We start from the raw sequence: 114,732 nt of genomic DNA, 5'->3' as shown, positions 1-114,732 counted from the left end.
CACGCTCTACGCCTCCGACCGAGACGTCTTCCTCTTCCTGGTCGACGACATGAACCCGATCGAGGCGGGCAAGCTGTCCGACGGATCTCCCGATCTCTATTTCCGGGGCTTCTATTGCTGGAATTCTGAAGTCGGCGCGAAGACGCTCGGCATCGCCAGTTTCTATCTGCGCGCCGTCTGCCAGAACCGCAATCTCTGGGGCGTTGAGGACTTCCAGGAAATTAGCATCCGACATTCCAAATACGCCGCCAATCGCTTCGCGCACGAGGCGGCGCCGGCGCTGACCCGCTTCGCTGACTCCTCGCCGCGACCCTTCGTCGAAGGCATTCGAGCAGCGCGCGAGCGCATCGTCGCCCACAGCGACGATGACCGCACCGACTTCCTCCGCAAACGGGGCTTCTCCAAGGCGTGCTCTGCCCCACCGAGGTGGTCCACCAGTAATGTTAGTCCGGCGGTTTCCATGTAGCGGCGTTCATGCCGCCACCTGCCCACAGTAAGGCGGTATGAACGCCGCGGGCAAGATGGTTTGTGGAGCAGGTGGTCGGTAGCCCAGAGAAGAGTGTGGGCGCGCGGTGTTGTAGTGCCGCCGCCAAGCCTCGATCAGGATCTGGGCTTCCCTGAGATCGAAGAAGATTTCCCTCGCCAGCAACTCGTCTCTGAGCTTGGAGTTGAAGCTCTCGCAGTAACCGTTTTCCCATGGTGAACCCGGTTCGATATAGAGCGTCTTCACGCCGACCCGGCCAAGCCAGTCACGCAGCGCGGTGGCGATGAACTCCGGGCCATTGTCGGAGCGGATATGCTCTGGCGGTCCATGCGCGACGAACAGCTCGCCCAGCGTGTCGAGCACATCGCGGGAGTTGAGCCTGCGTTCGACGCGGATGGCGAGGCATTCGCGGGTGAACTCATCAATCACACACAGCATGCGGACCACCTTGCCATCATGGGTGCGGTCCTGCACGAAGTCATACGACCAGACATGCCCCTTGTGCATCGGCCTCAGCCGCACGCACGAGCCGTCATTCAGCCATAACCGGCCCCTCTTTGGTTGTTTCATTGGCACTTTCAGCCCTTCACGCCGCCAGATGCGATAGACACGCTTCTCGTTCACATGCCAGCCATCGCGCTTCAGCAGGGCTGTGATGCGGCGATAGCCATACCGGCCGAACCGCTCGGCCAGGGCGATGATGGCCGCTGTCAGCACATCCTCGTCCTGACGCGGCACACGCGGCTTGCGCTGGGTGGAACGGTGCTGGCCGATCACGCGGCAGGCCCGGCGCTCGGTTGCGCCGAGTGTCTCCACCACATGATCGACCGCTTCGCGCTTGCGCGAAGGGCTCAGAACTTTCCCTTGATGACTTCCTGAAGGATCTGGTTGTCGAGGGTCAGATCAGAGATGGCGCGACGCAGGCGCGCATTCTCCTTCTCCATCTCCTTCATCCGTTTGGCCTGGCCAACCTGCAGCCCGCCATACTCCTTGCGCCACCGGTAGTAGGTCTGTTCTGTCACGCCAATCGAACGTACAGCCTGGCCTGCCGTCTCACCGCGCGCGAGGCGCACCTCCACCTCCCGCAGCTTCGCGATGATCTCTTCAGGCGTTGATCTCTTACCCATGTTTCAGCTCCATATCTGAAGCCGGAACTAACTCAAATAATGGACCACTTTTGTGGGGGCAGACCAGAGATCCCGGGAGACGAACTCGGACCCTTGGTCGACCCGGATCGTCTTCGGATAGCCGATCTTGCCGCACACACGGTCGAGCGTGGCAACAACGTCCTCGCCGCGATAGCTGAACCGCGGATCGATGACAGGCGAGTAGCGTGAGTAAATGTCGATCAGCGTCAGTATGCGTATCTTGTGGCCACTCGCCAGCTGGTCGTGCGCAAAGTCCACCGCCCAGGCATCGTGGGAGCCTGTTGCCTCCCTGCGGTCGTCCCGGAGCTTGGCCTTGACCCATCGCTTCGGCGTTTTGTTGCGTAATTGCAGGCCTAGTTCGTTGTAGATCCGTCGAACCTTCTTCATGTTGATTACCCAACCTTCACGCCGCAGCATGACGTAGACGCGCCGATAGCCGTATCGGACACGCGTCTCACAAATCTCCCGGATGCGCAGTTCCAGAGCAGCCTGGTCGCGCCGGCGAGAGGTGTAGCGATAGGATTTCGGATCGAGGACCAGGAGCCCGAAGGCCCGCCGGATCGAGACCGTCCAGTCGTAACACACCTCGTTGACCAGCTTGCGCTTGCGGCCAGGCTTCAAAGCTTTCGCTTGATGACGTCCTGCAAAATCTCGCGGTCGAGGGTGAGATCGGCTACGATCCGCTTGAGCCGGGAGTTCTCCTCCTCGAGCTCCCGCAATCGCTTCATCTCCGACGGCAACAAGCCGCCATACTTGTTTTGCGGGAAATCGCAGTGCGATTTCTATTCCGCTTCACTCCAGTTGAAATACGTGGCCTGGCTGATCCCGGCCTTGCGGCACACCTCCGCGACCGGAATCCCTTCCTCGCCCTGCTTCAGTATGAACGCCTTCTGTGCGTCCGTGAACTTCGATGCCTTCATCGCTTTCGCTCCATCCCAGCCTGGGATCATTACGCGAAAACTCCAGCCTCAAACGAGGGATTTTTCGGGGAGCAGGTCACTTCGAAGCTTGGTTCAGCGGCATGAGGGGCTGGTCTACTTATTCTCCCAGAGGTGCAGAATACTCAGGAGTGCGGTCACGAATGCCAATGGCTGATCGAGCATCAAATGGTGGCGCGCCTCAGGTACGGCGATAATTGGGATGTCACCGCCCCCTAGCTCACGGATGTAGTCAGCCGAATCCTTGGTAAAGAGCTGACTCTTGGCACCATGAACGATGGTCTTGCGACCCGGCGCATTCACGAGTCGCTGGCCGATAGTGAGCCATTCCTCTGACTTATTGCTTCGCCGGAATACCTCGGGTGAGAATTTCCATGTCCAGTTGTCTCCGTCGCGCCGCATAGAATGATAGGCCATGTAATCTAGGAGGAAAGGCTCGCCAACCGGCTGGGGCGGGGAAAGGACGTATCTTTTGCGCGCCTCTTCATAGCTCGCGTAGGACCGCTTGGGCTTGTCAGGATCACCTGACCCCGGGCTGGAACGGCGTTGGTTCCAGTATTGCTCCAGGAGCTCGGCGCGCATGACCATGAGATCACAAATTACGAGGCCGGAGAAGTGATCGGGCGATTGCGTCACGGCAGTGAGCGCTGCGCCGGAACCGAAACTGTGCGCGACGATGGTGGGTTTGTGGCCATCTGCAAACAGATTGAGCGCCTCGGCAATCTCAACAAATTCGCGCCCTCTCGCTTCTGGATCGGCCTGCCCACGCATCTCCGAGTCGCCCATGCCGGCGAGATCGAACGCGACAACGTCATAGTCTTCGGCGAGGAATGGGGCGATGAAGGCAAAGCAGCGCGCGTGGGAGAGAAAGCCATGTGTCATAAGCACTTTCGGCTTGCTGCGGTCGCCCCAGCGAAAGTAATGCACTTTAGCATTGTCGATCTCCACATAACCTTCCTCGCGCGGCACTTTCAGGGCCGACACAAACCATTCCGGCAGATGCGAACCATCTCCAGCCCAGACGGGGCTGATATCGTCGGGAAAAACTGTCACTTTGGTTAACATACTCATTCCATCATCTGTTCGTTGCTGGTGGGTTTGTCGATCATGAAGCCGCGATACCCCTCGTTCGCTACTTCTTCGCAGAGTGCGACGTATCCAGACACGCTTGGAAAGTTGATCAGCTGACGCTTCCTGCCAGGGATATTTGCGCCCATGTACCAGGAATTCGCTTCTGGAAACAGTGTCATGGCGCCGGCCTGGGCAACCATTTTGGTCCAGTCAGCTTCTGCGGTCGCACAGGCTTCGAATTGATTACTGTCATTGTCCCGCATCCAGACGAGAAAGTCACAGATCCAGTCACCCTGTATCTCTGCGCTGGTCGGGCCGTTCGAGAAACCTGACGGGCTAAGTGGACCGTATGCAAACAGCATGTTTGGAAAGTCTGCTATCGCCATGCCGAGATAGGCGCGTAACCCGTCTTCCCAAGCTTGTGAAACAGACAGGCCGTTCGTCCCCGTGATGTTCATATCGACCATGCCGCCGCGCCCGGCATCGAAGCCGGTGGCGTAAACGATGAGGTCGCATTCCACCTCGCCGTCAGCGGTCTCTATCGCGTGCGGTTTGATCTGGGTGATGGGGGTTGCCTTCAGATCGACCAGATCGACATTATCCTGCGCGAAAATCTCGTAATAACACTGCTCGAGCGAAGGTCTCTTCGTGCCGAATGGATGGGGTGGTTCGGAAGGCGCGAGCTGTTCAACAAGATTGGGATCGGAGATCCTGTCGCAAACCTTGTTTCGCCAGAAATCATAGGCGTAGCGGTTCGCTTCGCGATTGATCAGCAGGTCGGCGAAATTGTGATACCAGAACCTGAGGCCGCCTTTCTGCCACAGATATTCGAAGTGTGCGGTGCGCTCTTTCTCGTCAACTTCGAGCGCCGAAACGTCCAGCGATTGAGATTCGAACCCTCCGCTGGTCTGCTTGCGCGTTTCGAAGATAGCAGCATAATCCTGCTTGTCGCGTTCTTGATCTTCCTTTGATAGCTTTTGCTGCCGCATGGGCAGCGCCAGGATTGGTGTTCTTTGAAATAGGGTCAGCTTCGATGCGGACTTCGCGGCTTCCTGCGCGACTTGCACACCGCTTGCCCCGGTGCCGATCAAGGCAATCTTGCGTCCGCTGAGATCGCCCCCCTGTTGTGGCCAGCGCGCCGTGTGAAACCATTCGCCTTCGAAATCCTCAATGCCGGGAAAATCAGGGATATGCGGCTTTGATGCGAAACCAATAGCGGGCAAGAGGAACCGTGTCGTAACAGTTTCCTCTCCGTTGAGTTGCAGGCGCCATTGCTGCGCCGCTTGCTCATAGTTCGCGCCTGTGACCCGTGACCCCATGCGCATCATGGGCCACAGCTTGAGTGTATTACAAACATGATGGAAATACGCTCTTAGCTCTTTCCATCCGGGAAATCGTTCGCTCCAGGTCCATGATTTCCACACTTCAGGTATTGAGTACTCGTAGATCGGCACCTGCGAATCCACTCGTGCGCCCGGATAGCAATTCCAATACCAGATACCGCCCGGCTCGGCCGCAGCATCCACCAGCAACACGTTGAACCCGGCGTTACGTAACTTGTGTAACAGGTAGATGCCGCTGAAGCCGGCACCGACGATTAGGGCGTCGTAATCAGGAGAAGCCCGCTTGCTCATCACGCGACCGTCAAACGCTCGGCGATTGCTTTCGCTGTTGCATAGTCGGCCTTGCCGTTGGATGCGCGCAGGGCTGTTTCCGTTGGATGGATGGCCTTTGGCGTTTTGTAGCCGGCCAATTGCTGACGAACATGGTCTTTGACGCCTTGCTCGTCGAATGCAGCGTCGCCACTCAGGTGCACGACGGCGATGACGGCCTGGCCCCATTTTTCACTCGGCACGCCCACGACCAGCGCGTCAGCGATGGCGGGATGGGTCTTGAGGACTTCCTCGACTTCTTCCGGATAGACCTTTTCACCAGCCGTGTTGATGCACACGCTGCCACGGCCCAGCAGGGTCAGGCTGCCATCGGCTTCGACCGTGCACCAGTCGCCTGGAATCGAATAGCGCACCCCGTCGATAGTGCGGAAGGTCTTGGCGGACTTTTCGGGATCCTTGTAATAACCCGCCGGGATTGCGCCCTTGCGAGCGATATATCCCGGTACGCCGCTGCCCGGCGTTACTTTCTGGTCGTATTCATCGAAGACATCGCAGAATTCACCGATCCCGAATTTCGCGGTGTTCGTACCCCCATCTGCGGTTGTGACGGAGAGGCCGAAGCCGAGCCCTTCGGAAGCGCCAAAGCTGTCCATCAGCACCGCTTGGGGGATATGCTTGCACAGGCCAGCCTTGACCTCCTTGCTCCACATCACGCCGGATGAAACAATGGAGACAAGGCTGTTTGTGTCCCAGCGACCGGGATTATCGTCCAGCGCCTGCAACATCGGTTTGGCAAAAGCGTCGCCCACAATTGAAATGCTTTCCACCTTGTGCGTATCAACCGTCTCCCACAATTCAAGCGCATCGAAAGATGGGTCCGACAGAGTCACGATGGCACCGCCCGACATGAGCGTGCCGATCGCAGTGATGAAGCCTGTCCCGTGCATTAACGGGCAGGAGGGAAGTGTACGTCTGCCCGGCCCTTGACTGGTGATTAGGGCGACGTTTTCCTCGACTGTTTGCGGAACGGGGCCGAGCAGCTTCTGGGCGTCCAGTTGCGCCTTGCGCATATCGTCGTGACGCCACATCACGCCCTTGGGCATCCCTGTCGTGCCGCCGGTATAAATGAAGAGCAAATCGTCAGGCGAGCGCGTGATGCCGAGCGCTGATCCATCACCTTCCTGCGCGAGAATTTCATAAGGGATCGCAAAAGGTGCGATTTGCGAAGCATCGCCAATTTCAACGAAGGTGTGAACCTTTCCGAGCCGGTCCTTGAGTTCGACGATACAGTCACGGAACTCCGAACTATAAATAATCACCTCGCTGTCAGAATCATCAAAAATGTAAAAAACTTCTTCGGGGCGATAGCGGTAATTGATGTTCACATGAGTCAACCGCCCCTTAAAGCAGGCCGCCATCAGCTCACCATATTCAGGGCGGTTGCGCATGTAGAAAGCCACCTTGGCGCCGTCGCTAGCTCCGCGTTGTCGCAACGCGCGCGCGACATTGTTCGAGCGCGCGGACATTTCGGGCCAAGTGATGATCCGGTCGCCGTGTATCAAGGCCGGAGCGTCTTGAGGCATGGCGGGCTCGATTGCGTCGAGAATGTCGCCGAGATTCCATTCGATCATGTTGCTTGATTCCTTCAAGACTGGGCCGCAAATCTCGCAGCCGTATACAATGAGTGTATTACGGGGCTTTTATCCAACCCTGTAGGGCTGCCAATTCGGCCCGCACCGTTTCGGGGCCTCCAAGCGCTTGCCGGTCGAAGCCAATACGTTTGAACCAGTAATGAAGACCCATCAGGTCCGTAAATCCCATTCCGCCATGCACTTCGGTGGAGGTGCGGGCGACAAAGCGATGGACTTCGCCTGTGTGTGATTTGGCATGGCAGGCGAAAATGGATGCATCCTCCGGTATCGAATCGAAGGCGTGGGCCGCATACCAGACAAGCGAGCGGCATGGCTCATGACGTGCGGCCATCTCCGCGCACATGTGCTTGACGGCCTGGAAACTGCCGATGAGCCGGCCAAACTGCTCGCGCTGGCCAGAATAATCGACAGCCTTTTCGATCATGGCCTGGCCTGCGCCAAGGCTGTCAGCAGCTAAGATCACACGGCCCGCATCGCGCAACCGGGCCGTTGTCGCGCCGTTATCGTCAATAAGCGGTTCTGCCTCTGTCTGTTCGAAACGCAATTCCCCGACACTGCGGGTGCGATCAATGGTCGTCAGCCGGATCGTCTCCAGTTTGAGGGCATCGGCTGTAACGAGGTGCAGCCGGCCGCCAGCGTCGGCTACGATGTAAGCGTCAGCTCCCTCGAAATCCAGGCAGAACAGGGCGGTTCCGCTGAGCTTCCCATCAGCAGAGGAAACGCCCGCCCCGTCGCGCGCCTCGACCGTCTCGGAAATCGCGACAGCGATACGCGCCTCGCCGTTCGCGATCTTCGGTAGCCATTGTGCTTTTTGTTCTTCGCTACCAGCCTCGCTCAGCGCGATAGGCGCAAGTACATGACTGGCGAGAAAAGGCACTGGCGCGACCATATAGGCGAGCTGTTCGGCAACTATGGCAGCGTCGAGAAGGGTCATACCGAGGCCGCCATGCTCTTCAGGTACCAGCATTCCGGGAATTCCCAAGTCCTGAACGGCGCCGAGCACTTTGTCGCTGAGTGGATTGTCCAGTTCGGCGCATTCGCGGACATGATCGAGCGGGCAGGTGTCCGCAAGACAACGGGCAACCGCATCACGTAACATCTGCTGGTCCTGAGATAATCCGAAATCCATTAGGCTGATCCCTGTTTGTGACGCTCTATGTCTGCGGTTGCTTTCGCCGCATCCGAAACCTTTGCGAGCTTCGGTTCGCGCGGCATTTCGAGGCCACGTTCGGCGATGATGTTTTTCTGAATCTGCGCGGTGCCGCCGCCTATTATGAGACCGAGCTGGAACATGTAGTTCCATTGCCACGCGCCTCCTTCGCGCTCTCGCGGGCTGCCATGGTAAAGCGTGCCTATCTCACCCATGGCGTCGATCGCCAGTGCTGAAATCTGGTGGGCAATCTCACAGCTTTGCAGCTTGACGATTAGCTTCGCCATGCCGCCTGACTCACCCTTGAGGCTGTTCGAAAGGATACGCATCCCATTGCATTTCATCGCTGACACCTCGGCCTGGAGCGCCAACAGCCGATCTCGCAGAACCGGATTGTCGATTGCGCGGGCCTGTCCGATACGCTCTTCCTGCATCAGGGCGATCAGTGCCTGTAGCCGGTTTTCGAGCGCGCCGGGATCACCCAGCATTCCGCGCTCATGGCCGAGGGTTGCATTCGCCACGAGCCAGCCCTGGCCCCGCGCCCCTACAATCTGGTCCACCGGAACGCGGACATTGGTGAAGAATGTCTCATTGAATTCGGCGTGGCCTGTCATCGTCTTCAAAGGACGAACCTCGATACCCGGTGTGTCCATCGAGAAGATCAGGTAGGAAATACCGCGGTGTTTTGGTGCGTCGGGCTCGGTCCTTACGAGGCAGAAGATCATGTCGGCCTGCTTCGCCGTGCTGGTCCAGATTTTCTGGCCATTGATGACGAAATTGCCGTCTTCGACTCGCGCCCTGGTCTTGAGGCTGGCCAGGTCCGATCCGGCACCGGGTTCAGAATAGCCCTGGCACCATACGATCTCGCCTTTCAGCGTGGGTTCGATCCAGCGTTGCTTCTGCTCCTCGGTGCCGAGTTCCAGCAAAGTCGGGACGAGCATCGAGATGCCCTGGTTCGTGAGCCCGCCCGGCACCCCGGCCCGTGAAAACTCCTCGGAGATGATGCGCGATTTGAGGATGTCGGGTTCCGCGCCGTAGCCGCCATACTCCGCCGGGATCGTGCGGGCAGTGTACCCGTTTTCGATCAGCAGCTTCTGCCATTTGACGGCTTCGGGTGAAGGGCGGGCTGCCCGAGTCGCACACGGCGGCGCAAGGTGGCTATGCGCTTCGATGAAATCGCGCACCTGTTGACGGAATGTGTCGTATTCGGGGCCGTAATCGAGATCCATATCGCTTCTATTCCTCGCAGGGACGGAAAACGGGCAGACGGAAGTCGTCCCCGATTGTTTCGAATGTCAATTCTACAGGAAGGTCGAGCCTGAGGCTATCATGGTCACAATCGATCAGACGAGTGGCCATGCGTACACCCTCTTCGAGTTCAACCACCGCAGCCACGAAGGGAATGTCGGCGGCAAATGCCGGGTGCAGGGCCTGGTGGGTGATGGTCCAGGAAAAAAGCGTACCCTTGCCAGTGCTGCGCTCCCACGAAAATTCCGGTGAGCCACACTTCGCGCACATATAACGAGGCAGGTGGCGGAGGGTGCCGCAATCGCTGCAACGCTGGAAATAGAGATGGCCATCCTGGCACCGATTCCAGAATTCCTGTTCGATAGGATCCTGCGGGCGCGGTTTCGGCTTGGGCGGAGCCTTCTGCGCCTTGAAGCGCATTTTAGGCGGCAGTTCGTTCTTGTCGCTCACGTAAACCTCCTGAGGATTGCGATACTCCCGTCGCCAAGGTCGCCCCAGCCGGTCACGAGGCCGGTCTGGGCATCTGCGACCTGACGCTCGCCGCAATCGTGGCGCAGCTGGCGGACCGCCTCAACAACATGGTTGAGGCCCCAGACATGCGCTTCGCTCAGCAAGCCGCCATGGGTGTTGATGGGATAGCGTCCACCCAGCTCGATCTGGCCATCAGCGACGAATTCGCTCTGACCGCCGGGTTCGCAGTAACCGAGCGCTTCAAGCTGCAACAGCACGATATAAGAGAAGCAGTCGTAGATTTGCAGAAAATCCATATCCTCGCGGGTGACGCCTGCCATCTCGAATGCGCGCGGGGCGGCATAGCTGAGGCCGATCTTGAAAGGGTCGGGGCGCGAGGGGATGTCGTCGGCGGGATAGGGGTGGCCCTCAGCCGCGCCTGCGATGCTTACCGGCACGTGCCGCATGTCCTTGGCCCGTTCCATGCGCGAGACAACGACCGCACAGGCACCATCGGTTTCCAGGCAGCAATCGTAGAGCCGGAAAGGCTCGGATATCCAGCGCGCCGAGTGATATGCCTCGAGATCGAATGTACGGCCATAATTGAAGGCTCTCGGATTTAGCTGCGCGTGACGGTTACATGCGAGTGCCACAGCGGCCATCGCGTCCGGCCCGACACTGTGGAGCTTGGAATGTCGCATGGCGAGCCAGGCATACATCTGCACCGGCAGGAACACGCCATAAGGAATGTAATAGCCCTGAATGGTGTTGGTCAGAGTGTTCATGTTCATCGGCCGGGTAGGCGGGGCACCGGCCTTGGGCCTGAGTGCGGAATAGCCATTCCAGCCCAGCGTTACGAGAACGTGGTCACAAAGTCCGCTGGCGATCGCCATCGCCGCGTTCTGGAGCGCTGTCGTCGGGCTGGCTCCGCCCATGTGAACGGTAGCCGCATAGCGCAATACGTCGATACCCAGATTGGCGGCCATTTCTTCCGATGTCGTGTAGATCGGCGGCGGAACCATGCCGTCGATGTCGGATGGCTTCAGCCCGGCATCAGCGATCGCCTTGCGGGAAGCTTCGAGCATCATGTCGACCGCGGTATTTTCGGCGCCCTTGATGAATGCCGTTTCACCGACGCCCGTGATTGCGGACCTGTCACTGAAATTGAAGGTGGATGTGGCGCTCATTTTTGATGCTTGTCCTGTTGGCTGGACTGCATGTCTCCGACAAACGAGCGGGAGAGTGCGACTTCCGCACCTTCGACAAGTTCACGCATCACCTCGGCTGCGGGCCGGATCGAATGGATGAGGCCAATTCCCTGGCCAGCAAAGCCAGGCATGATATCCTTGCGCTCAGCCTTGAGGCCTGAAGCCATAACCGGACCTGAAATTATCGACTGGAAAGGCATGGGCAGTGGTTCCTTGCCCGCAGCAACCCACGCATCGGCCCATTTGTTACGGATCATGCGGGCAGGCTTGCCGGTTAACGAGCGGCTTACGACGGTATCCGCGTCACCGCTTTCGGTGATTGCTTCCTTCTGAAAATGCTCGATGCCTGCTTCGTCCGTTGCGAGGAATGCGGTGCCGATCCACGCGCCTTCTGCCCCCAACATCAGCGACGCCGCGACACCGCGCCCATCTGAAATACCACCTGCACCGATCACGGGCACCCGATCACCGACCGCATCCACGACTTGCGGGATAAGCGACATGGTTCCGATAGGTGAATTGTGGCCGCCGCCGTCGTGACCTTGGGCGACGATCATGTCGATACCGGAATCGACCACCTGCTCGGCATGCTTGACCTTGCCGATCACCGCCATGACCTTGGTGCCGTTGGCGTGAAGACGGTCGATCCAGGGCGCGGGATTGCCGAGGCCCGCGGCATAGACCGGCACCTTTTCCTCAATCACCACCTCCATCTGCGCCTCGAAGAATTCTCTCGAGAATAGCTGGAGCTGGCTCTTGCCCATATCCGGCGAACCTGCGGCGCGCATCGCTGCTGCAGCATCGACTTCGGGAAGGTTCTCCCGCGCCATGAAATCGCGGGTAAACTCCTTGTATTCGTCGATTTTTGCCATCGGGTTGGCGGGCGCGTTACCGGATTGCGGCGCCGACCCCCGCCGGACCGAGGCCGGCAGAAGCGTATCCACCCCGAACGGCTTGTCGGTCATCTCGCGGGTCTGACGGATCCAGCTACGTAACTGGTCCGGCGAGCACGCCGCGGCGCCGAGGACGCCTAGCCCCCCTGCATTCGATACCGCGGCCGCGAGCGCGGGGACACTTGCCCCGCCCATTCCGGCCAGAAAGATCGGATATTCGATCTCGAGAATTTCGCATATGCGCGTTTGTAGCGGCATGTTATTTATTCTCCCGTCTTAGACATTGCGGTTCGCAAGTCTTCTAAATTTGTCCCCACCTCACTTTTTGAGAAACCAGATCAGGACTTCGTTCAGCTAAATAATTTGCCGAACCTGACACAAGGCGGGCCATGGCCTGCCGCGCTTCCTGGGCATCACCTGTGCGTACCGCTTCCAGAACGCGGCGCAGGATTCGCAACTGGACTGCGCGCTCCTGGGCGGAATAGCCGAGCGAGCGCGAAAATTCGCGGGTCAGTAAATGCAAGGTGGAGGTCAGAAGGCCGAAAAGCGGATTGCCGCTGGCCCAACCGAGCAGGTCGTGAAACCGACGGTTAAGTTCCTCGAACTGGCTTCCCGCCTCATTCCGCTCAAGCTCTTTAAGGCAATCGGCGAGTGCGCTGAGGTCGCCTGTGGTCGCGCGCTGGGCGGCATAGGCTGCAACATCCGGCGCTATGGCTTCACGCAGTTCGAGCAGACCCCTCAGGTCTGCTTCCATGAATTGCAGGATGAGAGAAAGACTATTTGCGAAATCACCGGACTGCGGGCGCGCAACCACCGGGCCCCCGCCACGGCCCAATTGAAGGTGGATTACGCCCTGAAGCTCCAGGAAGCGGAGCGCTTCACGCAAGGTTGCTCTGGCGACTTCGTACCGCGCGAGCATTTCTTCTTCGCGTGGCAACCGGTCTCCCGCAACGCGTGCACCAGCTTCAATGTCGCGAACGATGTCTTGTGCGAGCGAAAGTGCACGCTTTGCCTTCTTTGCGTTATAGGCCCTGGGCTGCATCTTTGAACCTAATATATTATCATAATTAATCTGATGAACGGCCAAATCAAGCGTTTAGCTTCCATGGTTGTAACTAATCGTCAAGTATGTATGATAATATTTAAAAGTGGCATGTTGCGGGGCCGCTAATTTGTCAGAAGGTGGCGCGCTATTTTCGCGTACGGACTGAAGGATAGAACATGAGTATAGAAACAATTGAGCTGAACACGGCCGAAAAAATCGCGACCATTCCGATCGAGCAAATCGATGTTTCACGGCCGAGCCTTTTTCAGAAAGATACAATTGGCCTGTTTTTCGACCGATTGCGCAGAGAGGATCCAGTCCACTACTGTCCTGAGAGCAAAGTCGGGCCATACTGGTCGGTTACCAAGTTCGACGACATCATGGCCGTTGACACCAATCACAAAGTCTTCTCGTCGGAAGCGAAGCTCGGCGGAATTGCCATTCAGGACATGCATGCGGGGGAAGGTGCGCTTGAGCTTGAAATGTTCATCGCCATGGATCCGCCCAAGCACGATCAGCAACGCAAGGCCGTTAACTCCGCAGTCGCGCCGTCAAACTTGCAGTTGCTCGAGCCGACAATCCGTGAGCGTGCGTGCAAGATACTTGATGATCTGCCGGTTGGTGAGGAAATCGACTGGGTTAATAAAGTCTCGGTCGAGTTGACCACAATGACCCTTGCGACCTTGTTCGACTTCCCTTGGGAAGAGCGGCGCAAACTCACTCGCTGGTCCGACATCGCAACGGCCGCGCCTGAAACCGGTATCGTCGAATCTTATGAGGCAAGGCGCAAAGAACTGATTGAATGCGCGATGTATTTCAAAGGGCTCTGGGATCAGCGTATTAACCAAGACCCCAAGAACGACCTCATATCCATGATGGCGCATTCTCCGGCGACGCGGGACATGCCCTTCCTAGAGTTTCTGGGCAACTTGCTGCTGCTTATTGTGGGCGGCAACGACACTACGCGGAACTCGATCAGCGGCGGCGTGCTCGCCCTTAATCAGAACCCTGAAGAATATCGCAAGCTGAATGAGGATCCGTCGCTGATCACCAGCATGGTGCCAGAGATTATCCGCTGGCAGACTCCGCTGACCCATATGCGCCGGACTGCGCTCCAGGATTACGAGATTGGCGGTAAGCTGATCAAAAAAGGTGATAAAGTGGTGATGTGGTATCTGTCGGGCAACCGGGATGAGTCTGTCATCGAGAATGCTGACCAGTTCATAATCGACCGAAAGAACCCACGTCATCACCTGTCCTTTGGCTATGGCATCCATCGCTGCATGGGCAACAGGCTTGCAGAACTGCAACTTAGGATTATCTGGGAAGAGATCCAAAAGCGTTTCGCGAAGGTCGAAGTGACCGGCGAGCCCGAGCGTCTGTTTTCGAACCTTGTGCGAGGCATCACGAAACTGCCTGTGCGGCTCCACGCTCGCTGACTGGGGACACCACTGAGCCTTTCACGCAAGCGCGAAGCGGTCGATCATGTGGTGGAGACATTCGGCGCAACCGAGCGTCGGGCTTGCCGCGTAATCGGCCAGCATCGTTCCACCCAGCGCAAGCCGCGCGTGCCGCGTCAGGATGAGGATGTGCTGACAGCGGCCATCATCACCCTGGCTGAATGGTTCGGCCGGTATGGCTATCGTCGCATTACGGCCCTGCTGAGACGGGGTGGCTGGCATGTGAGCGAGAAGCGCGTCTATCACATCTGGCGGCGTGAAGGGCTGAAGGTCCCGATGAAACAACCGAAACGTGGCCGTCTCTGGTTGAGTGACGGCTCCTGCATTCGGATCAGACCAATGCACAAGGGGCATGTCTGATCCTATGATTTCGTCCAGGATCGCACGCATGATGGGAAGGTCTTCCGCATGCTGTGCGTCATTGATGAGTTCACTCGCGAATGCCTCACCATCCGCGTCGAGCGCAAGCTGAACTCCCGCGATGTCCTCGACACGCTGGGCGATCTGTTCGTCGTGCATGGACCGCCTGGGTACATACGTTCGGACAACGTCCTACATTCTGAACTTTTGGCAGGTTTCGGGCGCAAAGCCTCGTCCCGTAGTTTCCAGATACGGGTCTTGAAGTCAATTACCGGGTGGGCTTCCGCCGCACTGGAAGAGCTCGCAGCCATAGCAAACACAGGATCCATGCGAGTGAGGTTCGCTGGTCCTTACCGTCCTTAACACGGGATGCCGATCCGAGCGGAAGATCCGAACATTATCTACGAGGTCGCCGATAGACTGGCGCCTCAACGGCGCGCATCAGAGAGAGATTCTCCCGCCCGGTACCGCCCCTTCGTAGAAGGGGCGGTAAGCTTTTCCGCTCTTGATGATGGCATGCGCTGTGCGCGCCATCTTGGCGGTAACCGCAGTGAGCGCTTTGCGCCGGAGATCGGGATTGTCCGGATCCCTGGCGATATAGCGCGTATATTTATCCCTGAAATTGTTCTCCTTCTGGCGGATCGCGACCAGGCCGGCCATCCAGAGCGCCCGGCGAAGCCGTGCGTTGCCGTATTTCGACAGTTTCGTCTGTCCCCGGAAAGTGCCGGACTGATGCGTTGAGAGGTCCAGGCCGCAGAATTTCAGGAACTGGCGATGATGACCAAACCGGCGCAGGTCGCCGGCTTCAGCGAGAATGGTCAGGGCGATGATCGGGCCGATGCCGGGGATTTGCTTGAGGGCCTCGAAGTCAGGGGTTCCGCCCAGAAGGGCTTCAGCTTCCGCTTCGATCGTATTGCGCTGGCGGTTCAGGCTGCGCGCCTCCGCCAGAACCATGCGGAACATCGCGATGGCCCTGCTGTCGACCGGAACCGGCAACCCGATTGATTCTTTTGCGGTTTCACAGATGTCCACGATCAACCTGGCCTTTGAAACCTTCTTGCCAACAATGTCCCAGGCGGCGGCTGAGAAGGCTTCTGGAGACAAGGCCGTGATCGATGCCGGGGGCGGGAACGTCTCGAGCAGGGCGAAGAACCAGTCGCGCCTGGAGCTTCCCAGGAACTTCTCGATCTCGGGAAAATAGAGTGGCAGATAGTGCGTCAGGATCCGGTGAATGGTCTGCGTCCTTGCTCTCGACACGGCCTCATGCGTCTTCGAGAGCTCCTGGATATCTGCGAGGCCGGCGACCAAGGGATCCAGATAGACCTGGCTGAGACCTGTCGCCAGCATATGCAGGATAACCTGGGCATCCTTCGGATCATTCTTGTCCCATCCGTTGTGGATGGCTTCGCGCTGGCGAGCGAGTGCCATGGAAGAGATCAGGCGTGTCTTGATGCCGGCATCGACCAGTCTCCAGGCCAGTGCCCGATGATAATTACCGGTTGCCTCAAACCCCGTAACAACCGGACGGTCGAAAGCCTTCAGCCGTTGAATAAAGCGGTCGTGCTCTGCGCGCTGGTTGAGCACAACAAGACGCCGCCGTCGAGGCGACCCAGGCATCTGTATCAGAACATCATTGCGCTTCTTGGAAATGTCGATCGCGACGAGCACAGCATCCTGTGCGATAGAATGAATCCTGGCCATGGCCGGTCTGCTCCTCTTCGGTGGTGGTTGGAATAACCACTGTAAGAGGTCCTGCGGCCCGGTCATGGCCTCCTGCCTGCGTGCGGAATGCGCCGCAGGCGGCCATGACCTGCCTTGGTTCCGAATGTGCTACGTCCTATGAAAAGAACGAAAGCTGGAATGAGCCAACAGGTCGTTGATGCGTGACGGCGAACCTGCGTCCCGCTCGTTCGTAAAATCACCCAGGCGTCTTCTGTCGTCAAGGAATCAGTTCTTCCATAGCAAATACAGGGTACGCTGGATTGCGGCCCTCACCGTCCTTAAGACGAGATCCGAATACCCAGGCAGAAGACCCGAACATTATCTACGAGGTCGTGACGATGCATGCCTCAACGGCACTTGCAGAGCGGGGTCCTTCCGCCTGGGACCGCGTCCTTCGAAGAAGGGGCGGTAATCTGTCTCGGTCTTGATGACCGAATGTGCGGTGCGTGCGATCGTTGCGGCAACGGAAGTGAGTGCCTTGCGCTTCAGGTGCGGATCGCTGTGATCTCTGGCGATGTATCTTTCATACTTGTCGCGGAAGCCGTTCTCGCGCTGCCGAATGGCGACCTGTCCCGCCATCCAGAATGTCCGTCTCAGCCTGGCATTTCCAAACTTGGAGAGTTTGGTCTGTCCTCGGAATATGCCTGACTGCTGAGTCGAAAGGTTGAATCCGCAAAACTTAAGAAACTGCCGGTGATGCCCGAAGCGGCGCAGGTCCCCGGCCTCAGCCAGGATGGTGAGCGCGTTGATCGGCCCGATGCCTGGGATGGTCCTCAAGCGTACGAAGTCCGGATGTGTTCCAAGCAGGTCGCTGGCTTGCTGTTCGATCTGATCACGTTGGGCAATCAGATGCCTTCCCTGACCGAGAACGAGACAAAACATGCGGATCGCTGGCGTCTCCGGATCGACCGGCAGGCCAATGGAATCAGCGGCTGTGGCGTATATATCAGCGAGCAACCGAGCTATTGATGCCTTCTTGCCGACAACACCCCAGGCCGCTTCGATAAAAGCATCTTCGGACATGCACGTGATCGATCCCGGCGTGGGGAACTGTTCGAGGAAGGCGAGAAACCAATCGCTGCGCGAGTTGCCCATGAAGCGCTCAGCCTCGGGAAAGTAGAGTGGCAAGTAGTGTGTTCTCAAACGATGCCAGAACTCCGTCTTGGTTTGCGATATGACGGCATGTGTCTTCGACAACTCCTGAATGTCGTTCACGCCGTGCACGAGCGGGTCATGCCAGATCTGGGTTAGCCCAGTCTGCATCATATGCAGCATCACCTGCGCATCCTTCGGATCGTTCTTGTCCCATGAGTTGTGCATCGCCTCGCGCGTGCGTGCCAGCGACAGCGAAGAAATGAGCTTCAACTCAAACCCCGCCTGATGGAGCCGCCACGCCAGCGGCCGATGGTAGTCGCCCGTCGGCTCAAATCCGACCTGAACCGGCACGCCAAAGGCGGTGAGCGTCTCGACAAATCTGTCGATATCTTCCCGCACGTTACGAACTGTGAGGCGTTTGCGGCGTCGCCTCCCTGGGACAGCGATCAGAACTTCATTGCGATGCTTTGCGATATCAATCGCTACCAGAACGGGTTGCCCTGTCTTATGGTGCGTCTTGGTCATGGCCGGTCTCCTCTTCAGTTGTGGTCGGCAAAACCACTGTAAGAGACCTGAAGGCTCGGTCATGACCGCCCGCCTGCATGTGAGAAACAAGCAGGCGGTCACGACCTCCGGAACATCGGTTCCCAATGTGCTATGGCAGTGAATTTACCGGCCAGATCGTGGACCTCTGGGCATATCATTACAAGGTCAGAATGGACTTCTCGCGCCCCGGCAAGCCGCAGCAGAATGGCTTCGTCGAAAGCTTCAATGGATCGCTCCGGGACGAGTGCCTCAACATCAACTGGTTCGCCTCCTTGGCCGAGGCAAGGCGGCTGATCGAGGCGTGGAGGCGCGACTCCAATGAGAGCCGGCTTCACATGGCTCACAATGGGCAATCTCCCGACGAGTTTGCCCGTAACGCCGGCCTATGCCATGGTGGCAAGGTCAAAATCGCCACTGGATTTTAACGCCAAGGCCGGACCACCAGACCAAGCACGTCATTGCCGCTGGATATTAACCCCAGGGCCGGACCACCGATCCCAAGCGTGTCAGCTGAAGCCGGAACTAACTTTTCGGTTGGGCCAGTCCGATTGGACAAGCCATAACCTCTATTGCAAATTTGCATCACCCGTCGACGATCTCTGTCAGGGGGAAAAAAGAATATTCACATTGCAGATAAGTATCATATCATACAGTATTATATAAACATAAGGAGGAAACTAGGTGTATTATTTCAACGCGGTGTCGAAGACAACTGTTTCGGTATCTTTGGCGGTTTTGCTGTTTGCCGCCGGTGCTCATGCGCAAGTTGAGGTGGACGAGCAAGGTGCTGCTGCATCCGCGGCGGAAAATGTGGAGGCCACACGTCGATTGGGTGCAATCACAGTTACAGCGCAAAAGCGCGAGCAGAGCTTGCAGGATGTGCCAATTGTCGTGACCGCCTTGTCCGGAGAGCTTCTCAGCGATGCTGGCGTTCAGGATATCAAGGACCTGACGGTCGTGACGCCGGGCCTGCTTGTAACTTCTTCGTCAAAGCAAGCAAATACTACGGCGCGGATTCGTGGCATTGGCACGGTTGGTGACAATCCCGGTCTCGAAAGCTCAGTAGGCGTCGTTATCGACGGGGTTCCGCGCGCCAGGAACGGCGTTTCCTTCGGCGATCTCGGCGAGATCGAGCGAATCGAAGTACTAAAGGGGCCGCAGGGAACCTTGTTTGGCAAGTCGACCTCTGCGGGCGTCATAAATGTCATCACGAAGAAACCGTCTGACGAGTTAGAGTCGATCTTCGAGGTCGGGATCGGCAACGAAGGTTTCCTTCGCACGTCTGCAGAAGTCACCGGACCGCTTTCTAAGACGGTGAGCGGTCGCCTGTTCGGAGTATACGAAGAGCGCGGCGGTCTTTTGGACGTAAAGACCGGTAACGGTCCACGTACCGAGGACGAAACGAGTCAGTATGACTTCTACTCCGTTCGAGGTCAGCTTCGTTTTGAGCCCTCCAGCGACCTCGAGATTCTTCTCTCTGCTGACTATACTGATCGGGAAGAAGATTGTTGCATGGGTGACTATATCGCGGTGGACCCGGCCAGGGGCCCGCTGATCACGCTGCTGGCTGGCGGTGACGGGGCCTCTGCTTTTCCGATCGATCCGTTCGACCGCGTCGCCTTTGCGAACCGCGACGCCACGCAGACGACCGAGGACTGGGGTGTGTCAGCGAATATCGAGTGGCAGTCCGGCCTCGGTGAATTGACGTCAATCACATCCTATCGCGATTGGGAAAACGGCTCGGGTCAGGATACAGATTTTAGTGCCGCCGATCTTTGGTATCGAGATGACGAAACGTCCAGGGACGCTTTTGCCACATTCAGCCAAGAGTTACGACTCGCGGGCGCGACCGATAACGTCGACTGGCAGGTGGGTGTGTTTTACGCGAATGAGACTCTTGATCGTACAGATTTCATTACTTACGGCAATGATTACTTTTTCTACTTTCAGCAATTGCTGCTCGGTGCGAGTGGTGGTGCGTTTGATCTGTCTTCGCTGCCAGGTAATATCTATACGGGCGAGGCAAATGCAACCGCAGACGTTTATGAACAAACTGCGGATACATACGCCATCTTCACGAACAATACGTTCAGCTTGAGCGATCAGTTCGACCTCACGGTCGGTCTTCGTTATACGATTGATGAGAAGACGCTGGAGTCCAATTTTAATGGCGAAGCGGGTAGCTGTACCACAGCCTTGGCCGTATTTGGCCCTACAGGTGGATTGACACCAACGCTTTGCTTGCCTTGGACAAACGACAACTTTGTGGGTGTGAGCGCCACGCAGGATCGCTCTGACGAGGATTTATCAGGTACAGTAAAGGGGGCATATCGGGTCAGTGAGAATCTGATGTCATACGCGTCCTATTCGCGCGGTTACAAGGCCGGTGGTTTCAACCTTGATCGCAGCCAGTTTGGTCCCTCAGATCCCACGCCATTTCAGCCCAACCTGGATACCAGATTTGATCCCGAAACTGTTGATGCGTATGAGGTCGGCTTTAAGACCAACAATGCGGCAAATAGCTTGTTCTTCAACGGCGCGATTTTCTATCAGGAGTATAGCGACTTTCAGCTCAACACGTTTACCGGTACGAGCTTCATCGTGACATCTGTTCCCGGTGTGATTTCCAAGGGTGCTGAGTTCGATGTCCGATACCTGCCTGAACAGCTTGAAGGGCTGACACTGCAGGGCGGTCTTGTCTATGCGGAAACCCAGTATGATGATTTCGAAGCGGTAGACTTTTTCGCGCCGCCGCGCTTGCCGGGAAGCACAATTTCATTTGCGCCCCGTTGGTCGGGTACGTTGGCCGCAACCTATGAAACCTCGTTCATCAGCGACTGGGATGCGCGCTTCAATGTATCGAGCCGGTTCACTTCAAAGTATAATACAGGTTCGAACCTCGATCCGCTCAAGGAGGTTGAAGAGCTGGTTGTGGTAAATGCAAGAATGTCATTCTACAGTGACAACTCTCCCTTCGAGTTGGAACTGTGGGCGCAGAACCTGTTTGATGAGGACTATTACGAACTTGCTTTCGATACGCCGCTTCAAGGTACCGCTGCCACGCAAACAGCTCCGGGAACAGCTGTTGGTGCTTTCTTGTCACCGCCCCTGACCTTTGGCGCAACCGCTCGTGTTCGGTTTTAGAGCACTTTGAGGCAATGTCAGCTTAGCCTGACTTGAGGAGCCAAGGTGCAAGAGCCAATCTCATAGGGGAGGGAAGCGCGAAGTTCCAGCTGTTGCTTGCGGAGTGGTTGCTGAATATTGTAGCGCTCCGCAAGCCATTTCCAGAGATTTTGTAGAGACAGGAGGCGCGGGCCGGAAGCCCATAAGGATGGGCGTTGGCCTGCCAGCGAACTTTCATCTGGATGGGATCAGAGCCTCGCTGATGAGGAGTTCATGACTTCAGATTCTCGCTAACTGTCGAAAGTAAAACCGCTGCTGAAGCCAGGACTAGGATCAATAACAGGGTTAAAGTCTTGAGCTGCAAGCCGCTCGGCGGATCGCACAAACTCCTTTGCGCGCTGGATCGCAAATCCGGTTGGGACAATTCGCCACGCTCGACGATCACGGTAATCTCGCTCACGCGAGACATGGCCCGATCAATCGAATTGATTGATCAGTATCCCAACATGTGGACGCTTAATATCGTGCACTTCGGTAAGCTGGATCTGGGGCATTCCAGTCTGATCATTTAACCAGGCGCCTGCCACCGTGATCGCGTGAGGGCGATAGCTTCCATTTCCTGATCGTACGCCCGGCGCGATAGTCGGCTCACTTCACCAAAAAGGAAGCTGAAATCGATTGCGGGATCTCATATGAAGCCAGATGCGCGCGACCGCGTGGGCAACTTGACGGGTTTCTCCATTTACAATGATTGTAAGGTAACTTAATAAAGGAATAAGTAAAAGAGTTTATAGTGGACGGATCTTTTGTACGATTGTGATGGATATCTCCATGCGCAGGGGCTGAAGCTGGCGCACAGTTCGGTTGGCGATCCCGCTGCCCCTCCGGTCATTTTTGCCCATGGCGGAGGACAAACTCGTCATGCTTGGAGCGCTGCCGCGAAGGCGGTGGCATTTGAAGGATATCGCTCAATAATCTTAGATCTTCGCGGGCATGGTGAAAGCGACTGGGCTCCAGACGGTGATTACTCTCTCGGAGCTATCGCTCGAGACCTTGTAGAGGTTGGTGAAAGCGTCGCGGTTGGAAGGCCGCGGCCGCATGTAGTCGGTGCTTCGCTTGGAGGACTTGCAGCCATAGTTGCCGCAGGCATGTTTGCGCGCGATGCGTTTGAATCGGTTACTCTGGTCGATATCACGCCGAACATGGACGCCGCCGGCGTCACCAAAGTTGTCGGCTTTATGGGCGCGCATGTTAAGGAAGGCTTTGCTTCGTTGGAACAGGCCGCTGATGTGGTTGCCACCTATTTGCCGCATCGGCCCCGGCCGAAAGACCTTGAAGGGCTGCGTAAGAATCTGCGGCAAGGCGAAGACGGGCGTTGGCGATGGCACTGGGACCCTGCCTTTATCACCGGCGTCACGCGTCGCTCTGGGGTTGCTCGCACCAGTGAGCTGGAGCAGGCGGTTCGGAACATCCGCGTACCGCTTCATCTCATCCGTGGACGTATGAGCGAGCTGGTTACAGAAGACTCCGTCGCGGCGTTTCGTTCCTTGGCACCGAGGGCACATTTCACTGACGTCGCTGGGGCCAGACATATGGTGGCAGGAGATTGCAACGATTTATTTGTCGAAGCAGTCGTGTCCTTTCTTCGTCCGATTCGAGAGCAGACCCCTGCATGAGCACCTCCATGCTCAATGTTAATCAGATACAGGCCGCACTCGATGCGGCCCCCTTCCATCGCTGGCTTGGGCTGAAGGCGATCAGCACAGACAAGGACAAGCTGATACTGCAAATGCCCTGGCGTGAGGAGCTGGTTTCCAATCCGCGAATACAATCTGCCCATGGCGGTGTCATTGCCGCGCTGATTGATCTCACAGGATTTTATGCCCTGCTCGCCGCAGGGAACACGCCTGCTGCGACGGCGGACTTGCGAGTTGACTATCACAAACCTGCCACGCCAGGAACGCTAAGCATGATGGGAAGAATTGTCCGTCTGGGTGCAACTCTTTCCGTCGCCGAAGCCTCTGTCATGAACGCCAGCGGAGCGCTGCTTTCGAGCGGGCGCGGCGCCTACCTGATGCCGGGGCGTGCATGAAGGTTTGCATGATATTCTTGCATTGCGTAATTTTAATTCTGGTCTCGGGGTGTAGGGGCCAGAGTCAGAAGGTCAGGTTGCCCCTGAGCCGACCGGCTTTACGTATGAGGCCGGGGCGGGTGGTCTGTGTAGAAGCGGTTTCCGTGGAATTGGGGGCATGAGGGACATCTATTTGATTGCGTGGGGGCTGCCTCCGTAAAAGTGGCCTGGTATTTGAGTTAGTCTCGGCTTCGATTGACGCGCTTGGGTTCGGTGGTCAGGCTCTGACGTTAAAATCCAGCGGCAAGTTGGACCTGACCACCATGGCAATTCTTGAGATGTCGGCAGAATCTTTCGGCGTTTTTCCATTGCGAACCATGCGAGGTCGGCCTGTAGATCATTTGCAAGTCATGAGAAAGAGCGTCCGGCAATTGAGCACCGCCGGGCTAGATCCTGACAATGCACAATGAAGCTCTTTACGTTCACCGGCACATCGCCCCGGCTAAGAGGTGGAGAAACGTTGCGTCCCTCACAGGAATAGGGTATTGGAATTTCTCCACCGTTCTGAATTTCAGACGCGTTCACCCACTTCTTCTCTTCCTTGCAACGCCGGGCGCGCTGCAGCGCTCCACTGTGCCGGATCGGCGTGATACAGACAAAAAGTGAACTCATGGCCGGAACCGTTGCGAATTCTCAAGAGGGCGGCGGGCTTGCGGTCAAATAATGCCTTTGGAGTCATTAAAGGAAAAACACATGGCTGCCCGGCGCGCGATCCTTTTTCATTCCTGCAGAGTGAAATCGACCGTCTTTTCGACAGTTTCAGCGGCGCAGGTTTCCGCCGTCCGGTCGGAATGCAGGAGGTCTGGCCGCGTCTGGAAGTCAAGGAATGTGATGGTCTGATCGAAGTCGCCGCCGAGCTTCCCAGGGTGGATGAAAAGAATATCGAGGTCAATGTGACCGACAGCCGGCTGACGATCCGCGGGGAAAAGAAACCGGAGAGGGACGAAAAGACCAAGAGCTACCGGCTTGTCGAAAGATCGTTTGGCACATTCGAACGCTCGATCGCGCTCCCGTCCGGTGTTGACACCAGCAAGGTCAAGGCCCAACAAGCGCAAGGGCGCGCTGCATGTCGAAATTCCCAAGCTGGCAAGTTCAAAAAGGACAGCGCGTTGAGGGCTTCCAGTCTCTCTCGGGGTCCTGCCTTTGCATCGCTGGGCAAGTCACATTGCCGCGGTTGGTGCCGGGATGCTTCATATCCAACGCCCTTAACCTGTGAAGCGTCCCGATTTTTTGAGCACGCTGTGCGCGGGCTCAGGGCGGCGAGGCTGGTAACGGAATAAATCAGTGTACCGTAAAAACATAAGTGAGAGATAGGGCGCTGCGAGCACTCTGTTGTTTCCTGTGACCTGCTCCCCGAAAAATCCCTCGTTTGAGGCTGGAGTTTTCGCGTAATGATCCCAGGCTGGGATGGAGCGAAAGCGATGAAGGCATCGAAGTTCACGGACGCACAGAAGGCGTTCATACTGAAGCAGGGCGAGGAAGGGATTCCGGTCGCGGAGGTGTGCCGCAAGGCCGGGATCAGCCAGGCCACGTATTTCAACTGGAGTGAAGCGGAATAGAAATCGCACTGCGATTTCCCGCAAAACAAGTATGGCGGCTTGTTGCCGTCGGAGATGAAGCGATTGCGGGAGCTCGAGGAGGAGAACTCCCGGCTCAAGCGGATCGTAGCCGATCTCACCCTCGACCGCGAGATTTTGCAGGACGTCATCAAGCGAAAGCTTTGAAGCCTGGCCGCAAGCGCAAGCTGGTCAACGAGGTGTGTTACGACTGGACGGTCTCGATCCGGCGGGCCTTCGGGCTCCTGGTCCTCGATCCGAAATCCTATCGCTACACCTCTCGCCGGCGCGACCAGGCTGCTCTGGAACTGCGCATCCGGGAGATTTGTGAGACGCGTGTCCGATACGGCTATCGGCGCGTCTACGTCATGCTGCGGCGTGAAGGTTGGGTAATCAACATGAAGAAGGTTCGACGGATCTACAACGAACTAGGCCTGCAATTACGCAACAAAACGCCGAAGCGATGGGTCAAGGCCAAGCTCCGGGACGACCGCAGGGAGGCAACAGGCTCCCACGATGCCTGGGCGGTGGACTTTGCGCACGACCAGCTGGCGAGTGGCCACAAGATACGCATACTGACGCTGATCGACATTTACTCACGCTACTCGCCTGTCATCGATCCGCGGTTCAGCTATCGCGGCGAGGACGTTGTTGCCACGCTCGACCGTGTGTGCGGCAAGATCGGCTATCCGAAGACGATCCGGGTCGACCAAGGGTCCGAGTTCGTCTCCCGGGATCTCGACCTCTGGGCCTATGCAAACAATGTAACGCTGGATTTCTCACGGCCCGGAAAGCCGACAGACAATGCCTTCATCGAGTCCTTCAATGGGCGGTTCAGGGCAGAATGCCTGAACCAGCACTGGTTCATGAGCCTCGCCGATGCGAGGGAAAAGCTGGAGGCTTGGCGTGGAGACTACAACACGGTAAGACCCCACAGCGCGATCGGGAACAAGCCCCCGATTACGCTGATGAATCACCTCGGCGAAACCAGCCCGCTAAGGTGAGGAAGCGCCAAAAACTCCAGCCCCGAATAAGGGCAATTTTGGGAGCGGTTCAGAAAGGGTCAGACTCTCGAAATAAACGCGGGACGCTTGGGGCTCAGGTCAGTTTTTTCGGATACCGCGCAGGGGTGCAAACAGCAGAAGGCGATGAACCAGCGACCCTCTCGATTATTGAGGCCAGAAGATTTCTGCTGTTCTTCTAGCCTCCTCGCATGCATGCGTCATGTTTCGTCGGTACTTGCTACCATGATTTCGAAATTGTGACTCCGTACAATGCCGGTTCAGTCAGAAACACATTGCTATAAAGTCCAGGGCTGTCGTCCTGCAAATAGGCTCCCGTTATCACCTCTTCGTCAAACAGGTTTTTGGCAAAAGCTGTGATTTGGAAGCCGGTGTCATTATTCGCCAAGACAAGAGAAAGATTGACATTTTCCCAGCTGGAAATCTCGTCGCGCGGAACATTCCAGATACGAGCAAAGCTCTCCGTCTGATAGTAATAATCACCGCGGATTGTCAGATCCCAGCTACTATTACCAAGAGATGGAAAAGTATACTCCGCTGCCAAGTTTAGCGTAGTATCCGGAGCACCCGGCAGATTGTTGTCGCTGAGGTTTTTGTTGACGCCGTCGAATGGCGTCAATGCGCCGATTGTGCGGAGTGATCCGTCCCCATCGACATAGGACACATTTCCCAGCCCAAAAGTCGCCTCCTGACCTGCAAAACTGCCAAGACACAGCCCAGCGGTAGAGCCCGCGCCAAGTTGCCCGGCCTCGATTGCGCCTAAAATCGTTGCATACCCTTCTGCGGAAACAGCGCAGTTCGAATAGCTTGCCGCGTTCTTCAGAACCACGAAATCGGAGTTACCGGCCGTGCGATCAAGGACGTCAATCGCAAAAACATCAACCAGCTTAGATTCGAGCAAACCGATATTTGCAGACAGCAGCCAGTTACTTCCGGGCGCCCAAAGATATTCAATCTCCAGGCCGTACACCTCAGCATCGACATTGAAATTCACCGATGAGCGGTTGATCACCTGAGTGATCTGATAATCCGTATAGTCATAATAGAAGCCTGCGAGATTAAGTTGCTGTGTGCCTCCTGCGAACCGATTCTTGGTTCCCATTTCGTATGCATTGATGAACTCTGGTTCAAAAGTTGATGGGAATGCGTTGGCATTTTCCGAAGGCTGCGGTGGGTTTATACCACCTCCCTTGTAACCGCGGGAGTAAAAGCCATACAGAAGCGTATCATCTGTGAACGACAAATCCGGTGTCCAATCAAATCCGGCGCGCCCTGTAACCTCTTCAAATTCAACCTCGAAAATTCCGTCGACATTTCCGTCCAGGTTCGTCTCTGTCGCCGGATCCGGAACCGGAGCTAATGGATCCGCGCGGACGACATCAGGCGTGAAGAGATAGGTCGGAATATTCTTTTGCGACTTTTCATCCTTCGTGTAGCGCAATCCGAGCGTGAAGGTCAGTTCATCATTTATATCATAATATGCTTCCCCGAAGAGCGCTGTCGACTGCAACTCATAAGGGGAAACTGTCCGGAAGTAATTTCGTCCCAAGCCGTTGAGTGAATTGCCGATATTTGAGTCGCCATCCACATTGGACTCATCAAGGCTTGCAGGGAATGGAACTCCCGGAATCACTGGTGGTCCACCAGCTGCAAGTGATGCGTTGTGTAATTGCAGCAGACCGGTAAGGGCATTGCTTATGAAGTAGTATCCATCGATTACATCGTCATTGCCCGCCTCATAGTCCATATAGATGGCGCCGAGATTGAAATTCAGCGGGCCACTAAAATCCGACTGTAGACGCAGTTCTTGTGTAAATGCCTCTGTTGTCTCACCGGATGGATCCGCCACCGTATAAAAGTTCGAAGGGCCGATCTGCGGGTCATTGACGACGCCGCCGGGGAAAACTGAATTATAGAGATCGACTTGCGGATTTATCCCTGGAGGAATTGCTGACAAGTCATTGAAGGTGATTGTGGGCTCGACTTTGGAGACATCCTCAAGAGAGAATACAGATGTTTCATTGAAACTCGACAATGAAGTCAATTTCAGGACTTCGTTAATGTCCCATGACAAACTAAGTGTCCACAGATCCTGTTCGGCTTGGTAAAATGGGTCAAATCCTGCCGCAATAGTTCGCAAATCCTGAATGGCTGGTGCCGTGAATGCATCTCCACTTAGCAGTCCAACCTGAACAGCTAGTCCACCCGCCAGCGTCGCGACCGAATTCACCGTATCGTGCGACTCGTCAAGAGGCGCACTTAGGCAGCCCTGAGACGTGAAAATCTGATCTTCGAAGGCGATGGGAATTCCCGCAAAGCTAGTATCTAGAGGGTCTTTCCGGCAAAGCTGCTTGCCCGAGCGAAGACGCGTATCGTCTTCTTCGAAATGTTCATATAATAGCCACCCACTAAATGAGTCGGTCGGCTCAAATCCAAGAGTGGCGCGGACTGACCACAAGTCCCGGTCGTCAATATCGTTGCCGGTGACTATATTATCAACGTACCCGTCGCGTTGCGTGAGAGATCCGGCAACTCGAAGGGCAACCCGTTCTCCTACGGGCAAATTGACCATGCCGTTAGCTTTTACTGAATTATAGTTCCCGTAAGTTAGCGCGGCGTCTGCCTGGAATTCTTCGAAAACCGGCTTGGCGGTGATCAGGTTGAACACTCCCCCATTAGCGTTTCGGCCATAGAGTGTTCCTTGTGGTCCACGGAGGATCTCGACCCTTTCAGTGTCAAAGAATTCCGATTCGAAAAGTCTGTTCGATTGAAGGGGGACGTCGTTCTGATGTATGCCCACCCCGGCATCGCCGGATGTTGCTACCACATCCACTCCTATGCCTCTGATTTTGAGGTTGAAGCCGGTAAATTGTCCTTTTGTGAACGACAGGTTCGGCACGGCTTTTGTGAGATCTGGACCACCAGTTAACTGGAGTCTATCAATTGCCTCTTCATCAAAAGCAGAAACAGCTATTGGTACGTTCTGAAGCGACTCTGAAGTTTTCTGAGTTGTGACAACAACTGTCCGCAGTTTTCTCACATCACCTTCTTCTTGAGCTTCGGCTGCGAACAAGACGCTCGAAACCGATACTGTTGTGTATAGAAATGCTGTCTTGGCCAATCTCGTGAAAATCATAATTTCCTCCCATTATGGTATCCGTCTATTGCGGATTTGCGCATCATTGTACGAAGTCATACCATATGCAAGCAGATGGGATGCCGGGGCATTTTATTTTTTCAGGGGGGGGCGAAGCTCAGTTCGCTAACATACAGTATGGACATGCCCGTAAATTTTGAGTAATGGAGTTTGCAACAGTTGGCAGTCCGAGTGCCCGCTGCTTTTCTGAGTGGTGGAATGTCAAAATTGTCGTTCCGACGAAGTGAGAAAGGTATCGCATCGTCAGGAAGACGTCCTCCCAACATTCCGTAGCTCTGGGAAACTTGCTGGCTAGATTAATCTAGCCAGCACTTTTTCTTGCTCTGAACATAACGGTTGAATATCGAGCTGCACAAAGCCAGACTGAACTTTTGACACCATGGCAAGGTTTGGTTGGAATGGCCCAAAAGAATAATCAAAGATTCGCTGACAGTGATTTCTTGAACGATGAGCGAATTGAACTGGCTTTTCTGATAGGCCGTGTCACGCGCGAGCTTCGGCGTCGATTCGATGTGGATATGGCTGCATTGGAACTGACGCGGGCACAATGGAGGGCGATGCTGTATGTTTTTCGGCTTTCTAACCCCACGCAAACTGAATTAGCCGAGATAATGGAGCTGGGGCGAGCTTCAGTCGGGGCTCTGATAGACCAATTAGAGCGGAGTGGATATGTATCCCGGGTCGCGGACAGTCAGGATCGTCGTGTGTGGAGAGTCGTGCCTTCCAGATTGGCACTCTCCCGGCGGTCTAAAATTGACCGGGCTGGAAGGCGCGTGGCCGCTGAGTTATTTGCGGAGTTCGAAGAGAAAGATCTTAGAAACCTCCGTCGATGTCTTGAAAAGCTAATCCCTAAGAATCCAGCCGAAAATTAAGCTGCGTGATTTCAGTAACTTGTGATTCTGACGCGCTTGGGTCTGGTGGTCCGGCCTTGGCGTTAAAATCCAGTGGCGATTTTGACCTTGCCACCATGGCATAGGCTGGCGTTACGGGCAAACTCGTCGGGAGATTGCCCATTGTGAGCCATGTGAAGCCGGCTCTCATTGGAGTCGCGCCTCCACGCCTCGATCAGCCGCCTTGCCTCGGCCAAGGAGGCGAACCAGTTGATGTTGAGGCACTCGTCCCGGAGCGATCCATTGAAGGACTCGACCTGAGCCCCAAGCGTCCCTCATTCATTTCGAGAGTCTAGCCCTTTCTGAACCGCTCCCAAAATTGCCCTCATTCGGGGCTGGAGTATTTGGCGCTTCCTTACCTCTACGGGCTGGCTCTAACGAGGCGATCCATCAGTGCTGGTTCAGGCATTTTGCCCTGAGCCGGCCATTGAATGACTCGATGAAAAGTCATTGTCTGTCGTAAGCGCCACACTGCTCCCCTCGTGCGGCGCATGAGGTGAATGTGGCAAGAGTCCGCCGATCGTTAGAGTCGGACGGTCCAATTGGGAGCAGACGGCAAAATGGACGTCCTGAGGCGCCCCCAATGGGTTCCGAGATTATTGGGAGAGTCCGTTGGTTGAATAGCTCAAAGCGTGTTGGTTGGCGAGCGCGCCGAGCCCGGAGCCATCCCAAAGCTCAGGCGCTCGGCGCGCGCCTGTCGGCGTGAGGCCGCGGGTGCAGCAGGTCATCTAGCCCGAGCGCGCGTTGTGCCCGTGCGGCTGCGGCGAGATGGCCAGGATTGGCCAGGACGTCAGCGAACGGCTGACGCGCCTGGAATGACCGCAAGGACCGTGGAAGCTCGTCCAATGCTGGGTCCATCTGCGCCGAAGGTTCGTGAAGCTGGCGCGCAACACCAAGTCCCCGATCGCCGAGGCCGCCGTGCGCCAGTTCACTAAGCTATACGCCATTGAGGCGACGGTGCGAGGAATGACGCCACAAACTCGGATCGCCGCGCGACAACGGCACTCCTCCCCGATCATAGCCGCCTTGAAGCCCTGGTTTGAAAAGCAATTGTCAAGGGTCTCCTCCGGCTCTAAGCTGGCCGAAGACATTCTCTAAGGTCTTGCCCATTGGGAAGGGCTCACCCGCTTCCTGGCGATGGCCGGCTCGAGTTCGATACCAACCCGGTCGAAAACGCCATCCGGCCGATATGCCTAATCAGAAAAAATGCCCTGTTTTCTGGACACGAGATCGCGGCCGAAAACTGAGCGCTGCTCTCATCCGTCGTGGCCACCTGCAAGCTCAACGACGTTAATCCCATTGCCTACCGCGCAGATACCTTCGACGCCATCATCAACGGCCATCCGCAGAGCCAGATCGAGGAACTCATGCCCTGACGATTCCGGAAAATGTCATGCCTAAATCCGTAGGCGATCGGCGAGGCGCTTACTGTCTGTCGGTTTTCCGGGCCGTGAGGCGTCCAGCGTCACATTGTTTGGATGTGCCTATAGGTCGAAGTTCACGGGAGATGAACTCAGAGCCTTGGTCGACCCGGATCGTCTTCGGATAGTCAATCTTGCCGCACACAAGGTCGAGTTCATCTGACTTTAATCCGGTCTTTACAACGAACACCCACGCGGATTCTTTCGGAACTGTCGTCCAAAAATCGATGCCAGCTTTCCAGGCAACCTCAAACTGCTCCGGCCCGAGCGAGGAGTACGCAAGCACGTCCCGCTTTCTTGACTAAAAACCGATCGGCGCACCAGCACTTTTCATCGTCGAGACGCTTTTGGCGCCGAGAGGTGACCAGACGTCGGGTGTCACCTTTCCCCTGCAATACACCTTTTTAAGTCCTCAAAGCTTGTGGCCAGCCTCGATTCCATTGGGCACCCCCGTCAAGCGTCCTGCATCAGGTCAATTCATCAGTAATGGTGATACGCGATGAAGCCGCAGCCGGCCAGTAGAAGTTCTTTCCATTTCCAAATGAAGTGCCTCGCCCCTTGTTCCCGGCTAACGCCGGGTGACTTGGACGACACCTGCCGGACCTTGAAACCGTCCTTCCGAAGAATTTTTCCCGCCTCTGCGCGGCTCCTCCTGGATCATGTGTGGACACCCTGCGACCTCCGTATCAAATGGCTTCCATTCCAGCCAACAACCGAAAATGTTAATGTCATCATAGTGCTATCGCGTAGCAATAGTGCCCACCTTCATCCCGCACGGCCCGCCAGCATGATTGATCCCAAAAAATACACTACAAAAACAACAACTTAATACCGATCTATTGTTCCTTGTAGGACGCGATGCTTCTGAATTGTAGGACGGCAAAAAGCAGCAAAAGCACTGAATCGAGTATTCTTGGCGCATAATACTACTTGAGGTTCTCCAACCCACTTGAACCGCAGCATTCGTCGCGACGAACCGGTTCGCAGGACGCTGTCTGAGTGCATTACCAAGCCTCGGTGCAGGACCGCGAACTCTTGAAGCATGAAAGGATAAAAAATAGCCTTGATCGTGTGCTTGTAAAGTCTCTGAAAAAAATGCTCTGGTCATTCCGTGCGGGTACCCGACAAAGTTGGATTTGAGAGTTTTTATTGGACGACCAAGACCCAACTTAGGCAAACTGCCGGACACCATTTGAGATGATACTGAAACCTCGAATACCATTGAGGCTTTGCGATGATCAGCTCTAGGGAAGACGACTGTTGAGGACGGGGATAATGGAAAAAATCATCGCAAAATGTTGGCGGTTGCACCCACAGAGAGGTGGAAGCTTCCGATTCTCATAAACTCCCCATACTAGGAAATTTTCTATTTCTCGAATGGCATGGTTAGTTATTGCGAGTATAGCGCGAGATGCATTGCCCCCCCTTTGAGACAACAAATTCTAGATTCAACGCAAATTCTCAAAACGTCACTGGCAGGCGCTTTTCAGCGATGCAGGTTCACAGCCCGACAGCATCATGGCGACCAGAATGGGATAAGCCGCAAAACTACGTTTCACGAACTGAGCTCCAGCAGGGAGAGTGTCGACTTTGCGGGAGTGAGTTCTTTCGCCATTTGTTGGTCGAGCAGGAAAACAACGGCATTGATCTTTTCCAGGTTTCCGAACGCTTCGAACAATTTGACGTCGATAGTCTGTAGCCTGGATATGTTGTTACAGGAGAATTCGTATTCGGATTCGAGGTCCGTGTGCCGGTCTGCTCTGCCCCACCGAGGTGGTCCACCAGTAATGTTAGTCCGGCGGTTTCCATGTAGCGGCGTTCATGCCGCCACCTGCCCACAGTAAGGCGGTATGAACGCCGCGGGCAAGATGGTTTGTGGAGCAGGTGGTCGGTAGCCCAGAGAAGAGTGTGGGCGCGCGGTGTTGTAGTGCCGCCGCCAAGCCTCGATCAGGATCTGGGCTTCCCTGAGATCGAAGAAGATTTCCCTCGCCAGCAACTCGTCTCTGAGCTTGGAGTTGAAGCTCTCGCAGTAACCGTTTTCCCATGGTGAACCCGGTTCGATATAGAGCGTCTTCACGCCGACCCGGCCAAGCCAGTCACGCAGCGCGGTGGCGATGAACTCCGGGCCATTGTCGGAGCGGATATGCTCTGGCGGTCCATGCGCGACGAACAGCTCGCCCAGCGTGTCGAGCACATCGCGGGAGTTGAGCCTGCGTTCGACGCGGATGGCGAGGCATTCGCGGGTGAACTCATCAATCACACACAGCATGCGGACCACCTTGCCATCATGGGTGCGGTCCTGCACGAAGTCATACGACCAGACATGCCCCTTGTGCATCGGCCTCAGCCGCACGCACGAGCCGTCATTCAGCCATAACCGGCCCCTCTTTGGTTGTTTCATTGGCACTTTCAGCCCTTCACGCCGCCAGATGCGATAGACACGCTTCTCGTTCACATGCCAGCCATCGCGCTTCAGCAGGGCTGTGATGCGGCGATAGCCATACCGGCCGAACCGCTCGGCCAGGGCGATGATGGCCGCTGTCAGCACATCCTCGTCCTGACGCGGCACACGCGGCTTGCGCTGGGTGGAACGGTGCTGGCCGATCACGCGGCAGGCCCGGCGCTCGGTTGCGCCGAGTGTCTCCACCACATGATCGACCGCTTCGCGCTTGCGCGAAGGGCTCAGAACTTTCCCTTGATGACTTCCTGAAGGATCTGGTTGTCGAGGGTCAGATCAGAGATGGCGCGACGCAGGCGCGCATTCTCCTTCTCCATCTCCTTCATCCGTTTGGCCTGGCCAACCTGCAGCCCGCCATACTCCTTGCGCCACCGGTAGTAGGTCTGTTCTGTCACGCCAATCGAACGTACAGCCTGGCCTGCCGTCTCACCGCGCGCGAGGCGCACCTCCACCTCCCGCAGCTTCGCGATGATCTCTTCAGGCGTTGATCTCTTACCCATGTTTCAGCTCCATATCTGAAGCCGGAACTAACTCAAATAATGGACCACTTTTGTGGGGGCAGACCACGCAGTCAGGCTAAGCCTGCAGCATGAAACAATCGACCCAATCTGACCGGCGGTTCTGGAACCGCATCGCTGAAAAGTACGCGCGCGATCCCATCGCAGACGAAGCCGCCTATCAGCGCAAGCTTGAGGTGACGCGGGAATACTTCACGCCGGAATCAGTTGTGTTCGAGTTTGGGTGCGGCACCGGCTCGACGGCCCTGTTGCATGCGCCCCACGTATCGCGCATAGACGCGATCGATTTGTCAGCCGACATGCTGAAGATTGCCCGCCAGCGGCAGGCGCAAGCGGGCGTGGAGAACGTGCAATTCACCGAAGCCGACATTGGCGGCTTCAACGCTTCGGCCGGAGAATACGATGTTGTCCTGGGCCTGTCGGTCCTGCATTTGCTGCGTAGCCGGTCAGACACTCTGGTTCAGGTTCATGATCTGCTGAAACCGGGCGGCGTATTTGTCTCCAGCACGGCGTGCCTCGCCGACCATATGGGTTTCATCCAGCCTGTCATCACGGTCGGACGATGGATCGGGCGTATGCCGTATGTCGAATTTTTCTCCGAGAACCGTCTGGTTCAGGAGCAGGAAGCCGTCGGATTCGAGATTGTGCATCGCTGGCGGCCAAAGAAAGACGCGGCCGTCTTCCTTGTGGCCCGCAAGCGGCCATAATCAGCGCCGCGTCTCTACTTGGGCATCACGCCGCCGGAACGTGGTAACTGTACACGTTGGGTGGATGGGCTAGAAGGGCGGTATGACGGAACTGACAGAAACCCTGAAACAGCTGTCCGCCCTCGGCCAGGAAACGAGATTGCTGGCATTTCGGGTCCTGATGGAAGCGGGCATGGAGGGCATGCCAGCCGGATCCGTCGCTGAGCATCTGCAGGTCACTCCGAACAAGCTGTCGGGTCATCTGACAATTCTGGTCCAGTCAGGCCTTGTCAGTGTCCAGCGCGAGGGGCGCCACATGATCTACAAGGCGGAACCGGACGCCGTGAACAGGCTGCTGTCGATGCTCGTCGACAATTGCTGTCACGGCCGCCCAGAGATCTGTCTGCCCGCAGGCACGACACGTCGCACGGGCACCAAATAAATTCAACATTCGATAAAATATTGAAGTATTTTATTTTGTGCGTTAGCACGCGACTCGCTTCCGGTGTTGCGCGTCCAATGTGGGCCAGCGGCGCCGTAGTCGACAGGTACACTTGGCAGCCGGGAATTTCTTATGGGCACTTTTGAACGCTTTCTCTCTGTTTGGGTGGCTTTGGCCATTTTGGCCGGTATCGTGTTGGGCCAGTTCCTGCCGGGTGCCTTCGCGGCGCTGTCGGCGATGGAGTATGCAAGTGTCAATTTCCCTGTCGCCATTCTGATTTGGGCCATGGTGTGGCCGATGATGATCGGCGTCGACTTCAGCACGCTGAAGGATGTCGGCCGCAAGCCCAAGGGGCTGATCATTACCCTTGTCGTGAACTGGCTGATCAAGCCCTTTACGATGGCCGCTCTCGGCGTGCTGTTCTTCCGGTATGTGTTCGCCGGATTGATTCCGGCCGCAGATGCTGACGGATACATCGCCGGGCTGATTCTTCTCGGTGCGGCGCCATGTACGGCGATGGTTTTTGTCTGGTCCCAGTTGACCCGGGGGGATCCGAATTACACGCTCGTACAGGTCAGCCTGAATGATGCGGTGATGGTGTTTGCGTTTGCGCCGATTGTTGCCCTTCTGCTCGGCGTGACGGATATCAGTGTGCCATGGCAGACGCTGATCCTGTCGGTGGGCTTGTATGTCGTCATTCCCCTTGTGGCGGGCGTGCTTACGCGAGCGCTGCTCCTGCGGAGAGGTGGCGCGTCGGCCCTTGAAGCCTTTTTATCGCACGTGAAACCCTTTTCGGTGCTGGGGTTGCTTGCAACGGTCGTCTTGCTGTTCGGTTTTCAGGGGTCGGTGATCCTGGACGATCCGCTGGTCATTCTCCTGATTGCGGTGCCGATCCTGATTCAGTCCTATGGCATATTCGCGCTGGCCTATGGCGCAGCGTGGGCCTGGAAAGTGCCGCACAAGATCGCAGCTCCTTGCGCGATGATTGGCACGTCCAACTTCTTTGAACTCGCAGTCGCGGTGGCCATCAGCCTGTTCGGACTGAATTCAGGCGCGGCGCTCGCCACAGTCGTGGGAGTGCTAGTGGAGGTTCCGGTTATGTTGTCGCTTGTCGCTTTTGCAAACCGCACCCGAACAGCGTTTCCTGAAGACTGATTTCCAGCGCGCCAAGGCGTGGAACCTGACAGGTGCGCAGCGGGTTGGTCTGTTTTGAGGAGACAGGACATGCCCCGCAAGACGCTCGACCATCTTGGCTACCCGCGCACCACCGCTGGTGAGGCGCATGCAATACGGGAAGCCGCCGATCGCCGCCGGGCCCAAATGCTGCCCGGGAACGGCCCGGCTTCAGCAGAACGGGAGCCGGAGGTGAGTCACTACAAGGGGGAAGGCGAACCTGTGGCGCTCGGACCGCGCCCCGATGACCTGCCGGTTGCCCCTGAAGTGCCAGACCAAGACGTCCCTGACTGACGACATCAGCTGCTCAGCGCGCGCTCAAGGTCCTGAAGAGAGGCTTCGCGGTCGCGACGATCCCGCGCGTTCCGGTGCAGTTGTTCGAGAAAGGTCTCGGTCCACCAATAGACGTCGCGCCGTGAAATCTCGTTCCACATGCGGTGATGGCGCGCGACGCGCTCTTCAAGGGGCATATTGATCGCTTCGCGAATGGCGCCTGCGACGGACGAAGGATCATACGGATTGATGATCAGCGCCCCGCACTTCAATTGCTCAGCCGCGCCGGCTGCCTCGGACAGAACAAGCACGCCGGGATCGTCAGGATCCTGCGCGGCCACATATTCCTTGGCCACGAGATTCATGCCGTCGATCAAGGGCGTCACCAGGCCGATGGAGGCCCGGCGGTACAGGCCGGCAATGTCGTCTCTCGGAACGGCACGGTGAATGTACTGGATCGGGATATAGCCTAGTTCCGCATATGCGCCGTTCACTTCGCCGGTCAGCTGTTCAAGGTCTTTCCGGATGTCTTGATAGGCTTCGACACTTTCCCGCGTCGGGGATGCGATTTGCAGCAGGGTCAGCCGGTCACCCTCGCCGGAATGGCGCTGCAGGTAGCGTTGGAACCCCCTGAATTTGTGAGGGAGGCCCTTGGAATAATCGAGGCGGTCCACACCGATCATGAGCTTCTGTTGCGGGTCTATGTTCAATCCGGATGTATCGCAGGTTTCCGCGATCGCCCGGAACTTTTCGACATCAATGCCGATCGGAAAGCTGGCCGCCCGGATGTCCTGGCCTTTGCAGCGGATGCGGCCATCAGACAGCATTTGTCCACCGAACACGGTGCGGCAGACTTCGATGAGCGCAGACACGTCGCGTTGTGTCTGGAGCCCGACCAGATCATAGGCAGACAGCCAGTCGAGCAGGCGGTCCTTGTGGGTCAGGGCATGGACGTTGGCGGATGAGGGGAAGGGAGTGTGCAGGAAAAAACCGATGGGATTGCTGACCCCGAGCACTCGCAGCTCAGCGGCCAGGGGGATGAAGTGATAGTCATGGATCCAGATGACATCGTCCGGCTTCAGCAGATGGCGCGTTGCCTCGGCCATCTTGCGGTTGACGCTGGTATAGGCGTCCAACTGGCCGTCGGCCACGTCGAGCAGATCGGTGCGCCCGTGAAACAGCGGCCACAGGACGGAATTGGCATATCCGAGATAGTAGTCATTGTACTCACGCGGTGGCAGGTGGAGCGCATGGCGTTCAAAAGCTGCGCCTTTGTATTCATGGAGTGTCTGGTTGTCGCAGAGCGTTTCATCCAGTTTCGCCCCGACCCACACACCTCCCTGCCGGTCCATCGTCTTTCCAAGGGCAACCACGAGCCCGCCGGATGGATTTGAGCCGAGCGGCAACCGGTTCGAATAGACGAAAAGTCTCGACACGAAAGCGTCTCCTTATGGTTGAGGGGCGCCGTGGGAGCGGCGTTTACCATGCAACACGTCAGGCGCTAAAAAGTTGCCTCCAGCGATGGCTGGAGGCAGAGGTGAGAGAGAGGGTTATCAGGGCAGCCCCGCCGCCCATCCGGTCTATCCGACGGTCTGATCGAGCGCCTTGCACTTGCCGTTGTAGCATTTGTAGGTGTGGCCCTCGGAATCCTTGAAATGGATTCTCGCGAGCCCTTCGACACCGACATCAATCGAATATGTCAAATAGAGATTTTCGCGAGCCAGGCGGTGTACGCGGAAATGTGTGTTGCACACATAAAGCATGCAGTCATCCAGCTCCACTTCATACCGGGACAGGTCGTAACCGAAACTGTCTGGGTCGTAATTGCAAAGCAGAACGTATTTCTCCCTTTTGCGGTCTCCCCATTGCGGCGCTGTGAACGCGCTGACTGTGGTTACGGTGGAGCCGCCCACCCAGGTCCAGTTGAACATGTGTCCGCCGGACGGATGCTTCTGACACTCGGCCTTCGGATCGGACGGCGCTTTGTCATATTTGAACATTTCGAGATGAGTGACGAGTTCCCAGGGTGTGTCACCATCCGGGCGGGTTTTGAAATCATTGATGCCGTCTTTGGCGTAAGCAACGGGCGCGAGCAGCAAGCCGGCCGCAATGGCTGTTCTGATGAAGCGGGTGATTGAAACCTGCATTGTGCGAACTCCTTGTTCTGAAGTGGGTTGGGGTGCGTGCTTATTTCTTCTTGCTGTTCTGGAAGGCTGTTTCGGAGTCAGAGATTATGTCTTCATTCGTGTAGTGAATGGTATAATGCTTGTGGCAGCCATTGGGCATCTGCTGGCCTTTCGAAAGGTCATGTCTCACGAAGGTGTGCTTGCTGTGAACGTAGGCGAAGTCCACAACCACCTGATGCCCCTCTGCGTTGTTGATGCCATCAAAGTACACGATCACCGTCTGTGAGCTCTTGCCCCAGTCAAAATTGTGAGATCTCGATTTGTGGGGCGAAATGTCATGCGACGCGCACGTGAACGGGGTTTTTGTATCGCCGTCGATGCCGATGCACCCCAGCGCCTGCCATACAACGTGAAGTTTGTAGTCGGATTTGTTCTCGACGTTGACAGAGACGCATGCGCCGGCAGCCGGGCTGCTGCACAATACTGCCAGTGTCGTATATGCGAGTCTTTTCATGACCATTCCTCAATATATCCGTGAAGCCGGCATCAGGTCTTGTCGAGTGATCGAGCCGGCCTTCGTGAGCCCCTAAAGTCGGCAGGGCCATTCACCATTCATGATGCTTCGTTTCATTGGCGACGGCCAGGAACGTGCTTTCTGAGTCCGCCCGGACGTCTTCATTTGTGTAGGGTACGGTGAAGTGGCGTCCGCAACCGCCGGGCGTGCCAGGAATCTTTCGCAGCCCCCACGTCTTCTCATATCGTCCTGAGCTTGACTGATAGGAGAAGGAAACCTGCACTTTCATTCCTTCGGCCTTGCCGACGCCATCGTAATAGAAGGTCACCGCTTGTCCGGATTTTCCCCAGTCGAAATCATGCGAACGGGACGTTCCTGCCGGAATGTCATGCCCGGCACACTTGAATGCGACTTTCGACTTCTTGTCTGCGCCAAGGCAGCCGGCAGCCGTCCAAACCGCGCGGATTTGCCGGTCGGTTTGATTGTCCACCTTTACAGTTACGCAAGCCAGCGCCGATGGAGCGGCCAGTAACGCTGCTGCCAGCAAAGTGGCCGTCAGTTTGGTTTGCATTTGCATGGATGGCAGCTCCTTTCAGAGAGCGGATGAACTCGGCTATCGCAGAACATGATCTCCGCCCGTCCGGCGGGATTCATTCACCTCGATCTGATATGCCCGATCAGATTCATCCTGAATGTCCTGGCTTGTGATCCGGACTGAGTAATGGCGTCCGCAAGAGGAGGGTGTGTTGCCGAGAATATGATGTGTTCGATCGAAAGAATCTGAATGCCTGCGATAGGTGTAGAACGCACTTATGTTCAGGTCCTTGGCGTCCCCAATGCCGTCAAAGGAGAAAACGAGCGTCTGTCCTGTCGTACCCCATTTGAAATCGTAGGATCTGTTTCCGTCATTTGCCGGCAAGCTGTGGTTTCTGCAGACAAGAATTTGACTGGATGTGTCGTCGTAGCCTCCGCAGCCGAGCGAGACCCAGTCTGCACGGACTTCGATATGGGACTCGTTGTGGGCGCTGACAGTTACACATGCGCTCGCCTCCAGGGCTGAGACTGCGAGCACAAACAGATGGGCGCACCCAAACCACAGCCCGTTGCCGGCCGTGTCGGGACGGCACGGGGGGCGTTCGGTTGACTGTGTCATAGCCCGGACTGCCATTTAGTTGTTGCCTCGACTTACTGCCTCGTCCAGGGCGGCCTGAAGCACGTCATTGGTAATATGTATGTTGTAGTGTCGATTGCAGGAACCGGGTGTGCCTCCAAACAGGGATTTGGACTTTTTGTATCCGTGTCCATGGTGGTATGTGTAGGGAAGCATGACATGTAAGCCCTCCGCGTTTCCAAAGCCCTTGAACGTCACGGCCACCGACTGCTGAGTGGTGAACATCTTGAAATCATAACCCTGCGTTGTTCCGCCATCGACGTCATGCTCCGAGCAAATCAGTGTGAGGAGCGGATTCAAGTCCACCCCTGCACATCCAGGGGCCATCCAGTCTACGTGCAGCTTGTGATCGGACTCATTGTGCAGATTGACTGTGACGCACGCATTCATCTGCTGGACGAGCGTAGACGCGACAACAGCGACACAAAGAAACTTTACAGGTTTTGAGTCCATACTGCGCTTCCTCTCTTGTCGACTGGTGCAGGCAGATCTGGTTCACAGGGGCCGTGGGAGGCGGTTCACTCGCTATCCCGGTTGCTGGAATCTTCGTACCGCTCATAGGCGTCTTCGGAATCCTTGATAATGTCCGCACTCGTATAATGTATGGTGTAATGTGAGTGGCATTTGGGAGGGGTCTGAGCGGTGCCGGAATAGGATTTTCTATAGTTCCCCTCGTCCTTGTGATAGGTGAACTTCACGTCGACCCATTTTCCTTCGGCGTTTCCAACTCCATCAAACCCGATCATGACCTGCTGAGCACTCTTTCCCCAGTCGAAATCATGCGACCGGGAATCGTGCGGTGCGATATCATGGTTTGCGCACACGACCAGGTTCCATCTCTTGTCGATGCCGCCGCATCCGAGCGCGCGCCAGGCTGCGTTGATGGTCGAGTCGCTGTCATTGTAGACCTTCACTGTTACGCACGCACTGGCTGCTTGCGTACAGGCCATGGCAAGCGCCATTCCTGCGATGAGGGCGCGGAAGTGAGGTTGCGTCATCTGGGTTTCCTTCGCGTTGATATTGGCGTCAGGGGCGGGCGATGCTCAGGACCACAACCCCGCCCTGCAATAAGATCAGCCTAGAGATAAACGGTTAAGGCCTCTTAATAAAAAGGCAGCATAGGGCATGGGATTGTTATACCTGCGTCTCATGCGCGTTCTGCGGCGCCAGACATAAAGCTTCTGGAAACCGTGGCGCTTGAAGGACTGTCTTCAGAACCGACATGAAGAAAGGTCGCTGCATGAACGTCCTGCGTACAACCTTATTGAGCATCGCAACTCTGTGCATGACCACTCAGTATGGTCATTCGGAAGAGCACCGTGTTTACGGTAAGAAACTTCTTGTTGTGAAGAACTGCAGTTCCAAGACTCTGAAGTTCAGCACCGCTCAACCGTCCGGAGGCGAGCAGGCGGGGCGCGAAAGCAGGTCTGTTGCACGGTTCAAGACTTTCGAAACGTCCGACACGCCTGTGGAGGAACTTCATGTCGAACTCGATGGCGAAGAAAAGAACTTTCAAAACCTGGAAGCGGGCGATCACACGATTCACGTGATGAGACATCCAGAGTCGGAGAACTGGAAGTTCATCCTGGGAAAGGGCATTTCATGTTAGGCTTGCGCGTCGATGGGAATTCATGTGCTTTTGCGAAGCGCGTGTCGGGAAAAGGTCTTGAACTGGCAGCGTTGGCGCTGACAGCGGCCCAGATGGCGCATGCCTGTGTCACGATCAACGTCGTCAATGACACCGACACCCGGATGAAGGTCATGTGGACTGCAACGCCATGCATGACAGACGATATGAGCATTCACGTCCAGGGCATTTGCAAGAGCCACTATCTCGACGCGCATGGTCATGCCAGGTCATTTGATTTCGGTTGGGGCGCTACCGATCAGGGCTTCGCAGTTTCCTATCCGGGACGCGGCGTTAGGGAAGACAGGACGGTGGTCGTGAAATATGGGTATTCGAAGAAGCACAACGACATTCGGCGGCGATCGGAATTGGCGGGGCCGCATTCTCCATCCTGGTGCCCCACCATTACACGGTTCACTACACGCAACAGGATATGGAGCGTGATCTGAAGCACGCTGCGGCGGACCTCGACAAGTAGGCGTTCCTTCAGTCGGGAGACCGATTGCAGCGAACACTATCCATCCAGCTTCGTATGCTCGCATGCGGCCGAACGTTTGCCATTCGCGGCGGTGAGCCAGCGGGTTGCGGAGAGCCCGGATGATGATGCAGGGTGAAGACCGGATGCAGGGAGTGGCGATTTGCAGGAACGTGTGCCCCCGAGGGAGATTCTGGTTCGTCTCAATTGGCGTTCTCAGGACATCGTCCGTCTTCGGCAGGTCTTCGTGCCTTCCAAACTGGTTCACGTCGACCGGGAGGACCATGCGGGCATTGCCCGGGCGCTCGAGACTTGCGAGATCGCCATTCTCGATGGCGTCGCGGATGAGCGCTATCTCACCGCGCCAAACCTGAAATGGCTTCATTGCGATCAATCCGGTCTGGATGGGTTTGCGCCCCGGGCGCTGGCGGACAGCGACCTTGTCGCAACCTCGTCGAAGGGGCGTTCCGGACCGGTCCTTGCCGAGCATGCGATCCATTTCATGCTGTCGCTGGCCTATCGCGCGCCCGACATGATGCGGGCTCAGCGCCGCAGGGTCTGGGGCATTCGGGGGCAGGCGGACCTGCGCGGCCTCCATGGCAAAACCGTGTGCATTGTCGGCTACGGCGCCACGGGTGAAAATCTTGCGCGTCAATGCCTGGCCTTCGGGATGAAGGTTTCGGCATTTCGTCGAAAGGACCAGCCGGCAGACCTTCCCGGTGTGCGCATGTACAGTGCTGCCCGGGGAGACTGTCTGATCGATGCCATTCAGGGCGCAGACATCGCGGCCCTGTGCGCGTCACTGAATGATGCCAGCTATCGCATTCTGGGTGCCCCTGAACTCGCAGCCATGAATCCCGGCGGCTATCTCGTCAATGTTGCCAGGGCGCAGCTGGTTGACGAGGAGGCGATGATCGATGCCTTGAGATCAGGTCATCTGGCGGGTGCGGGGCTGGATGTGACAGATCCGTTCGAGCCACTGCCGCCCTGGCATCGCTTGTGGTCTGTGCCCAATCTGATCCTTACACCACATGTCACGCCGCAAATGCCGGACCGGACGGGCCGGACGCTCGACATTCTGGCCGAGAATTTCCGGCGTTATCAGGCCGGAGATCCCCTGCTGCACCAGTTTACAGAGGAAGACGTGTTCTCCCGCGCGCCGAAACCCGCAGGGTTTCGCGGCCGTCACCGTCTCATGACTGCCTGGGCTGCCATCGGGCGACGTCTCATCTGATCATTGCCGGGTGTGCTGCGGGGTCGGATTCGGCCGGATCAGGCGCCAGGACGAGATCGCGGACACGGTGTTGCACAAAATGGCCGTCAGTCCGACTGTTGCACGCCAGCCGATGATTTTTTGCATCGACTTCATCGGGAAGGCGTGACGCCGGTGGTCCCGCAGGAAATTGCGTTGACGGTCGAAATCATGGGTAAGACCCCATTTGTCATAGAAGTAGCGTTCGGCCCGCATGACGCGGCCGGGACTCCACCGGACACAGAAATAGGGCCGGTCGCGCCAGGTGAGCCGTTTGCCCACAGCATAGGCAATCACGGAGTCAGGTTCGTAGAAAATCTTCCAGCCCTTCGCGCGCGCGGCGAGGGCCATGTCGATCTCGTCCGTGAAGCCGACCAGATTCGGGTCGAAAGGACCAATGTCATCGATCATGGCCTTGCGGGCCAAAACGACGTGAAATTCAGTGCAACCTGTTTCCTGTCGCTTCAACTCATCCTTCATCTCCAGGTATCGCGTGTGTTCAAACCCGTGACGGCGATACATCGTCTTGCCGTGTTCATCCTCCTCGACCTTCAGGATGCCGCCGGCATGATGGATGCTGAGGTCCGGCATGCGGGCTGCGGGCCCGACCAGAATGGTTGGGGTCACAAGCCCGGCGCCGGTTTCGTCGGCGCAGCGGATCAGCGCATCGAGCCAGCCCGGCTGGAACACGACATCATTGTCGATGAAGGCAACATATTCCGTGTCGATCAGGGGCAGGGCCAGATTGCGGGCATCGTTTGGGGTCAGGAAACCATCGCGGCGAAGATAAATATGCCCCCGGCGCTCGACCTTTTCTTTCAGAGTGTGGGCGATGGCGCGCGGCGTGCCGCCATCAATATAGATCATGCGAAACAGCGTGTCGGTCTTCTCGAAGCAGGACGCCAGAGACATCTCCGCCTGTTCGAATCTTTCCCGCGGTGACACCACGATGGTCACGCGCGGCGCGTTCGAATTATCAGTCTGCGTCATCCAAACAGTCCTTCAAGCCGGTTTTCCCGGACCATGCCAGTTTTGTGCTATCATGCGAAATCCATACCGGTCAGGGGGCGATTCTGTCATCCGGTATGAATATTGCTGGCCGCAGGGGGGAATGTGGGTGCCATGCAGGAAAAGAGTTCAGTGACTGACCGGGGACAATCCGCCTTGACCGTCTCGGTGATCCTGCCGACGTTCAACCGCGCTCATCTCATCACAGAGAGCATAGACAGCCTGTTGGCCCAGACCGCAGACATCTTGGAGATCATCATCGTGGATGATGGCTCGACGGACAATACGCGGGAAGTTCTGGCGAGCTATGCGGACCGGGTTACGTTGCTGACACAACAGAATGGCGGAAAACTGTCAGCGCTGAACCATGGCTTCTCCCGCGCGCGCGGTGATCTCATCTGGATCATGGATGATGACGATATTGCGCCGGCCGATGCGCTGGAGCGCCTGCTCGGACCATTCCGCGAGGATCCCGAAACCCGGATCAGCTATGGCGCATTGCGCAAGTTCACCATCAATCCGGAGACGGGCGCGCGCGAATTCCTGCACACCTATCCCTATCCGCCTGAAGATGGGCGATCCTTTTTCGTGCATGTCCTGGAAGACTGTTTCATCACTGGCCAGCCCTGCCTGCTGGTGCGGCGTAGTTGCTATGAGGCCATCGGCCCAATGCCGGAAGAGATCACCATCTCCGAGGATTATGCCGTCCTGATGCGGCTGGCGCGCCGTTTCGATGCGCACCGGGTTGATGCGGTCACGCTGTTGCAGCGCCAGCATGAAGGCCCGCGCGGGCCGAAGGACATCCGGTATGCGGCCGATACCCGCTATGATCGCTGGTGCGCAGCGGACACGACCCTGATGGAAGATCTCTTGCCGAGGCTCTCTCTCGGGGAATTCCTGGACTATGACGCCCCCGCCGTCCCGACGGATCCAGCCGCGCGTCGGCAGGCCTATTTCCAGAAATCTGTGATCGCGGCCCGCAAGAAATTGTGGCCGGCGGCCCTGTCTGCCCTGCGGGCGGGCGTGGCTGCAAATCCGGAGGCCCGCCTGCGTCCGGTCGAGCGGACCATCCTCTCCCGAATGCTCGGATGCCGTTATGGTGTGGATGAGGTGATCGCCGAGCCGGGAATCCTGGACGAGATCCGCGCCGCGCTCGGTCCGCTGGCGCACCGAAAGGATGCGATTGCGGCCATTGCCAGCCTGCTGCCATTCCTCGTGAAGACTGCCATGCGGCAGGGAGACCATCGTCGCGCCTGGGCCAAATGGAGCCTCTATTGGCGGCTCACCGGCCTGCGGACCGGCGTGCGGACCGGTGTCCAGAGATTGCTGCGAACCTCCTGAGTTTTCCGACGCGCCAACCTGTAATCCGCTTATTTCCCTCCCTCGAAAACTCCACACGCTGGCGTCTTGTGTGTCGTAGCGACACCCCGTCTAATCGGAACGGGAAGGACGGCCTTGAGACCGTCGATGACCCACAACGCAACCGGAGGGCGCGCCCCATGCCAGGCACCAATTTGCTGTCGGATATCAGGATCGCAGACATGACGACGGTCATTTTCGGACCGTACTGCACCCAGACCCTGGCAGACATGGGCGCCGATGTCGTGAAAGTGGAGCCCGCCGGCGGTGATGATTTCCGCAATGTCGGCAAGCCGGCAAATAACCGGAATATGGGCCCCTGCCACATGACGATCAATCGCGGCAAGCGGTCCGTGGTCTGGGACCTCAAATCCGAAGATGGCCAGACGGCCATTCGGGAACTCATCCGCCAGAGCGACGTGTTCATCCACAATATCCGGCCGGATGCCGTTGCACGTCTGGGGCTGACATTCGAGGAAGTGAAGGCCATCCGCCCGGACATTGTCTACGTCCATTGCCTCGGTTTCGGATCGGACGGCCCCTATGCTGGCCGACCGGCCTATGATGACCTGATTCAGGGCCTGTCCGGCGCCACGATGCTGCTGCCGAAAGTCGACGGGAACGAGCGGCCCAGGTTCATTCCGACCGCGTTTGCCGACAAGGTGTCCGGGCTCCACGCCATGTATGCCACGCTCGCGGCCCTGCACCACCGGGACCGGACGGGGGAGGCGGTGCACGTCGAAGTGCCCATGTTCGAATGCGTCACGCATTTCCTGCTGGAGGAGCATTTCTACGAAGCCGAGTTCGATCCGCCGGTCGGGCCCTTCTGCTACCAGCGGCAGGTCGACCCGTCGCGCCAGCCGCTGAAGACGGCAAATGGATGGATCGTGATTGCGCCCTATGTGGATGCGCGCTGGATCAAGCTGTTCGATGTGATGGGGGCTCCTGAAGAGCTCCAGGATGACCGGATCGCTGACCGCAAGGGCCGCTTCTTCAATCAGGACTACATGATGGGCCGTGTTCAGGTCTATTTCGAAAAGCAGACGACGGAGTACTGGTTGAAGGCGCTGGGGGACGCCGACATTCCCGCCGCCCGCGTAAATGACTTTCCGGACCTGCAATCCGATCCGCACCTTGTTGCGACCGGCTTCTTCAAGCGCAGGGAGCATCCGTCCGAGGGCGCCTATTGGGAAACCCAGCCGCCAGTTGTATTCCGGGGCGCACCGCACCGCGAGATCACACCAGCCCCGCGCATTGGGGAGCACACGGAAACGGTGCTGGCTGAACTGGGGCTCGGCCTGGACTAGATGCCGCCATCGACAGTGATGACCGACCCTGTCGAGAAGGTCGAGGCCGGGCTCAACAAATAGAGCGCGGCAGACACGATCTCTTCAGGACGCCCCGGACGGCCAAGTGCATTGTCTGCCGTCTGCCGGGCTTCTTCGGTCCAGGCCTTTGCAATGTCGGTCAGGAACGGCCCCGCGCAGATACAGTTTACGCGCACTTCCGGCGCATATTCCCGGGCCAGTCCGATGGTCATGGCGTTCAGTCCCGCCTTGGCGGCGCTGTAGGGCACGACCTGTGCCAGTGGTTGAAGGGCTGCGACAGACGAGATGTTCAGTATGGCGCCGGACCCGGCATCTTTCATCCGCTTGCCGATCACACTGGATAGCCGGTACGGCCCCTTGAGGTTCAGGTTCAGTACGCTGTCATAGAGGTTTTCCGGAACTTCTTCGCTCGGCATGCGCGGGCCCATGCCGGCATTGTTGACGAGAATGTCGACGCGGCCGAATTCGGCATAGGCCGCTTCGATCAGGCTGTCGATCTCGTCCCATTTTCCGCAATGCGCCCCGATGGCAAGGGCACGCCGACCCATGGACCGGACCTCCTCGGCAACGGTCTCGCACGCTTCGGCCTTGCGGCTGGCGATGATCAAGTCCGCCCCGCGCTCGGCCAGCGCCATCACCATCTCACGGCCAAGACCGCGACTGCCGCCCGTGACCAGTGCCACCTTGCCGCTGAAATCCAGCAATCTGTCTGTCATGTCGATTTCCTCCGCTCTTTCAGGAGAGCCTACTTCAAGGAAACCGGCCTGCCACGCATGTCCTTGCGTCAGGAGTTTAGAGAAAGGCGTTCAGGTCGCCGATGAACTGGTCGAACTTGTCATGATGCAGCCAGTGGCCGGCATCCTCATACAGTTTGACCTGTGCATTCCCGAATTTGTTGATCCGTCCGTCTTCGGCAGGATTGGAGGCCCAGCTCTTTTCGCCGTACAGGAGCAGAGTCGGGCAGGTGATCTGCGTCCACAGATATTCGAGATCTTCCTGCGCCATGTCATAGGGCGGGAAAGTTCTGAAATAATTGTCGAACTTCCACGACCAGGTTCCGTCCTCATTCTGGCTGATGCCATGGATGGTCAGGTGCCGGGCCTGTTCGTCGTTCAGATAACTGTTCTCTTCCTTCATCCGCGTATATGCGTCTTCCAGCGTGGCATAGCGCTTCGGCACGCGTCCGGCGATTCCGCGCTTGGCATCGATCCATTCCCTCATGCGCTCGTCAATCGGACGGCCGAAGCGCTCCTGCAGCATTTTCGGGGACGGGCCGAGGCCTTCGATGGCAACCAGCCGACGCACGTTTTCCGGGTAGATGCCGGTATATCTCAGAGCAATATTGCCGCCATAGGAGTGGGCGACGATGGTCACCGGCGCGAGTTTTTTCTGGTGGATCAGCTGAGCAAAATCATACACGCAGGCGCGCGCCGAATATTCGCCATCCGCTGACCAGGCGCTGTCGCCATGCCCCCGCAGGTCCGGCGCGATCACGTGCCAGTCCTTTCGCAACTCCTGCGCAACCCAGTCCCAGCTGCGGCAATGATCGCGTCCGCCGTGCAGCAGGATCAGCGGCGGGGCGGACTCATTGCCCCAATCGACATAGTGCAGTCGCAGGCGTTGCGACATGTAGGTGTGCGAAGTCGGTCCATGAATCATCCGGACATAGTCTAGGCGGTCGCTGGCCTTGTCCAGATGCTCCCTCGCGGCAAACGGCCTGCCGGCGGCGCCCGTTACAGGACGTTAAAATCTCGCAAAAGATGAAAAGTAAGGACGTGTTAAAGCTTCTGGCGTGTTATAGAGGCGCGTGGAGGTGGTTGGCCTGAAGGGCCGCAAGGGAACGCACGGGGAGGGGCAGAGCGATGGCAACTGCCAGGAAGTCGGACGAATCTGAAAAGCTGCAGGCAAAGCGCGCCGCGCTTCTGGGTCATGCCCTGCGAGAAGCTTATGCCGAAATCTTGGCCGAACCATGCCCGCCACGCATGCTGGACCTGCTCGAGCAGCTGCGCGAAAAAGAAATCGAGTTGAGACGCAAATCCAAGTAGCCCGGCACGGGGTCAGCCGAACTGACGGTGCGTTTCCTCGCCCTGAGAGAACATTTCCGCCCGATCCAGCCGTTTGCGCGCCAGATCGCGTACCTGTTCGTAGCGCTTCTGCGAGTCCTCCATCGAAGCCAGATGAATACGCGACTTCTGACTGGAAATCCGAAGCGATTTCAACGTCCTTCGTAAGTGCGGCAGTCTCCAGACCATCATCACCCTCCTTTCAAAAGGTTGTACCATCGGAACCTGCGTTCCGAGACGCTACACACCTTTTCCGACGTTCGGCGAGACGTCTTGCGCGTCTTCTGCTCCGGTATGTCGGATCGGAATAAGTTAATGATATCGCGAAATCGGCTGAGACGCGAGTTACTTTTAAATAATTCATCCCAAGCGGGTTTCCGGTCCGAAAACCGGGCACGCATTGCAAGTGAATGAAGCGGGACGGACCTAGCGGCGGCCGGTCGGGTTGTCCGGCGTCGCCTCGTCGGTGCGGGGCAGCTGCACGGCGCCGATGGTGCCGAATATCTGCTCCCAGAAGCCGAGTTCCCGGCCACGAGTCGGCGTTTCGCGGGACGCATAGTTCACGATCTGGCCGGCATTCTCATCATACTCGACCACTTCCTCGACCTTGTCGTCCTCGCCAAACCGGATGGCGACAACGCTGCGGGACTTCACTTTCGGGTTCAGGTAGGCAACGCGTTCCTGAAGTTCCGACATGTAGATCCAGGTGTTTTCGTCAAAGATGCTGGTGGTCGAGGGCGAACCCAGTTGGGCCAGCACGGTGGAGCGGGTATCCTCGCCGGGCTGCATGTCGCGGGGCTGGGCCTCGTCCGCGACATAGCCGTGATAATCGCGCGATGGCGTCAGGCAAGCGGTAAGCGGCAGGGCCAGCAATGACAATGCCAGTATCGCGCATCGCGACATGGGACTACTCCTGTTAATTCGACGAACAAGACCTAGCTGTTGGGGGTCGGTCTTGGCAAGCGGAGGAGTGCAGGTTGGTCGGGTTTTCCGGAATATGGAACGGACGTGGCAAAAAGGCGAAGGCGGCGGCGCGAGTTCTCTACGCCCGCGTGGCCGAAGCTGCGCTGGATACCGGCCTGTACGCACAGGGCGCCGCCATCGATACCTTCGAAGGCCGGGCTGCCATGGTCACCGCGCATGCGGCTCTGGTCATCGGGCGGCTGAGGCACATCGGCTCTGCCCAGGCGCGCAAGACTGCCGAATCGCTCAACCATCTTGTCCTGGACGGGTTTGATGCCGCTTTTCGCGAACTGGGCGTCGGCGACTCGTCGATTGCCCGCAAGGTCCGCAAACTGGCAGAAGTGCATTATGGGATTGGCAAGAGCTTGTCCGTTGCGCTGGACCAGCCGGCGCCGGGCAGGACGGGAGCGCTCATCGATACGATTCAGCGCAACGGATTGACGCAACCCGGCCAGGAAGGCCGCCTTGCAGAATACCTGCTGCAGAATCAGGCTGCACTTGACGCTACGACAGATGACAGCATTCTGGCGGGAAATTTCGACTGGTCGGCGCTGCGCCAAGATTAGGCATCCTTCACATCCCCGGCGTTGCCAAGGTTCGAGGCGCACCGTAAACAGCGCAGATTACTCCGAAGGAACTTGTGGAGCTTGAAGCCCAATGGCCCAAGGCCTGATTCTGGCAATTGACGCGATGGGGGGCGATGATGCTCCTGAAGTCACCGTGAAGGGCGCCGAGCTTTTTCTCGCTGCTCGGCCCGGCGCGCGCGTCCGCCTGCACGGGGATGAAAGCCGCTTGCGCCCCCTGGTTTCCGCATCGCCTGAGCGTCTGGAAATTGTGCACACCGATCTGGTGGTGACCAGCGAGATGAAGCCCAGTCAGGCCCTGCGCCGAGGTAAGGGCTCGTCCATGTGGAACGCCATCGAGGATGTGAAGGAAGGCCGCGCACAGGCTTCGGTCTCGGCCGGCAACACCGGCGCGCTGATGGCAATCTCAATGCTCGTCCTGCGCAAGATGGATGGTGTTCACCGCCCGGCCATGACGGCGGCCTGGCCGACGCTTCGCGGACGGAGCGTCGTGCTGGATGTCGGCGCAAATCTTGAGGCGGATGCTGCGCAACTCGTCAGTTTCGCCATCATGGGCGAAGCCTATGCCCGGGCGATCCTGGGCATCGACAAGCCGACGATCGGTATTCTCAATATCGGGTCCGAGGAAATGAAGGGACATGACGAGATTCGCGAAGCCCATGAGTGGCTGCGCAATTCCGGTCTCGATCTCGATTATCATGGCTTCATCGAAGGCGACGACATTTCCTCCGGCACGGTCGATGTCATTGTCACAGACGGGTTTACGGGCAATGTGGCCCTCAAGGCTGGCGAGGGCGTGGCCCGGATGCTGGGCACCCGCGTCCGCGAGGCGCTGACAAGCGGCCTTTTCTCCAAACTTGGCGCGGTACTGGCCATGGGCGGCCTGAAACGCCTGCGCGAACAGATGAATCCCAGCAATGTGAATGGCGGCGTTCTGCTCGGATTGGGCGGTGTGTCCGTGAAAAGCCACGGAGGCACAGACAGCCGGGGGTTTACGCGGGCCTGTGAACTCGCCGCCGATCTTGCGACCAGTCATTACCGGGACGAGGTCGCCGCCAATCTCAACAAGATCAGACAGAAAGGTATGGCCGCCGAATAGGGCGCCATATGGATAGGTATCAAATGGCACGGCGCAGTTTTATCCGTGGAACCGGCAGCTACCTGCCCGAGAAGGTCCTGACCAATGACGACCTGTCCCGTATGGTCGACACGACCGACGACTGGATCGTGGAACGCACCGGCATTCGCCGCCGACATGTTGCGGCCGATGGCGAACTGACGTCCGACATTGCGACCGCCGCGGCGCGTCAGGCGCTCGAAGCTGCTGGCCTGCAGGCCAGTGACGTGGACCTCATCGTGCTCGCCACGACAACGCCAGACCAGACATTTCCGGCCACTGCCACCGCAGTACAGGCCAAGCTGGGCGTGAACCAGGGCGCTGCGTTTGACGTCCAGGCCGTGTGCTCGGGCTTTCTGTTCGCACTGGCCACGGCGGATTCCATGTTGAAACAGGGCCTTTTCAACACCGCTCTCGTGATCGGCGCTGAAACCTTCACGCGCATCCTGGACTGGTCCGACCGGGGCACCTGCGTCCTGTTCGGGGATGGCGGCGGCGCGGTCGTGCTGCAGGCAGAGGAATGGTCAGGCGCCGCCGATGCAGGAATCATCACGCATCACATCCGCACCGATGGCACCAAGTCGGATCTGCTCTATGTCGATGGCGGCGTCAGCTCGACCGGTACGGTCGGCCATGTCCGCATGGAGGGGAACAAGGTGTTCCGCCATGCCGTGGCAAACATCTCCTCGGCGATTCAGGCGGTACTCGATGAAACCGGGCTGACTTCGGATGAAATCGACTGGTTCGTTCCGCACCAGGCCAACAAGCGCATTCTGGATGCCGTGGCCAAACGGATGAACATTGATGACGAGAAAGTGGTCATCACGGTCAACGAACATGCGAACACGTCTGCAGCATCCATTCCGCTTGCACTCAATCATGCGATTCGCAGTGGACGGGCCAAGCCGGGCGATCTGGTCCTGTCGGAAGCCATGGGCGGCGGATTTTCCTGGGGCGCCAGCCTTTTCCGCCTCTAGCCTGCACGGCAAAAATCAGCATTATCAACGAACTGTTGCAACGGACTCGCTAGGAATCCGTTAACGAAACTCGTCTAGCCATTAACCAAAGCGGGAGAATCCCATGAGCAACCAGACCGTCACCAGGGCAGAAGTCACGGATGCAATCGTGCGTGAAGTCGGTGTGACACGTCAGGAATCCTCGGACTTGCTGGACAGGACCCTCGAACTGATCGGGTCTGCCCTGGAAACCGAGGACGAGGTGAAGCTGTCCCGCTTTGGCAATTTCGTGGTCCGCTCCAAGGCACCGCGGGAGGGCCGCAACCCGAAAACGGGACAGGAAGCTGTGATCGCCGCACGCCGTGTCGTCACCTTCCGTCCCTCGCCAATGCTGAAATCATTGGTCGATCAGAAATAGACAGAAAGGACTCCCACATGTCGGCAAACCGGGCCCGGATCACGAAATCTGCGCAAGCCTTCCGTTCCATTGGCGAAGCAGCAGGCGAACTCGGTCTGGAAACGCACGTTATCCGATACTGGGAGACCAAGTTCACGAAAGATGTCCGTCCGATCAAGCGGGCTGATGGCCGACGCATGTTTCGCCCGCAGGATCTCGATGCCCTCCGGGCGATCCAGATCCTCGTCCATGAGAAGGGCATGACGCTCAAAGGGGCCAAGGCACTGCTCGCCGAACAGGGCGTTGAGGCGGTCCTGTCCGGCGCAGCCACGCTGGGCACCAGCCCGGCGCGGGAACTTCAGAAGACCGTGGCAGATGCCTTCGCAGGCGATGCCTCCGACGGTTCGGACGATGGCCAGCGCGAACGTCTTGAAGACACGCTCGTGGAGTTGACCGATCTGAAAGCGCGGCTGGATGCCATCCGGCAGAAACGCGCAGCCTGATCCCACATAACGCATTGCGGAAACAGGTTGGCTTGGGTACAAGCCGCCGGTGTCGGAGCGTGGCGCAGCCCGGTAGCGCACTCGCCTGGGGGGCGAGGGGTCGTAGGTTCGAATCCTATCGCTCCGACCATTTCCACCCGATCCTGTTATCAAACCGGGTGGTGGCCAGACGCGGTCAGTCTTCCTTCAGATCAACATCTTCCACCTTGCCCATCGCGGCGAGCGCGAAGGCATAGTCCAGAGCGATATCCTTCAGGCCTTCGAACCGGCCGGAAGCGCCGCCATGGCCGCCTTCCATTTCGATGCGCAGGAAATAGGGCCCGCCATTCGGCGCGTCATGGCGCAGCCGGGCCGCCCATTTGGTGGGCTCCCAATAGGTCACGCGCGGATCGGACAGGCCGCCCGTGATCAGCATGGGCGGATAGGGCCGATCCGCGACATTGTCATACGGGCTGTAGGCCAGGATCGTGTCATAATCCTCGGCGGAGACCAGTGGATTGCCCCATTCCGGCCATTCCGGCGGCGTCAGGGGCAGGCTCTCATCCGACATCGTGTTGATGACGTCGACGAAGGGAACGGCGGCGATGATCCCGCCAAAGAGCTCCGGGTCCATATTGGCAACGGCGCCCATCAGCAGGCCACCGGCAGATCCCCCATAGGCGACGATATTGCCTTCAGACGTATAGTCCTGATCAACAAGGAAGTGCCCGGCCGCGATGAAGTCCTTGAACGTGTTCGGTTTCTTCTCCAGCTTGCCGTCAAGATACCACTGATACCCCTTCGCCTTGCTGCCGCGCGGGTGGACGATGGCATAGATGACGCCGCGATCGACCAGGCTAAGCCGGCTCGTGCGGAAGTCGGCCGGATAGGTGATGCCATAGGATCCATAGCCATAGAGCAGCATCGGCGCGCTGCCGTCGACCGGGGTTGATTTGTGGCGCAGCAGGGTGATCGGCACTTCCGCCCCGTCCCAGGACGGCGCCATCAGGCGTTCAGCGACATAATCGTCCGGATTGTGGCCGGACGGCACTTCCTGTGTCTTGCGCAGCACGCGCTCGCGTGTGTTCAGGTCGTAGTCGAATACCTGGTCCGGCGTGGTCGGAGACGAATAGTCGAAGCGCAGGATGGGCGTGTTGAAATCATATCCACTGTCCAGGCCGAGTGAATAGGCTGCCTCCTCGAAACTGATTTCGTGTGTCGCGCCATCCTCCCGCGCATGGATCACGATGCGCGGCAGGCCGTTCTCGCGTTCCATGATCGCCAGATAGTCGCGTTGCGGCTGCATGCCGAGAATGAGCGTGCCCGGACGATGCGGTACCACTTCCTCCCAGGCATCGCGGCTGGTCGATTCCATCGGCGCGCGCATCAGCTTGAAATCGACTGCACCGTCGAGATTCGTGGTGATGTAGAACTGACCGTCCCAATGCGCGACATTGTACTCATTGTCGGTCTGGCGCGGCGCGATGAGGCGCGGCGCCGGGTCGGCTTCGTCCGATGGGAACCAGTAGATCTCCGACGTTGTGTGGCTGGATGCCGAGATGAAGATCACCTCTTCGCTGGCGCTCTTGTTGATACTGAGGAAGACGCCCGGATCTTCCTCCTTGTAGACCAGTGTGTCTTCGCCACTTTCCAGGTCGCGCTGCCAGACCGAATCGGGACGGGCATTCTCGTCGCGATGAATCCAGAAGATGCGCTTGCCATCCGCGCTCCATTCGAACGGGCCATAGGCACTGTAGATGTGGACGTCCTGATCTTTGCCAGTCTGCGTGTTCTTGATCCGGATGGAATAGAATTCGCTGCCCTGGGTATCGGTGGCATAGGCGATCAGGCTGTGGTCCGGTGAGGTATCGATGCCGCCGAAGGAGAAATAGTCATGGCCCTTGGCCAGGGCGTCCCCGTCCAGAAGGATCGTTTCCTCGGCATTCGGGTCAAAGGCATGCTCGGCAGCCCGGCGCGCAATGATCGGATACTCGCCGCCTTCGCGATAGCGGGTATAGTAGGCATAAGGACCATCAATTTCCGGAACGGAACTGTCATCCTCCTTGATGCGTCCGCGCATTTCCTTGAACAATTCATTCCGCAAGGCTTCGGTCGGGGTCTCCAGCGCGGCTTTCGTATAGGCATTCTCGGCTTCGAGATACGCCCGGATGTCCTGTCGCAGAACACTCGGGTCGCGCATCACGTCCTGCCAGCGCTCATCCTTCATCCAGTGATAGGGATCATTGCGCGTGCGACCGATTTGGGTGATCTCGTGATCGATGCGGCGAGCGACCGGCGGGGCCGGCCGGGTGGCCACGGCGTCAGCCGATTCTGCGGTGTTGGAAGGGGTCTGGGCCCCGTCAGGGGCAGGGGATTCAGTCATTGTGCATCCAGTGATGAGCGCCAGGCTGGCGGCGCTGATGAGAAGGGAGGGCAGGCGCATGGGGGCGGACTCCAAACAGGGTTTCGAGACCGGATAGGACCAGCCGGATCAGGCCGTGTCCAGTGCTAAACAGCGGGCCGGAAGTCGAGCACCACACCATTGATGCACCAGCGCTCTCCGGTCGGCGGCGGACCGTCCTTGAACACATGGCCCTGATGCATGCCGCAGATTGCACAATGGCATTCGGTGCGCGGCAGGATCATCTTGAAATCGGTCTTGGTTGCGACGACCCCCTCGCTTGCGGGCTGCCAGAAACTCGGCCAGCCCGTTCCGGAATCGAATTTGTGCGCCGAAGACCAGAGCGGGGTATCGCACCCCTTGCAATGATACAGCCCGTCGCGCTTTTCGTCATTGTGATTGCCAGGCGTGAAGGCGCGTTCCGTCCCCTCGCGAATGCCGACCCGGTATTCTTCTTCGGTCAGCATGTCGCGCCATTCGCGGTCTGATCTCTGGATTTTGGTCGCTGCCATCAAACGCTCCATTGTTGGGTCTCAGCCAGATATAGGCGCCGCAGGCCATGATGCCATGCGCAAAGATGTGATCGACGCGGCCCCGGGCGGGCGCGAGCCACAAAAAAGAGGGCTGCATCGCGCAGCCCCCTTGCCTTGGGTCTTGTAGACGGCGTTTCCGGCGTCAGCCGTAAAGCACCGTGATCGATTCCGCGACGAGCGCCGGGCGGTCCTGACCTTCAATCTCGACCGTCGCTTCCATCTTCATCTGCTTGCCACCAGCCTTCGGCTCGACCGAAAGGCATTTCTGGCGCAGGCGCACCTTGGAACCGACCGGCACCATATTGGTGAAGCGCACCTTGTCGGAGCCGTAATTGATGCCGCGTGTCGTGCCAGACACGCGCAGGACTTCCGATCCAAGCATGGGCAGCAGGGACAGGGTCAGGAAGCCGTGCGCAATCGGGCTGCCGAGTTCCTTCGTGGCGCGTTCGACATCGACATGGATCCACTGATGGTCGCCAGTGGCTTCAGCAAACATGTTGACGCGATCCTGATCGATCACGTGCCAGTCGGACACGCCGACTTCCTGGCCAGCCAGAGATTCAAGTTCGTCATAAGAGATGGTGCGCGGATCCGCCATGTATTCCTCCTGTTGGTTTGCACGTGTTTTGGACCGGGATCGCCCCCGGGGCAAGATTTACGGAAGGGCAAGGCCGGTCTTCCGACCCGACGGCTCAGACGATCCGGCTGTCCTTCTTGCCCCAATAGCGGTCGCGAATGAGCCGTTTGTACAGTTTGCCGGTCGGATGGCGCGGCAGTTCCAGATCGAAATCGACACTTTTCGGGCATTTGATCTTGGATAGTTCACCCCGGCAGAACTCCAGCAACTCTTCCGCAAGATCATCGGACGGGGCGATGCCCGGCATGGGCTGGACGATGGCCTTGACCGCTTCGCCGAACTCTTCGTCCGGGACACCGATCACCGCCACATCCGCCACTTTGGGGTGAGTGATGAGGACGTTTTCAGCCTCCTGCGGATAGATGTTCACGCCGCCCGAAATGATCATGAAGGCCTTGCGGTCTGTCAGATAGAGGAACCCGTCGTCGTCCAGTTTGCCGACATCGCCCAAGGACGACCAGTCCGGGTGTTTCGGGTTGAGCGCGGAAGCGTTCTTTTCCGGGTCATTGTGATAGTTTGGCGGAGCGGTCCCGCCAAAATAGATCTGGCCTTCCTCGCCGACAGGCACTTCATCGCCATTCTCGTCACAGATATGGATTTCGCCATAGACCGCCCGGCCAACAGAGCCCTTGTGTTCCAGCCAGTCGGGGCTTTTCACCCAGGTCATGCCATTGCCTTCGGATCCGGCATAATATTCGTCGATGATCGGGCCCCACCATTCGATCATCTGCTCCTTGACCGGGATCGGGCAGGGCGCTGCGGCATGCACAACGAATTTCAGGCTCGACGTGTCATAGGATGTGCGCACCGCCTCCGGCAGCTTCAGCAGCTTCACGAACATGGTCGGCACCATCTGCGTGTGCGTCACCTTGTATTTCTGCACGCTGTTCAGGAAGCTTTCGGGATCGAACTTTTCCATCACGACCAGCGTCGAGCCGAGCCGTGTGAAGGTCATGCACCAGCGCAGCGGCGCAGCGTGGTAGAGCGGCGCGGGAGAGAGATAGATGCTGTCAGGGCCCCCGGCGGCGAGCGCCCGGGTAATCTGCAGCAGCACATTGTCCTCGTCGATTGGCGTGCCCGGTTCCAGAGGCGGACGAATGCCTTTCGGCCGACCGGTCGTGCCGGATGAGTACAACATGTCGGTGCCGGCCATCTCGTCGGCAATCGGTGTGCCCGGATAGGTTTTCTGCAGCGTTTCAAGCCGGGAAAAGCCGTCAATTTCACCGTCAATCGACCAGTAATGGGCGAGTTGGGTCGCCTGCTTCACCTTTCCGGCCACATCGGCCTTGCCGAGGCTGGCAATCAGCAGGGAGCTGCCCGAATTGTCGAGAATGTATTCGACTTCCGGAGCCGTCAGCCGCGAGGAGATGCAGACATAATACAGGCCAGACCGCTGAGCGGCCCAGCAGATCTCGAAATAGCGGGCCGAGTTTTCCGCGAACAAGGCGATCGTGTCGCCCGGATTCAGCCCGGCATCCCGGAAGGCGTGGGCGATCTGGTTTGACCGTTCCTCCAACTGGCCGAAGGTAACGGTCTCGCCGGAATTCGCCATGATATAGGCGGCCTTGCCCGGATCGGTTTTGGCGTGATGGCTGGGATGCATGTTTTCCTCCTCGTCTCGCCGCGGCTACTTCAGAGCGCGTCCGGACACGGGCAGGAGTTTTAGCCGGGGATCGCTACGCGTCCACAGGCAACGTCGCGTCAGCCTGAGCGAGATCGTGGAACCAGTAATGCATTTCGTGCGGAAGTGACGGCCCGCCAGGCGTTTCCGGCCAGTCGAAGTGGGCCACCAGGCCCGCACGCTTGAAATATCCGCGCTTGTGCCAGAAGGAATCCAGCGGGGAATAGTCTTCAGGCCGGTCCGGATGGGTGGCAGGCCGGTCCACCGCACAGAAGCAGGTGGCCGTGTAGCCGTGCGCCCGGGCATGCGCTTCGCGGGCATCAAAGAATTGATGGCCGATGCCATGGCCCCGCCACCCGGCGAGCAGGACGGATTCGCCGAAATAGAAAGTCGACTCCAGATCAATTCCCGCCTCTCTCAGCGGCGCGGCAAACTCGTCATGATGGTCGGTGATGGCAGAGCCGGTGGCGCATCCGACAATCTGCCCGGATGAGGTTTCCGCCGCCACGATAAATGCATCATGGGCAGAGGCGAAGGTTTCCAGATAGTCGCGCTCATAGTCTGTCGTGCCGGCATAGAGATAAGGGTAGGCCGCGAAAACCCGGATCCGTAGATCGGCAAGTGCGGGGAGGGCATCAGAGAGGTCGGGGCCGGACAGGCGTCTGAGCGAGACCTTGTCTCTGGGTGTCATTTGGGCAGTCCTGGTTGCCCGGCCTTGTCCGGGTTTTTCTCGATATAGGCCAGTTTCAGTTCGGCCGTGCGGTTGTGATTGCCATCCGGGCACCAACCCGGCTCATTGACCAGCCGGCCGATCCAACGGTGCGGACGCAGTCCGTCCGAGGCGCAATCCTTCATCAAAGCGTAGAACTCGTGAAACGCGATCACAACCGGGTTGTGGTTGTTCAGGGGTTTCACGATTCCGTAGACAGGTTTCTCCTCCGGGAGCTCTTCGACAAAGGTGCCGAACATCTTGTCCCAGATGATGAACGCGCCCGCGAAATTGGTATCGAGATATCTGGCGTTCGTGGCATGGTGCACCCGGTGGTGGCTCGGCGTGTTGAACACGGCTTCAAACCAGCGGGGCATACGGTCGATTGCCTCAGTGTGAATCCAGAACTGGTAGAGCAGATTCAATCCGCCTACGAAGAAAATCACATAGGGATGAAACCCGATCAGGATGAGCGGGATGCCGATCCAGATCAGGCCGGTCAGCGGGCCGAACCAGGGCTGGCGAAGGGCCGTTGTCAGATTGTAGTGCGTGGAGGAATGGTGCGTGACATGTTCCATCCACCACCAGCGTGCCCTGTGGGCGAACCGGTGCTTCCAGTAATAGACAAAATCATACAGCACAAATCCGGCGACGGCGGACCAGAGCGTGAACGGGATGGTGAAGAGGCGGTAGGGCCAGGCGACCATCATCATCCAGACGGCGAGAGTGCCGGTCAGCGTGTTGATGACGACATTCCCCAGCCCCATCGTCATGGAGGCGAGCGCATCTTTCGTTTCATACCGGCCACGGGCACGGCCGGATTTCACCGCCCACCATTCCAGTGCCACCGAGGCAATAAAGATCGGCGCGGCAAATGTCGTCACGGCAGGCAGGGGATTGAAGTCCATCAGTTCCGGGTCAGGTCCTGTTCTGGGGGTATGGCGGTGCGGCGCTCACGATTTCGTGAGCATGCCTGTTCTAATCAAAGGCAGCGGTCGCGTGAAAGGGGCGAAACTCAGAAGGCCCCGGCAACCGGTCCGCCATTGCGCTTGTAGACCTTGCCGTCCTTCATGACGAACTCCACAGATTCAAACACGGAGATATCCTTCAGCGGATCGGACGAGACCGCCACGAAATCGGCATGGCATCCGACATCCGCGCAGCCGATCTCTCCGGATTTGCCCAAGGCCTCTGCCGACAGGCTGGTTGCGGCCTGGATCGCCTGCATCGGGCTCATGCCGAGGGCAACCATGCGGGAGAACTGGTTGCCATTGTCGCCATGGGGGTACACGCCGGAATCGGATCCGAACACCACTTTCACCCCGGCTTTCACGGCCGCAGTGAAACTGTCTCTCTGGATCTTCGAAATGGCGCGTTCCTTGGCAAGGGATTCCTCCAGCACGCCATTTTTCTCGCCTTCAGACAACGTGTATTCGGTATTGTAGATGTCCATGGAAAGGTAGGTGCCCTGTTCCTTGGCCAGCTGGATCGTGTCCTCGTCGAGAATGCTGGCATGCTCGATCGTGTCGATGCCGGCAAGGATGGCATTACGGATCCCGATGGTGCCGTGTGCGTGCGAGGCCACCTTGATGCCGCGGGCATGGGCCTCCTCGGCAATGGCGGTCAGTTCTTCCAGTGTGCCCTGCGCCGCGCCGAGACTGGTGCCCTTGGAGAACACGCCGCCGGTGGAGCAGGTCTTGATCAGATCGACGCCGTATTTGATGTTCCGGCGCACCTTTTCCCGCATTTCCCAGGGGCCCGTGGCGACATTCTCGCCTTTCAGGTCATATTCCGACGGCAACAAATTGGTATCGGAACAGTGCCCGCCCAGAATGCCGACGGGCGGGCCGGACACGTACATGCGCGGGCCAGGCACATCGCCTTCATTGATGGCATCGCGCAGGGCAACATCCCCATAACTGGACGCGCCGACATTCCGGACCGTGGTAAACCCGGCCAGCAGGGTCTTGCGGGCATTCTTGACCCCTGTGATTGCTTCGCGCTCGTTCGAGAAGCTGAGCGAGAAATAGGCCGGATCTTCAGGATCGGAGGTCAGGTGCGTGTGCATATCGATGAAGCCAGGTACCAGCACGGCCTTCCCGAGGTCCACGGTCTTCGCATCCTTCGGCCTGGACAACCGGCCGGCGGTGCCGCGCGCGGTGATCTTGCCATCCTCGATGACGAAGGCGGGCCGATCAGTGACGTTTGCCGAAACCGGGTCCACCAGCTTGCCGGCGGTCAAATAGACGGTTTCGGCCGCGGCGGGCAGGGACAACAGGGCGAGCGATGCGCCGGCGAGCAGGGTGGAGAGTTTCATCGTCCAGAATCCTTCCTTGTGTTGGAAGAATTTATCCCGCCCGTCATCCGGTCCGGTCAAGCGGTCGCGTGAATGCCGCCGGGGAAGTCTTGACGAATGCTGAGGCACAGGCAGCTTGGGGCCGAAACGCATCACAAGGGAGGCAAGCCGTGGCGCAGCCGAAACAGTTTGAACAGATCATCCTCGACATTGAAGACGGTATCGCGACGCTGACGCTGAATCGTCCCGACAAGATGAACGCCTTCACCGGCAAGATGATGTACGAATTGATCGAGGCGTTCGACATCACCGATGCAGACGATTCGGTGCGTGCCGTCATCGTCACCGGCTCCGGCGACCGCGCCTTCTGTGCGGGCGCAGACCTGTCCGAAGGCGCCAAGACGTTCGACTATGACAAGCGCGCCGAGGGCGGTGAAGAGGGGCGCACGGCCGATGTGGATATCCAGCGCGATGGTGGCGGCCGGGTGACACTGCGTATCTTTGACAGCCTGAAGCCGGTGATTGGCGCCATCAATGGTGCGGCGGTCGGCATCGGGGTGACGATGCAGCTGCCCATGGATATCCGGATCGCCGCGGACACCGCCCGGTTCGGTTTCGTCTTCAATCGCCGCGGCATCAATCCGGAAGCGGCCTCGAGCTGGTTTCTGCCGCGCCTCGTCGGAATCTCGCAGGCGCTCGAATGGTGCTATTCGGGACGGGTCTTCCCCGCGCAGGAAGCCATGGATGGCGGACTTGTCCGGTCGGTCCATCCGCAAGCGGAACTGATGGACGTCGCCCGCGCGATGGCTCGCGAAATTGCAGACAATACGGCCGCCGTCTCGACCAGCCTGACCCGCCAGATGATGTGGCGCATGCTGGGAGCCAGCCATCCGATGGAGGCTCACATTGTCGACTCCGCCGCCATCTATTCGCGCGGCAAGACCGAAGACGCCAAGGAAGGCGTGATGAGCTTCCTCGAGAAGCGCAAGCCGGTCTATCCGGTGAAGGTCTCCGACGGCATGCCGAACTTCTTCCCATGGTGGGAGGAGCCTGAATTCAAGTGGATCGGCGGGAATGACTGAAACCGGCGTCGATCTGAGACAGATTGAAACGAATGGCATACGCCTGAGGGTCGCTCTGGCCGGGGAAGGGCCGCTGGTCATCCTCGTCCATGGCTTTCCTGAAAGCTGGTATTCGTGGAGACATCAGATCAAGGCGCTGTCCGAAGCTGGCTACCGTGTCGCCGCGCCGGATGTGCGTGGCTATGGCGGCTCTGACCGCCCGCACGCCGTCGAAGCCTACGACATGGAGAGCCTGACCGGCGATATTGCCGGTCTCGCTGAAGCCTTGTCACCGGGCGAGAAAGCGGTCGTCGTCGGGCATGACTGGGGCGCGCCCATCGCCTGGAACACGGCCCGGCTCCACGCGGACCGGTTCCGGGCCGTTGCGGGGCTCTCTGTGCCCTACATCCCGCCGGGCGACGTGGTCTTCATCGATGCCGCCCGAGCCTTCTTCACCGATCGCGGCCTGTTCTTCTATCAGGTCTACTTCCAGGATCAGGGCCCGCCCGAAGCGGAACTGGAAGCCGATCCCGCCGCGACGATCCGGAAGTTCTACTATGCCATTTCCGGCGATGCCCCGGATGGCACCTGGCCGGCGGACAAGAAGCATGGTGAGACCCTGCTGCACCGCCTGCCGGAACCCGACATGCCGCTTCCCTGGCTGAATGCCGAAGATGTCGCCTATTACGACTCCCAGTTCCTCCAATCCGGATTTCGCGGTCCATTGAACCGCTATCGAAACTGGCATCGCGATCATGGCTATTTGAAGGCCCATCCATCCCCGATGGAGATCGCCCAGCCCTCCCTCTATATCGGTGGTACCCGGGACCTTGTGCTGAAAATGTACCCCGGCGACATGATCGCCGCCATGAAGCGAAGCTTGACAGATTTGCGTGGCGCGGAGCTGCTCGAAGGTTGCGGCCACTGGACCCAGCAGGAACGCCCGGACGAGGTAAACCGGCTCCTTCTGAACTGGCTTGAGACGATCTGAAACTATTCGAACTCGTTGTCGCGGCCTGAATGGTCGAGGTCGCCAAAGCGGGTGACATTGGAGTCAAAGGCCAGTTCCACACGGCCAATCGGGCCGTGCCGCTGTTTGCCGACAATGACTTCGGCCTTGCCATAGACCTGGTCCATGCGCTGGCGCCACTGGCTCCATTTCTCGTTGGACGAAGGATCATTGGGATCAGCGCCCGGTTCGGTCCGCGAGAGATAGTACTCCTCCCGGTAGACGAACAGCACCACATCGGCATCCTGTTCGATTGAGCCTGATTCCCGCAGGTCCGACAGCTGCGGCCGTTTGTCGTCGCGCTGTTCCACCGCGCGCGAAAGCTGGGACAGGGCGATGATCGGGACGTTCAGATCCTTGGCCAGCGCCTTGAGCGATGTCGTGATCTGGGTGATTTCCTGCACCCGGTTGGCGTTCGCATTTCCACTGCTGACCGTGATCAGCTGCAGATAGTCGATCACGATCATGTCGAGTCCGACTGACCGCTGCAGGCGACGGGCCCGCGCGGCCAGCTGGCTGATCGAGATGCCGCCAGTATCATCGATATAGAGCGGCAGGTTCTGCAATTCCTCGGTGGCCTCCCGCAAGCGTTCGAAATCACTCTTGTCGAGGTCGCCCTGACGGATCCTGTGGGTCGTGATGCCGGTCCGCTCCGCGATGATCCGCGTGGCCAATTGCTCATTCGACATTTCGAGCGAGAAGAAGCCCACAATCGCCCCATCGACGGTCTTCTTGGACCCGTCATCCTGGATTTCCGCCCGATAGGCAGACGCGGCATTGTAGGCGATGTTGGTCGCGAGCGAGGTTTTCCCCATGGATGGGCGACCGGCGAGGATGACGAGGTCGGATCGGTGCAATCCGCCCAGTTTCTCGTCGAGATCGCGCAGCCGGGTCGGGATGCCGGCGATCTTGCCCTCCCGCTTGAACGCCGCCTCGGCATTCTTCAGCGACTCGGTGAGCGCCTCGGAAAAGCTGGAAAAGCCGCGGCCCGAAGCGCCGCGTTCGGCCAGGTCGAACAATTGACGTTCCGCCAGTTCAATCTGCCGCTCACCGCTTTCATCGGGTGACGGGTTCAGCGCGCGGCCCTGGAGTTCGCCGCCAATGCCCACCAGCGAACGGCGCATTGCGAGGTCGCGGATCATCCGGGCATAATCGCCGACTTCCGGGCCGAAAGCGGCGGAATCGAGCAATTGCTCGAGATAGCGGGCGCCACCGATTTCGGTCAGTTTTTCCGCTTTCTCGAAATGCTCCCGCAGGGTCACACCATCCGCGATCCGGCCTTGCTGGATCATGGTGGCGGAGACGTCGAACAATTCCTGATGCGCCGGCGCATAGAAGTCTGACGGGCGCAGGATGTCCGCCACGCGCTGATACGCATTGTTGTCAAACAGGATCGCGCCCAGCACGGCGGCCTCGGCCGACAGATTGTGCGGCGGCGTCAGAGTGGCGGCAGGGGCGTCATCGAGCGGCATCCGATTCTTTTACCTCACCTGAAGGGGGAATTCACCGGCTTGTTGCGCTGGCAGCTGCGCTATTCACAGCCCGTCCACAAAAAAGGCCGCAGCTGTGAAAAGCTGCGGCCTCTTGTCGAGATGGCGGAAGACTATTCTTCGTCTTCACCACCGGCTTCGGCGCGCTCTGCAGCGGCTTCAGCGAGTTCGCCGGCCTGTTCCTGGGCCAGTTCCTGGTTTGCCGCCTGCAGCGAGGCGACAATGTCCTCGCCCTTGGCCTGGCGTTCGGCTTCGTCGGCCGACCGGGCCACGTTGGCCTGAATGGTGACAGCGACTTCCGCGTGCAGGCGGATCGAGACGTCGTACATGCCGATCGCCTTGATCGGCTTGTCCAGACGCACGCCGGACCGCGGCACGGAGTGACCGGCTGCTTCAGCGGCGTCTGCCACGTCGCGAGCGGTCACCGATCCGTAAAGCTGGCCGGTGTCGCCAGCCTGGCGGATCAGGGTGAAGACAGCGCCTTCGAGTTTCGAGGCTTCGGCTTCGGCCTTCGCGCGGGCTTCGGCATTGCGGGCTTCGATCGCGTCGCGCTCGGCTTCGAACCGGGCACGGTTGCGGTCATTTGCCAGCAGGGCCTTGCCTTGCGGGATCAGGAAGTTCCGGGCGAACCCGTTCCTCACCTTCACTTCGTCCCCGATCTTGCCGAGGCGTTCGATGCGTTCAAGCAGGATGACTTGCATGTTCGGGTCTCCTTACTTCACTTCGAACGGAAGCAGGGCCAGCATGCGGGCGCGTTTGATCGCCTGGGCAAGCTTGCGCTGGTTCTTGAGGTTCACGGCCGTGATGCGGCTTGGCACGATTTTCCCTTTTTCAGAGATGTAGCGCTGCAGCAGTTTCACGTCCTTGTAGTCGATCACCTGTGCGTTCTGACCGGTGAACGGGTCGACCTTGCGGCGACGTCCGAACGGACGACGGGCAGGGATGTTCGTGATGTTCAGTTTCTGAGCCATTTCGAGTGTCCTTCCCTAGTCGCGGCGACGGTCTTTGCGGGAGAGCACGGGCGACGGTTCGTCGCTCAGCTCTTCAACGCGGATCGTCATGTAACGCATGACATCGTCGGAAATGCGCAGGCGGCGCTCAAGCTCGTGCACTGCATCGGCCGGGCCGTCGATGTTCAGCAGGGAATAGTGCCCCTTGCGCTGTTTCTTGATCGGATAGGCGAGATTGCGCAGACCCCAGTATTCGGTCTTGCCGACTTTCGCGCCCTTTTCTTTGAGGAAGCCGCTCAGTTCTTCGACAAATGTCTCGACTTGAGCAGGCGAAATGTCAGGTCGTGTGATCACGACATGCTCATAAAAAGCCATGTTTTCAGTCCCATAGTAGAGTCATGCGGCGCCGGGCAGCGGGAAACTGTCCAGCGATGGCCCCTCTTCACCTGGCTCATTCCAGATTACCAAGGGCCGCATGGCTGCGAGTGAAGGCGGGTGTAAAGCGCATTTGGGCCTGTTTTTCAAGCGCTTGCTTACATTCGCGGTCGCCTTTAACCACGGGCGCAATTCGGAGATAAGAAACATGACAAAATTTGCGCTGATCTTTCCTGGGCAAGGGAGCCAGGAAATCGGAATGGGAAAGTCGCTCGCCGACGCATTCCCGTCGGCCCGCGACGTCTTCGCGGAGGTCGATGAGGCTCTTGGCCAGGACCTGTCTGGCCTGATGTGGTCGGGTGACATCGAGGATCTGACGCTGACGGCCAACACACAGCCGGCCCTGATGGCGCACAGCGTTGCCGCTGCCCGTGCTCTGGAGGCAGAATTCGGCCTGTCCGCAAAGGATGCCGCCTATGTGGCCGGACACTCGCTCGGCGAATATTCCGCGCTGGCAGCCGCCGGGGCGATCGGTCTGTCCGATACGGCGAGATTGCTGCGCATCCGCGGCAATGCCATGCAGGCGGCCGTGCAGCCGGGCGAAGGGGCCATGGCGGCCCTTCTCGGAGCAGATATCGATCAGGCTGAAGCAGCCTGTGCAGCCGGTCGCGAGACGGGCGGCGCCTGCGACATCGCCAATGACAATGCGCCGGGGCAATTGGTGATCTCCGGCCGCAAGGATGCCGTGGAGGCCGCCTGCGCCCACGCCAAGGACAATGGCGTCAAGAAGGCCATGCTGCTCAACGTGTCTGCGCCGTTCCACTGTTCGCTGATGCAGCCGGCCGCGGACGCCATGGCAGAAGCGCTTGCGGATGTGACGATCTCCGCGCCGTCGACCGAACTGGTCGCCAACGTGTCGGCCAGCGCTGTCACAGACCCTGAAACCATCCGGAAAAACCTTGTCGCGCAGGTGACGGGCCGGGTGCGCTGGACCGAGAGTGTGCAATTCATGGTGGCTCAGGGAGTTGAAGCCACGGGCGAAGCAGGCAATGGAAAAGTGCTGACGGTTATGCAACGCCGCATAGAGAAGTCGCTGAACGGATTCACGCTGGGCACGCCAGAGGATCTGGCAGCCTTTGCAGAAGCAATGAAGGGATAAGCCACAATGTTTGACCTGACCGGCCGTACGGCCCTCGTCACCGGAGCATCCGGTGGAATCGGCCGAGCCATCGCGCAGGCCCTGTCCGAAGCCGGGGCCAAGGTGGCGCTCTCCGGGACGCGCGAAAACGTTCTAGAAGAGGTCGCAGGCACCCTGAAAGGCGAATCCGCCATCGTGCCGTGCAATCTGTCCGACGCAGAGTCGGTCGACGGACTTGTGGGTCGCACGGAAGAGGCGATGGGTCCGCTCGACATTCTCGTGGCAAATGCCGGCATCACACGCGACAAGCTGTTGATGCAGATGAAGGATGACGACTGGAACGATGTTCTGTCGGTCAATCTGGGCAGCTATTTCCGTCTCACGAAAAGCTGTGTCCGGGGCATGATGAAGCGTCGTCACGGGCGGATCATCGGCATCACGTCGATTGTTGGCGTGACCGGAAATCCCGGACAATCCAACTATTGCGCCTCCAAGGCCGGCATGATCGGATTCACCAAATCCCTGGCGCAGGAAGTCGCCAGCCGCGGTATCACGGCCAACACGATCGCCCCCGGATTCATTGAATCCCCGATGACGGACGTGTTGCCGGACAAGCAGAAAGAGGCGCTTCTCGGCCAAATTCCGGCCGGCCGGCTCGGCCAGGGCGCGGACATTGCCGCCGCGGCCGTTTATCTCGCTTCAGATCAGGCCGCCTACGTCACTGGACAGACAATCCACGTGAATGGCGGCATGGCGATGATCTGATTTCACTACAGCAAGCCCCACTCATAGGACTTGGCGCTCGTCCCAAGTGTATGCTAGGCGCAACACAATGGTTCGAATCTGGGCCAGTCCTCAGGCATTTTCAGAGAGGTACTCATGTCTGACGTTCTAGAACGCGTTAAAAAAATTGTTGTCGATAATCTCGACGTGGATGGTGACAAGGTCGTCGAGAGCGCAAGCTTCATTGATGATCTGGGCGCTGACTCGCTGGACCTGGTCGAACTGGTCATGGCCTTCGAGGAAGAGTTCAACATCGAGATCCCGGATGACGTGCAGGAATCAATCCGCACGGTTGGTGATGCGGTAACGCACATCAAGGCACACATCTAAGATTTCAGGATTTCCATGTCAGATCGCCGCGTTGTTATTACCGGAATCGGGATTGTCTCACCCTTGGCTTCGGGCCGTGAGGCAACCTGGGAGCGCCTCATTGCAGGCAAGTCAGGGGCAGGACGTATCGATACGTTCGATCCCGAGGACATGCCCTGCAAGATCGCGTTTCAGGTTCCGTGGGTAACAGGCCGCGGCGGCGGCGAGGGAGATCCCGACGCATTCGACCCGGGCAAGTATCTGTCTCCGAAGGAGCTGCGCCGGATCGATGAATTCATTCTCTATGCGATCGCTGCGGCCGACGAGGCCGTCGAGGATGCAGCCTGGAAGCCCGAAGATGATGAGGGCCAGGAGCGCACAGGCGTCCTGATCGGCTCCGGCATTGGTGGCCTGGAATCGATCTACAGCACGGCGATCACACTTCACGAGAACGGGCCGCGCAAGGTGAGCCCGTTCTTCATCCCCTCTGCGCTGATCAATCTGGCGTCCGGCCAGGTGTCGATCCGCCACAAATTCAAGGGCCCGAACCATTCCGTAGTCACGGCCTGTGCAACTGGCGCCCACGCCATCGGCGACTCCGCGCGTCTCATCAAATACGGGGATGCGGATGTCATGGTGGCTGGCGGCGCCGAGGCCGTCATCGGCCGCATCGGCATTGCGGGCTTCTGCGCCGCGAAGGCCATGTCGACCAATTTCAACGACACGCCGGAAAAGGCGTCCCGTCCCTATGACAAGGACCGCGATGGTTTCGTCATGGGAGAAGGGGCGGCTGTTGTGGTGCTCGAAGAGTACGAGCATGCCAAGGCGCGTGGCGCAAAAATCTATGCGGAAGTCGCCGGCTATGGCCTGACGGGCGACGCCTATCACATCACGGCCCCGGCCGAAGGCGCCGAGGGTGGCTATCGTGCCATGAAGATGGCGCTCAAGAATTCGGCCATCGACCCGACCGAGATCGACTATGTGAACGCACACGGCACGTCGACTCCAAAAGGGGACGAGGGCGAAGCCGGCGCGGTTGAGCGCGCCTTTGGCGATCACGCGAAGAACATGTCCATGTCGTCGACCAAGTCGGCCGTCGGGCACCTTCTGGGCGCCGCTGGCGCGATCGAGACCGCCTTCTGTGCGCTGGCCATTCGCGACCAGGTGATGCCGCCGACGCTGAACCTCGACAATCCGAGCTTCGAGACCGTTCTCGACCTTGTCCCACACAAGGCGAAGAAGGGGCGCGTGCGGGCGGCCATGACAAACAGTTTCGGCTTCGGTGGCACGAACGCGTCGCTGGTGCTCAAGGAAATTCAGTAAGCCTGTTTCTCCGGGCTGGGGTTGGCATATAGGCTGGCACAGTCAGGATTCGCGAGGCGTGCATGAAATTCATCAAAGGCCTGCTCTCATTGCTGGTATTGCTCCTGTTCCTCGGGGGCATCGCGCTTGGCGGTGGCTGGCTCTGGTTCCAGAACGAGATTTCCAAGCCCGGCCCGTCGACTGGCCAGGTCGTCTTCGCCGTCCAGCCGGGGGAAACCCTGACCAGCGTGGCGGCGCGGCTCGAACAGGACGGGCTTGTCACCGATGACCGCCTCGTCCGCTTGAAAGCCCGTCTGGATGGAAGCGAACTCGCCATCAAGACGGGGGAGTACATTCTCGAGCCCCGGGCCAGCATCGTCGACATCATTGACATCATGATCGAAGGCAAGTCGGTCCTCTACAAGATCACATTGCCGGAAGGCCGCACGACCGCACAGCTCTTGAAGATCATCGAGGAAGATCCGGTGCTGGAAGGTGCGTTGCCCACGGAAGAGGTAGCCGAAGGGACTCTGTTGCCGGATACTTATCTGTTCCAGAGGGGCACGAGCCGGGCCGACCTGATTACCCGCATGCAGGACGCGCAGGACAAGGTTCTGGATGAACTCTGGCCGCAGCGCGCCGAGGACCTGCCGATTTCCACGCCGGAAGAGGCCATCATTCTGGCCTCCGTTGTGGAAAAGGAGACCGGCATTGCCAGCGAGCGGCCCCAGATCGCCGGCCTTTTCACGACGCGCCTGAAACGGGGAATGCGCCTGGAGAGCGACCCGACCATTATTTACGGCATTTCAAAAGGCGAACCGCTTTACAATCGGCGCGGCGAGCGGCGGACCCTCTATCGGTCTGAAATCGATCGCAAGACCGACTGGAACACGTACCAGATTGACGGGCTTCCGAAGACGCCCATCTGCAATCCGGGCCGCGATGCCATTGCAGCGGTGCTGAATCCGGATGAAACCGGACACATCTTCTTCGTGGCCGACGGCAAGGGGGGGCACCTGTTTGCCAGGACTCTGGCAGAGCACAATCGAAATGTCGCCGCCTATCGAAAGTATGAGCGCGAGGAAATCCAGAGGGAGCGGTCGGGGGAATGAGTCAGCTATCCGGCATGACCGGTTTTGCCCGTGTCACGGGAGAGGCCGAATGGGGCGCCTGGGCCTGGGAGGCCAAGAGCGTGAACGGACGCGGGCTGGATGTGCGTGTGAACACGCCGCCCGGCTTTGATGCTCTGGAGCGCGCCGTCAAGACCGCCGCCTCGCGCCGCTTCAATCGCGGCTCGCTTCAGGTGTCGCTGCGGATCGAACTCAGTGAGCGGGCGGGCGGCGCGGTCATTGACGAGGCCCTCCTGAAATCTCTCACCTCGGCAGCGGAGCAGGCTCTTGGCGGGCCATTGTCAGGCGAAGCCATCGCCGCGCTCATGTCGATCAAGGGCGTTGTGGAAACCGGCTCGTCCAGCCTGCGCGATGTCGCGGCGGATGAAGCCGTCATGACGGTGCTTGCACAAGGTGCCGAAGCGGCGCTCGAGCAACTTGATACCGCCCGCCGGGCCGAAGGCCAGTCGCTGTTGGCGATGCTTGGTGAATTGGTGGACGAGATGTCTGCTGTGACTGAATCGGCAATCTCGCTGGCGGCCGGCCAGCCCGGCCTGCTTCAGGCGCGCTTGTCGAAACAGCTCGACGAGCTCGGCGCCGACCAGAAAGTTGATCCGGACCGTCTGGCGGCGGAACTCGCCCTGACAGCGGCGAAAGCCGATGTGCGCGAAGAACTGGACCGGTTGCAGGCTCATTTCGCTTCAGCGCGGGACTTGCTGGCGACTGGGTCTCCGGTTGGCCGGAAGCTGGACTTTCTGGCCCAGGAACTGAACCGGGAAGCCAACACGCTCTGCTCCAAATCTGTCAGCCTCGATTTGACGAATGCCGGACTCAGCCTCAAAGGAACCATAGACCAGTTCAAGGAGCAGGCAGCCAATGTCGAATAGCGGACATCCGAAGGATAGCGGTCATCGCCGCGGGCTCATGCTTGTTCTGTCCAGCCCGTCGGGAGCCGGCAAGACGACGCTCGCCAGGAAGCTGATCGAGGAATACGACGATGTGAACCTGTCCGTATCGGCCACCACCCGTCCGCCGCGGCCGGGAGAGATCGATGGCAAGGATTACCACTTCCGGACGGTGGACGCGTTTCACGAGATGATCGAACGGCGCGAGTTTCTCGAATGGGCCCACGTGTTTGACAAGTATTACGGTACTCCCAAGGCCGATACGGTGGCGAAGCTCGAATCCGGCGAGGACGTCCTGTTCGACGTCGACTGGCAGGGCGCGGATGCCCTGCATGACCAGATGCCTAATGATGTCGTGTCGGTCTTCATCCTGCCGCCAAGCATCAACGCGCTGGAGCAGCGACTGGCCGCCCGTCCGGGATCGACGCCGGAAATCGTTGCGCGCCGCATGGAAGATGCCAAGCGCGAGATCATGCATTGGCGCCGCTATGACTATGTGATCGTCAATGACGATCTGGAAATCGCCTATCAGCGCCTGCGTCGCATCCTGCTGACCGAACGCCTGAAGCGCCTGCGCCAACTGGATCTTGAAGACCATGTCCGCCAGCTGCTCGGAGAGGCGTGATGGACGATCCGAAAGAGGGGTTCGGCAATGTGAAGGCGCGGCCGATCTGGCTGGTGGCGCTGATTCCGCTGCTCGGGATCGTCTGGGGATCCTGGTTCGTCGCGAAACACCTGTTCTGACCATGAAAAAAGCCCCGCAGTTTCCTGCGGGGCTTTCTGAATTCAGGCCTGACTGGCTCAGGATTTGGACATGGCTTCCTGGAAGTTCTTGTCCACGGCTTCGATGAAGCCTTCGGTGGTCAGCCATTCCTGGTCCGGTCCGACGAGCAGGGCGAGGTCCTTCGTCATCTGGCCGTTTTCGACCGTCTTGATGATGGTCTCTTCCAGTTTCTGGGCGAAGGCGCGCACATCCGGTGTGTCGTCCATACGGCCACGATGGTCGAGGCCGCGCGTCCAGGCGAACATGGAGGCGATGGAGTTGGTCGACGTCGCTTCGCCCTTCTGGTGGTTGCGGTAGTGACGCGTCACCGTGCCGTGTGCGGCTTCGGCTTCCACCGTGTTGCCATCCGGCGTCATCAGAACGGAGGTCATCAGACCCAGTGAGCCATAACCTTGGGCGACCGTGTCGGACTGGACGTCACCATCATAGTTCTTACAGGCCCAGACATAGCCACCGGACCATTTCATGGCCGCCGCGACCATGTCGTCGATGAGGCGGTGCTCATAAGTGCCGCCGAATTCGGCGAACTTGTCGGCGAATTCATTGTCGAACACTTCCTGGAAGATGTCCTTGAAGCGGCCATCATAGGCTTTCAGGATCGTGTTCTTGGTCGACAGGTAGACCGGCCATTTGCGCTGCAGGCCGTAATTCATGCTGGCGCGGGCGAAGTCGCGGATCGACTCATCCAGATTGTACATGCCCATGGCAATGCCGGAGGACGGGAAATCGAAGACTTCGAATTCCTTGGAGTCAGAGCCGTCGGAAGCTTCCCATTTCATGGTCAGCTTGCCCTTGCCCGGCACCAGGAAGTCGGTCGCCTTGTACTGGTCGCCAAAGGCGTGACGGCCAACAACCACCGGCTGGGTCCAGCCCGGCACGAGGCGCGGCACGTTCGAGATCACGATCGGCTCGCGGAACACGACGCCGCCCAGAATGTTGCGGATCGTGCCGTTCGGCGAACGCCACATCTTCTTCAGGCCGAATTCCTCGACGCGGGCTTCGTCCGGCGTGATGGTCGCGCATTTGACGGCGACGCCATACTGCTTGGTGGCGTTGGCAGCATCGACGGTGATCTGGTCATCCGTTTCATCGCGCTTCTGGATCGACAGGTCGTAATATTTCAGGTCGACATCGAGATAGGGGTGGATCAGCTTGTCCTTGATCATCTGCCAGATGATCCGGGTCATCTCATCCCCGTCCATCTCGACGATCGGGTTTTTGACCTTGATTTTCGCCATGTTTAGAATCCCTGCGGTTGCGTATTTCTCGCAGGCCTATAGCAGAGCCGGAGCAGGCGTCAAAACGGCATGATGACAAAGGTTGAGAAGCAGCTGTGTTGGAACAAATCGAGTTAAAACCCAACTGGGAAAGAAATCAGGTCGCATTTCTGGATTTCATTGTGAATGGGACCAGTCTGCACGACCAGTTTGATCACCCGCAAGTCCGCGACCTCTGCACCGTCTTCCTATCGAACCAGTATGAATTCGATGGAAAATCGTCGGCAGCGATCCACGCATCCTGGTTCCTGGGATATGGGGAGACGCCTTTTCCGGACGACCGGATTCCCTTGTACATATGCTCTTGTGGCGATTTTGATTGCGGGACCGTAACGGCATATCTCACCGTCAATGACGGTACGATCCAATGGAGTGAATTCAGGTTTGAACGCTTGACCGAAGAGTTACAGGATAAGCCGCTTGAACTTACTTCGGTCAAACAATGTGTCTTCGAAAGAAATGCATATGAGAAATTGTTCCAGCCCTTTCTTCGAAAGGTGATCGACTGAATGTCACCCGCAATTATCCTCCATTCGCCGCAGCTCGGCGAGAATATCGGTGCCGCCGCGCGCGTCATGCGCAATTTTGGCCTGACCGATTTGCGCCTCGTCACGCCGCGCGACGGCTGGCCGAACCCGGCGGCGGACACGATGTCGGCCGGAGCGTTCGAGGCCGGTGTCACGGTGCGGGTTTTCGACAGTCTGCCTGAAGCGCTCGACGGCATCACATGGCTGGCCGCCGCCACGGCGCGCTTGCGGGGCATCGAAAAGCGCGTGGGCGATGCAGCCGAGGCCGCTGACATCGCGTTCGAGCGTCTCGGTGCCGGCCGGTCCGCCATCATGTTCGGCGCCGAGAAGTCCGGTCTGCCAAATGATGCGGTCGCCGTGTCGGACTTCCTGATGACCTATCCGGTGGACCCCGACTTCAAGAGCCTGAACCTCGCCCAGGCCGTTTGCGTGTTCTGCGCGGAATGGGGCAGGCGCCGTGAGGATTCGGGCCGGGTCATCTCGCAGGACAAGGCAAAGCTGGGCGAGCCGGCCCCGCGCGACGAGCTTTACCGCATGTTCGAGCATTTCGAGGACGAGTTGGAGCGCGCCGGATATTTCTTTCCCCCCGAAAAGACGCCGCTGATGAAGGACAATCTGCGCGCTGCGCTGATCCGGGCCGACTGGACACGCCAGGAGGTGCAGACGTTCCGGGGCGCGATCAAGGCGTTGGCCCTGGGGCGCGGCAAGGCCCGGGTCGACCGTGACGATTGACGCCTCGCTCGACGCGGCTGTGATCGGCGCGGGGCCCGCCGGGCTCATGGCGGCGGAAATGATCGCAGATGCAGGGCTAAGCGTTGCCGTGTTCGAGGCCATGCCCAGCCCGGCCCGGAAATTCCTGATGGCCGGCAAGAGTGGATTGAACATCACCCATGTCGCGACGCCCGCTGAACTCGCAGCGATTTATCCGGACGCGCCCGCCAGCCTGTCGCAGGCGGTTGAAGCATTCGGACCGGACGAGATCATGGCCTGGATGGAGCAGCTCGACATCCAGCCGGTTACCGGGCCCACGGGCCGCGTGTTTCCGCGTGAGATGAAGGCATCGCCCTTGCTCAGGGCGTGGCTCTCACGCCTGACGGACGCCGGCGCGCGCCTGCACACGCGCCATCGCTGGACAGGCTGGAATCAGGATGGCGCTCTGACCTTCGACACGCCCGACGGCCCGCGACACGTCTCCTCCCGCACGCAGGTTTTCGCCCTGGGCGGGGGCAGCTGGAGCCGGCTCGGATCCGATGGTGCATGGCGGGCCGCCTTTCAGGCGGCTGGCATTTCTGTGTCGCCATTTCGTCCGTCGAATTGCGGCCTGCGCGTCAGCTGGTCTGACCGGATGAAAGCCGAATTCGCCGGCATGCCGGTAAAAAACGTTGCGGTCAGATTCGGGGAACAGGCCAGCCGCGAAGAATTCGTCGTCACGGAACGCGGCGTGGAAAGCGGCGCGGTCTTTTCCCTGTCCCTGAGTGTCCGTGACGCGCTCGAGGCTGCCGGGCAGGCGGTGCTGTACCTGGATCTGCTCCCCGACCTTTCTGAAGACGAAATCGTCCGGCGCCTGTCAAAACCCCGTGGCAAGCAATCCCTGTCCAATCATCTTCGAAAGACGCTGAACCTGTCCGGCGTGAAGCGGGCGTTGCTGTTCGAGTTCGGGGGGCTTGAGGCGGCTGACTCCCCGGATCAAATGGCCCGTCTGGTCAAGAATTTGCCCGTACCGGTCGCCGGCCTGTTTCCAATCGACGAAGCCATCTCGACCGATGGCGGAATATCCTTCGAGGCGCTCGACGATCACTTCATGCTGAAAGACCGTCCCGGCCAGTTCTGCGCCGGCGAGATGCTGGATTGGGACGCGCCGACTGGCGGATACCTGCTGACAGCCTGTCTGGCCACCGGACGTGCAGCCGGGCTTGGCGCCGTCCGGTGGCTCAAAACAAAGCCTGTCTGATCAGCGACCCTTCCAGACCGGGGCGCGTTTTTCGATGAAGGCTTTCGGGCCTTCCTTGAAGTCCTCGGTGCCGACAATGCTGGCAAAGGCTTTGCCGCTATCCTTCCAGAGCTCGTCATCGCTCTTGCTGGTGGCGTCCATGGCGACGGCCCGGCTGGCGGCAACCGCCAGCGGGGCGTTCGCCGTGATCCGCGCTGCCAGGGCCTGCGCTTCCGACATGACATCCGCTTCCGGGACAACCTTGTTGACCATGCCGAGCTCAAAGGCGCGCTGGGACGGCAACGGGTCGCCCGTCAGGATGGCTTCCAGCGCGACGGCGCGGCCAATGGCGCGCGGTAGGCGGAACAGGCCGCCCGCGCCCGCAACCAGCGAACGCTTCACCTCAGGAAGACCGAAATTTGTATTGTCCGCGCAGATGATCATGTCGCAGGACAGCGCGATTTCGGTCCCGCCGGCCAGCGCAGACCCTGTAATCGCTGCGATCAGCGGCTTGGTCCGCTCACGGCGGGCAATCCCGGCAAAGCCACCCTTCTTGGTCGACAGGGCTGCCCCATTGCCGGCTGAAATCTCTTTCAGGTCAGCGCCCGCGCAGAAAGCCTTGCCAACTGCCGTCAGGATTCCGACCCAGACTTCCGGATCGGATTCCATCTGGTCGATGGCGGCTTCCATCGTGCTGGCCATTTCGCCATTGATCGCATTGCGCGCCTCAGGACGGTTCATGGTGATGATCGCGGCATTGCCTTGTTTCTTGTATTCGACGGGCATGGGTGTCCTCCTTTGACTGATCGCAGCTAGCCAGCTTTACGCTACGGTGTGCAAGGCCCGGTTCGAATTTGCTGTTGCACTCCCTTGGGGAAGCCGGTCGACAGTTCGGTCATGGACCTGACACTCAGCCCCGAATACGCCGCTTTCCGCGACCAGGTCGCGGAGATCCTGAACGCCAATGCCCATCTCGCGCCCGGACCGGACGACAAGGGGCTGAAGCATCCGAAACGCCTTGCCTGGCAGGCCTTTCTGATCAGCGAGGGCCTCACCGCGCGGACGATCCCGAAGGAATATGGCGGATACGGCGCCGAGCCGGACATTCTGAAGTCCCGCATCATTGCCGAGGAGTTCGCCCGCTCGGGCCTGCCGCGGCCGCTCGCCGGTCAAGGCATCTCGATGCTGGTGCCAACCCTGCTGGAGCTTGGCACGCCGGAACAGAAGGCCGCCTATATCGAGCCGACGCTGAAGGGGGACCTCATCTGGTGCCAGGGATATTCCGAACCCGGCGCTGGATCGGACCTTGCAGCACTCCAGACCCGCGCAGTCGAAGACGGCGATCATTTTGTCATCAATGGCCAGAAAATCTGGACATCGACCGCCCGGCAGGCCGACATGATATTCTGCCTCGTTCGCACGGACCCGGATGCAAAGAAGCATCACGGCATTACTTACATCCTGTTTCCGATGGACACACCGGGAATTGAAGTGCGGCCCCTGGTCGACATGACGGGCGCGGCCAATTTCAACGAGGTCTTCTTCACAGACGTCCGTGTGCCGAAGAGTGGTGTCGTGTTCGAGGTCAACAAGGGCTGGCAGGTGGCCAACGCAACGCTGACGCATGAGCGCGGCATGCTGGGCGATCCGAACGCGACAAAGGCCCGTTTCGTGGAACTCGTCGAACTGATGAAGTCGGAAACGGTCAATGGTCAGCGTCTGATCGACAATCCCGTCCTGAGGGACCGGCTCATGGCGCTTCAGGCAGACGTCTACGCAATGCAGGCCAACGGCCTGCGTATCACGACCAACAGGCTGAAAGGGGAAACGGCGGGACTGGCCGGGCTCGTCGTCAAGCTTCAGGGGTGTGAGTTGAACCACCAGATTGCCGGTCTGGCGATCGATGCGCTCGGCGAGTTGGGCATCCTCTACGAGTCGGGCGAGCACCTGCGCGCCGGCGGCAGCTGGCAATGGCGCTACATGTACGACCTCGGCCTGATCATCGGCGGGGGTACGGCGCAGATCCAGAAGAACATCATTTCCGAACGCGGGCTTGGCATGCCGCGCGAGCCAAAGCCGGCAAGGAGCTAGACCCATGGAATTTGGACTGTCCGAAGATCAGGTCCTGCTGCAGGAAACCGTCAGGCGTCTGGTGGCGGACCGCATACCGCTCGATCTGATCCGTCAGGTCGCGCAGGACGATGCCGCCGCAACAGCCGGTCTGGCTGAAGAGATTGGCGCACTGGCGCTGGACGGAATTCTGGTTCCGGAGACGGAGGGGGGCGCAGGCCTTGGTGTGCTGGATGCCGTCCTGGTTCAGGAGTGTTTCGGATATGGCGTGGTGCCGGCCCGGTTCCTGTCCAACAGCGTGGCCGCCTTTGCCCTGCGAGATGCGGCCGGCGGCCTCGGCGCAGCGATCGCTTCTGGGCAGGCGCGTTTAAGCCTGGCCCTCAATGAGCGCCTGTCACGGCGCGACGGCGCCGGCATACGGCTGGCGGATGGCAATCTGACCGGTCGCGCCATGATGGTCATGGATGCAGCGGAGGCGACGCACAGTCTGCTTTGGTCCGATCAAGGCCTGCAAGTTGTCGCCGCGCCGGACGCGGAACCATTGCAGACAATCGACCGGACCCGGATCTTTTCGAAGCTGGAGGTCGACCATGAGTCCCTGGCGTCGATTCCCGACCGGACCGACATGACCTTTGCTGTCGCCTGCGTGTTGCTTGCGGCCGACACGTTGGGGGCGGCGCAATGCATGCTTGACCAGGCTGTGGCTTATGCGAGCGAACGCAAGCAGTTCGGCCGGGTGATCGGCTCATTCCAGGCCGTCAAGCATCTCTGCGCCGAAATGGCCGCAAGGCTGGAACCGGCCCGCGCTTTGATATGGCACGCAGCGCACGCAATCGACACCGATGATGATGAAGCGATTGTCATGGCCTGCCTGGCCAAGGCGCACCTGTCGGAGGTGGGCACCTTCGTGGCGCGCACATCGACAGAAGTGCATGGCGGCATGGGGTTCACCGACCTTGTCGGGCTGCACTACTGGTTCAAGCGGATCGGCGTAAACCGCCAGCTGCTTGGCTCCCCGATGGCCCTGCGGGACCTCGCAGCCCGCCATCAGGACCTCGTGGCCTGAGGCGTCCCGTTGCATGGCATTCCCGTCAGACAGGCTGAAGCCGTAGTCGTGACAGCATCTGAATGGAAAATGGTGCCCGGGGGCGGAATCGAACCACCGACACGCGGATTTTCAATCCGCTGCTCTACCCCTGAGCTACCCGGGCGGGCCACTGGGGAAGCGCGGTATCTAACGAAGGCTTTTCGTCTTGTCCATGCTGTTTTCAGTCATCTTCTGACATCTCTTGGCCGGGCACGTCATCGGCCAGGTCCACCGGGGCGCCGGGAATGCTGTAGCCGTCCGTCAGCCATTTGTTCAGATCGACATCTGCGCAGCGTTTCGAACAGAAGGGCCGGTATTGGGCCGATACCGGTTTCTTGCGGCATTGGGCACATTTGGGCTGGCGGGATCCGGAGGGCATGGGCTTGCTCATGAGGCCTGATATACGATCGGTGCGTCGCGCGTCGAGGCCGCATATGACAGCCGTCCGCCATACCGTTCCGCCAGCAGGCCCTTGAGCGGGGCGCCCGCCCCGTCGAGCCAGGCCAGCGCGCGCGTCGGCAGGTCGAGCACCAGGCGGTCCATGGGCTGGCGAATTGCGGCCCGTTCCAGGTGGCGCATGCCGGCCAGGCAAAGCGATTCGCCTGACCAGGTCCCGCTCTGGTCCAGGATGATCTCGGACAGCGGGGTTTCGCGCCAGGGCAACGAAATCTCCATCAGGCCGAGCTGGGACGGGGCCAGCACGGTCGCTGTCGGGAAGCCGGCTTCGGCAAAGCGCGTCTTCGTGAAATCCTGAAGCGTCTTGCGGGACCCGGCATTCAGGGGGGCCACGCAATCCAGCACCACCAGACCGCCCAGCTTGCGTAGCCCGATCTGGCGGACCAGTTCCGCGCTCGCATCCCGGTTGAGCTGCAGGGCACGGCTGGCCGCGCTGCCGACGCCCCGGCGTCCGGCGGAATCGATGTCTGCCGCAATCAGCGCCTGTGTGCGCTCGATCCGCAGCCGGCCGCCATTCGGAACGACGACGCTGGGTGAAACCGCTTCGTCAAAGGCGGCTTCGACCCGGTCGTCTCCCGGCGCAACCTCTTCGACTTCTGCAGAAGCCCACCCATCGGCGAAAGGGGGCGTCACGGGCGCTTCTCCGAGCGTCACCCGCGCCAGCTTGTCGGACCGGGCCTCCGACACGACGGTCAACCCGCAGCGCTCGCCTTCGGTCAGCCCGTGACCGGGCGAGAGGCGCAGGAATGCTTGTGCCTTGCGGTCCGTCTCGACAAAGGCGCCGCCCTGTTCGGGCTGCAGGGAGCGGATCCGGGCCTCGACCCGGTCACCGAGTTTCAGGCGCGAGGCCGGATCGGACCAGCGCGACAGGCGCAGCGCAACAGGCCGCCCGGTATCGTCCAGCAGGACCTCACGGGTTTCTCCGATACAGGTTTCGCGCAGGACCAGTATGGATCAGCCTCCGGATATCATCGCGATCAGGGCGGCGGTGACCGCATCGTCCGCCCGGGCGCTGCCTTCGACGGCCGGTTTGAGCCGCGACGCCATCGTCTTGCCGCGCTCAACGCCCCACTGGTCGAACGGGTTCAGTTGCCACAGATGACCGGCGAAATAGGTGCGGTGTTCATACAGCGCCACAAGCGCTCCGAACGCCTCGGGGCCGAACTTAGCATGTGCCAGGAAAGTGGAGGCCCGTCCGCCTGCATGGACCTTCTGCCGGGCGACGTCGTCCGGCAAGTCCGGTTCTTCGCTCCGGACATCGTCGAGGCTGCGGCCATTGGCGAGCACTTCGGCCTGGGCGAGCGCATGTGCGGTCAGGGCGGTCACGCCTGACGCATCCCGGTCCCGGTCCGGGGACAGGATGAACTCGCATGGGACGTCCTGAGACCCCTGGTGCAGCCATTGGTGATAGGAATGCTGGCCCACCGAGCCTTCGCCGCCCCAGAGTGCCGGCGCCGTCGTACCGGGTACGGGCTGGCCGTTCGGGCCGACCGTCTTGCCGTTGGATTCCATCTCCAGCTGCTGCAGATAGGTCGGCAACAGTCTCAACCGGTTTGAATAGGCGAGCAGAACGCGCATCCTTTCGCCGCGCACCGTCGCATTCCAGTAATCCATCAGGGCCAGCCGCATCGCCGCATTGTCTTCCAGCGTTGCGGTGCGCACATGCGCATCCATGTCGGCGGCACCTTTCAGGATCGACTCGAAGACATCGGCCCCGAGATAGATCATGCAGGCCAGGGACGCGGCGGACCAGAGCGAGAAACGGCCGCCCACCGAGAGCGGCATATCGAACACATGGGCTTCGCGGCCGTCCAGCCAGGCTTTCGCGCGATCCGGATTGGCGGTCACCAGCGCCAGATGCTGCTGGGAGCTGTCACCCACCGAGGCCTCCAGCCATTTGCGGGCACGCCCCAGATTGTACAGCGTCTCCTCGGTACCGAAGGATTTCGAGACTCCGATCACCAGCGTGCGGGCCGGGTCGAGCCCTGCCAGCGCGCGGTCCAAGTCGAAGGGATCGACATTGGCACAGAAGCGCAGGTCGATCTTGCCCGATGCCTTGTCTTCAAACGCATCGGCAATCAGGCGCGGGCCGAAGTCGGATCCGCCAATCCCGATGTGCAGCACAGCGTTGAATGCCTGTCCTGTCGACCCTGTGACGGCGCCGGAGGCGACGTCGCGTGCAAAGGCGAGCGCGGGAAGGACGCTCTGACGAACCGTTTCGGCTTCTCCGGACAGGGCTTGCGGCGCGCGCAATGCCCAGTGCAGGGCGGGGCGCTGCTCGGACGGGTTCACGATCTCGCCACCAAACAGGTTCTGCGCCGCAGCGTTGAGACCTGTAGCCTCTCCAAAGGCCAGCAGCGCCGCATCGGCTTCGGCATCCAGATAGTGCCGCGACAGGTCGATCGACCATCCGGCTGCCCGGAGTGGCGCGTTCCCGGCCCGCGCATCCGCGAGCTCCTTCAGCGAAGCCTTGGCCACGCGTGCGGCATGGGCCGACAGGTCAGCGGTCATAGCATTGTCCTTGCGTAAATTGATCCCGCTTCCGCTTATCCGGGGTTTCGGGTCGGGGCAAGCCGCGAAGCCGCACCGCAGTAACTGGCATTTGTGTGCTTGAAACCCGCGCCGCACATGGCTATGAGGCGCGTTTAACAGGCCGTTTGGCCTGATGTTCATCCGTCCGGCGGGCCGGACACCGAAACTGAATCAAGGAGAGGCCCGATGGCCAAGGCAAAGTTTGAACGCAACAAGCCGCACGTCAACATCGGCACGATTGGCCACGTTGACCACGGCAAGACGACGCTGACCGCAGCGATCACGATGACGCTGGCCGAGCAGGGCGGTGGCGAGAAGCGGTCCTATGAGGACATCGACTCGGCGCCGGAAGAGAAGGCCCGCGGGATCACGATCAACACGGCGCACGTGGAATACGAGACGGAGAACCGTCACTATGCGCACGTGGACTGCCCGGGACACGCAGACTATGTGAAGAACATGATCACGGGTGCTGCCCAGATGGACGGCGCAATCCTGGTTGTGAACGCCGCTGACGGCCCGATGCCGCAGACGCGCGAGCACATCCTGCTGGCCCGCCAGGTTGGCGTTCCGGCGCTGGTCGTGTTCCTGAACAAGGTTGACCAGGTTGACGATGAAGAGCTTCTGGAGCTCGTTGAAATGGAAGTTCGCGAACTTCTGTCTTCCTACGACTTCCCGGGCGACGACATTCCGATCATTGCCGGGTCTGCGCTGGCTGCCGTTGAGGGCCGCGACGACAATATCGGCAAGGAGAAGGTGCTTGAGCTGATGGCGGCTGTGGATGAGTACATCCCGACGCCGGAGCGTCCGCTGGACAAGCCGTTCCTGATGCCGGTCGAGGACGTGTTCTCGATCTCCGGCCGGGGTACGGTTGTGACCGGTCGTGTCGAGCAGGGCATCATCCATGTCGGCGACGAGATCGAGATCGTGGGTATCCGCGACACGCAGAAGACGACCTGCACGGGCGTCGAGATGTTCCGCAAGCTGCTCGACCAGGGCCAGGCTGGCGACAATATCGGTGCGCTGCTGCGCGGCATCGACCGTGAAGGCGTCGAGCGTGGTCAGGTCCTGTGCAAGCCGGGCTCCATCACGCCGCACACCACGTTCGAGGCTGAAGCCTACATCCTGACGAAGGAAGAAGGCGGCCGCCACACGCCGTTCTTCACCAACTACCGTCCGCAATTCTACTTCCGCACCACGGACGTGACGGGTGTTGTGACCCTGCCGGCCGACAAGGAAATGGTCCTGCCGGGCGACAACGTCAAAATGGACGTCGAGCTGATCCAGCCGATCGCCATGGACCAGGGCCTGCGCTTCGCCATCCGCGAAGGTGGCCGGACCGTCGGCGCCGGCGTGGTCTCCGCGATCAAGAAGTAAGACCCGGTCCGCGCGTACGCGCAGGACTGACACAGACAGAAGGCCGCCCCTTGGGGGCGGCCTTTTTTCATGGCCGGGATGTGCGATGCCTAGTCCAACTTGATTTCGATGCCCTTCGGTCCTCCGGCTTCCACTTCAACCCCGAAGGTTTCGAGAAAACGGCAGACCATCATGTAATAGCCAATCAGCAGGACCAGTTCTTCCAGCAATGGCGCGCCGAAATGTTTCAGCACCGGTTTGAGGGCACCATCGGACGGATGGGGATGGGTCACCAGATGGTCGGTAAAGGTCAACGCCAGCTTCTGTTCATGGCTCAGCGCGTCCGCTCCCGGGCCGGTCTTCACGGCTTCGATCAGGTCCGCATCCATTCCGACCGCCAATCCAATGGCTTCGTGCTGGGTCGTCTCGTATTTCGCGTTGGACAAGTATCCCACGCGCAGGATCACGCATTCGCGGGTCACCGGGTCCAGCTTGCCCTGTTGAAGAAAGGCCGTTCCCATCCCCACAAAGGGTTTCAGGAGATGCGGGGCGTGCCCCAGCATTCGGAAGATGTTCAGTGGCGCCAGCTTGTCCAGATGGGCTCTGGTGTCTTCAGGAAGGGTGTCGATAACGGGATAGGGAATGCGGGACACAGTTTTTCTCCAGGGGCTGAACCTCTAGTCTTGCGGCATGACGGCATTTGAGGCAAACCGCTCATTCGCCTGAAGGGGTATAGCTCAGTTGGTAGAGCATCGGTCTCCAAAACCGAGGGTCGCGGGTTCGAGTCCTGCTGCCCCTGCCAGGCGTCAATCCGATTTTCCCGTCTTTCCATGTACTGTCGATGTCGTCAGGATTGCATGATTCCGGCGCCGTGTGATTGTGTGCGGAAACGGCCAATCGGGATCGGAGCATGAGCGAAACCTCCTCTCAGACACCCTGGTGGAAGGGCGCGGTGATCTATCAGATCTATCCGCGTTCATATCAGGATACGAATGGCGACGGGGTCGGAGACCTGCCCGGAATTACAAGGCGCCTCGACCATGTGGCGTCGCTGGGCGTGGACGGGATCTGGATCTCGCCCTTCTTCACGTCGCCGATGATGGATTTCGGCTATGATGTGGCCGACTATTGCGATGTGGATCCGGTTTTCGGAACGCTGGACGATTTCGACCGCCTGTTGTCCCGCGCTCATGCGCTCGGCCTGAAGGTGATCATCGACCAGGTTTATGCCCACTCGTCCGATGCGCATCCCTGGTTCAGTCAAAGCCGTCAGGACCGGACGAATGATAGGGCGGACTGGTATGTCTGGCGGGACCCGAAACCGGATGGCTCCCCTCCAAACAATTGGCAGGCCGTATTTGGCGGGCCGTCCTGGACGTGGGACGCGCGGCGCCAGCAATATTACATGCACAATTTCCTGCCGAGCCAGCCCCAGTTGAACCTTCACAATATGGCCGTACAGGACGCGCTGCTGTCAGTGATGCGATTCTGGCTGGAGCGCGGCGTGGACGGTTTCCGTCTGGATGCGCTGAACTTTGCCCTGTTCGATCCGGACTTCCGGGACAATCCCCCCAAGGAACCGCCGCCCCGGTCGGTATCGCGCCCATTCGATCTGCAGGAACACGTCCACAACCAGTCGCATCCTGAATTGCCGAAATTCCTGCGGCGCCTCCGGGAGTTGATGGACACCTATGGCGACATCTTCTCCGTCGCCGAAGTGCCCGGTCCGAACCCGCTTGCGCAAATGCGAGCCTACACCGAAGGCGACCGGCACCTGAACTCGGCCTACAATTTCGACTTTCTGTATGCGCGGCAGCTGACGGCCGGCGCCGTGTCGGCCTCGCAGGCCAATTGGCTTGGCGCCGAGGGGGAAGGCTGGCCGTCCTGGGCATTTTCCAATCACGATGCGCCGCGCTGTGTCAGTCGCTGGTTCGACGGTGTCGCGCCGGATGTGCGGGCCAAGCTGACAAATGCATTGCTGTACTGTCTGCGCGGCAATCCGATCCTGTATCAGGGAGAGGAACTGGGCCTGTCACAGGCAGAGATTGCGTTCGAGGAGCTGCAGGACCCCGAAGCCATCGCAAACTGGCCGCGCACGCTCGGGCGCGACGGGGCCCGCACGCCCATGCCGTGGTCGCAGGCAGAAGAAAATTGCGGGTTCGGAACCGGCAAGCCGTGGCTGCCCATCGGGCAGGGGCATGCAGGCCTGTCGGTGGATGTGCAGGAAAAAGACCCGGGCTCGGTCCTGAACTTCACGCGTGAGCTTGGCAAATTACGGGCCGGCTCACAGGCCCTCCGGTTCGGCGCGATCACATTCCGGTCTGCGACAGACGATGTGCTCGTCTTTCATCGCAGTCATGGTGAAGAGACAATCGAGTGCGTCTTCAACCTGTCGGGTGAGCCCCGCAGCGCCGCCATCGCCGGGATCGACGCTTCTCGGATTCTGGCATCGGTTGGCGGCGACATGTCGGCCGGGCAGCCGGTTCCGGCGCATTCCTGTCGCATCGCCCGGCTTTAGGCGAGGCCGCAGGATTCCCGCACGATCAGGTCTGTCGGCAACCGTTCGGACCGCATCGGCCCGTCTTCGGCCGAGGCAATCAGCTTGGCCACCATGATGCGCCCTGCGCGGGCGGGATCCTGGGAGATCGTGGTCAGGGCCGGGAAGCCATAGGCGGCCAGTTGCAGATTGTCGTAGCCGGTCACTGAAACATCGTCAGGCACCCGCAGGCCCTCCTTCAACAGGCAGCGAATGGCCGCCATGGCGATCAGGTCATTGGCGCCGACGACCGCGTCAAACCGGATGCCGCGTTCCAGCAGGCTGGTGATGGCGGCTTCGGCCGATTCGACGTCAAAGCTGGCCTGCAGGGTCAGGTCCGGATCCAGTGGTGTGTCAGACCGTCGGTGCGCTGCGATATATCCCTCATAGCGCTGCAGGATCTCCGGATTGGACGTGTCCCCGACGAATGCGATCCGGCGTCTGCCAAGATTGATCAGGTGCGATGTGGCGCGCTTTCCGCCGCCGAGATTGTCGGACCCGATGGAGCAGTATTTCTGCCCGGCGATTTCCGCACCCCAGACGATGAACCGGTTTTCGGTCTCGGCGAGCTGGTTGAAGCGTTCATGCAGGAAGCTCTGGCCGAGGAAGATGACCCCTTCGGCCCGGTTTGCCGTCATGATCGCGGCCAGATCATCATGGTTCTTCGGTGCCAGATAGGAGATCAGTACGTCACAGCCTGCAGAGCGGCCGGCTTCGCTGAGCCCGCCGATCAGTTCCTGAAAGAACGGATCCGACACTTCTGTCTGTCGGCCGGCCAGGGTCGGCACCACCACGGCAATCGTCGCCGCCGCGCCCGACAACAGGGCAGGCATGGACGGCCGGAAATTGTAATTGTGCTCCCGGGCGATCTTCCAGACGCGGCGTTTTGTTTCATCATTGACGGCTGGACTGTTGTTCAATGCCCGCGAAACGGTCGCGATCGAGACACCGGCAATCGCCGCGAGGTCTTCCAATCGCGTTCTGGTGCTGGACATCCCCGGTCTCCTCCGCGTATGAACTCGATAACAACGTTGTCACATTCGTGACGCATACGTCCATACTATAGTTGGAGCGTTCTGCAAATTTTGCAGGACGTCAAAAAAATGACCGGGAGAGGGCATCGGATGTGGTCAGCACTGCGCAAAGGCGCGTCCATCTTGTGTGAGGAATGCGGATTCGTCCTCCTGACGGGATTACCTGCCCGTGAATCATCCGATAGTTTTTCATCCTGAACCCCGTTCTCCCTGAACGCTCTGGAGGCTGCCTCATGGCAAAATTCATTCCCGTCGATCCGTTCGACATCGTTATCTTTGGCGGAACGGGCGACCTGTCCCGGCGCAAATTGCTGCCGGCCCTGTTCCATCGCTGGCTCGATGGCCAGATACCGGAGTCGAGCTGCATCGTCGGCACCGCGCGCAGCGACATGGATACCGAGGCCTATCGCAAGATGGCGCGGGAAGTCTGTGAAGCGGCCACCGGCGACAATTGGGACACCGGCGAATGGGACCGGTTCGAAAAACTGATCCAGTATGTGTCCATCGATGCCACCCAGGAAGACGCCGACTGGGAGACCCTGAAATCCTTCCTGACACTTGATGATGACCGGCCCTGCGTCTTCTACCTTGCCACCTCTCCGCGCCTCTATGTCCAGATCTGCGACGCGCTGGGCAAGGCCGGGCTCGCCGAAGAGAACATGCGGGTGGTGCTGGAAAAGCCGATCGGCACGGATCTGGAATCGGCCAAGGCGATCAATGACGGGGTTGCGCGCGTCTATGCCGAACGTCAGGTTTTCCGCATCGATCATTATCTCGGCAAGGAGACCGTGCAGAACCTCATGGTGCTGCGGTTCGCCAACATGCTGTTCGAGCCGATCTGGTCGCGCAATTATGTCGACCATGTCCAGATCACGGTCGCCGAGGACCTTGGCCTCGAAGGACGCGCGGACTATTACGACAAGTCCGGCGCCCTGCGCGACATGGTGCAGAACCATCTCCTCCAGCTGCTCTGCCTGACCGCGATGGAGCCGCCGCACCAGCTCGAGGACGATGATGTGCGTACCGAGAAGATCAAGGTGCTGAACGCGCTGGCGCCGATTTCCGGCGAGGCCGCGAAGAAGTTGACGGTGCGCGGGCAATACAAGGCGGGCGTCAAGGACGGCAAGCCCGTCCGGGGTTATCTGGAGGAACTGAGTTCCGGCAGCGAAAGCACCACGGAAACCTTCGTCGCCATCAAGGCGAGCATCGACAATTGGCGCTGGGCCGGCGTGCCCTTCTACCTGCGGACCGGCAAGCGGATGTCGCATCGCCATTCCGACATCGTGATCCAGTTCAAGCCGACGCCGCATTCGATCTTCGGGGAAGGGCATGAAACCGCGAACCGCCTGGTCATCCGTCTTCAGCCGGACGAAGGGGTTCGCCTGTTCGTGCAGATCAAGGAGCCCGGCCCGGGCGGCCTGAGGGTCAAGTCACTGCCGCTGAACCTGTCCTATGCGGAGAGTTTCACGGTACGCTATCCGGATGCCTATGAGCGGCTGCTGATGGATGTGGTGCGCGGAAATCTCTCCCTGTTCATGCGCAAGGACGAGGTTGAGGCGGCCTGGACGTGGGTCGACGGTCTCATCGAGGCCTGGGAAGCCTCCGGAGAGCGCCCGGAAGCCTATGCCGCGGGATCAGATGGTCCGCTCGCCGCAGCCATGATGATGGACCGGGACAGCCGGGCATGGTGGGAGAGCACATGAGCGGTCTGAGCCATCAATTCCTGCCCTTCGGGTCCCGCGAGGCGGCAACCCGTTTCGCAACGCAATTCATTGTCGGCGGCCTCGAGAAAGCGCTTGAAGGCAAGGCCACCGCATCCCTGATGGTGTCGGGTGGGTCGACGCCCGGAGGCGTGTTCGATGCCCTGACCGGGGAGGTGCTGGACTGGAGCCGGGTGATGATCGGGCTGGTGGACGAGCGCTGGGTTGACCCGGAAGATGCCGCATCGAATGAGCGACTGGTGCGGCAAAGACTGCTCCGGGGCCATGCGGGCGCAGCGGGGTTCCTGCCGATGAAGACCTTGGACGCAGCGCCGGGCGCCGCCGTGGCGGACCGGTCGCAGGCCTATGCGCCACATTGCTCGCCGGCCGATGTCGTCCTGCTTGGCATGGGCGAAGACGGGCATACGGCCAGCTGGTTTCCTGGATCGGCCGGGTTGGCCGAGGCTCTCGACAGCCAGGCCGCGGTCGCGGCCATTGACGCGACGGGGTGCCCGGTCGCGGGCGACCATACCGCGCGCATCACACTGACCGGGCAGGCGGTCGCCAATGCGGCCTCGGCGATCCTGCTGATCTTTGGCGAGGCCAAGAAAACGGTCTTTGAAACGGCGTTGACCGCATCAGCCATGGACAAGCCAATCCGGTATGCAATCGACAAATTGGGGCCGCGATTGACGGTCGTATGGGCAGCATGATGACAGAGATGAATCCGAAGATTGTCGAAGTGACCGAACGGATCCGGGAGCGCTCCCGGGATTCCCGGCAAGCCTATCTGGACATGATCCGCAGTCGGCGACCGTCGGACTTTGCCCGCCGCCGCATGTCGGAAAGCAGTCTGGCGCACGCCTCTGCTGGCTGTGCCGTGATCGAAAAGACGCAGCTGTTGGGTGCGGGCTGGCCGAATATTGGCATCATCACCGCGTACAATGACATGCTGTCCGCCCATGCGCCGTATCAGGACTATCCGAAGTTCATCCGCGAGGCCGCTCGTGAAGTGAATGCCATTGCGCAGGTGGCGGGCGGTGTTCCGGCCATGTGCGATGGCGTCACTCAGGGGTTTACCGGAATGGAGCTGTCCCTGTTTTCGCGCGACGTGATCGCCATGGCTTCGGCGATCGGCCTCAGCCATGACGTGTTTGATGGCGCGATGCATCTCGGCATCTGTGACAAGATCGTTCCGGGCCTGGTCATTGCCGCGCTTCGCTTCGGGTGGATCCCGTCCATTTTTGTCCCGGCCGGTCCGATGCCGTCCGGCTTGCCCAATCCGGAGAAACAGCGCGTGCGCCAGCTCTTTGCCGAGGGCAAGGTTGGGCGCGATGCGCTGCTGAAGGCCGAGTCGGAAAGCTATCACACACAAGGCACATGCACCTTCTACGGCACAGCCAATTCGAACCAGATGCTGATGGAAGTCATGGGGTTTCACCTGCCGGGCGCGGCCTTCGCAAATCCCGGCACACCCATCCGGGACGCTCTGACCCGTGCCGCCACGCACCGCATCGCGCAGCTGCACGCGCAGGGCGACCACTATCTTCCCGCAGGTGAAATGATTGACGAGCGTTCCATTGTGAATGCGGTGGTGGGGCTCATGGCCACCGGCGGATCAACCAATCATGCGCTTCACCTGCCCGCCATGGCGGCTGCCGCGGGCATTATCCTGACGCTTGAGGATTTTGCCGACATCAGCGCCGTCACGCCCTTGCTTGCGCGCGTCTACCCGAACGGCCCGGCGGATGTGAACCATTTCCATGCCGCAGGCGGGATGGGTTTTCTGGTGCGCGAATTGCTGTCCGCAGGCCTTATGGATGGGACGGCGCAGGGCGTTGCAGGCGCGATCTCCGACTATGCTGTGGAGCCGTACCTCGAAGAGGGTGAAATTGCATGGCGACCGGCGCCGGAAACCAGTGCGAACACAGACATCCTGCGCCCGGTGACCGATCCGTTCTCGAAAGATGGGGGCTTGCGCATGATGGACGGGCCAATCGGTCTGGGCGTCAGCAAGGTGTCTGCCGTGAAGCTTGAGCACCGTGTCGTCGAAGCGCCCGCCATGGTCTTCGACTCGCAGGAGGCGCTGAAGGCTGCCTTCGATGCCGGAAAGCTGGACAGGGATTTTGTGGCCGTGGTGCGGTTCCAGGGGCCGGCCGCCAACGGCATGCCGGAACTGCATACGCTGACCCCGCCGCTCGCCGTCCTGCAGGATCGGGGATTCAAGGTGGCTCTGGTCACGGATGGACGCATGTCCGGCGCCAGCGGCAAGGTGCCCTCCGCCATCCATGTCAGCCCCGAGGGCTCACGCGGTGGGCCGATTGCCCGGATCCGCGATGGAGACATCATCGTGTTCGATGCCGAGCGCGGCGTTCTGGACATCAAGGTTCCGGCCGAGGAATTCGAAAAGCGTGTTCCGGACGAATATCGCCCAAACGAAAACGGAATGGGGCTTGGCCGGGAGATGTTCACCTATTTCCGTGAGCTTGCGGGGCCGGCGGCCAATGGTGCCAGCCAGTTCAATTTCTGGAGTCGCGGGGACTGAGCGTATGAGTGACCGGGTATTGGTCGGGGATGTTGGGGGAACCAATGTCAGGTTCGCGCTGGCAGCCAAGCGCGATGGCAAGACCGAGATAGACTCCTTTACGAAACTGGCAGGCGACAATTTCGACACGTTCGCCAGTGCGCTTCAGCAGTATCTGGAGGAGACCGGACTGAAGCCCCGGCGGGCCTGCTTTGCGATGGCAGGGCCCGTGCGCAATGGGGAAGTCGAGCTGACAAACCGGAACTGGCACGTCTCGGCCCGTGCGCTGTGTCAGCGGTTTGGATTTGATGACATACAGATCATCAACGACTTCACGGCCATGGCCAGGTCGGTGCCAGAACACTCATCCGATTATTTCGAGGAAGTGCTGCCCGGCGATGCCGTGGAGGATTTACCGGTGATCGTGGCTGGACCGGGCACCGGGTTTGGCGTCGCCACCCTGTTCCCGCTCGGCAATGATGCATGGCGCGTTCTGACAGGTGAGGGAGGCCACATCGCCTATGCCCCTCGGGACACGCTGGAATTCGATGTCGCCAGCATTCTCATGCGAGATCAGGGCTATGTGTCCAACGAACTGGTTGCGTCGGGCATGGGGCTGGACTTCGTCCATAATGCCTTCTGCGAAGTGTTCGGCCGGGAAAAGGAAGAGGTTTCGCCGCAGGACATGCGAATTCGGGCCGATCAGGGCGATGAGATGTTCGATCAGCTCATCGCCATGCGCGCCAAGGCCGTGATGGGCGCGGTTGGCGATCTGGCCCTGGCTAACGGCGCATTGGGCGGGGTCGTTCTTGCTGGTGGCGTGACGGAGCGGATCGTCGATTATCTCCGTCGGCCGGAGGCCATCGCCCGGTTTCGCGATCGTGGCCCGATGTCGGGCTACCTTGCGAATTGTCCCGTACGCCTTATGCACGATCCCGAAGCGCCCCTGATCGGCGCCGCAGCCTATTACGCTCAGGAGACGCACACATGACTTCCTCGCTTGATGCCCTGAAGGCCGCCGCCCGGCGCGCCCCGATCGTTCCGGTTCTGGTCGTCCCGGACGTTGATGCGGCGGCGCCCCTGGCCGAGGCGCTGGTTGCCGGCGGACTCACCATTGCCGAAGTCACGCTGCGCACGGAGAGCGGGCTGAAGGTGATCGAGGAGATGAAAAAGGCCCAGCCGGACCTGATCGTTGGGGCCGGCACGGTGCTGACAGGTGAAGACGTCAGCAATGCAATGAATGCCGGGTCTGATTTTCTTGTATCGCCAGGCATGTCGCCAAAGCTTCTGGATGCGCTTGGGGACCACAAGGACATCACCATCCCCGGCGTTGCGACCGCCAGTGAAGCGATGACGCGGCATGAAGAAGGCTTCAGGATGCTGAAGCTGTTTCCGGCAGCAATCGCCGGAGGTGTCGGTGCCTTGAAAGCGCTGTCGGGGCCGCTCCCGCATCTGGAGTTCATGCCCACAGGGGGCGTCAGCGCGGACAATGCGGCAGACTATCTGGCGCTGCCGAATGTCGTGGCGGTGGGTGGATCCTGGATCGCCACGGAAAAGGATGTTGCGGCCGGCGCCTGGTCTGACGTGGTTGCCAAGGCAAAAACGGCGCTCACACGAATCTGATCGCCGCTTTCTGAACCAAATGTTGGGTGAGCGTCTATCAGGCGCGTCCGAAGACGCGCGTGAAGATCGTATCGACCTGCTTGAAGTGATAATCGAGGTCGAACAATGCCTCGAGTTCTGCATCGGTCAGGCGTGACGATACATCGTCATCCTGCTTCAGCAGGTCCAGAAGGTCGCCTTCCTTGTTCCAGGTGCGCATGGCATTGCGCTGGACAAGGCGGTAGCTGTCCTCGCGGCTGACGCCTTTTTCCACCAGCGCCAGCAGGATGCGCTGCGAATTGTGCAACCCGCCCATGCTGTTGATCGTCCCCAGCATGGCCTCGGGATAGATGACCAAATTCTCGATCACGCCGCCCAGACGGTGCAGGGCGAAGTCGAGATGCACGGTGGCATCCGGGCCGATTCCGCGTTCAACAGATGAGTGGGAGATATCGCGCTCGTGCCACAGCGCAACATTCTCCATGGCCGGGGTCACGGCGGAGCGGACAAGCCGTGCGAGACCGGTCAGGTTTTCGGTCAGGACGGGGTTGCGCTTGTGCGGCATGGCCGAAGAACCCTTCTGGCCAGCGGAGAAATACTCTTCGGCTTCGAGAACTTCCGTGCGCTGAAGGTGGCGCACCTCGGTGGCCAGCCGTTCAATGGACGAGGCGATCACGCCCAGCACGGCAAAGAACATGGCATGCCGGTCGCGCGGGATGACCTGGGTCGAAACCGGCTCGATCTGCAGGCCCAGCTTTTCGGCAACATGGGCCTCAATGGCCGGATCGATATTGGCAAACGTGCCGACGGCACCGGAAATGGCGCAGGTCGCCACTTCCTCCCGCGCGAGCTCCAGCCGTTTGCGGGCCCGTTGGAACTCGGCATGGAAGGTCGCCAGTTTCACACCGAACGTGGTCGGCTCGGCATGAATGCCATGGCTGCGTCCGATGGTCGGGGTCAGCTTGTGCTCGAAGGCGCGTTTCTCGAGCGCGGCGAGCACACGGTCGACACCGGTCAGCAAGAGATCGGCCGCGCGGACGAGCTGGACGTTGAAACAGGTGTCGAGCACATCGGAAGAGGTCATGCCCTTGTGCAGGAAACGCGCTTCTTCCCCGACATGTTCGGCAACATTGGTCAGGAAGGCGATGACGTCATGCTTCACTTCCCGCTCGATCTCGTCGATCCGGTCAACTTCGAACGCCGCACGTTCGCGGACGGCCGCGGTCACACCTTCCGGAATGAGGCCTTTCTGCTCCATCGCTTCGGCAGCAAGCGTTTCGATTTCAAGCCAGATGCCGAATTTGGACTCGGGAGACCAAATGGCGGCCATTTCGGGACGGGTGTATCTGGGGATCATTGGGTACCTCGGCGAAGGGGGATTCGGCCCCTCTAATACTGATTGGGCCGCAGAAGGCCAGTGGCTCGCGGCAAACAGCTCGTAAAGTTCGGCACTCATCGTCAGGGAAGCTGGAGCTCAGGCTGGTCTGGGGCGGTCGCGACCGCTATGGATGTGAGCCGCGTGACCAAGCAGGGAGGGCGATACCATTGAAGCCTGTGATCCTTCTTCTGACTGGCATCATCTGCTCCCAGCTGTCGTCGGCCGTGGCTGAGGACAGCGCAGGGCCTGTCCTCGGATGCGAGGCCAGCGTGCTGCTGCCCGAGCGCTTCGAAATCGTGACCGAGCAGGTCGTCGATCAGCCCGAACGCATGGAAATCGTCGTCTTGCCCGCAGAGTATGAAATGGTGCCGACCGAGATGCTCGTTCGCGCAGCCTGGACAGAGCGCAGGATCGTCCCGGCGCAGTACACGACCGAGACCGAGCAGGTGCTCGTGCGTCCGGAACGGACTGAAACGATCGTGATCCCGGCTGAATACGAGACTCACACGGAGCGGGTGCTGCTGAGACCGGCTGAAACGCGCTGGGACGTCGTGACACGCGATCCGGAAGACCGTTCGGCCTGCGTGAGGTCAATCGGAGCGGCCTGGCTGTGCCCTGTGGAGGTGCCGCCCGTCTACGAAACCGTCACGAAGACCGAGATCGTGACACCCGAACGGACCGAAACGCGGGTCATTCCGGCAGAATTCCGAACTCTGGTGAAACAGGTTGAAACGGTTCCGGAGCGAATCGAAACGGTTGAGCACCCCGCGGAATATGAAACCGTGATGGTCGAAACTCTTGTCGTACCGGCGCGGGAGGAGGTGCGCATCGTGCCGGCAACCTACCGGACGGTAGAGAAGCGCGTCTCAACGGGCGGGGGGGTGATGTCGACGCGGCCGGTCGTGTGCGACACGGCGCTCTCTGAGGGCGTGGTCACCGCCCTGCAGAGCGCCCTGACAGAGGCCGGGCACCCGGTCGAGGCTGACGGAGTGCTTGGCCCGGCGACGCTGGCCGCACTGGCCGCCTTCCAGTCGGAGCGCGGCCTGCCGATGGGGCATCTGACCGAGGAAAGCGTAACGGCGCTGGGCATGTCGCTCGGCCGCTGAGGCTTTGCGATTCATTCGCAAGGAAAGCCTGTGATTTCATGGGGTTGGTTGAGAATGATTTGCATCTTGGCGTCAGATCGGCGTGACGCACCGCCGCAGCATCCTGCCCGTGAAATGGGCACCGTTCCGGGATAAAGTTTGTGGCTGCGATATATTGCGTCTGTCTGTTGCGCGTCACGCGAAACCGTCCTAATCCGGCGCGAGATCAAGCCACCCTTGCGGCAGGAGACAAGCTAGCATGTCAGAGATCGAACGCCTGGCCCTCGACTATTTGCCCGTGATCATCTTCCTGGTCATCGGAGCCGTGATTTCGGGGCTATTCATTGCAGGCTCGGCCCTTCTGGCACCCAGCAATCCCGATCCTGAGAAGAATTCGGCCTATGAGTGCGGTTTTCCGGCTTTCGACGATGCCCGCATGAAGTTCGACGTGCGCTTCTATCTCGTGGCGATTCTGTTCATCATTTTCGACCTTGAAGTCGCCTTCCTGTTCCCGTGGGCGGTAAGCCTCGGAACAATTGGTCTTGTCGGGTTCTGGTCGATGGTTGTGTTCCTGGGCGTCCTGACGATCGGGTTCATCTATGAGTGGCGCCGCGGTGCGCTGGAGTGGGAATAATGGCAGACGACTTCAAGACTTATGCGCTTGGCGGTGCCCGGACCGGCGTCGAAGGCGGCTTCAAGCCAGGCAATGACGATCCGTTCTATACCGGCCTGTCGGACCAGCTGGCCGACAAGGGATATTTCACGGCCGCCGCGGACGACCTGATCTCGTGGGCCCGTACGGGGTCCCTGATGTGGATGACCTTCGGTCTCGCCTGTTGCGCCGTGGAAATGATGCATGCCGGAAATCCGCGTTACGACCTGGAGCGCTTCGGCATGGCGCCGCGCGGATCGCCGCGACAGTCTGATGTGATGATCGTGGCCGGGACCCTGACCAACAAGATGGCGCCGGCCCTGCGCAAGGTCTACGACCAGATGCCGGAGCCGCGCTATGTGATCTCCATGGGCAGCTGCGCCAATGGCGGCGGCTATTATCACTACAGTTACAGCGTCGTGCGAGGGTGTGATCGCATTGTGCCGGTCGACATCTACATTCCGGGCTGTCCGCCGACGGCAGAGGCACTGGTCTACGGCTTCCTGCAATTGCAAAAGAAGATTCGCCGCGAAGGCTCGCTGGAACGGTAAGGGCTGAAGAAGATGACCACAGAAGCGATCGAAGCCCTGAAGGAGCTCGGAGCGCATATTGCCGCGCGCCAGCCCGATGCCGTCAAATCGGCAGACGTCACGGTAGGCGAATTGACGATTCTGGCCGAGCGCGACCACATCGTGCCGCTCCTGCGGTTTCTGCGCGACGACCAGCAATGCAATTTCGAGACGTTCATCGATGTTTGCGGCGTCGATTATCCCGAGCGCACGGAGCGGTTCGAGATTGTCTATCACCTCCTGTCGATGCGGATGAACCATCGCGTTCGCGTGCGCATCAGCACCGATGAGGATACGCCCGTGCCGAGCATTGTCGGGCTGTGGCCCGCCGCCAACTGGTTCGAGCGCGAGACGTTCGACATGTACGGCATTCAATTTTCGGATCACCCCGACCTGCGCCGGATCCTGACCGATTATGGGTTCGAGGGATATCCGCTGCGCAAGGACTTCCCCCTGACCGGGCACTATGAAGTTCGATATGACGATCTCGAGAAGCGCGTGATCTACGAGCCGGTCGAACTGGCACAGGAATACCGGAATTTCGATTTCCTCTCGCCCTGGGAGGGCATGACGAGCCAGATCCCCGGGGATGAGAAAGCCGAGGAGTCTTCTGAATAATGGCTGACACCGCGCACATCTCCGAGATGGATGACCGCAAGTTCACGCTGAATTTCGGTCCTCAGCACCCGGCCGCCCACGGCGTGCTTCGCATGATCCTTGATCTGGATGGCGAAGTCGTGACCCGTGTGGACAGCCATATCGGCCTGCTTCACCGCGGCACCGAAAAGCTGCTGGAATACAAGACCTTCCTGCAGGGCATGCCGTATTTCGACCGGCTGGATTATTGCGCGCCCATGAACCAGGAGCATGCCTGGTGCCTGGCCGTGGAAAAGCTGATGGGCATTGAGGTTCCGCGCCGCGCCAGCCTGATTCGCGTTCTGTATTCCGAAATTGGCCGGATCATGTCCCACATGCTGAACGTGACCACGCAGGCCATGGATGTCGGCGCGCTGACGCCGATCACCTGGGGGTTCGAAGAGCGTGAGAAGCTGTGCGTCTTCTATGAGCGCGCCTCCGGCAGCCGGATGCACGCAGCCTATTTCCGGCCAGGTGGCGTCCATCAGGATCTGCCGCAGGACCTGATCGACGATATTGCCGAGTGGTGCGAACAGTTCCCGGGCAAGCTCGACCAGATCGAGAGTCTGATCACCGAGAACCGCATCTTCAAGCAGCGGAATGTCGATATCGGCGTGGTCGATGAAAAGACCATCATGGACTGGGGATTTTCCGGCGTCATGGTGCGCGGCTCGGGATTTGCCTGGGACCTGCGCCGGTCGCAGCCCTATGAGTGCTATTCCGAACTCGATTTTAAGGTCCCGGTTGGTCGCAATGGCGACAATTACGACCGCTATGTCTGCCGCATGGAAGAGATGCGGGAGTCGACGAAGATCATGCAGCAATGCATCGATCTGATGTCGAAGGAAGGTCCGGGGCCCGTGCTCGTTCCGGGGTCCAAGCTGGCGCCACCGCGCCGGGCCGAAATGAAGAATTCGATGGAAGCCCTGATCCATCACTTCAAACTGTACACTGAAGGGTTCCACGTTCCCGAAGGCGAGACCTATGTGGCCATCGAGGCGCCAAAGGGCGAGTTCGGTGTTTATCTCGTGTCTGACGGTACGAACCGGCCGTATCGCGCCAAGATCCGTGCGCCGGGCTATCCGCACCTGCAGGCCATGGATCACCTGTGCAAGGGTCACATGCTGGCCGATGTGTCGGCCATCCTGGGCTCTCTGGACATCGTGTTCGGGGAGATCGACCGGTGAGCAATCAGCTTTCATGCATTTCCGGCGGCGCAGCCATTCGTGCTGACGCCTGTCGCAGTTTTTCGAAAAGGGGCAAGTGATGGCACTTCGCCGTTTTGACCTTGAGGCCGGAGGCGACAGTTTCGCCTTCAAGCCGGAGACCGAGGAGAAGATTGCCTTCTGGCGCGGGAAATACCCGGCGGACAAACAGCGGTCTGCCGTAATCCCGATGCTGTGGCTTGCACAGAAGGACAATAATGGCTGGCTGTCCGAGCCGGCTATGCGTGAAGTCGCAGACCGTCTGGAAATGCCCTACATCCGAGTCTACGAGGTCGCGACCTTCTATACGATGTTCCGCCTTCAGCCGGTGGGCAAGTATCACATCCAGCTTTGCGGTACGACGCCGTGCCAGCTGCGCGGCGCGGAGAAGCTGAAGGAGGTTTGCCAGACCGAGATCGGCAAACCGATGTATGTCACTGATGATGGGCGCCTTTCCTGGGAAGAAGTCGAATGCCTTGGTGCGTGTGTCAACGCGCCGATGGTTCAGGTGAATGACGACTACTATGAAGACCTGACACCGGATATGCTGTCGATCATTCTGAACAAGCTGAAGAATGGCGTCGAAGCGCATCCCGGCCCTCAGGTCGACCGCATCAACAGCGCGCCGGAAGGCGGTACGGCGATCCTTACCGATCCCGACCTGTTTGACGGGACGCGCAACCAGATCAGCGCGCTGCCGAACCTGCCGACAAGCGAGCCGGAACCCGAGCCGACTGCTGCCGGAAAGCCGGACGAAGGAGCGCCGACCAATACGCAGCGCGAAGTTCCTCAGAAGGAAACCACCGGGAAAACCACGCTGATTTCGAAGACCGAAGCGGCAGCTTCCGGTGAAAAGGCAGAGGTGGCGGGTGAAAAACCGGAAACCCTCGCCGTTGCGGCTGAGGATCAAGACGACCTCAAGCGCATCAAGGGCATCGGTCCGAAGAATGAGGACGCCCTCAACGAGTTGGGCATCTACACGTTCCGTCAGATCGCCGAATGGACGCCGTCCAATGTCGACTGGGTCGAGGATTTCATGAGCTTTCCGGGGCGAATTGAACGCGAAGACTGGATCGGACAAGCCAAACTGCTGGCAAGCGGAGCCGAGACAGAGTTCTCGAAACGCGTCGATGCCGGGGAAGTGGCTTCCAGCAAGGATGATGAGGAATAGGCCATGTTGCAGGACAAGGATCGCATCTTCACCAACCTGTACGGGTTGCATTCGCCCGATCTGGAAGCAGCGAAGAAGCGGGGTGCCTGGCACCTCACAAAGGAAATGCTCGACCAGGGACCGGACTGGATCTGTGATCAGATCAAGGCGTCCGGCCTGCGTGGCCGTGGCGGAGCGGGCTTCCCGACCGGGCTGAAGTGGACATTCATGCCGAAGGAAGTGCGCGACCGGCCGCACTACCTGGTCGTGAACGCAGACGAATCCGAACCCGGCACCTGCAAAGACCGGGAGATCATGCGGCATGACCCGCACCTCCTGATCGAAGGTTGCATGGTGGCCAGCCGCGCGATGCGGGCCCACAAGTGCTATGTCTACATCCGCGGTGAGTACATTAATGAGCGTCACGCGCTGGAGAAGGCCGTCAAGGAAGCCTATGAGGCAAAGCTGATCGGCAAGGACAATGTGAATGGCTGGGATTTCGATCTCTATGTTCATCACGGCGCCGGCGCCTATATCTGCGGAGAAGAGACTGCGCTTCTGGAAAGCCTTGAGGGCAAGAAGGGTCAGCCGCGCCTTAAGCCGCCATTTCCAGCCAATGCGGGGCTCTATGGCTGCCCGACGACTGTGAACAATGTCGAGTCAATTGCCGTTGCGCCGACCATCCTGCGCCGTGGCGCCGAATGGTTTGCGGGCTTTGGCCGTCCGAACAATACCGGCACCAAGCTGTTCTGCGTCTCGGGTCACGTGAACAAGCCGTGCAATGTCGAGGAGGAGATGTCGATCACCTTCCGCGAACTGATAGACAACCATTGCGGCGGCATCCGGGGCGGATGGGACAATCTCAAGGCCGTGATTCCGGGTGGATCGTCGGTGCCAATGGTTCCGGCCGAACAGATCATGGACGCCTATATGGATTTCGACACGCTGCGGGACCTGAAGTCAGGCCTTGGCACGGCGGCCGTGATCGTGATGGACAAGGACACCGATCTGATCAAGGCGATTGCCCGTCTCGCATACTTCTACAAGCACGAATCCTGCGGCCAGTGCACGCCCTGCCGCGAAGGCACGGGCTGGATGTGGCGCGTGATGGAACGCATGGTGAAGGGCGAAGCCGAACATGACGAAATCGAGACGTTGCTCGACGTGACCAAGCAGGTCGAGGGTCACACGATCTGTGCGCTGGGAGATGCTGCAGCCTGGCCGATCCAGGGCCTGATCCGTCATTTCCGTCACGAGATCGAAGATCGCATCAACCAGTACAGGCTGCCGCGCGCCATGGTGCAGGGCGCAGTCGTGGCAGCGGAGTAGGACAATGTCAGACGATCTTTTCAAGCTGAACGTCGATGGCAAGGACATCGAAGTCCCCCGCCACTACACGCTGATGCAGGCCTGCGAAGAAGCAGGGGCCGAGATTCCGCGTTTCTGTTACCATGAGCGCCTGTCGGTGGCGGGCAATTGCCGCATGTGCCTTGTTGAATGGGAAGGCGCGCCGAAGCCGATTGCCTCCTGTGCGCAAACCGTCGGGGACATGCGGCCCAATCGCGACGGATCGGCGCCGAACATTCGCACCAAGGGCGCCTATGTGGAGAAGGCCCGCAATGGCGTGATGGAATTCCTGTTGATCAACCACCCACTGGATTGCCCGATCTGCGACCAGGGCGGTGAGTGCGACCTGCAGGATCAGGCCATGGCCTATGGCCGCGCCGGCAGCCGCTATGACGAGAACAAGCGCGCCGTTGAAGACAAGAATATGGGGCCGCTGGTCAAGACGATCATGACCCGCTGCATCCAGTGCACGCGATGCGTGCGCTTCGCTGCGGAAGTGGCGGGTGTCGAGGAACTCGGCATGATCTCGCGCGGCGAAAATGCCGAGATCACGACCTATCTGGAAAAGAGCCTGACCTCTGAGCTTTCCGGCAACGTGATCGACCTCTGCCCGGTCGGCGCACTGACTTCGAAGCCTTACGCATTCAATGCGCGGCCATGGGAACTGCGCAAGACGTCCTCGATTGACGTGATGGACGCCATGGGCGCCTCCATCCGCGTGGATGCGAAGGGCGATGGCGTGATGCGGATCCTTCCCGAGGTCAATGAGGAGATCAATGAGGAGTGGCTTTCGGACAAGTCCCGTTTTGTCTGGGACGGCCTGGCGCGCCAGCGTCTGGACAAGCCCTATGTCCGCGAGAACGGAAAACTGCGCCCGGCAAGCTGGGGCGAAGCCTTTGCGGCCGTCAAGGCGGCCTTGTCTGTTCCGGCAGACAAGGTGGGTGTCGTGGCCGGTGACCTCGTTGAAGTCGAGCAGGCGAAGGCCGCGCTCGACCTGTTCCGCAGTCTTGGCATCCAGAGTACGGATTGCCGCCCTGAAGGGGCCCAATACGGCACCGATGGTGTGCGCGAACGCTACATTCTGAATGGGACTCTGGCCGGCGTGGAAGACGCCGACGCGTTGTTGCTGATCGGCACCAATCCGCGTGTTGAAGCCGCCGTCTGGAACGCCCGCATCCGCAAGGCCTGGCTGTGGGCTGATCTCAAGGTGGGCCGGATTGGTGAGGCAGCAGACCTGACCTATGATCATGCCTGGCTGGGCGGCGGGGCATCTGCGCTCGCGGATGTTCGCTCCAGCGACTTTGGCAAAGTGCTCGCCGGGGCCGAGCGTCCCATGATCGTCGTAGGCGAAGGCGCCTTGTGCGGCGAGGATGGCGCAGCCGTTCTGGCAAAGGCGCTTGAGCTGGCGCATGAGGTCGGCGCTGTCAAAGAAGGCTGGGCCGGTTTCGGCGTTCTGCACAATGCTGCAGGCCGGGTTGGCGCGCTCGATGTCGGCTTCGTGCCGGGTGAAGGCGGCGGAACGACGGCGGACATCCTGTCCGGAACCATGGAAACTGTGGTCCTGCTTGGCGCGGACGAGGTAGACCTGTCACGCCTTGGCAGCGCGAACGTGATCTATGTCGGCTCCCACGGTGATGCTGGCGCCGCGCGGGCGGACATCATCCTGCCGAGCGCCGCCTATACCGAGATGTCGGCGACCTATGTGAACACGGAAGGCCGCGTCCAGATGACAAGCCGCGCTGTGCAGCCCAAGGGCGAGGCGCGCGAAGGATGGGCGATTTTCCGCGCGCTGTCGGATGTGATGGGCAAGACACTGCCCTATGACACGGCGGACGCATTGCGGGCGGAGCTGCGTGGACCGGACGGTGAAAGCACCGTGTTTTCAGGACTCGGTTTCGCGCCGGGTGCCATGGGGGTAGACGCGCTGAAAGCTCCGATGAGCGGAGCGTCCGGCGGTCTTTCCACCGCGACATTCCGTCCGGTGTTTGACGATTTCTACATGACGAACCCGATAGCACGGGCGTCCAAGACGATGGCCGAGTGTTCGGCGCTGGCCTCAGCGCTGGACACCCCGGTGGCAGCGGAGTAGGGCGGGCGCCATGAGCAATTATGTCGAGTCTCTCGGGCAACTTTGGGGGCCATTGCTGGTCCTCGGGCAGATCGGCCTGTTCACGCTGGTCCTGCTGTTGTCGATCGCATTCCTGCTTCTGCTGGACCGGAAGGTCTGGGCAGGCGTGATGATGCGGAAGGGCCCCAATGTCGTGGGTCCATTCGGCCTGATGCAATCCTTCGCGGACTTCGGGAAGTTCCTGCTCAAGGAAATCGTGATTCCGGCCGGTGCCAACAAGACGGTCTTCCTGATCGCTCCGATCCTGACCTGTACGCTGGCGTTTGCAGCCTGGGCGGCGATTCCGGTGGCGCCGGGAACGGTCAGCGGCACGAGCTGGGTGATCTCGAACCTCAATGTCGGCGTACTCTACCTGTTCGCCATCAGCTCCCTTGGTGTCTACGGCATCATCATGGGCGGCTGGGCCTCGAACTCGAAATACCCGTTCCTTGGCGCGCTGCGCTCGGCGGCGCAGATGGTGTCCTATGAAGTCTCCATCGGCTTCGTGATCGTGACGGTGATCCTGCTGGTCGGATCGATGAACCTGACCGATATCGTCAATGCTCAGGAAGGCGGCATCTGGACCTGGCATGCCTTCAGCTTCCAGCATTTCCCGCTGATCCTGGTCATGTTCCCGATGTTCATCATCTTCTTCGTGTCGGCACTGGCGGAAACCAACCGGCCTCCATTCGATCTTCCGGAAGCGGAATCCGAACTCGTGGCCGGATACCAGGTCGAGTATGGATCGACGCCGTATCTGCTGTTCATGCTGGGCGAGTATCTGAACATCGTCCTGATGTGCGCCCTCATGACCATCCTGTTCCTGGGCGGCTGGCACGGGCCCTTTGCGCTGGGAGAGGAGTTCGTACGCGATCATCCGTTCCTCAACGCGTTTGCCGGCCTGTTCTGGTTCATGTTCAAGATCTTCCTGTTCTTTTTCATGTTCGCCATGGTGAAGGCCATCGTGCCCCGTTACCGCTATGACCAGCTGATGCGCCTCGGCTGGAAGATTTTCCTGCCGACCTCGCTTGTCGCGGTTCTGATCGTGTCCGGCTATGTCGCTTATCTGGGAGTTCAGTCATGAGCTTGGCGCAGACCATTCGCGGCGCGCTCCTCACCGATTTTCTCGGCGCGCTCGTCGTTGCGACGAAGGAAATGTTCACGCGCAAGGCGACGGTGAACTATCCCTTCGAGAAGAACCCCCTGTCACCGCGTTTCCGGGGCGAGCATGCGCTGCGCCGCTATCCCAGCGGTGAGGAGCGGTGCATTGCCTGCAAACTGTGCGAGGCGATCTGCCCTGCGCAGGCCATTACGATCGAGGCTGAACCGCGCGCGGATGGTGCCCGCCGCACCACGCGCTATGACATCGACATGGTGAAGTGCATCTATTGCGGTTTCTGCCAGGAAGCCTGTCCGGTGGATGCCATCGTGGAAGGGCCGAACTTCGAATTCGCGACCGAAACACGCGAGGAGCTGTTCTACGACAAGGACCGGCTGCTCGCGAATGGAGATCGTTGGGAACGACTGATCGCCAAGAATCTGGAACTCGACGCGCCTTACCGCTAGGCGCCGTTAATTAACCTCGTGGGGCATGGATCGCCCCGCCAAGAAGGGGGCCTTGTAGGGCTGTGGCAGTCATCGCTTTCTACCTGATCGCGGCCGTCGTGCTCGTCTCGGCGCTGTCGGTGATCATGGCACGCAACCCCGTTCATTCGGTGTTGTGGCTCATTCTCGCTTTCTTTTCCTCGGCCGGCCTTTTGGTCCTGATCGGCGCCGAATTCCTGGCAATGCTCCTGGTCGTGGTCTATGTCGGCGCCGTCGCTGTCCTGTTCCTGTTCGTGGTCATGATGCTGGATGTCGACTTTGTCGAGCTGAAACAGGGCACGCTGAGATACTGGCCATTCGCGGTTCTGGTGGGCATCGTGTTTGCCGCAGAAATCGTTCTGGCCTCCGTGGTTGGCACGGGCGAAATGTCCACGAGTTTCGATGCATCTCCAGGAGCCGACACCAATGCCGAGGCCATCGGGCAGGTGATGTACACGCAATACCTGCTGCTGTTCCAGATGGCTGGCGTGATCCTGCTGGTCGCCATGATCGGGGCAATTGTCCTGACCCTGCGCCATCGGCCGGAGACCAAGCGTCAGAACATCGCCAAACAGACCTCGCGCCGCCGCAGCGACGCCTATGAACTGAAAGACCCCACTCCGGGGCAGGGGATCTAAGACTATGGACCTTGGGCTTTCCCATTTTCTCGCCGTTTCGGCGGCCCTGTTCACCATCGGGGTCGTGGGCATCTTCGTGAACCGCAAGAACATCATTGTCATCCTGATGGCGATCGAACTGATCCTGCTGTCGGTGAATTTGAACCTGATCGCCTTTTCGGTGTTCAGCGGCACCATCGCCGGGCAGATCTTCGCCATGCTGGTCCTGACCGTCGCTGCTGCCGAAGCAGCGGTCGGGCTGGCCATCCTCGTGGTCTATTTCCGCAATCGCGGCGACATCTCAGTTGAGAATGTCGACCTGATGAAGGGGTAGGGCGATGCTTCCAGATATCCTGATCCTCTACATCGTCCTGGCACCGGGGCTTGTCGCGCTGACCGGCCTGCTGCACAAGCAGATCGGCGACAAGATCGTGATGAGCCTGACAACCGCCGTGGTGCTCTCCGCAGGCCTGCTGTCGTTGATCCAGCTATTCGCCTATGTTGCCGGCATTGGTGGCCATGCCGGAACCGAAGAGCATCATGCGAGCCTCGTTGCGGCGACCACCGGACATGACCTCAAGCAGCATATCATCACGCTGATGCCATGGATCCATGTCGGCGAGTTCCAGGCCAATTGGGCCATCCGCGTCGACACGCTGTCGATCGTCATGATGGCCGTAATCACGGGCGTTTCGGGCCTCGTGCACCTCTATTCCTGGGGCTATATGAGCGAGGATCCGCACAAGGCACGCTTCTTCAGCTACCTGTCGCTCTTCACATTCATGATGCTGATGCTGGTGACGGCTGACAATTTCATCCAGCTGTTCTTTGGCTGGGAGGGCGTCGGCCTCGCATCGTACCTGCTGATCGGTTTCTGGTATCAGAACAAGGCGCCCAATGATGCGTCGATCAAGGCCTTCGTGACCAATCGTGTTGGCGATTTCGGCCTCGCGCTGGGCATCATGGCCGTGTTCTTCGTGTTCCGCTCTGTTGAGTTCGGCCCGGTGCTTGAGGCCGTGCGCAACAATGTTCAGGTCGTTCCGGTTGGTTTCACCGAGTCTCACCCTGTGCGCGACCTGGTCATTCCGTTTCTCCACTGGGACCTGAATGCGCTCGAAGTGATCGGCGTGTTGCTGTTCATCGGTGCCATGGGCAAGTCGGCCCAGTTCTTCCTGCATGTCTGGCTGCCGGACGCGATGGAGGGCCCGACCCCGGTTTCGGCACTGATCCATGCCGCGACCATGGTCACCGCAGGTGTCTACCTCGTCTGCCTCCTGTCACCGATCTACGAATACACATTCTACGCGGCCGGCATGATCACCATCATCGGCGCCGTCACGGCGCTGTATGCCGCCACGGTCGGTATGGCGCAGAACGACATCAAGCGGGTCATTGCCTATTCGACCTGTTCACAGCTCGGATACATGTTCTTTGTCGCCGGTGTTGGCGCCTATGAAGCGGCCATGTTCCACCTGTTCACGCACGCCTTCTTCAAGGCGCTGCTGTTCCTTGGCGCAGGCTCCGTCATTCACGGCATGCACCATGAGCAGGACATGCGGCGGATGGGCGGTCTCGCCAAATTCATGCCGCTGACCTATGCGGCCATGATGATCGGCACGATTGCGATCATCGGCCTTGGCATTCCGCACACCAAGATCGGCTTTGCCGGCTTCTTCTCCAAGGACGCCATTCTCGAAAGCGCGTTTGCAGCAGGGCAGGCAGAAGTCATGTTCGGCCAGATGGCTTTCTGGTTCGGCCTGCTCGCGGCCTTCCTGACCAGCTTCTACTCGTGGCGCCTGATCTACATGACGTTCCATGGCCCGAAAGCGTGGGAGGCTGATGATCATCATGATGATCCCGCTCATGACGAAGCCCATGATGCGCATGGCCATGGTCATGGTCACACGCCGCACGAAAGCCCGCTCGTCATGCTGGTGCCGCTGGCGCTGCTCAGCCTGGGCGCGATCTTTGCGGGTGTCTATTTCTATGACGCCTTTGTCGATCACAGCAATGAAGCCTTCTGGGCTGGGTCGATCTATCGCGCTGCCGAGAACCATGTCCTGCATGATCGGCACAATGTTCCGGAATGGGTGCTGTTCGCGCCGCTGGTCGTGACGATTGCCGGCTTCCTGGTGGCGACCTTCACCTATTACTTCAACCGCGGTGTCGGACAGCGTGTTGCCGACAGTGGCGGACCGTTGCACTCGCTGTTCTACAACAAATGGTATTTCGACGAGATCTATCAGGCGACCCTGGTCAAGGGATCGGCCCTGCTGGGCAATCTGTTCTGGAAGGCCGACAAGAAGATCATTGACGGGATCGGTCCGGATGGCGTTGCCGCCGTGACGAAATCCTCGGCCGGGCGACTGTCGAAGATGCACACCGGATATCTCTACCACTATGCTTTCGTGATTATCGGCGCTGCACTCGTATTCGGCGGAATACTGTGGCTGCGCGCTGGAGGAGCCAACTGATGGGCGGTTTTCCCATTCTTTCAGCGATGACCTTCCTGCCGCTGGCAGGGGCGCTCATCATCATGCTCGTCCGCGCGGCGACCGCTGGCAGCCGGGAGGCGTCTTCCGGGGATTCCGAGGGCCGCACCGCGCTTCTGGCCGGACTGATCATCTCAGGTGCGACCTTTATCGCGTCCCTGGCAGCCTTTGCGGCATTCGATGCTTCCGAGACCGGGTACCAGCTTGTTGAGCACTATAGCTGGTATCGCAATATCAGTTACAAGATGGGTGTGGACGGCCTGTCGATCTCGCTGATCCTGCTGACGACCTTCCTGATCCCGATCTGCCTGCTGGCCAGCTGGAATTCCATCCACAACCGCGTCACTGAATATGTCGTGGCCTTCCTTGTGTTGGAGACCTTCATCATCGGTGTGTTCACCGCGATGGATCTGGTCCTGTTCTACATCTTCTTCGAAGCCGGCCTGATCCCGATGTTCCTGATCATCGGCATCTGGGGCGGCAAGGACAAGATCTATGCCGCGTTCAAATTCTTCCTCTACACGCTGATCGGCTCCCTGCTGATGCTGGTAGCAGTGGTCTACATGTATCAGGCGGCCGGAAGCTCCGATTTCGAAGTGCTCGAGAAGTATGCCTTCGACCCGGGTATCCAGACCTGGCTCTGGCTGGCCTTCATGGCCTCCTTCGCCGTAAAACTGCCGATGTGGCCGGTCCACACCTGGCTGCCTGACGCGCACGTTCAGGCGCCGACGGCAGGCTCTGTTGTTCTGGCGGGAGTGCTGCTGAAAATGGGCGGCTACGGTTTCCTGCGTTTCTCGCTGCCCATGTTCCCGGATGCGAGCCAGCTGTTCCAGCCCTTCATGTTCGCGCTGGCCGTGATCGCTATTGTCTACACGTCTCTGGTCGCCTGGCGCCAGACCGACATGAAGAAGCTGATCGCCTATTCCTCTGTCGCGCACATGGGCTTTGTCACGCTGGGCGTGTTTGCCTTCAACGAAGCGGGCGTACAGGGCGCGATCTTCCAGATGCTGAGCCATGGTCTGATTTCCGGCGCGCTGTTCCTGATCGTTGGAGTTGTCTATGACCGGATGCACACGCGAGAGATCGCGGCCTATGGCGGGCTCGTCCATCGCATGCCGGTCTATGCGACCTTCTTCATGCTGTTCACGATGGCCAATGTCGGCCTGCCGGGCACGTCCGGATTCATCGGCGAGATTCTGACCATGGTCGGTGGCTTCCAGGCATCAACCTGGGCCGCAGCGGGCGCCGCGCTCGGTGTGATCTTCTCGGCCGTCTACATGCTGACGCTGTATCGCCGCACCGTGTTCGGACAAATCACCAATCCGAAGCTCGAGACGATCAAGGACATGAGCCTGATCGAATGGATCTGCATCGCGCCACTCGCACTGCTGACCATCCTCTTCGGTGTCGCACCCAATTTGATCTTCAACATTACCGAGGGTTCTGCCTTGCGCATCCTGAACCTGATGGCGGGAGGCTGATCTCATGATTGATTTCACTGCCATGATACTGGCGATTGGCCCGGAACTCTGGCTTGTCGCAATCGCCCTGGCCGGCGTCCTCATTGGCGCGACGCTGAAGGACCGGTTCAACAGCGTCTCCATCAAGTTCGGCGCTTTGTCCCTGTTCGCAGCGGCGGCGTTTTCCCTGCTGAATTATGAGGGCGGCGAAGCCTTTGGCGGCCTCGTACGTACCAACACCTTTGTCAATTTCGCGAAGTTTGTAAGCTATGCGCTGGCCGGATTTGCCCTGATGGCTTCGGAGGGTTTCCTGAAGCGCCACGGCACCATCCGGTACGAATACTCGCTGCTGATCCTGCTCGCCTCCTTCGGCATGGGCATCATCCTTTCGGCAGCCGATCTGATGACACTGTATATGGGTGTCGAGACCCTGAGCCTGTCATCCTATGTGCTGGCGGCCTTCCACCGGGATTCCGCCAAGGCGTCGGAAGCAGGCCTCAAATATTTTGTGCTCGGCGCTCTGGCGTCCGGCATGCTGCTCTACGGCGCTTCGCTGGTCTATGGTTTCTCGGGATCTACCGAGTTCGCAGTGATCGCGTCTGCAAGCCCGTCCATCGGCATGATGTTCGGCATGGTTCTGATGATTGTCGGCCTGGCCTTCAAGGTGTCGGCCGCGCCCATGCACATCTGGACGCCGGATGTCTATGAGGGAGCACCCACGCCCGTGGTGGCCTTCTTTGCTTCCGCGCCGAAAATGGCCAGCATGGTGGTCTTCGCGAATGTCATGTTCACCGTGTTCGGGGATGTGATCGATCAGTGGCAGCTGATCCTTTGCATCATTGCCGGTCTGTCCATGATCATCGGCTCGCTGGGCGCTCTGACGCAGACCAATATCAAGCGTCTGCTGGGCTATTCCTCCATCGCCAATATCGGTTATGCGCTGGTGGCGGTTGCGGCCGGCAAGGAGCTGGGCGCCGGACCGTTGCTGGTCTTCATGACCTTGTATGCCATTGCGTCGCTTGGCCTGTTCATGGGCGTTCTGGCCATGCGCCGGAAAGGCGGAATGGTGGAGGGCATCAACGAGCTGGGCGGCCTGATGCGCAAGCGTCCGATTTTGGCGATCGCGCTGTCGATCCTGATCTTTTCCATGGCCGGCCTGCCGCCCTTTGGCGGGTTCTTCGGCAAGTGGGAAGTGCTGACCGCCGGCGTCGATGCCGGTCTGATGCCGGTTGTCATCATTCTCGTGCTCGCCTCGGTCGTGTCGCTTGGATACTATCTCCGCCTGATCAAGATCATGTGGTTTGATGAGCCAACCGAGAAATTCGAGGCCATTGACGGGTCTGTGACCATGACCGTGCTGCTGGCCGCGCTGGTGGCAGGGATCCTGTTCCTGTTCTTCATCAACGCCCTGTCAGGCTGGGCCGGATCGGCTGCGTTGGGGCTGCCAGCTTGAGTTCAACCTGGCCCGTCTACAATCTTGGCGTCATAGACAGCACGAACACCGAAGCCAGGCGGCGCGCGAAAGCGGGGACGTTCCAGGATAGCTGGCTGGTCGCAGAGGCCCAGACTGCCGGACGCGGACGCCTGCAGCGGGAATGGATCTCTCCGACGGGGAATTTGTTCTCGACGGCCCTGTTTCACGAGCCGGGCGGCATTCGCGTGGCAGCCCGTATTCCGTTTGCTGCTGCGCTGGCGGTTTCGGATGTGGTCAGCCAGTTGGCACCGGACGCTCCGGTCAAGCTGAAATGGCCAAATGACGCACGGATCGACGGCGCGAAGGTTTCCGGCATCCTCATCGAGACCGGCGGACAGGACGACGCTTTCTGGGTCGCTGCCGGGATCGGGATCAACGTCACGACCGCTCCCGATCGGGCCGGGCAGGCGGCCACATCGCTGCATCAATTGCGCGGGGATACGGTGCTTTCGCCGGCTGATGTGCTGTCGGCCTTGCGCGCGGCGTTCGCGGTTCGGCTTGCGCATGCGCGAAACGGTTTTGACCGGCTGCGGGCCGATTGGCTCAAAGTGGCGGAAGGCCTTGGCGAGACGGTATCGGTTTCGCGAAATGGCGATCCGCTGATAGGCGTATTCGAAGACATGGCCGAAGACGGATCCTTGATATTGAGGCTGCCGGATGGGCGCCGGGAAATCGTCCGGGCGGGTGATGTGAGCCTGATAGGGAGTGGCTGAGCAATGCTTCTGGCAATCGACGTAGGCAACACGAATACAGTGTTCGGCATTCATGATGGCGAGGCATGGGTGAACCAGTGGCGCAGTGCGACCGACCCGACAAAGACCGCTGATGATCATGCGGCATGGCTGTGGCGTCTCGCGGACATGCATGGCGTTGATCTGAAACGTATCAAGGGGTGTGTGATTTCGACGGTCGTGCCGCAGGCACAGTTCAATTTCCGCAACCTCGCCCGGCGGTATCTCGAGATTGAGCCGATGTTCATTGGCGATCCGAGCCTGAAGACGGGCGTGCCGGTTCGTATTCACCGACCCGAACAGGTTGGAGCCGACCGGATCGTCAGCGCGCTCGGCGCCCATATGACGTATTCAGGCAATCTGATCGTGATCGACAGTGGCACAGCGACCACATTCGATGTCGTGGCCGAGGATGGCGGCTTTGAGGGTGGGATCATTTCACCAGGTATCAATCTGTCCATGCGGGCCCTTCATGACGCTGCAGCGCAATTGCCGCGGATTGCCATTCAGAAACCGCCGCGCGTGATCGGGCAGGACACGATCAGCGCCATGCAATCCGGCGTGTTCTGGGGCTATATCGACCTGATCGACGGCCTGGTCACCCGGATCAAGGCGGAATTCGGCAAGCCGATGAAAGTGGTCGCGACCGGCGGCGTTGCGTCACTGTTCGAAGGCGCCAGCGAGACCATAGATTATTATGATCAGGACATTACCATTCGGGGCCTGCTCGAAATTTACAGACGGAATTCTTGAAGCGCATGGCAGATACGGACGGCATAGAGGACGAACTGGTTTTCCTTCCGCTTGGCGGATGCAACGAAATCGGGATGAACCTCAACGCCTATGGCTATGGCCCATCCCATGACCGGCGCTGGATCCTGGCGGATCTGGGGGTTACGTTCGGCTCGCTCGACACGCCGGGCATCGACCTGATCTGCGCTGACCCGGAATATCTCATCGGCGAGAAGATTGACGCGATCTTCCTGACGCATGCGCATGAGGATCATATCGGCGCAGTCGGCCTGTTGTATCCGCGGCTGCAGACCAATGCGCCGATCTATGCCACACCGTTCACGGCGGAGCTGGTGCGGTCGAAAATGGTCGAGCGCGGCGTGGATCCTGCCTGGCTGAAACCCGTCTCGCTGGGCGGCACCGTGACGGCGGGCCCCTTCGAGGTCACCTATGTGACGCTGACTCACTCCATTCCGGAGCCCAACGCACTGGCCATCAAGACGCCGCTGGGCACGATCCTGCACACAGGCGACTGGAAGATCGATCCGGACCCGCAGATCGGCTCGACCACGGATGTGGCAGGCCTGACGGCACTTGGCGATGCCGGCGTGCTGGCCATGGTGTGCGATTCCACGAACGTGTTCGAGGAAGGCGAGTCCGGATCTGAAGAAGGGGTCAAGCAGGGGCTGATCAAGCTGATCGCCGAGCAGAAGCAGGCTGTGGCCGTGACCACATTTGCTTCCAATGTCGCGCGGGTGAAATCGATCATTGAGGCGGCTGAACAGGCGGGCCGGGCGGTCTGTCTGGTCGGGCGCAGCATGCACCGGATCACGGATGCCGCAAAGTCTGTCGGGATCCTGCCATCGACGCTGGACTTCGTGGATGAGAGCGATGCCGCGCACATTCCGGCCGAACATATCCTGTACCTGTGTACCGGCAGTCAGGGCGAGGCGCGTGCCGCGCTGTCCCGCATGGCGCGCCGGGACCATCGCCATGTCACGCTGAATGCCGGCGATACGGTCATCTTCTCGTCCCGCCAGATCCCCGGAAACGAGAAAGAGATCTTCGAGCTTCAGAACTCGCTTGCGGAACAGGGTGTGCGGGTCATCACGCCG

107 protein-coding genes, 3 tRNA genes and 6 pseudogenes (2 of these 116 cut by a window edge) are annotated in these 114,732 nt (G+C 59.4%); 69 read left to right on the top strand and 47 right to left on the bottom strand.

Annotated features, from left to right (window positions below; all coding sequences use genetic code 11):
- Positions 1-466: the 3' end of a DUF932 domain-containing protein gene (locus tag HF955_RS16525; RefSeq protein ID WP_291076681.1), read on the top strand. Its footprint begins 620 nt before the window's first position; 466 of the gene's 1,086 nt are visible here — the last part of the coding sequence; its start codon lies off the left edge, out of view; it ends in the stop codon at positions 464-466.
- A gap of 6 nt (positions 467-472) precedes the next feature.
- Here HF955_RS16525 and HF955_RS16520 read toward each other — a convergent pair.
- From HF955_RS16520 to HF955_RS16470, 11 genes and pseudogenes are all read right to left on the bottom strand, one after another.
- Positions 473-1,611, bottom strand: a protein-coding gene (locus HF955_RS16520) for an IS3 family transposase (RefSeq protein ID WP_291075272.1) whose coding sequence is annotated in 2 segments (ribosomal slippage) — positions 473-1,353 and positions 1,353-1,611 — 1,140 coding nt in all. Because the reading frame shifts where the segments join, the coding sequence is not laid out codon by codon here.
- Between the two features lie 69 nt (positions 1,612-1,680).
- Positions 1,681-2,552 (bottom strand): annotated as a pseudogene (locus HF955_RS16515) (IS3 family transposase); the annotation flags it as partial.
- A gap of 114 nt (positions 2,553-2,666) precedes the next feature.
- Positions 2,667-3,635 carry an alpha/beta hydrolase gene (locus HF955_RS16510; protein WP_233346312.1) on the bottom strand — a complete coding sequence of 323 codons (969 nt, stop codon included), beginning with the start codon at positions 3,633-3,635 and terminating at the stop codon, positions 2,667-2,669.
- Positions 3,636-3,637: 2 nt separating this feature from the next.
- Positions 3,638-5,275: an NAD(P)/FAD-dependent oxidoreductase gene (locus HF955_RS16505; RefSeq protein ID WP_034766453.1), complete on the bottom strand. Its 1,638-nt coding sequence runs from the start codon at positions 5,273-5,275 to the stop codon at positions 3,638-3,640.
- Positions 5,275-6,885, bottom strand: coding sequence for an acyl-CoA synthetase (locus HF955_RS16500; RefSeq protein WP_034766454.1), 1,611 nt, complete (start codon positions 6,883-6,885; stop codon positions 5,275-5,277). The genes HF955_RS16505 and HF955_RS16500 overlap by 1 nt, the downstream gene beginning before the upstream one ends.
- A gap of 58 nt (positions 6,886-6,943) precedes the next feature.
- Complete coding sequence (locus HF955_RS16495; RefSeq protein WP_034766455.1) at positions 6,944-8,035, bottom strand: acyl-CoA dehydrogenase family protein; 1,092 nt, start codon at positions 8,033-8,035, stop codon at positions 6,944-6,946.
- Positions 8,035-9,285: an acyl-CoA dehydrogenase family protein gene (locus HF955_RS16490; protein ID WP_034766456.1), complete on the bottom strand. Its 1,251-nt coding sequence runs from the start codon at positions 9,283-9,285 to the stop codon at positions 8,035-8,037. Before HF955_RS16490 ends, HF955_RS16495 begins: the two co-directional genes overlap by 1 nt.
- A 7-nt stretch (positions 9,286-9,292) precedes the next feature.
- Complete coding sequence (locus tag HF955_RS16485) at positions 9,293-9,754, bottom strand: Zn-ribbon domain-containing OB-fold protein (protein WP_081806136.1); 462 nt, start codon at positions 9,752-9,754, stop codon at positions 9,293-9,295.
- The gene (locus HF955_RS16480) at positions 9,751-10,941 is read right to left on the bottom strand and encodes a transporter (RefSeq protein WP_034766457.1); all 1,191 of its coding nucleotides are present in this window, start codon (positions 10,939-10,941) and stop codon (positions 9,751-9,753) included. The genes HF955_RS16485 and HF955_RS16480 overlap by 4 nt, the downstream gene beginning before the upstream one ends.
- Complete coding sequence (locus HF955_RS16475) at positions 10,938-12,113, bottom strand: nitronate monooxygenase family protein (RefSeq protein ID WP_051599952.1); 1,176 nt, start codon at positions 12,111-12,113, stop codon at positions 10,938-10,940. The genes HF955_RS16480 and HF955_RS16475 overlap by 4 nt, the downstream gene beginning before the upstream one ends.
- Positions 12,114-12,156: 43 nt before the next feature.
- Positions 12,157-12,942 carry a FadR/GntR family transcriptional regulator gene (locus HF955_RS16470; RefSeq protein ID WP_233348756.1) on the bottom strand — a complete coding sequence of 262 codons (786 nt, stop codon included), beginning with the start codon at positions 12,940-12,942 and terminating at the stop codon, positions 12,157-12,159.
- Between the two features lie 134 nt (positions 12,943-13,076).
- Between HF955_RS16470 and HF955_RS16465 the strand changes: the two genes are divergently transcribed.
- Together HF955_RS16465 and HF955_RS16460 are read left to right on the top strand one after the other, a co-directional pair.
- Entirely contained in the window at positions 13,077-14,339 is a 1,263-nt protein-coding gene (locus tag HF955_RS16465) for a cytochrome P450 (RefSeq protein WP_035551931.1), read from the top strand.
- 12 nt (positions 14,340-14,351) lie between these two features.
- Positions 14,352-14,909, top strand: a pseudogene (locus HF955_RS16460) (IS3 family transposase); the annotation flags it as partial.
- Positions 14,910-15,161: 252 nt separating this feature from the next.
- Here the strand turns inward: HF955_RS16460 and HF955_RS16455 are convergent.
- Positions 15,162-16,421, bottom strand: a complete 1,260-nt coding sequence (locus tag HF955_RS16455; RefSeq protein ID WP_035551926.1) for an IS110 family transposase — start codon at positions 16,419-16,421, stop codon at positions 15,162-15,164.
- Between the two features lie 368 nt (positions 16,422-16,789).
- Positions 16,790-18,062: pseudogene (locus HF955_RS16450) on the bottom strand (IS110 family transposase).
- 134 nt (positions 18,063-18,196) lie between these two features.
- Between HF955_RS16450 and HF955_RS16445 the strand changes: the two are divergent.
- The 6 genes and pseudogenes from HF955_RS16445 to HF955_RS16420 all read left to right on the top strand — a co-directional run.
- A pseudogene (locus HF955_RS16445) lies at positions 18,197-18,508 on the top strand (integrase core domain-containing protein); the annotation flags it as partial.
- 256 nt (positions 18,509-18,764) lie between these two features.
- The gene (locus tag HF955_RS16440; RefSeq protein ID WP_051602738.1) at positions 18,765-21,227 is read left to right on the top strand and encodes a TonB-dependent receptor; all 2,463 of its coding nucleotides are present in this window, start codon (positions 18,765-18,767) and stop codon (positions 21,225-21,227) included.
- Positions 21,228-22,012: 785 nt separating this feature from the next.
- On the top strand, positions 22,013-22,882 hold the full coding sequence (locus tag HF955_RS16435) for an alpha/beta hydrolase (protein WP_034766463.1): 870 nt from the start codon (positions 22,013-22,015) through the stop codon (positions 22,880-22,882).
- The gene (locus HF955_RS16430) at positions 22,879-23,298 is read left to right on the top strand and encodes a PaaI family thioesterase (RefSeq protein ID WP_034766464.1); all 420 of its coding nucleotides are present in this window, start codon (positions 22,879-22,881) and stop codon (positions 23,296-23,298) included. The genes HF955_RS16435 and HF955_RS16430 overlap by 4 nt, the downstream gene beginning before the upstream one ends.
- Before the next feature lie 641 nt (positions 23,299-23,939).
- On the top strand, positions 23,940-24,617 hold the full coding sequence (locus HF955_RS16425; RefSeq protein ID WP_155841883.1) for an Hsp20/alpha crystallin family protein: 678 nt from the start codon (positions 23,940-23,942) through the stop codon (positions 24,615-24,617).
- A gap of 141 nt (positions 24,618-24,758) precedes the next feature.
- Positions 24,759-25,897 (top strand): annotated as a pseudogene (locus tag HF955_RS16420) (IS3 family transposase).
- 238 nt (positions 25,898-26,135) lie between these two features.
- On the opposite strand, the gene HF955_RS16415 reads toward HF955_RS16420, so the two are convergent.
- A complete protein-coding gene (locus tag HF955_RS16415) occupies positions 26,136-29,051 on the bottom strand; it encodes a TonB-dependent receptor (protein ID WP_034766449.1) in 2,916 nt (971 codons plus the stop codon).
- Positions 29,052-29,470: 419 nt separating this feature from the next.
- Here HF955_RS16415 and HF955_RS18485 point away from each other — a divergent pair, with 419 nt between their 5' ends.
- Complete coding sequence (locus tag HF955_RS18485; RefSeq protein WP_051599949.1) at positions 29,471-29,944, top strand: MarR family transcriptional regulator; 474 nt, start codon at positions 29,471-29,473, stop codon at positions 29,942-29,944.
- Between the two features lie 62 nt (positions 29,945-30,006).
- Here HF955_RS18485 and HF955_RS16410 read toward each other — a convergent pair.
- Positions 30,007-30,225, bottom strand: a pseudogene (locus HF955_RS16410) (transposase); the annotation flags it as partial.
- Positions 30,226-30,835: 610 nt separating this feature from the next.
- Here HF955_RS16410 and HF955_RS16405 point away from each other — a divergent pair.
- The 3 genes from HF955_RS16405 to HF955_RS16400 are packed head-to-tail and all read left to right on the top strand — an operon-like array spanning position 30,836 to position 31,338.
- Positions 30,836-31,060: an IS66 family transposase gene (locus tag HF955_RS16405; RefSeq protein WP_009802131.1), complete on the top strand. Its 225-nt coding sequence runs from the start codon at positions 30,836-30,838 to the stop codon at positions 31,058-31,060.
- A gap of 11 nt (positions 31,061-31,071) precedes the next feature.
- Complete coding sequence (locus tag HF955_RS18480) at positions 31,072-31,209, top strand: transposase (RefSeq protein ID WP_206740499.1); 138 nt, start codon at positions 31,072-31,074, stop codon at positions 31,207-31,209.
- Positions 31,210-31,227: 18 nt separating this feature from the next.
- Positions 31,228-31,338: an IS66 family transposase gene (locus HF955_RS16400; RefSeq protein ID WP_009802130.1), complete on the top strand. Its 111-nt coding sequence runs from the start codon at positions 31,228-31,230 to the stop codon at positions 31,336-31,338.
- Between the two features lie 1,600 nt (positions 31,339-32,938).
- Here the strand turns inward: HF955_RS16400 and HF955_RS18475 are convergent.
- Entirely contained in the window at positions 32,939-33,172 is a 234-nt protein-coding gene (locus HF955_RS18475; RefSeq protein ID WP_367279805.1) for a DUF2796 domain-containing protein, read from the bottom strand.
- A 30-nt stretch (positions 33,173-33,202) separates the two neighbouring features.
- Positions 33,203-34,341 (bottom strand): IS3 family transposase gene (locus tag HF955_RS16395; protein WP_291075272.1). Its coding sequence is split into 2 segments (ribosomal slippage): positions 33,203-34,083 and positions 34,083-34,341, totalling 1,140 coding nucleotides; the frame shifts between segments, so codons are not numbered across the junction.
- An 89-nt stretch (positions 34,342-34,430) separates the two neighbouring features.
- Between HF955_RS16395 and HF955_RS16390 the strand changes: the two genes are divergently transcribed.
- The 4 genes from HF955_RS16390 (at position 34,431) to HF955_RS16375 (ending at position 36,954) form a co-directional block, all read left to right on the top strand.
- Positions 34,431-35,066 carry a class I SAM-dependent methyltransferase gene (locus HF955_RS16390; RefSeq protein WP_291076676.1) on the top strand — a complete coding sequence of 212 codons (636 nt, stop codon included), beginning with the start codon at positions 34,431-34,433 and terminating at the stop codon, positions 35,064-35,066.
- An 82-nt stretch (positions 35,067-35,148) separates the two neighbouring features.
- Positions 35,149-35,487: a helix-turn-helix transcriptional regulator gene (locus HF955_RS16385; protein ID WP_291076674.1), complete on the top strand. Its 339-nt coding sequence runs from the start codon at positions 35,149-35,151 to the stop codon at positions 35,485-35,487.
- Positions 35,488-35,619: 132 nt separating this feature from the next.
- Positions 35,620-36,642 (top strand): ACR3 family arsenite efflux transporter, encoded by a 1,023-nt coding sequence (gene arsB / locus HF955_RS16380; RefSeq protein WP_291076672.1) that lies wholly within the window; start codon positions 35,620-35,622, stop codon positions 36,640-36,642.
- A gap of 69 nt (positions 36,643-36,711) precedes the next feature.
- Positions 36,712-36,954: a hypothetical protein gene (locus tag HF955_RS16375; protein ID WP_291076670.1), complete on the top strand. Its 243-nt coding sequence runs from the start codon at positions 36,712-36,714 to the stop codon at positions 36,952-36,954.
- A 5-nt stretch (positions 36,955-36,959) separates the two neighbouring features.
- Here the strand turns inward: HF955_RS16375 and HF955_RS16370 are convergent, their stop codons facing one another.
- The 6 genes from HF955_RS16370 to HF955_RS16345 form a co-directional block, all read right to left on the bottom strand.
- Positions 36,960-38,369: a trehalose-6-phosphate synthase gene (locus tag HF955_RS16370; RefSeq protein ID WP_291076668.1), complete on the bottom strand. Its 1,410-nt coding sequence runs from the start codon at positions 38,367-38,369 to the stop codon at positions 36,960-36,962.
- Positions 38,370-38,513: 144 nt separating this feature from the next.
- The gene (locus tag HF955_RS16365) at positions 38,514-39,080 is read right to left on the bottom strand and encodes a hypothetical protein (protein WP_291076666.1); all 567 of its coding nucleotides are present in this window, start codon (positions 39,078-39,080) and stop codon (positions 38,514-38,516) included.
- Positions 39,081-39,120: 40 nt separating this feature from the next.
- Positions 39,121-39,573, bottom strand: a complete 453-nt coding sequence (locus tag HF955_RS16360) for a hypothetical protein (RefSeq protein ID WP_291076664.1) — start codon at positions 39,571-39,573, stop codon at positions 39,121-39,123.
- A 91-nt stretch (positions 39,574-39,664) separates the two neighbouring features.
- Positions 39,665-40,150 (bottom strand): hypothetical protein, encoded by a 486-nt coding sequence (locus HF955_RS16355; RefSeq protein WP_291076662.1) that lies wholly within the window; start codon positions 40,148-40,150, stop codon positions 39,665-39,667.
- A 591-nt stretch (positions 40,151-40,741) separates the two neighbouring features.
- Positions 40,742-41,197: a hypothetical protein gene (locus tag HF955_RS16350; RefSeq protein WP_291076660.1), complete on the bottom strand. Its 456-nt coding sequence runs from the start codon at positions 41,195-41,197 to the stop codon at positions 40,742-40,744.
- 65 nt (positions 41,198-41,262) lie between these two features.
- Entirely contained in the window at positions 41,263-41,742 is a 480-nt protein-coding gene (locus HF955_RS16345; RefSeq protein ID WP_291076658.1) for a hypothetical protein, read from the bottom strand.
- Positions 41,743-41,966: 224 nt separating this feature from the next.
- On the opposite strand from HF955_RS16345, the gene HF955_RS16340 reads away from it, so the two are divergent.
- The 3 genes from HF955_RS16340 (at position 41,967) to HF955_RS16330 (ending at position 44,080) form a co-directional block, all read left to right on the top strand.
- Positions 41,967-42,353, top strand: coding sequence for a hypothetical protein (locus HF955_RS16340; RefSeq protein WP_291076657.1), 387 nt, complete (start codon positions 41,967-41,969; stop codon positions 42,351-42,353).
- A gap of 41 nt (positions 42,354-42,394) precedes the next feature.
- Positions 42,395-42,820 carry a hypothetical protein gene (locus tag HF955_RS16335; RefSeq protein WP_291076656.1) on the top strand — a complete coding sequence of 142 codons (426 nt, stop codon included), beginning with the start codon at positions 42,395-42,397 and terminating at the stop codon, positions 42,818-42,820.
- A gap of 273 nt (positions 42,821-43,093) precedes the next feature.
- The gene (locus HF955_RS16330; protein ID WP_291076654.1) at positions 43,094-44,080 is read left to right on the top strand and encodes a D-2-hydroxyacid dehydrogenase; all 987 of its coding nucleotides are present in this window, start codon (positions 43,094-43,096) and stop codon (positions 44,078-44,080) included.
- Here HF955_RS16330 and HF955_RS16325 read toward each other — a convergent pair whose 3' ends face one another.
- On the bottom strand, positions 44,081-45,088 hold the full coding sequence (locus HF955_RS16325) for a glycosyltransferase (protein ID WP_291076652.1): 1,008 nt from the start codon (positions 45,086-45,088) through the stop codon (positions 44,081-44,083).
- Positions 45,089-45,238: 150 nt separating this feature from the next.
- Here HF955_RS16325 and HF955_RS16320 point away from each other — a divergent pair, with 150 nt between their 5' ends.
- On the top strand, positions 45,239-46,447 hold the full coding sequence (locus tag HF955_RS16320) for a glycosyltransferase family 2 protein (protein WP_291076650.1): 1,209 nt from the start codon (positions 45,239-45,241) through the stop codon (positions 46,445-46,447).
- 158 nt (positions 46,448-46,605) lie between these two features.
- A complete protein-coding gene (locus HF955_RS16315; protein ID WP_291076648.1) occupies positions 46,606-47,772 on the top strand; it encodes a CaiB/BaiF CoA-transferase family protein in 1,167 nt (388 codons plus the stop codon).
- Here HF955_RS16315 and HF955_RS16310 read toward each other — a convergent pair.
- Both HF955_RS16310 and HF955_RS16305 read right to left on the bottom strand, forming a co-directional pair.
- Positions 47,769-48,509: an SDR family NAD(P)-dependent oxidoreductase gene (locus tag HF955_RS16310; protein ID WP_291076646.1), complete on the bottom strand. Its 741-nt coding sequence runs from the start codon at positions 48,507-48,509 to the stop codon at positions 47,769-47,771. The two genes, HF955_RS16315 and HF955_RS16310, sit on opposite strands and share 4 nt — an antisense overlap.
- 76 nt (positions 48,510-48,585) lie before the next feature.
- Entirely contained in the window at positions 48,586-49,452 is an 867-nt protein-coding gene (locus HF955_RS16305; RefSeq protein ID WP_291076644.1) for an alpha/beta hydrolase, read from the bottom strand.
- A 203-nt stretch (positions 49,453-49,655) separates the two neighbouring features.
- On the opposite strand from HF955_RS16305, the gene HF955_RS16300 reads away from it, so the two are divergent.
- Entirely contained in the window at positions 49,656-49,838 is a 183-nt protein-coding gene (locus tag HF955_RS16300) for a NepR family anti-sigma factor (RefSeq protein ID WP_291076643.1), read from the top strand.
- Between the two features lie 444 nt (positions 49,839-50,282).
- Here the strand turns inward: HF955_RS16300 and HF955_RS16295 are convergent, their stop codons facing one another.
- Positions 50,283-50,759: an outer membrane protein assembly factor BamE gene (locus tag HF955_RS16295; protein WP_291076641.1), complete on the bottom strand. Its 477-nt coding sequence runs from the start codon at positions 50,757-50,759 to the stop codon at positions 50,283-50,285.
- Positions 50,760-50,833: 74 nt separating this feature from the next.
- On the opposite strand from HF955_RS16295, the gene HF955_RS16290 reads away from it, so the two are divergent.
- The 6 genes from HF955_RS16290 (at position 50,834) to HF955_RS16265 (ending at position 54,506) form a co-directional block, all read left to right on the top strand.
- Positions 50,834-51,385, top strand: coding sequence for a ubiquinol-cytochrome C chaperone family protein (locus HF955_RS16290; RefSeq protein WP_291076639.1), 552 nt, complete (start codon positions 50,834-50,836; stop codon positions 51,383-51,385).
- Between the two features lie 91 nt (positions 51,386-51,476).
- Positions 51,477-52,502 carry a phosphate acyltransferase PlsX gene (gene plsX / locus HF955_RS16285; RefSeq protein ID WP_291076637.1) on the top strand — a complete coding sequence of 342 codons (1,026 nt, stop codon included), beginning with the start codon at positions 51,477-51,479 and terminating at the stop codon, positions 52,500-52,502.
- Positions 52,503-52,525: 23 nt separating this feature from the next.
- The gene (locus HF955_RS16280; protein ID WP_291076635.1) at positions 52,526-53,497 is read left to right on the top strand and encodes a beta-ketoacyl-ACP synthase III; all 972 of its coding nucleotides are present in this window, start codon (positions 52,526-52,528) and stop codon (positions 53,495-53,497) included.
- A 103-nt stretch (positions 53,498-53,600) separates the two neighbouring features.
- Positions 53,601-53,894 (top strand): integration host factor subunit alpha, encoded by a 294-nt coding sequence (locus tag HF955_RS16275; protein WP_027839712.1) that lies wholly within the window; start codon positions 53,601-53,603, stop codon positions 53,892-53,894.
- A 17-nt stretch (positions 53,895-53,911) separates the two neighbouring features.
- Positions 53,912-54,376 carry a MerR family transcriptional regulator gene (locus HF955_RS16270; protein ID WP_291076633.1) on the top strand — a complete coding sequence of 155 codons (465 nt, stop codon included), beginning with the start codon at positions 53,912-53,914 and terminating at the stop codon, positions 54,374-54,376.
- A gap of 53 nt (positions 54,377-54,429) precedes the next feature.
- Positions 54,430-54,506 (top strand) — tRNA-Pro (locus tag HF955_RS16265).
- A 45-nt stretch (positions 54,507-54,551) separates the two neighbouring features.
- Here HF955_RS16265 and HF955_RS16260 read toward each other — a convergent pair.
- From HF955_RS16260 to HF955_RS16230, 7 genes are all read right to left on the bottom strand, one after another.
- Positions 54,552-56,738 carry a S9 family peptidase gene (locus HF955_RS16260; protein ID WP_291076631.1) on the bottom strand — a complete coding sequence of 729 codons (2,187 nt, stop codon included), beginning with the start codon at positions 56,736-56,738 and terminating at the stop codon, positions 54,552-54,554.
- A 125-nt stretch (positions 56,739-56,863) separates the two neighbouring features.
- On the bottom strand, positions 56,864-57,268 hold the full coding sequence (gene msrB / locus HF955_RS16255; protein ID WP_291076630.1) for a peptide-methionine (R)-S-oxide reductase MsrB: 405 nt from the start codon (positions 57,266-57,268) through the stop codon (positions 56,864-56,866).
- Positions 57,269-57,431: 163 nt separating this feature from the next.
- Entirely contained in the window at positions 57,432-57,887 is a 456-nt protein-coding gene (locus HF955_RS16250; protein ID WP_027839716.1) for a MaoC family dehydratase, read from the bottom strand.
- A 94-nt stretch (positions 57,888-57,981) separates the two neighbouring features.
- On the bottom strand, positions 57,982-59,529 hold the full coding sequence (locus HF955_RS16245; RefSeq protein ID WP_291076628.1) for an acyl-CoA synthetase: 1,548 nt from the start codon (positions 59,527-59,529) through the stop codon (positions 57,982-57,984).
- 73 nt (positions 59,530-59,602) lie between these two features.
- Entirely contained in the window at positions 59,603-60,238 is a 636-nt protein-coding gene (locus HF955_RS16240; RefSeq protein WP_291076627.1) for a GNAT family N-acetyltransferase, read from the bottom strand.
- Complete coding sequence (locus HF955_RS16235; RefSeq protein WP_291076626.1) at positions 60,235-61,164, bottom strand: sterol desaturase family protein; 930 nt, start codon at positions 61,162-61,164, stop codon at positions 60,235-60,237. Before HF955_RS16235 ends, HF955_RS16240 begins: the two co-directional genes overlap by 4 nt.
- 107 nt (positions 61,165-61,271) lie before the next feature.
- A complete protein-coding gene (locus tag HF955_RS16230) occupies positions 61,272-62,573 on the bottom strand; it encodes an amidohydrolase family protein (protein ID WP_291076624.1) in 1,302 nt (433 codons plus the stop codon).
- 149 nt (positions 62,574-62,722) lie between these two features.
- On the opposite strand from HF955_RS16230, the gene HF955_RS16225 reads away from it, so the two are divergent.
- Positions 62,723-63,634: a crotonase/enoyl-CoA hydratase family protein gene (locus HF955_RS16225; protein ID WP_027839720.1), complete on the top strand. Its 912-nt coding sequence runs from the start codon at positions 62,723-62,725 to the stop codon at positions 63,632-63,634.
- Positions 63,627-64,604, top strand: a complete 978-nt coding sequence (locus tag HF955_RS16220) for an alpha/beta fold hydrolase (RefSeq protein WP_291076622.1) — start codon at positions 63,627-63,629, stop codon at positions 64,602-64,604. Before HF955_RS16225 ends, HF955_RS16220 begins: the two co-directional genes overlap by 8 nt.
- A gap of 2 nt (positions 64,605-64,606) precedes the next feature.
- On the opposite strand, the gene HF955_RS16215 is transcribed toward HF955_RS16220, so the two are convergent.
- The 4 genes from HF955_RS16215 to rpsF form a co-directional block, all read right to left on the bottom strand.
- On the bottom strand, positions 64,607-66,094 hold the full coding sequence (locus HF955_RS16215; protein ID WP_291076620.1) for a replicative DNA helicase: 1,488 nt from the start codon (positions 66,092-66,094) through the stop codon (positions 64,607-64,609).
- Positions 66,095-66,225: 131 nt separating this feature from the next.
- Complete coding sequence (gene rplI, locus HF955_RS16210) at positions 66,226-66,813, bottom strand: 50S ribosomal protein L9 (protein ID WP_291076618.1); 588 nt, start codon at positions 66,811-66,813, stop codon at positions 66,226-66,228.
- Positions 66,814-66,825: 12 nt separating this feature from the next.
- Positions 66,826-67,083: a 30S ribosomal protein S18 gene (gene rpsR, locus HF955_RS16205; RefSeq protein WP_027839724.1), complete on the bottom strand. Its 258-nt coding sequence runs from the start codon at positions 67,081-67,083 to the stop codon at positions 66,826-66,828.
- A gap of 15 nt (positions 67,084-67,098) precedes the next feature.
- Positions 67,099-67,437 (bottom strand): 30S ribosomal protein S6, encoded by a 339-nt coding sequence (gene rpsF, locus HF955_RS16200; protein WP_291076615.1) that lies wholly within the window; start codon positions 67,435-67,437, stop codon positions 67,099-67,101.
- Between the two features lie 208 nt (positions 67,438-67,645).
- On the opposite strand from rpsF, the gene fabD reads away from it, so the two are divergent.
- The 7 genes from fabD to gmk all read left to right on the top strand — a co-directional run bounded on the left by fabD (position 67,646) and on the right by gmk (position 73,608).
- On the top strand, positions 67,646-68,596 hold the full coding sequence (gene fabD, locus HF955_RS16195) for an ACP S-malonyltransferase (protein WP_291076613.1): 951 nt from the start codon (positions 67,646-67,648) through the stop codon (positions 68,594-68,596).
- A gap of 6 nt (positions 68,597-68,602) precedes the next feature.
- The gene (gene fabG, locus HF955_RS16190) at positions 68,603-69,340 is read left to right on the top strand and encodes a 3-oxoacyl-[acyl-carrier-protein] reductase (protein ID WP_291076611.1); all 738 of its coding nucleotides are present in this window, start codon (positions 68,603-68,605) and stop codon (positions 69,338-69,340) included.
- A 114-nt stretch (positions 69,341-69,454) separates the two neighbouring features.
- Positions 69,455-69,688 carry an acyl carrier protein gene (locus HF955_RS16185; protein ID WP_027839729.1) on the top strand — a complete coding sequence of 78 codons (234 nt, stop codon included), beginning with the start codon at positions 69,455-69,457 and terminating at the stop codon, positions 69,686-69,688.
- 15 nt (positions 69,689-69,703) lie between these two features.
- Positions 69,704-70,990: a beta-ketoacyl-ACP synthase II gene (fabF, locus tag HF955_RS16180; protein ID WP_036263222.1), complete on the top strand. Its 1,287-nt coding sequence runs from the start codon at positions 69,704-69,706 to the stop codon at positions 70,988-70,990.
- 62 nt (positions 70,991-71,052) lie between these two features.
- Positions 71,053-72,081 (top strand): endolytic transglycosylase MltG, encoded by a 1,029-nt coding sequence (gene mltG / locus HF955_RS16175; protein ID WP_291076607.1) that lies wholly within the window; start codon positions 71,053-71,055, stop codon positions 72,079-72,081.
- The gene (locus tag HF955_RS16170) at positions 72,078-72,965 is read left to right on the top strand and encodes a YicC/YloC family endoribonuclease (protein ID WP_291076605.1); all 888 of its coding nucleotides are present in this window, start codon (positions 72,078-72,080) and stop codon (positions 72,963-72,965) included. The genes mltG and HF955_RS16170 overlap by 4 nt, the downstream gene beginning before the upstream one ends.
- Positions 72,955-73,608, top strand: coding sequence for a guanylate kinase (gene gmk, locus HF955_RS16165; protein WP_291076603.1), 654 nt, complete (start codon positions 72,955-72,957; stop codon positions 73,606-73,608). The genes HF955_RS16170 and gmk overlap by 11 nt, the downstream gene beginning before the upstream one ends.
- Positions 73,609-73,784: 176 nt before the next feature.
- Here gmk and HF955_RS16160 read toward each other — a convergent pair whose 3' ends face one another.
- Positions 73,785-75,005 (bottom strand): NADP-dependent isocitrate dehydrogenase, encoded by a 1,221-nt coding sequence (locus HF955_RS16160; RefSeq protein ID WP_027839734.1) that lies wholly within the window; start codon positions 75,003-75,005, stop codon positions 73,785-73,787.
- A gap of 98 nt (positions 75,006-75,103) precedes the next feature.
- Between HF955_RS16160 and HF955_RS16155 the strand changes: the two genes are divergently transcribed.
- Genes HF955_RS16155 through HF955_RS16145 form a run of 3 tightly spaced genes read left to right on the top strand, consistent with a single transcriptional unit; the run spans position 75,104 to position 77,522 of the window.
- Entirely contained in the window at positions 75,104-75,553 is a 450-nt protein-coding gene (locus tag HF955_RS16155; RefSeq protein WP_291076600.1) for a hypothetical protein, read from the top strand.
- A complete protein-coding gene (locus HF955_RS16150) occupies positions 75,554-76,303 on the top strand; it encodes an RNA methyltransferase (RefSeq protein ID WP_291076599.1) in 750 nt (249 codons plus the stop codon).
- Positions 76,293-77,522, top strand: a complete 1,230-nt coding sequence (locus HF955_RS16145) for a TIGR03862 family flavoprotein (protein ID WP_291076598.1) — start codon at positions 76,293-76,295, stop codon at positions 77,520-77,522. The genes HF955_RS16150 and HF955_RS16145 overlap by 11 nt, the downstream gene beginning before the upstream one ends.
- Here the strand turns inward: HF955_RS16145 and HF955_RS16140 are convergent, their stop codons facing one another.
- Positions 77,523-78,287: a crotonase/enoyl-CoA hydratase family protein gene (locus HF955_RS16140; RefSeq protein WP_291076596.1), complete on the bottom strand. Its 765-nt coding sequence runs from the start codon at positions 78,285-78,287 to the stop codon at positions 77,523-77,525.
- A 111-nt stretch (positions 78,288-78,398) separates the two neighbouring features.
- On the opposite strand from HF955_RS16140, the gene HF955_RS16135 reads away from it, so the two are divergent.
- Positions 78,399-79,592 carry an acyl-CoA dehydrogenase family protein gene (locus tag HF955_RS16135; RefSeq protein ID WP_291076595.1) on the top strand — a complete coding sequence of 398 codons (1,194 nt, stop codon included), beginning with the start codon at positions 78,399-78,401 and terminating at the stop codon, positions 79,590-79,592.
- A gap of 4 nt (positions 79,593-79,596) precedes the next feature.
- Positions 79,597-80,637: an acyl-CoA dehydrogenase family protein gene (locus tag HF955_RS16130; RefSeq protein WP_291076593.1), complete on the top strand. Its 1,041-nt coding sequence runs from the start codon at positions 79,597-79,599 to the stop codon at positions 80,635-80,637.
- Positions 80,638-80,707: 70 nt separating this feature from the next.
- Here HF955_RS16130 and HF955_RS16125 read toward each other — a convergent pair.
- The 4 genes from HF955_RS16125 to pgi form a co-directional block, all read right to left on the bottom strand.
- Positions 80,708-80,782: transfer RNA gene (locus tag HF955_RS16125), tRNA-Phe, on the bottom strand.
- A 57-nt stretch (positions 80,783-80,839) separates the two neighbouring features.
- Complete coding sequence (locus tag HF955_RS16120) at positions 80,840-81,049, bottom strand: DNA gyrase inhibitor YacG (protein WP_291076591.1); 210 nt, start codon at positions 81,047-81,049, stop codon at positions 80,840-80,842.
- A complete protein-coding gene (locus HF955_RS16115; protein ID WP_291079313.1) occupies positions 81,046-81,801 on the bottom strand; it encodes a ribonuclease E/G in 756 nt (251 codons plus the stop codon). The genes HF955_RS16120 and HF955_RS16115 overlap by 4 nt, the downstream gene beginning before the upstream one ends.
- Before the next feature lie 267 nt (positions 81,802-82,068).
- Positions 82,069-83,625 carry a glucose-6-phosphate isomerase gene (gene pgi, locus HF955_RS16110; protein WP_291076589.1) on the bottom strand — a complete coding sequence of 519 codons (1,557 nt, stop codon included), beginning with the start codon at positions 83,623-83,625 and terminating at the stop codon, positions 82,069-82,071.
- Between the two features lie 207 nt (positions 83,626-83,832).
- Here pgi and tuf point away from each other — a divergent pair, with 207 nt between their 5' ends.
- A complete protein-coding gene (gene tuf, locus HF955_RS16105) occupies positions 83,833-85,023 on the top strand; it encodes an elongation factor Tu (protein ID WP_291076587.1) in 1,191 nt (396 codons plus the stop codon).
- Between the two features lie 89 nt (positions 85,024-85,112).
- On the opposite strand, the gene HF955_RS16100 is transcribed toward tuf, so the two are convergent.
- Positions 85,113-85,655 (bottom strand): carboxymuconolactone decarboxylase family protein, encoded by a 543-nt coding sequence (locus HF955_RS16100; RefSeq protein WP_291076585.1) that lies wholly within the window; start codon positions 85,653-85,655, stop codon positions 85,113-85,115.
- Between the two features lie 73 nt (positions 85,656-85,728).
- On the opposite strand from HF955_RS16100, the gene HF955_RS16095 reads away from it, so the two are divergent.
- A tRNA-Trp gene (locus tag HF955_RS16095) sits at positions 85,729-85,804 on the top strand.
- Between the two features lie 108 nt (positions 85,805-85,912).
- Complete coding sequence (locus HF955_RS16090) at positions 85,913-87,520, top strand: alpha-glucosidase (protein ID WP_291076583.1); 1,608 nt, start codon at positions 85,913-85,915, stop codon at positions 87,518-87,520.
- On the opposite strand, the gene HF955_RS16085 is transcribed toward HF955_RS16090, so the two are convergent.
- The gene (locus HF955_RS16085; protein ID WP_027837385.1) at positions 87,517-88,533 is read right to left on the bottom strand and encodes a LacI family DNA-binding transcriptional regulator; all 1,017 of its coding nucleotides are present in this window, start codon (positions 88,531-88,533) and stop codon (positions 87,517-87,519) included. The two genes, HF955_RS16090 and HF955_RS16085, sit on opposite strands and share 4 nt — an antisense overlap.
- Before the next feature lie 272 nt (positions 88,534-88,805).
- Here HF955_RS16085 and zwf point away from each other — a divergent pair, with 272 nt between their 5' ends.
- From zwf to eda, 5 genes are read left to right on the top strand one after another with little or no spacing between them, the layout of a single operon-like run.
- The gene (zwf, locus tag HF955_RS16080; protein ID WP_291076581.1) at positions 88,806-90,275 is read left to right on the top strand and encodes a glucose-6-phosphate dehydrogenase; all 1,470 of its coding nucleotides are present in this window, start codon (positions 88,806-88,808) and stop codon (positions 90,273-90,275) included.
- Positions 90,272-90,985, top strand: coding sequence for a 6-phosphogluconolactonase (pgl, locus tag HF955_RS16075; protein WP_291076580.1), 714 nt, complete (start codon positions 90,272-90,274; stop codon positions 90,983-90,985). Before zwf ends, pgl begins: the two co-directional genes overlap by 4 nt.
- On the top strand, positions 90,985-92,817 hold the full coding sequence (gene edd / locus HF955_RS16070; RefSeq protein WP_367279804.1) for a phosphogluconate dehydratase: 1,833 nt from the start codon (positions 90,985-90,987) through the stop codon (positions 92,815-92,817). The genes pgl and edd overlap by 1 nt, the downstream gene beginning before the upstream one ends.
- Before the next feature lie 4 nt (positions 92,818-92,821).
- Positions 92,822-93,787 carry a glucokinase gene (locus HF955_RS16065; RefSeq protein ID WP_291076576.1) on the top strand — a complete coding sequence of 322 codons (966 nt, stop codon included), beginning with the start codon at positions 92,822-92,824 and terminating at the stop codon, positions 93,785-93,787.
- Entirely contained in the window at positions 93,784-94,419 is a 636-nt protein-coding gene (gene eda / locus HF955_RS16060) for a bifunctional 4-hydroxy-2-oxoglutarate aldolase/2-dehydro-3-deoxy-phosphogluconate aldolase (RefSeq protein WP_291076574.1), read from the top strand. The genes HF955_RS16065 and eda overlap by 4 nt, the downstream gene beginning before the upstream one ends.
- A gap of 37 nt (positions 94,420-94,456) precedes the next feature.
- Here the strand turns inward: eda and purB are convergent, their stop codons facing one another.
- Positions 94,457-95,755, bottom strand: coding sequence for an adenylosuccinate lyase (gene purB, locus HF955_RS16055; protein WP_291076572.1), 1,299 nt, complete (start codon positions 95,753-95,755; stop codon positions 94,457-94,459).
- A gap of 197 nt (positions 95,756-95,952) precedes the next feature.
- Between purB and HF955_RS16050 the strand changes: the two genes are divergently transcribed.
- From HF955_RS16050 to HF955_RS15965, 18 genes are all read left to right on the top strand, one after another.
- On the top strand, positions 95,953-96,882 hold the full coding sequence (locus tag HF955_RS16050; RefSeq protein WP_291076570.1) for a peptidoglycan-binding protein: 930 nt from the start codon (positions 95,953-95,955) through the stop codon (positions 96,880-96,882).
- A 238-nt stretch (positions 96,883-97,120) separates the two neighbouring features.
- Positions 97,121-97,495: an NADH-quinone oxidoreductase subunit A gene (locus tag HF955_RS16045; protein WP_036260944.1), complete on the top strand. Its 375-nt coding sequence runs from the start codon at positions 97,121-97,123 to the stop codon at positions 97,493-97,495.
- Positions 97,495-98,064 carry an NADH-quinone oxidoreductase subunit B family protein gene (locus HF955_RS16040; protein ID WP_027837393.1) on the top strand — a complete coding sequence of 190 codons (570 nt, stop codon included), beginning with the start codon at positions 97,495-97,497 and terminating at the stop codon, positions 98,062-98,064. Before HF955_RS16045 ends, HF955_RS16040 begins: the two co-directional genes overlap by 1 nt.
- Positions 98,065-98,076: 12 nt before the next feature.
- Positions 98,077-98,700 carry an NADH-quinone oxidoreductase subunit C gene (locus tag HF955_RS16035; protein WP_291076566.1) on the top strand — a complete coding sequence of 208 codons (624 nt, stop codon included), beginning with the start codon at positions 98,077-98,079 and terminating at the stop codon, positions 98,698-98,700.
- The gene (locus HF955_RS16030) at positions 98,700-99,905 is read left to right on the top strand and encodes an NADH-quinone oxidoreductase subunit D (protein WP_036260946.1); all 1,206 of its coding nucleotides are present in this window, start codon (positions 98,700-98,702) and stop codon (positions 99,903-99,905) included. The genes HF955_RS16035 and HF955_RS16030 overlap by 1 nt, the downstream gene beginning before the upstream one ends.
- Before the next feature lie 79 nt (positions 99,906-99,984).
- Positions 99,985-101,094: an NADH-quinone oxidoreductase subunit NuoE gene (gene nuoE / locus HF955_RS16025; RefSeq protein WP_291076564.1), complete on the top strand. Its 1,110-nt coding sequence runs from the start codon at positions 99,985-99,987 to the stop codon at positions 101,092-101,094.
- A 3-nt stretch (positions 101,095-101,097) separates the two neighbouring features.
- A complete protein-coding gene (nuoF, locus tag HF955_RS16020; protein ID WP_291076562.1) occupies positions 101,098-102,402 on the top strand; it encodes an NADH-quinone oxidoreductase subunit NuoF in 1,305 nt (434 codons plus the stop codon).
- Between the two features lie 4 nt (positions 102,403-102,406).
- Positions 102,407-104,509 (top strand): NADH-quinone oxidoreductase subunit NuoG, encoded by a 2,103-nt coding sequence (gene nuoG / locus HF955_RS16015; protein ID WP_291076560.1) that lies wholly within the window; start codon positions 102,407-102,409, stop codon positions 104,507-104,509.
- 10 nt (positions 104,510-104,519) lie between these two features.
- Positions 104,520-105,611, top strand: a complete 1,092-nt coding sequence (nuoH, locus tag HF955_RS16010; RefSeq protein WP_027837398.1) for an NADH-quinone oxidoreductase subunit NuoH — start codon at positions 104,520-104,522, stop codon at positions 105,609-105,611.
- Positions 105,608-106,093 (top strand): NADH-quinone oxidoreductase subunit NuoI, encoded by a 486-nt coding sequence (gene nuoI, locus HF955_RS16005; protein WP_027837399.1) that lies wholly within the window; start codon positions 105,608-105,610, stop codon positions 106,091-106,093. The genes nuoH and nuoI overlap by 4 nt, the downstream gene beginning before the upstream one ends.
- A gap of 62 nt (positions 106,094-106,155) precedes the next feature.
- Positions 106,156-106,749: an NADH-quinone oxidoreductase subunit J gene (locus HF955_RS16000; protein WP_291076557.1), complete on the top strand. Its 594-nt coding sequence runs from the start codon at positions 106,156-106,158 to the stop codon at positions 106,747-106,749.
- A gap of 4 nt (positions 106,750-106,753) precedes the next feature.
- The gene (nuoK, locus tag HF955_RS15995) at positions 106,754-107,062 is read left to right on the top strand and encodes an NADH-quinone oxidoreductase subunit NuoK (RefSeq protein ID WP_027837401.1); all 309 of its coding nucleotides are present in this window, start codon (positions 106,754-106,756) and stop codon (positions 107,060-107,062) included.
- 4 nt (positions 107,063-107,066) lie between these two features.
- Positions 107,067-109,202, top strand: a complete 2,136-nt coding sequence (nuoL, locus tag HF955_RS15990; RefSeq protein ID WP_291076555.1) for an NADH-quinone oxidoreductase subunit L — start codon at positions 107,067-107,069, stop codon at positions 109,200-109,202.
- Positions 109,202-110,701 carry an NADH-quinone oxidoreductase subunit M gene (locus tag HF955_RS15985; protein ID WP_291076553.1) on the top strand — a complete coding sequence of 500 codons (1,500 nt, stop codon included), beginning with the start codon at positions 109,202-109,204 and terminating at the stop codon, positions 110,699-110,701. Before nuoL ends, HF955_RS15985 begins: the two co-directional genes overlap by 1 nt.
- Positions 110,702-110,705: 4 nt before the next feature.
- Positions 110,706-112,133: an NADH-quinone oxidoreductase subunit NuoN gene (gene nuoN / locus HF955_RS15980; RefSeq protein WP_291076551.1), complete on the top strand. Its 1,428-nt coding sequence runs from the start codon at positions 110,706-110,708 to the stop codon at positions 112,131-112,133.
- Complete coding sequence (locus HF955_RS15975; protein ID WP_291076549.1) at positions 112,130-112,867, top strand: biotin--[acetyl-CoA-carboxylase] ligase; 738 nt, start codon at positions 112,130-112,132, stop codon at positions 112,865-112,867. Before nuoN ends, HF955_RS15975 begins: the two co-directional genes overlap by 4 nt.
- 3 nt (positions 112,868-112,870) lie before the next feature.
- A complete protein-coding gene (locus HF955_RS15970) occupies positions 112,871-113,638 on the top strand; it encodes a type III pantothenate kinase (RefSeq protein ID WP_291076547.1) in 768 nt (255 codons plus the stop codon).
- A gap of 5 nt (positions 113,639-113,643) precedes the next feature.
- Positions 113,644-114,732, top strand: partial view of a ribonuclease J gene (locus HF955_RS15965; protein WP_291076545.1) — the 5' portion only. 597 nt of this gene lie beyond the right edge of the window; the window shows 1,089 of its 1,686 coding nt (coding positions 1-1,089); its start codon is at positions 113,644-113,646; its stop codon lies beyond the right edge, outside the window.

Origin of the sequence: Hyphomonas sp., from assembly GCF_017792385.1 — a bacterium.
Taxonomy (GTDB): domain Bacteria; phylum Pseudomonadota; class Alphaproteobacteria; order Caulobacterales; family Hyphomonadaceae; genus Hyphomonas.
This window is presented reverse-complemented; position numbering and strand designations above follow the sequence as displayed.

What these genes read in the sequence shown, in the direction of transcription:
- HF955_RS16270 (WP_291076633.1), top strand. Translation starts at nt 53,912, where the DNA reads ATGTCGGCAAACCGGGCCCGGATCACGAAATCTGCGCAAGCCTTCCGT.
- HF955_RS16345 (WP_291076658.1), bottom strand. Translation starts at nt 41,742, where the DNA reads ATGACGCAACCTCACTTCCGCGCCCTCATCGCAGGAATGGCGCTTGCC.
- HF955_RS16505 (WP_034766453.1), bottom strand. Translation starts at nt 5,275, where the DNA reads ATGAGCAAGCGGGCTTCTCCTGATTACGACGCCCTAATCGTCGGTGCC.
- HF955_RS16185 (WP_027839729.1), top strand. Translation starts at nt 69,455, where the DNA reads ATGTCTGACGTTCTAGAACGCGTTAAAAAAATTGTTGTCGATAATCTC.
- fabF (WP_036263222.1), top strand. Translation starts at nt 69,704, where the DNA reads ATGTCAGATCGCCGCGTTGTTATTACCGGAATCGGGATTGTCTCACCC.
- HF955_RS16045 (WP_036260944.1), top strand. Translation starts at nt 97,121, where the DNA reads ATGTCAGAGATCGAACGCCTGGCCCTCGACTATTTGCCCGTGATCATC.
- HF955_RS16310 (WP_291076646.1), bottom strand. Translation starts at nt 48,509, where the DNA reads ATGACAGACAGATTGCTGGATTTCAGCGGCAAGGTGGCACTGGTCACG.
- nuoK (WP_027837401.1), top strand. Translation starts at nt 106,754, where the DNA reads ATGGACCTTGGGCTTTCCCATTTTCTCGCCGTTTCGGCGGCCCTGTTC.
- HF955_RS16040 (WP_027837393.1), top strand. Translation starts at nt 97,495, where the DNA reads ATGGCAGACGACTTCAAGACTTATGCGCTTGGCGGTGCCCGGACCGGC.
- HF955_RS16315 (WP_291076648.1), top strand. Translation starts at nt 46,606, where the DNA reads ATGCCAGGCACCAATTTGCTGTCGGATATCAGGATCGCAGACATGACG.
- pgi (WP_291076589.1), bottom strand. Translation starts at nt 83,625, where the DNA reads ATGACCGCTGACCTGTCGGCCCATGCCGCACGCGTGGCCAAGGCTTCG.
- HF955_RS16350 (WP_291076660.1), bottom strand. Translation starts at nt 41,197, where the DNA reads ATGGACTCAAAACCTGTAAAGTTTCTTTGTGTCGCTGTTGTCGCGTCT.
- purB (WP_291076572.1), bottom strand. Translation starts at nt 95,755, where the DNA reads ATGATCCCCAGATACACCCGTCCCGAAATGGCCGCCATTTGGTCTCCC.
- HF955_RS15970 (WP_291076547.1), top strand. Translation starts at nt 112,871, where the DNA reads ATGCTTCTGGCAATCGACGTAGGCAACACGAATACAGTGTTCGGCATT.
- HF955_RS16355 (WP_291076662.1), bottom strand. Translation starts at nt 40,150, where the DNA reads ATGCAAATGCAAACCAAACTGACGGCCACTTTGCTGGCAGCAGCGTTA.
- HF955_RS16480 (WP_034766457.1), bottom strand. Translation starts at nt 10,941, where the DNA reads ATGAGCGCCACATCCACCTTCAATTTCAGTGACAGGTCCGCAATCACG.
- gmk (WP_291076603.1), top strand. Translation starts at nt 72,955, where the DNA reads ATGTCGAATAGCGGACATCCGAAGGATAGCGGTCATCGCCGCGGGCTC.
- HF955_RS16360 (WP_291076664.1), bottom strand. Translation starts at nt 39,573, where the DNA reads ATGAAAAGACTCGCATATACGACACTGGCAGTATTGTGCAGCAGCCCG.
- HF955_RS16455 (WP_035551926.1), bottom strand. Translation starts at nt 16,421, where the DNA reads ATGGCCAGGATTCATTCTATCGCACAGGATGCTGTGCTCGTCGCGATC.
- HF955_RS16415 (WP_034766449.1), bottom strand. Translation starts at nt 29,051, where the DNA reads ATGATTTTCACGAGATTGGCCAAGACAGCATTTCTATACACAACAGTA.
- HF955_RS16235 (WP_291076626.1), bottom strand. Translation starts at nt 61,164, where the DNA reads ATGGACTTCAATCCCCTGCCTGCCGTGACGACATTTGCCGCGCCGATC.
- plsX (WP_291076637.1), top strand. Translation starts at nt 51,477, where the DNA reads ATGGCCCAAGGCCTGATTCTGGCAATTGACGCGATGGGGGGCGATGAT.
- HF955_RS16295 (WP_291076641.1), bottom strand. Translation starts at nt 50,759, where the DNA reads ATGTCGCGATGCGCGATACTGGCATTGTCATTGCTGGCCCTGCCGCTT.
- HF955_RS16130 (WP_291076593.1), top strand. Translation starts at nt 79,597, where the DNA reads ATGGAATTTGGACTGTCCGAAGATCAGGTCCTGCTGCAGGAAACCGTC.
- pgl (WP_291076580.1), top strand. Translation starts at nt 90,272, where the DNA reads ATGAGCGGTCTGAGCCATCAATTCCTGCCCTTCGGGTCCCGCGAGGCG.
- nuoH (WP_027837398.1), top strand. Translation starts at nt 104,520, where the DNA reads ATGAGCAATTATGTCGAGTCTCTCGGGCAACTTTGGGGGCCATTGCTG.
- nuoI (WP_027837399.1), top strand. Translation starts at nt 105,608, where the DNA reads ATGAGCTTGGCGCAGACCATTCGCGGCGCGCTCCTCACCGATTTTCTC.
- HF955_RS16365 (WP_291076666.1), bottom strand. Translation starts at nt 39,080, where the DNA reads ATGCAGGTTTCAATCACCCGCTTCATCAGAACAGCCATTGCGGCCGGC.
- HF955_RS16385 (WP_291076674.1), top strand. Translation starts at nt 35,149, where the DNA reads ATGACGGAACTGACAGAAACCCTGAAACAGCTGTCCGCCCTCGGCCAG.
- msrB (WP_291076630.1), bottom strand. Translation starts at nt 57,268, where the DNA reads ATGGCAGCGACCAAAATCCAGAGATCAGACCGCGAATGGCGCGACATG.
- HF955_RS16160 (WP_027839734.1), bottom strand. Translation starts at nt 75,005, where the DNA reads ATGGCGAAAATCAAGGTCAAAAACCCGATCGTCGAGATGGACGGGGAT.
- HF955_RS16430 (WP_034766464.1), top strand. Translation starts at nt 22,879, where the DNA reads ATGAGCACCTCCATGCTCAATGTTAATCAGATACAGGCCGCACTCGAT.
- HF955_RS16030 (WP_036260946.1), top strand. Translation starts at nt 98,700, where the DNA reads ATGGCTGACACCGCGCACATCTCCGAGATGGATGACCGCAAGTTCACG.
- tuf (WP_291076587.1), top strand. Translation starts at nt 83,833, where the DNA reads ATGGCCAAGGCAAAGTTTGAACGCAACAAGCCGCACGTCAACATCGGC.
- rplI (WP_291076618.1), bottom strand. Translation starts at nt 66,813, where the DNA reads ATGCAAGTCATCCTGCTTGAACGCATCGAACGCCTCGGCAAGATCGGG.
- mltG (WP_291076607.1), top strand. Translation starts at nt 71,053, where the DNA reads ATGAAATTCATCAAAGGCCTGCTCTCATTGCTGGTATTGCTCCTGTTC.
- HF955_RS16035 (WP_291076566.1), top strand. Translation starts at nt 98,077, where the DNA reads ATGACCACAGAAGCGATCGAAGCCCTGAAGGAGCTCGGAGCGCATATT.
- HF955_RS16375 (WP_291076670.1), top strand. Translation starts at nt 36,712, where the DNA reads ATGCCCCGCAAGACGCTCGACCATCTTGGCTACCCGCGCACCACCGCT.
- HF955_RS16325 (WP_291076652.1), bottom strand. Translation starts at nt 45,088, where the DNA reads ATGACGCAGACTGATAATTCGAACGCGCCGCGCGTGACCATCGTGGTG.
- HF955_RS16260 (WP_291076631.1), bottom strand. Translation starts at nt 56,738, where the DNA reads ATGACTGAATCCCCTGCCCCTGACGGGGCCCAGACCCCTTCCAACACC.
- HF955_RS16305 (WP_291076644.1), bottom strand. Translation starts at nt 49,452, where the DNA reads ATGATTCATGGACCGACTTCGCACACCTACATGTCGCAACGCCTGCGA.
- arsB (WP_291076672.1), top strand. Translation starts at nt 35,620, where the DNA reads ATGGGCACTTTTGAACGCTTTCTCTCTGTTTGGGTGGCTTTGGCCATT.
- HF955_RS16150 (WP_291076599.1), top strand. Translation starts at nt 75,554, where the DNA reads ATGTCACCCGCAATTATCCTCCATTCGCCGCAGCTCGGCGAGAATATC.
- eda (WP_291076574.1), top strand. Translation starts at nt 93,784, where the DNA reads ATGACTTCCTCGCTTGATGCCCTGAAGGCCGCCGCCCGGCGCGCCCCG.
- HF955_RS16245 (WP_291076628.1), bottom strand. Translation starts at nt 59,529, where the DNA reads ATGCATCCCAGCCATCACGCCAAAACCGATCCGGGCAAGGCCGCCTAT.
- HF955_RS16495 (WP_034766455.1), bottom strand. Translation starts at nt 8,035, where the DNA reads ATGGATTTCGGATTATCTCAGGACCAGCAGATGTTACGTGATGCGGTT.
- HF955_RS15985 (WP_291076553.1), top strand. Translation starts at nt 109,202, where the DNA reads ATGGGCGGTTTTCCCATTCTTTCAGCGATGACCTTCCTGCCGCTGGCA.
- HF955_RS16170 (WP_291076605.1), top strand. Translation starts at nt 72,078, where the DNA reads ATGAGTCAGCTATCCGGCATGACCGGTTTTGCCCGTGTCACGGGAGAG.
- HF955_RS16085 (WP_027837385.1), bottom strand. Translation starts at nt 88,533, where the DNA reads ATGTCCAGCACCAGAACGCGATTGGAAGACCTCGCGGCGATTGCCGGT.
- HF955_RS16220 (WP_291076622.1), top strand. Translation starts at nt 63,627, where the DNA reads ATGACTGAAACCGGCGTCGATCTGAGACAGATTGAAACGAATGGCATA.
- HF955_RS16250 (WP_027839716.1), bottom strand. Translation starts at nt 57,887, where the DNA reads ATGGCGGATCCGCGCACCATCTCTTATGACGAACTTGAATCTCTGGCT.
- edd (WP_367279804.1), top strand. Translation starts at nt 90,985, where the DNA reads ATGACAGAGATGAATCCGAAGATTGTCGAAGTGACCGAACGGATCCGG.
- HF955_RS18485 (WP_051599949.1), top strand. Translation starts at nt 29,471, where the DNA reads ATGGCCCAAAAGAATAATCAAAGATTCGCTGACAGTGATTTCTTGAAC.
- fabG (WP_291076611.1), top strand. Translation starts at nt 68,603, where the DNA reads ATGTTTGACCTGACCGGCCGTACGGCCCTCGTCACCGGAGCATCCGGT.
- HF955_RS16065 (WP_291076576.1), top strand. Translation starts at nt 92,822, where the DNA reads ATGAGTGACCGGGTATTGGTCGGGGATGTTGGGGGAACCAATGTCAGG.
- nuoL (WP_291076555.1), top strand. Translation starts at nt 107,067, where the DNA reads ATGCTTCCAGATATCCTGATCCTCTACATCGTCCTGGCACCGGGGCTT.
- HF955_RS16275 (WP_027839712.1), top strand. Translation starts at nt 53,601, where the DNA reads ATGAGCAACCAGACCGTCACCAGGGCAGAAGTCACGGATGCAATCGTG.
- fabD (WP_291076613.1), top strand. Translation starts at nt 67,646, where the DNA reads ATGACAAAATTTGCGCTGATCTTTCCTGGGCAAGGGAGCCAGGAAATC.
- HF955_RS16120 (WP_291076591.1), bottom strand. Translation starts at nt 81,049, where the DNA reads ATGAGCAAGCCCATGCCCTCCGGATCCCGCCAGCCCAAATGTGCCCAA.
- nuoE (WP_291076564.1), top strand. Translation starts at nt 99,985, where the DNA reads ATGGCACTTCGCCGTTTTGACCTTGAGGCCGGAGGCGACAGTTTCGCC.
- HF955_RS16230 (WP_291076624.1), bottom strand. Translation starts at nt 62,573, where the DNA reads ATGAAACTCTCCACCCTGCTCGCCGGCGCATCGCTCGCCCTGTTGTCC.
- HF955_RS16490 (WP_034766456.1), bottom strand. Translation starts at nt 9,285, where the DNA reads ATGGATCTCGATTACGGCCCCGAATACGACACATTCCGTCAACAGGTG.
- zwf (WP_291076581.1), top strand. Translation starts at nt 88,806, where the DNA reads ATGGCAAAATTCATTCCCGTCGATCCGTTCGACATCGTTATCTTTGGC.
- HF955_RS16390 (WP_291076676.1), top strand. Translation starts at nt 34,431, where the DNA reads ATGAAACAATCGACCCAATCTGACCGGCGGTTCTGGAACCGCATCGCT.
- HF955_RS16090 (WP_291076583.1), top strand. Translation starts at nt 85,913, where the DNA reads ATGAGCGAAACCTCCTCTCAGACACCCTGGTGGAAGGGCGCGGTGATC.
- HF955_RS16280 (WP_291076635.1), top strand. Translation starts at nt 52,526, where the DNA reads ATGGCACGGCGCAGTTTTATCCGTGGAACCGGCAGCTACCTGCCCGAG.
- HF955_RS16340 (WP_291076657.1), top strand. Translation starts at nt 41,967, where the DNA reads ATGAAGAAAGGTCGCTGCATGAACGTCCTGCGTACAACCTTATTGAGC.
- HF955_RS16240 (WP_291076627.1), bottom strand. Translation starts at nt 60,238, where the DNA reads ATGACACCCAGAGACAAGGTCTCGCTCAGACGCCTGTCCGGCCCCGAC.
- nuoN (WP_291076551.1), top strand. Translation starts at nt 110,706, where the DNA reads ATGATTGATTTCACTGCCATGATACTGGCGATTGGCCCGGAACTCTGG.
- nuoF (WP_291076562.1), top strand. Translation starts at nt 101,098, where the DNA reads ATGTTGCAGGACAAGGATCGCATCTTCACCAACCTGTACGGGTTGCAT.
- HF955_RS16510 (WP_233346312.1), bottom strand. Translation starts at nt 3,635, where the DNA reads ATGTTAACCAAAGTGACAGTTTTTCCCGACGATATCAGCCCCGTCTGG.
- rpsR (WP_027839724.1), bottom strand. Translation starts at nt 67,083, where the DNA reads ATGGCTCAGAAACTGAACATCACGAACATCCCTGCCCGTCGTCCGTTC.
- HF955_RS16465 (WP_035551931.1), top strand. Translation starts at nt 13,077, where the DNA reads ATGAGTATAGAAACAATTGAGCTGAACACGGCCGAAAAAATCGCGACC.
- HF955_RS16300 (WP_291076643.1), top strand. Translation starts at nt 49,656, where the DNA reads ATGGCAACTGCCAGGAAGTCGGACGAATCTGAAAAGCTGCAGGCAAAG.
- rpsF (WP_291076615.1), bottom strand. Translation starts at nt 67,437, where the DNA reads ATGGCTTTTTATGAGCATGTCGTGATCACACGACCTGACATTTCGCCT.
- HF955_RS16475 (WP_051599952.1), bottom strand. Translation starts at nt 12,113, where the DNA reads ATGCCGCTACAAACGCGCATATGCGAAATTCTCGAGATCGAATATCCG.
- HF955_RS16215 (WP_291076620.1), bottom strand. Translation starts at nt 66,094, where the DNA reads ATGCCGCTCGATGACGCCCCTGCCGCCACTCTGACGCCGCCGCACAAT.
- nuoG (WP_291076560.1), top strand. Translation starts at nt 102,407, where the DNA reads ATGTCAGACGATCTTTTCAAGCTGAACGTCGATGGCAAGGACATCGAA.
- HF955_RS16140 (WP_291076596.1), bottom strand. Translation starts at nt 78,287, where the DNA reads ATGCCCGTCGAATACAAGAAACAAGGCAATGCCGCGATCATCACCATG.
- HF955_RS16135 (WP_291076595.1), top strand. Translation starts at nt 78,399, where the DNA reads ATGGACCTGACACTCAGCCCCGAATACGCCGCTTTCCGCGACCAGGTC.
- HF955_RS16500 (WP_034766454.1), bottom strand. Translation starts at nt 6,885, where the DNA reads ATGATCGAATGGAATCTCGGCGACATTCTCGACGCAATCGAGCCCGCC.